Source organism: Serratia odorifera, assembly GCF_041448735.1.
Lineage (GTDB): Bacteria > Pseudomonadota > Gammaproteobacteria > Enterobacterales > Enterobacteriaceae > Serratia_F > Serratia_F odorifera.
In genome coordinates this window covers 57,672-158,892 of the sequence record NZ_JBGMUT010000008.1, presented here as the reverse complement: position 1 = coordinate 158,892, position 101,221 = coordinate 57,672, and the positions used below count along the sequence as shown (strand labels likewise).

At 57.0% G+C, this 101,221-nt stretch carries 84 protein-coding genes (1 of these 84 running past the window's edge); 39 read left to right on the top strand and 45 right to left on the bottom strand.

All coding sequences use genetic code 11. The annotated features are described in order from the left end of the window. Positions 1-249: 249 nt before the first annotated feature. The gene (locus ACCC84_RS18355; protein ID WP_004956308.1) at positions 250-1,230 is read left to right on the top strand and encodes a LacI family DNA-binding transcriptional regulator; all 981 of its coding nucleotides are present in this window, start codon (positions 250-252) and stop codon (positions 1,228-1,230) included. A 185-nt stretch (positions 1,231-1,415) separates the two neighbouring features. After that, positions 1,416-2,600, top strand: coding sequence for an MFS transporter TsgA (tsgA, locus tag ACCC84_RS18350; protein WP_004956310.1), 1,185 nt, complete (start codon positions 1,416-1,418; stop codon positions 2,598-2,600). Positions 2,601-2,720: 120 nt separating this feature from the next. On the opposite strand, the gene ACCC84_RS18345 is transcribed toward tsgA, so the two are convergent. Together ACCC84_RS18345 and codB are read right to left on the bottom strand one after the other, a co-directional pair. Next, positions 2,721-4,004, bottom strand: a complete 1,284-nt coding sequence (locus ACCC84_RS18345; protein WP_004956312.1) for a cytosine deaminase — start codon at positions 4,002-4,004, stop codon at positions 2,721-2,723. Beyond that, complete coding sequence (codB, locus tag ACCC84_RS18340) at positions 3,991-5,244, bottom strand: cytosine permease (RefSeq protein WP_198773712.1); 1,254 nt, start codon at positions 5,242-5,244, stop codon at positions 3,991-3,993. Before codB ends, ACCC84_RS18345 begins: the two co-directional genes overlap by 14 nt. Positions 5,245-5,568: 324 nt before the next feature. Between codB and nirB the strand changes: the two genes are divergently transcribed. The 4 genes from nirB to cysG are packed head-to-tail and all read left to right on the top strand — an operon-like array spanning position 5,569 to position 10,746. Beyond that, entirely contained in the window at positions 5,569-8,118 is a 2,550-nt protein-coding gene (gene nirB, locus ACCC84_RS18335) for a nitrite reductase large subunit NirB (protein ID WP_039991348.1), read from the top strand. Then, positions 8,115-8,450, top strand: a complete 336-nt coding sequence (gene nirD, locus ACCC84_RS18330) for a nitrite reductase small subunit NirD (RefSeq protein WP_004956321.1) — start codon at positions 8,115-8,117, stop codon at positions 8,448-8,450. The genes nirB and nirD overlap by 4 nt, the downstream gene beginning before the upstream one ends. 42 nt (positions 8,451-8,492) lie before the next feature. Then, positions 8,493-9,293: a nitrite transporter NirC gene (gene nirC, locus ACCC84_RS18325; protein ID WP_004956322.1), complete on the top strand. Its 801-nt coding sequence runs from the start codon at positions 8,493-8,495 to the stop codon at positions 9,291-9,293. Between the two features lie 49 nt (positions 9,294-9,342). Next, positions 9,343-10,746, top strand: a complete 1,404-nt coding sequence (gene cysG, locus ACCC84_RS18320; RefSeq protein ID WP_004956323.1) for a siroheme synthase CysG — start codon at positions 9,343-9,345, stop codon at positions 10,744-10,746. A gap of 67 nt (positions 10,747-10,813) precedes the next feature. On the opposite strand, the gene trpS is transcribed toward cysG, so the two are convergent. The 12 genes from trpS to pilM all read right to left on the bottom strand — a co-directional run bounded on the left by trpS (position 10,814) and on the right by pilM (position 21,134). After that, positions 10,814-11,818: a tryptophan--tRNA ligase gene (gene trpS / locus ACCC84_RS18315; protein ID WP_004956324.1), complete on the bottom strand. Its 1,005-nt coding sequence runs from the start codon at positions 11,816-11,818 to the stop codon at positions 10,814-10,816. A 2-nt stretch (positions 11,819-11,820) separates the two neighbouring features. Then, positions 11,821-12,519 carry a phosphoglycolate phosphatase gene (locus ACCC84_RS18310; protein WP_371902153.1) on the bottom strand — a complete coding sequence of 233 codons (699 nt, stop codon included), beginning with the start codon at positions 12,517-12,519 and terminating at the stop codon, positions 11,821-11,823. Beyond that, positions 12,512-13,189: a ribulose-phosphate 3-epimerase gene (rpe, locus tag ACCC84_RS18305; RefSeq protein WP_198773710.1), complete on the bottom strand. Its 678-nt coding sequence runs from the start codon at positions 13,187-13,189 to the stop codon at positions 12,512-12,514. Before rpe ends, ACCC84_RS18310 begins: the two co-directional genes overlap by 8 nt. Before the next feature lie 58 nt (positions 13,190-13,247). Further along, positions 13,248-14,060 carry an adenine-specific DNA-methyltransferase gene (gene dam, locus ACCC84_RS18300; protein WP_004956327.1) on the bottom strand — a complete coding sequence of 271 codons (813 nt, stop codon included), beginning with the start codon at positions 14,058-14,060 and terminating at the stop codon, positions 13,248-13,250. A gap of 319 nt (positions 14,061-14,379) precedes the next feature. Continuing rightward, entirely contained in the window at positions 14,380-15,378 is a 999-nt protein-coding gene (locus ACCC84_RS18295; RefSeq protein ID WP_039991349.1) for an SPOR domain-containing protein, read from the bottom strand. A gap of 139 nt (positions 15,379-15,517) precedes the next feature. Next, positions 15,518-16,606, bottom strand: a complete 1,089-nt coding sequence (aroB, locus tag ACCC84_RS18290) for a 3-dehydroquinate synthase (RefSeq protein WP_198773709.1) — start codon at positions 16,604-16,606, stop codon at positions 15,518-15,520. 99 nt (positions 16,607-16,705) lie between these two features. Then, positions 16,706-17,227 carry a shikimate kinase AroK gene (gene aroK, locus ACCC84_RS18285; RefSeq protein ID WP_004391482.1) on the bottom strand — a complete coding sequence of 174 codons (522 nt, stop codon included), beginning with the start codon at positions 17,225-17,227 and terminating at the stop codon, positions 16,706-16,708. A gap of 457 nt (positions 17,228-17,684) precedes the next feature. Then, on the bottom strand, positions 17,685-18,920 hold the full coding sequence (gene hofQ / locus ACCC84_RS18280; RefSeq protein WP_004956334.1) for a DNA uptake porin HofQ: 1,236 nt from the start codon (positions 18,918-18,920) through the stop codon (positions 17,685-17,687). Beyond that, positions 18,917-19,276 (bottom strand): HofP DNA utilization family protein, encoded by a 360-nt coding sequence (locus ACCC84_RS18275; protein WP_004956335.1) that lies wholly within the window; start codon positions 19,274-19,276, stop codon positions 18,917-18,919. The genes hofQ and ACCC84_RS18275 overlap by 4 nt, the downstream gene beginning before the upstream one ends. Continuing rightward, positions 19,260-19,766 carry a hypothetical protein gene (locus tag ACCC84_RS18270; protein ID WP_004956336.1) on the bottom strand — a complete coding sequence of 169 codons (507 nt, stop codon included), beginning with the start codon at positions 19,764-19,766 and terminating at the stop codon, positions 19,260-19,262. Before ACCC84_RS18270 ends, ACCC84_RS18275 begins: the two co-directional genes overlap by 17 nt. Next, the gene (locus tag ACCC84_RS18265; protein WP_004956337.1) at positions 19,756-20,292 is read right to left on the bottom strand and encodes a PilN domain-containing protein; all 537 of its coding nucleotides are present in this window, start codon (positions 20,290-20,292) and stop codon (positions 19,756-19,758) included. The genes ACCC84_RS18270 and ACCC84_RS18265 overlap by 11 nt, the downstream gene beginning before the upstream one ends. Continuing rightward, complete coding sequence (gene pilM, locus ACCC84_RS18260) at positions 20,292-21,134, bottom strand: type IV pilus biogenesis protein PilM (RefSeq protein WP_039992456.1); 843 nt, start codon at positions 21,132-21,134, stop codon at positions 20,292-20,294. The genes ACCC84_RS18265 and pilM overlap by 1 nt, the downstream gene beginning before the upstream one ends. Positions 21,135-21,256: 122 nt before the next feature. Between pilM and mrcA the strand changes: the two genes are divergently transcribed. Next, complete coding sequence (gene mrcA, locus ACCC84_RS18255; protein ID WP_004956339.1) at positions 21,257-23,815, top strand: peptidoglycan glycosyltransferase/peptidoglycan DD-transpeptidase MrcA; 2,559 nt, start codon at positions 21,257-21,259, stop codon at positions 23,813-23,815. 75 nt (positions 23,816-23,890) lie between these two features. On the opposite strand, the gene nudE is transcribed toward mrcA, so the two are convergent. Beyond that, positions 23,891-24,445, bottom strand: a complete 555-nt coding sequence (gene nudE / locus ACCC84_RS18250) for an ADP compounds hydrolase NudE (RefSeq protein WP_039992457.1) — start codon at positions 24,443-24,445, stop codon at positions 23,891-23,893. Between the two features lie 428 nt (positions 24,446-24,873). On the opposite strand from nudE, the gene ACCC84_RS18245 reads away from it, so the two are divergent. The 7 genes from ACCC84_RS18245 (at position 24,874) to ACCC84_RS18215 (ending at position 31,802) form a co-directional block, all read left to right on the top strand. After that, complete coding sequence (locus ACCC84_RS18245; RefSeq protein ID WP_198773707.1) at positions 24,874-27,006, top strand: intracellular growth attenuator family protein; 2,133 nt, start codon at positions 24,874-24,876, stop codon at positions 27,004-27,006. 121 nt (positions 27,007-27,127) lie between these two features. Beyond that, positions 27,128-27,808 (top strand): GMP/IMP nucleotidase, encoded by a 681-nt coding sequence (gene yrfG / locus ACCC84_RS18240; RefSeq protein ID WP_004956343.1) that lies wholly within the window; start codon positions 27,128-27,130, stop codon positions 27,806-27,808. Continuing rightward, positions 27,805-28,212 (top strand): ribosome-associated heat shock protein Hsp15, encoded by a 408-nt coding sequence (hslR, locus tag ACCC84_RS18235; protein WP_273871281.1) that lies wholly within the window; start codon positions 27,805-27,807, stop codon positions 28,210-28,212. The genes yrfG and hslR overlap by 4 nt, the downstream gene beginning before the upstream one ends. A gap of 26 nt (positions 28,213-28,238) precedes the next feature. Beyond that, positions 28,239-29,120, top strand: coding sequence for an Hsp33 family molecular chaperone HslO (hslO, locus tag ACCC84_RS18230; protein WP_004956346.1), 882 nt, complete (start codon positions 28,239-28,241; stop codon positions 29,118-29,120). Positions 29,121-29,317: 197 nt separating this feature from the next. Beyond that, entirely contained in the window at positions 29,318-30,937 is a 1,620-nt protein-coding gene (gene pckA / locus ACCC84_RS18225; protein ID WP_004956348.1) for a phosphoenolpyruvate carboxykinase (ATP), read from the top strand. A gap of 125 nt (positions 30,938-31,062) precedes the next feature. Beyond that, the gene (locus ACCC84_RS18220; RefSeq protein ID WP_039991362.1) at positions 31,063-31,326 is read left to right on the top strand and encodes a FitA-like ribbon-helix-helix domain-containing protein; all 264 of its coding nucleotides are present in this window, start codon (positions 31,063-31,065) and stop codon (positions 31,324-31,326) included. Continuing rightward, positions 31,323-31,802 (top strand): type II toxin-antitoxin system VapC family toxin, encoded by a 480-nt coding sequence (locus ACCC84_RS18215; RefSeq protein ID WP_273871275.1) that lies wholly within the window; start codon positions 31,323-31,325, stop codon positions 31,800-31,802. Before ACCC84_RS18220 ends, ACCC84_RS18215 begins: the two co-directional genes overlap by 4 nt. A gap of 64 nt (positions 31,803-31,866) precedes the next feature. Here the strand turns inward: ACCC84_RS18215 and envZ are convergent, their stop codons facing one another. From envZ to cbpA, 4 genes are all read right to left on the bottom strand, one after another. Continuing rightward, complete coding sequence (gene envZ, locus ACCC84_RS18210; RefSeq protein WP_004956351.1) at positions 31,867-33,237, bottom strand: two-component system sensor histidine kinase EnvZ; 1,371 nt, start codon at positions 33,235-33,237, stop codon at positions 31,867-31,869. Beyond that, positions 33,234-33,953: an osmolarity response regulator transcription factor OmpR gene (gene ompR / locus ACCC84_RS18205; RefSeq protein WP_004709363.1), complete on the bottom strand. Its 720-nt coding sequence runs from the start codon at positions 33,951-33,953 to the stop codon at positions 33,234-33,236. Before ompR ends, envZ begins: the two co-directional genes overlap by 4 nt. 258 nt (positions 33,954-34,211) lie before the next feature. After that, complete coding sequence (locus ACCC84_RS18200; protein ID WP_039992458.1) at positions 34,212-34,517, bottom strand: chaperone modulator CbpM; 306 nt, start codon at positions 34,515-34,517, stop codon at positions 34,212-34,214. Positions 34,518-34,522: 5 nt separating this feature from the next. Continuing rightward, a complete protein-coding gene (gene cbpA, locus ACCC84_RS18195; RefSeq protein ID WP_004956353.1) occupies positions 34,523-35,470 on the bottom strand; it encodes a curved DNA-binding protein in 948 nt (315 codons plus the stop codon). 249 nt (positions 35,471-35,719) lie between these two features. Between cbpA and greB the strand changes: the two genes are divergently transcribed. The 5 genes from greB to ACCC84_RS18170 all read left to right on the top strand — a co-directional run bounded on the left by greB (position 35,720) and on the right by ACCC84_RS18170 (position 42,098). Next, positions 35,720-36,193, top strand: coding sequence for a transcription elongation factor GreB (gene greB, locus ACCC84_RS18190; RefSeq protein ID WP_004956355.1), 474 nt, complete (start codon positions 35,720-35,722; stop codon positions 36,191-36,193). Positions 36,194-36,348: 155 nt separating this feature from the next. Next, complete coding sequence (locus ACCC84_RS18185; RefSeq protein ID WP_371902152.1) at positions 36,349-38,673, top strand: Tex family protein; 2,325 nt, start codon at positions 36,349-36,351, stop codon at positions 38,671-38,673. Between the two features lie 568 nt (positions 38,674-39,241). After that, positions 39,242-39,466 carry a ferrous iron transporter A gene (feoA, locus tag ACCC84_RS18180; protein WP_004956358.1) on the top strand — a complete coding sequence of 75 codons (225 nt, stop codon included), beginning with the start codon at positions 39,242-39,244 and terminating at the stop codon, positions 39,464-39,466. Positions 39,467-39,543: 77 nt separating this feature from the next. Beyond that, a complete protein-coding gene (gene feoB, locus ACCC84_RS18175; RefSeq protein ID WP_039992460.1) occupies positions 39,544-41,859 on the top strand; it encodes a Fe(2+) transporter permease subunit FeoB in 2,316 nt (771 codons plus the stop codon). Then, positions 41,859-42,098 (top strand): FeoC-like transcriptional regulator, encoded by a 240-nt coding sequence (locus tag ACCC84_RS18170; RefSeq protein WP_004956362.1) that lies wholly within the window; start codon positions 41,859-41,861, stop codon positions 42,096-42,098. Before feoB ends, ACCC84_RS18170 begins: the two co-directional genes overlap by 1 nt. 88 nt (positions 42,099-42,186) lie before the next feature. Here ACCC84_RS18170 and ACCC84_RS18165 read toward each other — a convergent pair whose 3' ends face one another. Beyond that, positions 42,187-42,468, bottom strand: a complete 282-nt coding sequence (locus ACCC84_RS18165; protein ID WP_004956363.1) for a YdgH/BhsA/McbA-like domain containing protein — start codon at positions 42,466-42,468, stop codon at positions 42,187-42,189. A gap of 256 nt (positions 42,469-42,724) precedes the next feature. Continuing rightward, positions 42,725-43,507, bottom strand: a complete 783-nt coding sequence (gene bioH, locus ACCC84_RS18160; protein ID WP_004956364.1) for a pimeloyl-ACP methyl ester esterase BioH — start codon at positions 43,505-43,507, stop codon at positions 42,725-42,727. A 38-nt stretch (positions 43,508-43,545) separates the two neighbouring features. Here bioH and gntX point away from each other — a divergent pair, with 38 nt between their 5' ends. Then, positions 43,546-44,229: a DNA utilization protein GntX gene (gene gntX / locus ACCC84_RS18155; protein WP_039991369.1), complete on the top strand. Its 684-nt coding sequence runs from the start codon at positions 43,546-43,548 to the stop codon at positions 44,227-44,229. A gap of 58 nt (positions 44,230-44,287) precedes the next feature. After that, the gene (gene nfuA, locus ACCC84_RS18150) at positions 44,288-44,863 is read left to right on the top strand and encodes a Fe-S biogenesis protein NfuA (protein WP_004956366.1); all 576 of its coding nucleotides are present in this window, start codon (positions 44,288-44,290) and stop codon (positions 44,861-44,863) included. A gap of 44 nt (positions 44,864-44,907) precedes the next feature. On the opposite strand, the gene malQ is transcribed toward nfuA, so the two are convergent. Further along, positions 44,908-46,995, bottom strand: a complete 2,088-nt coding sequence (gene malQ, locus ACCC84_RS18145) for a 4-alpha-glucanotransferase (RefSeq protein ID WP_371902150.1) — start codon at positions 46,993-46,995, stop codon at positions 44,908-44,910. 9 nt (positions 46,996-47,004) lie between these two features. Continuing rightward, on the bottom strand, positions 47,005-49,410 hold the full coding sequence (malP, locus tag ACCC84_RS18140) for a maltodextrin phosphorylase (RefSeq protein WP_371902149.1): 2,406 nt from the start codon (positions 49,408-49,410) through the stop codon (positions 47,005-47,007). A gap of 521 nt (positions 49,411-49,931) precedes the next feature. Here malP and malT point away from each other — a divergent pair. The 5 genes from malT (at position 49,932) to glpD (ending at position 56,803) form a co-directional block, all read left to right on the top strand. Continuing rightward, positions 49,932-52,646, top strand: a complete 2,715-nt coding sequence (gene malT, locus ACCC84_RS18135; protein WP_004956369.1) for an HTH-type transcriptional regulator MalT — start codon at positions 49,932-49,934, stop codon at positions 52,644-52,646. Positions 52,647-52,766: 120 nt separating this feature from the next. After that, positions 52,767-53,093 carry a thiosulfate sulfurtransferase GlpE gene (glpE, locus tag ACCC84_RS18130; RefSeq protein ID WP_004956371.1) on the top strand — a complete coding sequence of 109 codons (327 nt, stop codon included), beginning with the start codon at positions 52,767-52,769 and terminating at the stop codon, positions 53,091-53,093. 367 nt (positions 53,094-53,460) lie between these two features. Further along, positions 53,461-54,297, top strand: coding sequence for a rhomboid family intramembrane serine protease GlpG (gene glpG, locus ACCC84_RS18125; protein ID WP_371902148.1), 837 nt, complete (start codon positions 53,461-53,463; stop codon positions 54,295-54,297). A 28-nt stretch (positions 54,298-54,325) separates the two neighbouring features. Beyond that, positions 54,326-55,084 (top strand): DeoR/GlpR family transcriptional regulator, encoded by a 759-nt coding sequence (locus tag ACCC84_RS18120; RefSeq protein ID WP_004956373.1) that lies wholly within the window; start codon positions 54,326-54,328, stop codon positions 55,082-55,084. Positions 55,085-55,294: 210 nt separating this feature from the next. Continuing rightward, positions 55,295-56,803 (top strand): glycerol-3-phosphate dehydrogenase, encoded by a 1,509-nt coding sequence (gene glpD / locus ACCC84_RS18115; RefSeq protein ID WP_004956374.1) that lies wholly within the window; start codon positions 55,295-55,297, stop codon positions 56,801-56,803. Between the two features lie 53 nt (positions 56,804-56,856). On the opposite strand, the gene glgP is transcribed toward glpD, so the two are convergent. The 6 genes from glgP to asd form a co-directional block, all read right to left on the bottom strand. Continuing rightward, positions 56,857-59,304 (bottom strand): glycogen phosphorylase, encoded by a 2,448-nt coding sequence (gene glgP, locus ACCC84_RS18110; RefSeq protein WP_004956375.1) that lies wholly within the window; start codon positions 59,302-59,304, stop codon positions 56,857-56,859. Between the two features lie 124 nt (positions 59,305-59,428). After that, positions 59,429-60,862, bottom strand: coding sequence for a glycogen synthase GlgA (gene glgA / locus ACCC84_RS18105; RefSeq protein WP_371902147.1), 1,434 nt, complete (start codon positions 60,860-60,862; stop codon positions 59,429-59,431). Positions 60,863-60,949: 87 nt separating this feature from the next. Beyond that, complete coding sequence (gene glgC, locus ACCC84_RS18100; RefSeq protein ID WP_004956377.1) at positions 60,950-62,227, bottom strand: glucose-1-phosphate adenylyltransferase; 1,278 nt, start codon at positions 62,225-62,227, stop codon at positions 60,950-60,952. Positions 62,228-62,239: 12 nt separating this feature from the next. Beyond that, on the bottom strand, positions 62,240-64,216 hold the full coding sequence (glgX, locus tag ACCC84_RS18095) for a glycogen debranching protein GlgX (RefSeq protein ID WP_198773700.1): 1,977 nt from the start codon (positions 64,214-64,216) through the stop codon (positions 62,240-62,242). Then, positions 64,213-66,399: a 1,4-alpha-glucan branching enzyme gene (glgB, locus tag ACCC84_RS18090; RefSeq protein WP_371902146.1), complete on the bottom strand. Its 2,187-nt coding sequence runs from the start codon at positions 66,397-66,399 to the stop codon at positions 64,213-64,215. Before glgB ends, glgX begins: the two co-directional genes overlap by 4 nt. Before the next feature lie 342 nt (positions 66,400-66,741). Further along, a complete protein-coding gene (gene asd / locus ACCC84_RS18085; RefSeq protein WP_004956381.1) occupies positions 66,742-67,848 on the bottom strand; it encodes an aspartate-semialdehyde dehydrogenase in 1,107 nt (368 codons plus the stop codon). Between the two features lie 186 nt (positions 67,849-68,034). Between asd and ACCC84_RS18080 the strand changes: the two genes are divergently transcribed. Beyond that, the gene (locus ACCC84_RS18080) at positions 68,035-68,628 is read left to right on the top strand and encodes a YhgN family NAAT transporter (protein WP_039992462.1); all 594 of its coding nucleotides are present in this window, start codon (positions 68,035-68,037) and stop codon (positions 68,626-68,628) included. A gap of 77 nt (positions 68,629-68,705) precedes the next feature. Here ACCC84_RS18080 and gntU read toward each other — a convergent pair whose 3' ends face one another. The 4 genes from gntU to ACCC84_RS18060 all read right to left on the bottom strand — a co-directional run bounded on the left by gntU (position 68,706) and on the right by ACCC84_RS18060 (position 72,592). After that, positions 68,706-70,043: a gluconate transporter gene (gene gntU, locus ACCC84_RS18075; RefSeq protein WP_004956384.1), complete on the bottom strand. Its 1,338-nt coding sequence runs from the start codon at positions 70,041-70,043 to the stop codon at positions 68,706-68,708. 2 nt (positions 70,044-70,045) lie between these two features. Beyond that, positions 70,046-70,576: a gluconokinase gene (gene gntK, locus ACCC84_RS18070; RefSeq protein WP_004956385.1), complete on the bottom strand. Its 531-nt coding sequence runs from the start codon at positions 70,574-70,576 to the stop codon at positions 70,046-70,048. Between the two features lie 186 nt (positions 70,577-70,762). Next, entirely contained in the window at positions 70,763-71,758 is a 996-nt protein-coding gene (gntR, locus tag ACCC84_RS18065; RefSeq protein WP_004956386.1) for a gluconate operon transcriptional repressor GntR, read from the bottom strand. A gap of 138 nt (positions 71,759-71,896) precedes the next feature. After that, complete coding sequence (locus ACCC84_RS18060) at positions 71,897-72,592, bottom strand: pirin family protein (protein WP_004956387.1); 696 nt, start codon at positions 72,590-72,592, stop codon at positions 71,897-71,899. A 385-nt stretch (positions 72,593-72,977) separates the two neighbouring features. On the opposite strand from ACCC84_RS18060, the gene ACCC84_RS18055 reads away from it, so the two are divergent. Continuing rightward, positions 72,978-73,475: a GNAT family N-acetyltransferase gene (locus ACCC84_RS18055; protein WP_004956388.1), complete on the top strand. Its 498-nt coding sequence runs from the start codon at positions 72,978-72,980 to the stop codon at positions 73,473-73,475. A 65-nt stretch (positions 73,476-73,540) separates the two neighbouring features. On the opposite strand, the gene iolE is transcribed toward ACCC84_RS18055, so the two are convergent. The 4 genes from iolE to iolD form a co-directional block, all read right to left on the bottom strand. Next, positions 73,541-74,437, bottom strand: a complete 897-nt coding sequence (iolE, locus tag ACCC84_RS18050; protein ID WP_039991373.1) for a myo-inosose-2 dehydratase — start codon at positions 74,435-74,437, stop codon at positions 73,541-73,543. A 60-nt stretch (positions 74,438-74,497) separates the two neighbouring features. Beyond that, complete coding sequence (locus ACCC84_RS18045) at positions 74,498-75,382, bottom strand: sugar phosphate isomerase/epimerase family protein (RefSeq protein ID WP_004956390.1); 885 nt, start codon at positions 75,380-75,382, stop codon at positions 74,498-74,500. Positions 75,383-75,418: 36 nt separating this feature from the next. Continuing rightward, a complete protein-coding gene (iolG, locus tag ACCC84_RS18040) occupies positions 75,419-76,432 on the bottom strand; it encodes a bifunctional inositol 2-dehydrogenase/D-chiro-inositol 1-dehydrogenase (protein WP_004956391.1) in 1,014 nt (337 codons plus the stop codon). A 174-nt stretch (positions 76,433-76,606) separates the two neighbouring features. Next, the gene (gene iolD / locus ACCC84_RS18035; protein WP_039991375.1) at positions 76,607-78,541 is read right to left on the bottom strand and encodes a 3D-(3,5/4)-trihydroxycyclohexane-1,2-dione acylhydrolase (decyclizing); all 1,935 of its coding nucleotides are present in this window, start codon (positions 78,539-78,541) and stop codon (positions 76,607-76,609) included. Positions 78,542-78,957: 416 nt separating this feature from the next. On the opposite strand from iolD, the gene ACCC84_RS18030 reads away from it, so the two are divergent. Both ACCC84_RS18030 and ACCC84_RS18025 read left to right on the top strand, forming a co-directional pair. Beyond that, positions 78,958-80,898 (top strand): bifunctional 5-dehydro-2-deoxygluconokinase/5-dehydro-2-deoxyphosphogluconate aldolase, encoded by a 1,941-nt coding sequence (locus tag ACCC84_RS18030; RefSeq protein ID WP_039991376.1) that lies wholly within the window; start codon positions 78,958-78,960, stop codon positions 80,896-80,898. A 211-nt stretch (positions 80,899-81,109) separates the two neighbouring features. Next, positions 81,110-81,946, top strand: coding sequence for a MurR/RpiR family transcriptional regulator (locus ACCC84_RS18025; protein WP_004956397.1), 837 nt, complete (start codon positions 81,110-81,112; stop codon positions 81,944-81,946). 52 nt (positions 81,947-81,998) lie between these two features. Here ACCC84_RS18025 and iolB read toward each other — a convergent pair whose 3' ends face one another. Both iolB and ACCC84_RS18015 read right to left on the bottom strand, forming a co-directional pair. After that, complete coding sequence (gene iolB, locus ACCC84_RS18020) at positions 81,999-82,817, bottom strand: 5-deoxy-glucuronate isomerase (RefSeq protein ID WP_371902145.1); 819 nt, start codon at positions 82,815-82,817, stop codon at positions 81,999-82,001. Positions 82,818-83,006: 189 nt separating this feature from the next. Further along, positions 83,007-84,512: a CoA-acylating methylmalonate-semialdehyde dehydrogenase gene (locus tag ACCC84_RS18015; protein WP_004956399.1), complete on the bottom strand. Its 1,506-nt coding sequence runs from the start codon at positions 84,510-84,512 to the stop codon at positions 83,007-83,009. 501 nt (positions 84,513-85,013) lie between these two features. Here ACCC84_RS18015 and ACCC84_RS18010 point away from each other — a divergent pair. Beyond that, positions 85,014-86,456 carry a sugar porter family MFS transporter gene (locus tag ACCC84_RS18010; protein ID WP_039991378.1) on the top strand — a complete coding sequence of 481 codons (1,443 nt, stop codon included), beginning with the start codon at positions 85,014-85,016 and terminating at the stop codon, positions 86,454-86,456. A 42-nt stretch (positions 86,457-86,498) separates the two neighbouring features. Further along, complete coding sequence (locus tag ACCC84_RS18005) at positions 86,499-87,338, top strand: TIM barrel protein (RefSeq protein ID WP_039991379.1); 840 nt, start codon at positions 86,499-86,501, stop codon at positions 87,336-87,338. 505 nt (positions 87,339-87,843) lie between these two features. Here the strand turns inward: ACCC84_RS18005 and fetB are convergent. The 5 genes from fetB to ACCC84_RS17980 all read right to left on the bottom strand — a co-directional run bounded on the left by fetB (position 87,844) and on the right by ACCC84_RS17980 (position 92,036). Continuing rightward, entirely contained in the window at positions 87,844-88,617 is a 774-nt protein-coding gene (gene fetB / locus ACCC84_RS18000; protein ID WP_004956402.1) for an iron efflux ABC transporter permease subunit FetB, read from the bottom strand. Beyond that, positions 88,604-89,278, bottom strand: a complete 675-nt coding sequence (gene fetA / locus ACCC84_RS17995; RefSeq protein WP_004956403.1) for an iron efflux ABC transporter ATP-binding subunit FetA — start codon at positions 89,276-89,278, stop codon at positions 88,604-88,606. Before fetA ends, fetB begins: the two co-directional genes overlap by 14 nt. Before the next feature lie 418 nt (positions 89,279-89,696). Then, positions 89,697-89,909 carry a transcription antiterminator/RNA stability regulator CspE gene (cspE, locus tag ACCC84_RS17990; protein ID WP_039991380.1) on the bottom strand — a complete coding sequence of 71 codons (213 nt, stop codon included), beginning with the start codon at positions 89,907-89,909 and terminating at the stop codon, positions 89,697-89,699. Positions 89,910-90,296: 387 nt separating this feature from the next. Next, positions 90,297-90,740: a VOC family protein gene (locus tag ACCC84_RS17985; RefSeq protein ID WP_198773696.1), complete on the bottom strand. Its 444-nt coding sequence runs from the start codon at positions 90,738-90,740 to the stop codon at positions 90,297-90,299. Between the two features lie 93 nt (positions 90,741-90,833). After that, on the bottom strand, positions 90,834-92,036 hold the full coding sequence (locus ACCC84_RS17980; RefSeq protein WP_198773695.1) for a BaiN/RdsA family NAD(P)/FAD-dependent oxidoreductase: 1,203 nt from the start codon (positions 92,034-92,036) through the stop codon (positions 90,834-90,836). Positions 92,037-92,337: 301 nt separating this feature from the next. On the opposite strand from ACCC84_RS17980, the gene pitA reads away from it, so the two are divergent. Further along, positions 92,338-93,840, top strand: coding sequence for an inorganic phosphate transporter PitA (gene pitA / locus ACCC84_RS17975; RefSeq protein ID WP_004956409.1), 1,503 nt, complete (start codon positions 92,338-92,340; stop codon positions 93,838-93,840). Positions 93,841-93,889: 49 nt separating this feature from the next. Here the strand turns inward: pitA and uspB are convergent, their stop codons facing one another. Next, positions 93,890-94,225, bottom strand: a complete 336-nt coding sequence (uspB, locus tag ACCC84_RS17970) for a universal stress protein UspB (RefSeq protein ID WP_004956410.1) — start codon at positions 94,223-94,225, stop codon at positions 93,890-93,892. A gap of 579 nt (positions 94,226-94,804) precedes the next feature. On the opposite strand from uspB, the gene uspA reads away from it, so the two are divergent. From uspA to ACCC84_RS17940, 6 genes are all read left to right on the top strand, one after another. Further along, positions 94,805-95,254 (top strand): universal stress protein UspA, encoded by a 450-nt coding sequence (gene uspA / locus ACCC84_RS17965; RefSeq protein WP_004956411.1) that lies wholly within the window; start codon positions 94,805-94,807, stop codon positions 95,252-95,254. 188 nt (positions 95,255-95,442) lie between these two features. Continuing rightward, entirely contained in the window at positions 95,443-96,786 is a 1,344-nt protein-coding gene (gene gdhA / locus ACCC84_RS17960) for an NADP-specific glutamate dehydrogenase (protein WP_039991382.1), read from the top strand. A 327-nt stretch (positions 96,787-97,113) separates the two neighbouring features. Continuing rightward, positions 97,114-98,097 carry an autoinducer 2 ABC transporter substrate-binding protein gene (locus ACCC84_RS17955; protein WP_039991383.1) on the top strand — a complete coding sequence of 328 codons (984 nt, stop codon included), beginning with the start codon at positions 97,114-97,116 and terminating at the stop codon, positions 98,095-98,097. Positions 98,098-98,195: 98 nt separating this feature from the next. After that, entirely contained in the window at positions 98,196-99,695 is a 1,500-nt protein-coding gene (locus ACCC84_RS17950) for a sugar ABC transporter ATP-binding protein (RefSeq protein ID WP_004956414.1), read from the top strand. Then, positions 99,688-100,677 carry an ABC transporter permease gene (locus tag ACCC84_RS17945; protein WP_004956415.1) on the top strand — a complete coding sequence of 330 codons (990 nt, stop codon included), beginning with the start codon at positions 99,688-99,690 and terminating at the stop codon, positions 100,675-100,677. The genes ACCC84_RS17950 and ACCC84_RS17945 overlap by 8 nt, the downstream gene beginning before the upstream one ends. A 1-nt stretch (position 100,678) precedes the next feature. After that, a protein-coding gene (locus ACCC84_RS17940) for an ABC transporter permease (protein WP_004956417.1) crosses the window boundary here: on the top strand, positions 100,679-101,221 show its 5' portion. Its footprint extends 411 nt past the window's final position; 543 of the gene's 954 nt are visible here — the first part of the coding sequence; the start codon lies at positions 100,679-100,681; the stop codon falls past the right edge of the window.

Here is a 101,221-nt window from a genome sequence, read left to right as displayed (position 1 = left end):
ACCCAATGGATGTCGAGTTGCATCCAGGCGGCAAGCATAAGAAGCCCGGGGAGCTTGGCCGTACCACGTGACCAGGGTTCGCGTGTACAAACAACAACGAGGCAGCTCGAGAAAACCAGGGGGATACCCAATGGATTTCGAGTTGCATCTAGGCGGCAAGCATAAGAAGCCCGGGGAGCTTGGCCGTACCAAGTGACCAGGGTTCGCGTGCGCAGCCAACAACGAGGCAGCTCGAAAGACGAAGGGTATATGGTGACACTGGAAGATGTAGCCGCTCTGGCGGGCGTATCCCGCGCCACGGTATCGCGCGTGGTCAATGGCGACAGCAACGTCAAGGCGCCGACGCGCGAAAAGGTTGAACAGGCGATCGCACAGTTGGGGTATACCCCCAATCCCGCCGCGCGTGCGCTGGCGTCCAGCCACAGCAATACGCTGGGCTTGGTAACCACTTCTTATCGTGGCGGCTTTTTTGGCATGCTGATGGATTTTGTGCAAGGTGAAGCCGAAAGCCACGGCAAGCAGCTGTTGGTGACACAGGGGCGCAACAGTGCGCAAAACGAGCTGCACGCCATCCAGCGGTTATTCAGTCTGCGCTGCGACGGGGTGATTTTGCATGTGCGTTACCTCAGCGACCAGCGCTTACGCCAGTTGGCGGATGAGCGGCATCGCTTTGTACTGCTCGACCGTCTGGTGCCCGGGCTGGAAGATCGCTGTGTGACCTTTGACCATGCGCGCGCCAGCCGCATGGCGACGCAGCAGTTGATTGATGCAGGTCACCGGCGCATCGCCTGCATCAGTGGGCCGCGCCAGCGCGCCTCCAGCCGGTTACGCATACTGGGGTTTGAGCTGGCGATGCAGGCGGCGATGCTGACCCCGCTGGCGTGTCTGGAAGGCGCGTACGACCTGGAAAGCGGCTATCGGTGTGCCGATCGGCTGTTACGCGCAGCCCCCCTGCCAACGGCGATATATTGCTGCAACGAAGAAATGGCCATCGGCGCGCTGTTAGCGATTAACGAGCATCGCCTGAGCGTGCCACAGGATATTGCGCTGATCAGTTATGACAGCGGCGAACGGGCGCAATTTATGCGTCCGGCGTTGACCAGCGTGCACTTCCCGATTGCCGAAATGGCGCAATTCGCAACCCGTTTGCTGATCGCACCGGAAACGCCGGCGGTGACGTTCACGCCCATCGTGATTCCACGTGATTCGATTGCCGCGCCAGCGGCATAAGTCACGAAATCCTCGACGGCAATTACATTCATTGCACCAAAAATACAACAAGCATCACATAAAATGCCCTGAGCTATGCTAGGATCCGCCTCCTGGCAGCCGGATCGAACGTTTACTGCGTAGACCCAGAAAACGCGGCATCCCCCTGTCCATAGACCAATCCACATACCAATCAGGCTTATTCAATGAATGATAGCAACCGTATCCGGCTTACCTGGATCAGCTTTTTTTCCTATGCGCTGACCGGTGCTTTAGTGATCGTCACAGGGATGGTGATGGGAAACATTGCAGAATATTTTAACCTGCCGGTTTCCAGCATGAGCAACACCTTCACCTTCCTGAATGCAGGCATTTTAATCTCGATTTTTCTTAACGCCTGGCTAATGGAAATCATCCCGCTCAAGCGTCAGTTGATCTTTGGTTTTCTGCTGATGGTACTGGCGGTTATCGGCCTGATGGTCGGCAAAAGCCTGACCATGTTCTCCATCTGCATGTTCATTCTTGGCGTGGTCAGCGGCATTACCATGTCGATCGGTACCTTCCTGATCACTCATATGTACTCCGGTCGCCAACGCGGTTCACGCCTGCTGTTTACTGACTCATTCTTCAGCATGGCCGGGATGATTTTCCCCATCGTCGCCGCCATGCTATTGGCGCGTCATATCGGTTGGTATTGGGTGTACGCCTGTATCGGCCTGCTGTACGTGGCAATTTTCGTGCTGACCCTGTGCTCCGACTTCCCGGTTCTGGGCCACAAGGGCGATGAGAGCGGCGCCCCGCTCGCCAAAGAAAAATGGGGGGTTGGCGTGCTGTTCCTGTCGATCGCCGCGCTGTGCTATATCCTCGGCCAGTTGGGCTTTATTCAATGGGTACCCGAATACGCCACCAAATCCTTCGGTATGGACATCAACCAGGCCGGCAAACTGGTCAGCGACTTTTGGACGTCTTACATGATTGGCATGTGGGTGTTCAGTTTCGTGCTGCGCTTCTTTGACCTGCAACGCATCGTCACCGTGCTGGCGGCACTGGCTACCGGTGCCATGTACCTGTTTGTCAGCAGCGATAACCCGCAGCATCTGGCTTACTACATCATGGCTCTGGGCTTCGTTTCCAGCGCTATCTACACCACGCTTATCACCCTCGGTTCTCTGCAGACCAAGGTGTCTTCGCCGAAACTGGTCAACTTCATCCTGACCTGCGGCACCATCGGCACCATGCTGACCTTTGTCGTCACCGGCCCAATCGTGGCCAAGGGTGGCGCGCATGCCGCACTGACGACCGCCAACGGTCTGTATCTGGCGGTATTCGTGATGTGTCTGCTGTTGGGCTTTGTGACCAAACATCGCAGCCACGGTCACGTCACCAACTGATATCCTCACAAAGCCGGTGGGACAGAAGACACACCCACCGGCAGACTCTGCCCACGCCCTACCCTTATCAACAGCCAAAAAGGGCGCTTATCGCGCCCTTTTTTTTAACCTGTCAGCCGATTAGCGTCGGAAATCGACCTTTTCTTCGCTGGACAGATATAGCGTGGTTTCCGCTGGGCGCGTTTCGGCTATTACCGCACCCTGGCGAATGGAGTAGCGCACCGGCGTCTGGCGACGTACCGCGTCAAAGCCGCTTTCCGCCGGTAAAATCACCAGGTTGGCACTGTTGCCCGCCGTCAGGCCGTAATCCTGCAAATGCAGCGTACGGGCGCTGTGGCTGGTAATCAGCTTCAGCCCGTCATCAATCTGACCGTAGCCCATCAATTGACACACGTGCAGCCCCATATGCAGCACCTGCAACATATTGGCGGTGCCCAGCGGATACCACGGATCGAATACGTCGTCGTGGCCGAAGCAAACGTTAATCCCTGCCTCGAGCATCTCTTTTACCCGCGTGATACCACGACGTTTGGGATAACTGTCGAAACGCCCCTGCAGATGAATATTGACCAGCGGGTTGGCGACGAAATTGATGCCGGACAGCTTCAGCAGGCGGAACAACCGTGAGGTATAGGCGCCGTTGTAAGAGTGCATCGCCGTGGTATGGCTGGCGGTGACCTTGTCGCCCATTTCCAGCTTCAGCGCCAGCGCCGCGACGGTTTCCACAAAGCGTGACTGCTCATCGTCAATTTCATCGCAGTGCACATCCACCAGCCGATGGTATTTTTGCGCCAGTGCGAAGGTTTTATGCAGCGACTCCACGCCGTATTCGCGGGTGAACTCAAAGTGCGGAATGGCGCCGACCACGTCCGCGCCGAGGCGCAGTGCCTCTTCCAGCAACGCTTCGCCGTTGGGATAGGACAGAATACCTTCCTGCGGGAAGGCGACGATCTGCAGCGTGACCCACGGCGCGACTTCCTGTTTCACCTCCAGCATGGCTCGCAGCGCGGTCAACGTGGGATCCGACACATCGACGTGAGTGCGCACATACTGGATGCCATTGGCGATTTGCCATTTCAGCGTTTGCCAGGCGCGCTGTTTGACGTCTTCATGACTCAGCAACGCCTTGCGTTCCGCCCAACGCTCAATACCTTCAAACAGCGTGCCAGACTGATTCCAGGCCGGCTGCCCGGCGGTCTGGGTGGTGTCCAGATGGATATGCGGCTCGACGAATGCCGGCAGCGCCAGCCCGCCCTCGGCATCCAGCGTATCGCTGCGCCACTCCTGCCCTTGCGGTTGCGGAATGATATGGGCGATGCGCCCCTGCTCGATCGCCAGCTGCCACAGCCCTTCGTGCCCGCCGAGGCGCAGGTTATCGATATATTTCAAATTATTCACCGGCATGCTGCTCCTTGATATGTTGTATGAACTGGCGGTTTGCCAGCGGGTTCAGTACGGCATAGCTCAACGCCGCGCCCAGTACCGCATTGATCGGCACGATGCCCGGCAACCAGTGCCCCGCCGCAACGCCAATCGCCACCGCCAGAATCGCCACCCAGTTGACGTTCATCATCCGCGCCTGTGCAAACGCCAGATAACGCTGCCGGTTAGCCAGATAATCGACAATGATCACACCGCCAATCGGCGGAATGGCCGCCGACAGAAACGTCAGCCAGCCAACGAAGTTATTATACAGCCACAGTGCGCTGAGCGTGCCGATGGCGCCGTTGATCATCGACAGGGTTTTGCTCGACCAGCCGGTAATGTTGGCGAATCCCAACCCGGAAGCGTACAGCGCGTTGTCGTTGGTGGTCCAGATATTCAGTCCCAGCACCACGATTGCCGGCAACAATAGGCCCTGCGCAAACATCACATCGGAAATGTCGGCCATGCCGAGCGTCGCGGCGCCGGCGGCGCCAAAAATGAACATCAGCGAATTACCGAGGAAGAAGGCCACCAGCGCCACCAGCACCGCCATTTTGGCGCTGCGGCCAAAACGCACGAAGTCTGCGGTCAAGGTACCGGCGCTGATAAACGAACCGATCACCATCGCCAGCGCAACGTTAAAATCCAGCGGCTGCGCCGGCATGATGTGGCGCACCGCATCCATACCGCCAGCGTGCTGCACCGCCAGCCACACCGAATAGCTGCCGAGCAAGGCAATAGCCGGCACCGCAATGGCAGAGAGAATGGTCAACGCAGAAATGCCGAAAAACACCGTGATGGTCATCAACACGCCAGACAGCGCAATCAGCCAGTTGACGTCCCAGCCGGTGGCCTTGCCGACCGGGATGGCAAACATCGCCACGCCAACGCCGAACCAGCCGACCTGCGTCCCACCCAGCAACAGCGAAGGCAGCCACGAGCCGCGCACGCCAAAAGAAAAACGCGCCAGCAGGTGGGTGGTCAGCCCGGTCTTTGCACCAATATAGCCCAGGCAGGCGGTGTATACGCCCAGCAGCAGGTTGCCGATCAGCACCGCCAAAAAGAAATCGTGATAGTTCAGCCCGGTGCCCAACGCGCCGCCGGTCCACATACTGGCAGAGAAAAAAGTCAGCCCCAGCATCACAAACGTCAATGCCATCGCCCCTTTACGCGCCGCTGCCGGCACTTGCTGCTGACTGAAATTATTATCCGGTGTCATGCGTGGTGTTCCTCCCCTGTGCTGATAAAAAAACCGCCGCAGTTTATAACGCGACGCGTCGAAAGCAATCGTTTTCGTCAAGCAATGGCTGTGCCAGCTTCGGCGGTAGAGCGAAATACTTCAGCGCTACTCCAGAATAAGTACGACTACCTTCAACTGGCACGATTCAGCCAAAGTTGAATAAAAACCGCAACTTATCAATTATCGATAAAAATCATCGATATAACACCTTAGAGGTATATGAAACTACTCTTGATTTACATCAATAAGTCGCCGAGCGGGAGGAATAAGGTAACGCTAGGAAATCAGAATTTTGAGGCAATAATGAGCAGAGTCAAACTTGCTATCATCGGTAATGGCATGGTCGGCCACCGGTTTATCGAAGACCTGCTGGATAAAGCAGGCCCTGACCACTTCGACATCACCGTTTTTTGCGAAGAACCCCGCATCGCTTACGATCGCGTACACCTGTCGTCCTATTTCTCGCACCATACCGCCGAAGAGCTTTCGCTGGTGCGCGAGGGATTTTACCAAAAGCATAACGTCAACGTGCTGGTGGGCGAACGCGCCATCACCATCAACCGCGGCGAAAAGGTGATTCACTCCAATACCGGCCGCACGGTGTACTATGACAAACTGATCATGGCCACCGGCTCCTATCCCTGGATCCCGCCGATCAAAGGCGCCGAAGGCCAGGACTGTTTCGTTTACCGCACCATTGAAGATCTTAACGCCATTGAAGCCTGCGCGCGCCGCAGCAAGCGCGGTGCGGTGGTCGGTGGTGGGCTGCTCGGTCTGGAGGCCGCCGGTGCACTGAAAAGTCTGGGCGTCGAAACCCACGTGATCGAGTTTGCGCCGGTGCTGATGGCCGAACAGCTCGATCCGATGGGCGGCGATCAACTGCGTCGCAAGATTGAACGCATGGGAGTCAAAGTCCACACCGGCAAAAACACCGAGGAGATCGTCCACAGCGGCCAGAACGCACGCAAAACCATGCAGTTTGCCGACGGCAGCGCGCTGGAAGTCGATTTTATCGTGTTCTCCACCGGTATCCGCGCCCAAGACAAGCTGGCGCACCAGTGCGGGTTGGCAACCGCGCGCCGCGGCGGCATCGTTATTAACGACAGTTGCCAGACGTCCGATCCGGACGTGTATGCCATCGGCGAATGCGCCTCATGGCAGGAGCGCACTTTTGGCCTGGTGGCGCCAGGCTACAAAATGGCTCAGGTGGCGGCCGATCACCTGCTGAACCGTGAAAATACCTTCTGTGGCGCCGACATGAGCGCCAAGCTGAAACTGTTGGGCGTCGACGTCGGCGGCATCGGCGACGCGCACGGCCGCACCGAAGGCGCCCGCAGCTACGTCTACCTGGATGAAAGCAAAGAGGTTTACAAACGCATCGTGGTCAGCGCCGATAACAAAACGCTGATCGGCGCGGTACTGGTCGGCGACACCAGCGACTACGGTAATCTGCTGCAACTGGCACTGAACCGCATCGAACTGCCGGAAAACCCCGACAGTCTGATCCTGCCTGCGCACGCTGGCAGCAAGCCGGCCATCGGCGTCGACTCCCTGCCGGAAAGCGCGCAGATTTGTTCCTGTTTCGACGTCAGCAAGGGCGACATCATCAACGCGGTAGCCATGGGCTGTCATACCGTGGCAGCCATCAAGGCCGAAACCAAGGCCGGCACCGGCTGCGGCGGCTGTATCCCGTTGGTTACCCAAGTGCTGAATGCCGAGCTGAGCAAGCAGGGCATTGAAGTCAATCATCACCTGTGCGAACACTTCGCCTATTCTCGCCAGGAGCTATACCACCTGATTCGCGTCGAGGGCATCAAGTCCTACGACGCATTGCTGGCAAAATACGGCAAAGGCTACGGTTGTGAAGTCTGCAAGCCGACCATCGGCTCGCTGCTGGCCTCCTGCTGGAACGAGTACATTCTCAAACCGCAGCATACGCCGCTACAGGATACCAACGACAACTTCCTCGGCAATATTCAGAAGGACGGCACCTACTCGGTGATCCCGCGCTCCGCCGGCGGCGAGATCACGCCAGACGGCCTGGTGGCGATCGGCAAGATAGCCAAGGAATACAACCTCTACACCAAAATGACCGGTTCACAGCGTATCGGCATGTTCGGCGCACAGAAAAACGATCTGCCGGCCATCTGGGCCAGGCTGATTGACGCCGGTTTTGAAACCGGCCACGCCTATGCCAAAGCGCTGCGAATGGCGAAAACCTGCGTTGGCAGCACCTGGTGCCGTTACGGCGTTGGCGACAGCGTCGGCTTTGGCGTGACGCTGGAGCACCGCTACAAAGGCATTCGTACCCCGCACAAAATGAAGTTCGGCGTTTCCGGCTGTACTCGCGAATGCGCGGAAGCACAGGGTAAGGACGTCGGTATTATCGCCACCGAAAACGGCTGGAACCTGTACGTCTGCGGCAACGGCGGCATGAAACCACGCCATGCCGATTTGCTGGCGGCCGACCTCGATCGCGAAACGCTGGTACGTTACCTCGACCGTTTCATGATGTTCTACATTCGCACCGCCGATAAGCTGCAACGTACCTCGGTATGGCTGGAAAGCCTCGATGGCGGCATCGATTATCTGCGCAAGGTGATCGTCGACGACAAGCTGGCTATCAACGCACAGCTGGAAGCGGAAATTGCCCGCCTGCGCGAAGCGGTGATCTGCGAGTGGAACGAAACCGTACAGCACCCTGAATCTCAGGGACGTTTTGCCCACTTTATCAACAGCAGCCAGCGCGACCCGAATGTACAAATGGTCGCCGAGCGCCAACAGCACCGTCCGGCTCGCCCTGACGAACGCATCCCGGTCACGCTGCTTGAAACCGAGGAGAACATTGCATGAGCCAGTGGATTAACGTTTGCTCAATCGCCGATATCCTGCCCGCTACCGGCGTGTGCGCCCTGATCGGCGAACAGCAGGTGGCGGTGTTCCGCCCCTACGCCGACGAGCAGCTGTTCGCCATCAGCAACATCGACCCATTTGCCCAGTCGAGCGTGCTGTCACGCGGCCTGATCGCCGAACACCAGGGGGAGTTATGGGTGGCCAGCCCGCTGAAAAAACAGCACTTTCGCCTACACGACGGCTTCTGCATGGAAGATGAAAGCCGCTCGGTAATGGCGTTCCCCTGCCGCGTGGTCGACGGCGTGGTGCAGGTTGCCAGCGCTGGCCGGTAAGCGCTGGCCAGGCAAGAATCATTTAAACTTTAGGGAAAAACCATGTTTACCGACACCATCAACAAATGCGCCGCCAACGCGGCGCGCATTGTCAAACTGGCGAAAGAGAGCCCGCTCGGATTCTGGATCGGTTCGGCGATGGCCGGCGCCTACGTCGGCCTCGGCATCATTCTGATTTTTACCCTGGGCAATCTGGTGGATCCGTCGATTCGGCCGCTGGTGATGGGTGCCACCTTCGGCATCGCGCTGACGCTGGTGATCATTGCCGGTTCAGAGCTGTTCACCGGCCACACCATGTTTCTGACGCTCGGCGTCAAGGCCGGCACCATCAGCCATAGCCAAATGTGGGCGGTGTTACCGCAGACCTGGCTGGGTAACCTGCTTGGCTCGGTGTTGGTGGCGTTGATGTATTATTACGGCGGTGGCAGCCTGCTGCCGGTGGATACCAGCCTGGTACATAGCGTAGCGCTGGCGAAAACCACCGCGCCGGCGAGCGTACTGTTCTTCAAGGGCGTACTGTGTAACTGGCTGGTGTGTCTGGCGATCTGGATGGCGCTGCGCGTTGAAGGCGCAGCAAAATTCATTGCCATCTGGTGGTGTCTGCTGGCCTTCATCGCCTCCGGCTATGAGCACTCGGTCGCCAACATGACGCTGTTCGCCCTTTCCTGGTTTGGTCAGCACGGCGATGCCTATACGCTGGGCGGCATCGGCCACAACCTGCTGTGGGTGACACTGGGCAATACGGTTTCCGGCGCCGTATTCATGGGCCTCGGCTATTGGTACGCCACGCCGCGCGCCCAGCGCCCGCAGGCCGAGAGCGCCAACGCACGTCAAACCGCGTAATATCGGGGGGTCTGGCGCCCCCTTTTGTCGCCTTCCCTGAGGATTGCTGATGGATTACCTACCGATATTTTGCCAACTGCAACACAAGGCTTGCCTGCTGGTGGGCGGCGGTGAAGTCGCCGAGCGTAAAGCGCGTCTGTTGCTGGATGCCGGCGCAGCGCTGACCGTCAACGCCAGCCAATTCAATCCGCAATTTCGGCAATGGGCCACTGAAGGCCGGCTGACGCTGGTGGTTGGGGAATTCAACGCTGATTTGCTGGTGGGAAAATGGCTGGCGATCGCCGCTACGGACCGCGTGGAAGTCAACGCCCTGGTCTATCAGTGCGCCAATCAGCAACGGGTTTTCTGCAATGTGGTGGACGATCCGAAACGTGCCAGTTTCATTATGCCGTCGATTATCGACCGGTCGCCGATCATGGTTGCCGTCTCCTCCGGTGGTAAAGCGCCAGTGCTGGCACGCCTGCTGCGAGAAAAACTCGAGGCGATGCTGCCACAGCATCTCGGCCGCCTGGCGCATTGGGGCGGAGCCCTGCGCCAGCGCGTGAAACAGCACTTTGCCGATCCGGCCGATCGCCGCCGTTTTTGGGAAAGACTGTTCAGCCACCATCGTCTGGCACAATCGCTGGCCAACAACGATGCCGCGCTGGCGGCGCAGCAGACCGAAGAGCTATTCGACACGCCGCAGCGCGCGCGCGGTGAAGTGGTGCTGGTGGGCGCCGGACCCGGTGATGCCGGCCTGCTGACGCTAAAAGGTCTGCAGCAGATGCAGCAGGCCGATGTGGTGGTGTATGACCGACTGGTGTCCGACGAAGTGATGGCATTGGTACGGCGCGACGCCGAACGCATTTTCGTTGGCAAGCGCGCCGGACAGCATTGCGTACCGCAGGAGCAGATCAACCGCATCCTGCTTGAACAAGCGCAGCGTGGCAAACGCGTTGTTCGGCTGAAAGGTGGCGATCCGTTTATCTTCGGCCGCGGAGGCGAGGAATTGGAAACGCTGGCCGATGGCGGTATTCCGTTCTCGGTAGTGCCCGGCATTACCGCCGCATCGGGCTGTTCAGCCTACAGCGGCATTCCCCTCACCCACCGCGACCATGCGCAAAGCGTCCGGCTGGTAACCGGCCACGCCAAGGCCGATGGCGGCCTGGACTGGGCAACGCTGGCCGCAGACCGGCAGACGCTGGTATTTTACATGGGATTGACGCAGGCAGCTGAAATCCAATGCCAATTGCAGGCACACGGCATGGCCGCTACAACGCCGGTCGCGCTGGTGGAAAACGGCACCTCTTGCCGTCAGCGGGTTATCGAAGGAGAACTGGCCCAGTTGGCATTATTGGCACAGCAGGCCGCCAGTCCAAGCCTGATTATCGTCGGCAGCGTGGTGAGTCTGCGCAGCAAATTGAACTGGTTCGCCAGCCACAGCGCCGCGCCGGATCTGGCAAAAATGGCATAACAAAAGGCCGGGCAAGCCCGGCCTGATACACAGAGCGCGGCAGCCGCGCCCGGCGGTAACGTCACGCTTACGGCTGTGTCACAAAGCCGATGGCCTGATAGACCTTGCTCAGCGTTTCCTGCGCCCGTGCACGCGCCTTGGCCGCACCGTCACGCATCACCTGTTGCAGATAGGCTTCGTCGTTACGGAACTGATGGTAACGCACCTGCAACTCGCTCAGCATGCCGGAAACCGCGTCGGCAACCGCCCCTTTCAGGTGGCCGTACATTTGCCCTTCAAACTCGGCTTCCAGCTCTGCGATAGGCTTGCCGGTGACGCCTGACAGAATATCCAGCAGATTGGATACCCCGGCCTTGTTCGCCACGTCGTAACGAATAACCGGCGGCTCATCGGAGTCGGTCATCGCACGTTTGATCTTTTTGGTCACCGCTTTCGGATCTTCCAGCAGGCCGATCACATTGTTGCGGTTATCGTCCGACTTGGACATTTTCTTGGTCGGTTCCTGCAACGACATCACGCGCGCGCCGGACTTGGGAATAAACGGCTCAGGGACCTTAAAGATCTCGCCGTACAGCGCGTTGAAGCGGGAGGCCACGTCACGGCTCAGCTCCAGGTGCTGTTTCTGATCCTCACCCACCGGTACCTGATTGGTTTGATACAGCAGGATGTCCGCCGCCATCAATACCGGATAGCTGAACAGGCCGGCGTTGATGTTCTCTGCATAGCGGCTGGACTTGTCCTTGAACTGGGTCATGCGGCTCAGTTCGCCGAAATAGGTGTAGCAGTTCAGCGCCCAGCTCAACTGGGTGTGTTCCGGCACGTGCGACTGCACAAAGATGGTGCTCTTGTTCGGATCGATGCCGCAGGCCAGATACAGCGCCAGCGTATCCAGCGTGGCCTTGCGCAGGGTTTCCGCGTCCTGACGCACGGTAATCGCATGCAAATCAACGATGCAGTATATGCAGTCGTAATCGTCCTGCAAATGTACCCACTGACGCAGTGCCCCCATGTAGTTGCCAATGGTCAGTTCGCCGGACGGCTGTGCGCCGCTAAATACGATGGGCTTACTCATGTTTACATTTCCTGATTCTCTAAAGATGACAGCCCAAGGGCGGGCAACAAATCGGCAAAGCGCTCCAACACCCGATCTGGATGACTCAGGGCAATCGCTTCACCGTAGTTATAACCGTAAGTCAGGCCAACGCTCTGGCAACCTGCCGCCTGTGCCGCCTGAATATCATTGCGCGAATCACCGACGAACAGCAGTTGACTGGCATGCAGGCCAAGCTTGCCGAGCACCAGATACAACGGCGCCGGGTGCGGTTTTTTCTCGATAACATCATCGCCGCCGATAATCAGCGAAAAATAGTCAAAGATCCCTAGCGTCTGCAATAGCGGGGCAACAAACGGCGTCGGCTTGTTGGTCACCAACGCCATCGGGTAACCCGCGGCCGCCAACTGCGCCAGCGTGGACTGCACCTGCGGGAACAGGCGGCTGCCGCTGCTGACGGTTTGTGCATAAAAATGATCGAAGCGGGCGCGCATTTGTTGGTCGATCTCCGGATTGGCGTCACGTTCCGCCCAGCGCAGAGCGCGTTGCACCAGCACGTCGGCGCCATTGCCAATCCAGGTGCCTACGCGAGCCTCGCCGGCCGGTGAACAGCCCAACTCCAGCAACGCCATGTCAATGGCGGCAGCCAGGCCCGGTGCGCTGTCCACCAGCGTACCATCGAGATCAAAAGCCAGACCGCGAATGGCCGAAAAATCAGCCATGCGTCACCTTCGCCAACTCGCTGCGCATCTCGTCGATTACCGCACGGTAATCTGGCTTGCCGAAAATCGCCGAGCCGGCGACAAACATGTCAGCGCCTGCGGCGGCGATTTCCGCGATATTATCCACCTTGACCCCGCCGTCGACTTCCAGACGGATATCACGACCGCTGTCGTCGATCAGCTTACGAACCTGACGCAGCTTGTCGAGCGTGCCGTGAATGAACGATTGGCCGCCGAAGCCCGGGTTGACCGACATCAGCAGGATCACGTCGATTTTATCCATCACGTAATCCAGATAGCTCAACGGGGTCGCCGGGTTGAAGACCAGCCCGGCCTTGCAGCCGTGCTCTTTGATCAATTGAATGGTGCGATCGACGTGTTCAGAGGCTTCAGGGTGGAAAGAGATGTAGCTGGCACCGGCCTTGGCAAAATCCGGGATGATACGGTCAACCGGCTTCACCATCAGGTGTACGTCAATCGGCGCGGTGATACCGTAATTGCGCAGCGCCTGACACACCATCGGGCCGATAGTCAGGTTGGGCACGTAATGGTTGTCCATCACGTCGAAATGCACCACATCGGCGCCTGCTGCCAGCACGTTGGCCGTGTCCTCACCTAACCGGGCAAAATCTGCCGACAGAATGGACGGGGCAATCAAAAACTTTTTCATCCGCTTCTCCAAACGTAGGGGTAATTATTATACGCCGGGGTGCCTGCCTGTTCCCGGCTTAGCGATACAGCGCCAAAAGCTCGTTGACCTTGCTACGGCCCAAAATATTGCGGCTGATGGTACGACGCGCCTTCACCACATACAGTGAGGCGTGCTGATACCAGTCACGGGTCAATTCGGTATCGTGATTGGAGATCAATACCGGCACCCGGCTTTCCACCGACAACTGATGCGCTATCTGCGCCAGTCCCTGCTGATCGGCAAGGCTGAAACTGTTGGTGTGGTAGGCGGTAAAGTTCGCCGTGGCCGACAGCGGCGCGTACGGCGGATCGCAGTACACCACCGCACCGCTGGACGCTTTCAACATGGTATCGCGGTAATGCTCACAGACAAAAGTGGCATTGCGTGATTTTTCAGCGAACCAGTACAGTTCTTCCTCGGGGAAGTAAGGCTTTTTGTAGCGGCCAAACGGCACGTTGAATTCACCACGCAGATTGTAACGACACAGGCCGTTGTAACAGTGGCGATTCAGATAGAGAAACAGCAGCGCCCGACGGTAAGCGTCCTGGCTAGTATTGAACTCTTCGCGCAGCAGGTAAAACTGGTCTGAGTTATTGAATTCATCGGTGAACAGAGTGCGGGCATCACGCACGAAGTCATCCGTACGCAGTTTAACGATATTATACAGGTTGATAAGATCGCTGTTGATGTCGGCGAGAATATAGGCGTCGTATTCCGTGTTCAGAAAGACTGAACCCGCACCCACGAAGGGCTCGATTAAGCAGTCGCCCGCCGGCAGATGACGACGGATCTCGTCAACCAGCGGGTATTTTCCACCAGCCCATTTTAAAAAAGCGCGGTTTTTCTTCATGCCGTCAGTTAGCTACTTATACAATTCAGAGCGGCGGATTGTACTCTGTTTCAGACAGCACATCAGCGCACAAATTAAAATGATTTACGCCCGTCATACCTGAAGCCGCATCTGGGCTGGCTGCACACACTGCTCCGAATCCTTTACCGTGTAAGCTGATCGGAATGCGTTTAGCTGCCGCCTTGATGCCATGGCCAGTCATTCAGGGCCTACACCCCGCCAATTTCAACCGGCTGGCGCGGCGAGTCGGCGGGGCGTAGCGCACTACGCCCCTGTCGCTCTCGTCCGGCTGCCTGGCCGTCACTTGAAATCTGTCGGGTTACTTTTTCAGATCCTGCTGTACCTGACGTACCGAGCGGACCCAGGGTTTTTTCGCCTGCACATCTGCCGGCAGCGTGGCTATCGCCCGTTTTGCCTCAGCGGAAGACGCATAGTTGCCGCTGACCAACACAAACCACTGCTTGCCGTTACGCCTGGTTTCGTAGACGAAATAATGCGGCAGCTTTTGCTGCTTGGCATAGGCGTTCAGCGTATCGGAACGGGAGGCACTGCTCAGTTGCAGCGTATAGTGACCGCCCGGCGCAGAGGCGATGGCGCCACCGTTGCCGCTGGTCGCAGCAGGTTTGCTCGATGCCGGTGGCGTTGTTTTATGCTGGTTGGCGGTTGCCGGTTTGCTGGCGGTTTTCGCCGGTGTCTTATGCGTTTGTGCCGGCGTGTGGCCTTGTACCGGACGGGTAGTTTCCCCCGGCGCTGCGCCACCCATCACCGTCGCCGGTGCCGTCGGCAAACTGGACACCGCACCGTTGGCCCCCTGGGTTGCAGCATCGACCTGGCCTTGCTGCGACGACAGGGCATCAGCCATGTTGCCCGGCAGCTCTACGCGCTGCTGCGCGCCACCCTGCGGTGGTTGCTGCTGTGCTTCGGTTGGCGTAGCAGAAATCGGCGGAACGCTGATGTTTTGCGGCTGCTGCGTTTGCTGCTGCGGCGTTGAAAGGTTGACGCCGTTGGCATCGTTGGCATCGTTGGTGCCACCCGGCACGCCCTGATTATTCGCCGTCAGCGACGAAGAGCCCGCCAGATTGATATCACGTGCCGCTCCCGGCTGGGTGCCCTGCTGGGCAGCCTCATGCTTGGTGGGTGCCTTCAGCGCCGAACCGATGCCGATGATCAGCAACAGCAGCACCAAAATGCCGATGCCAATCATCATGTGCTGACGTGAAACGGCAAAACGCGGCCCCGGAGCTGGCTTGCGCGAACGTGCAGGACGACGATCGCTGCTGTCAGGTCTGAGATCGTCTTCCGGTTTAAACTCATCCATCTGAAACCCTCCCACTAGAGGCAAAGGCCTGCCACCGTCATCTGCGGTGAGGCAAACCGATTAACCCAAATCATGACTCACGGGATGACCCCGTTCGCTCGTTATTAATATAGCCGTTAGCTGGCAACTGCCTTGCCGGTTAGTCAGGCAGGCAATCGGCGATCGACGCCAGTACCTGCTCGTGCGACACGCCGCTGCGAACTTCCGCCGCGCCGATCGCCGTCGGCAATACCAGTCGCAGTTCGCCGGCCAGTACTTTTTTATCACGCATCATATGCGGTAAATAGGCTGCCGGCGCCATTTCCTGCGGCCCGTTCACCGGCAGGCCGGCGCGTAACAGCAGTTGACGAACGCGTGCGATGTCGTCGGCGGAAAACTGGCCGAGACGATGTGCGGTATAGGCCGCCATCATCATGCCGGCGGCAACGGCTTCGCCGTGCAGCCAGACGCCATAGCCCATTTCAGCCTCGATGGCATGGCCGTAAGTATGGCCCAGATTCAGCAAAGCGCGCAGCCCGCTTTCTCGTTCATCGGCGGCGACCACCTCGGCTTTCAGCTCACAGCAACGACGAATGCAGTACGCCAGCGCCTGCATATCCAGCGCCACCAGCTTGTCGATGTTGTTTTCCAGCCAGGTAAAGAAATTCGCGTCGAGAATAATGCCGTATTTGATTACTTCGGCCAGACCGGAGGAGAGTTCACGCGCCGGCAGCGTCTTCAGGCAGTCCAGATCAATCACCACCGAAGCGGGTTGATAGAATGCGCCGATCATGTTTTTGCCGAGCGGATGGTTGACGGCGGTTTTGCCGCCAACGGAAGAATCCACCTGCGAAAGCAGGGTGGTAGGCACCTGAATGAACCGCACGCCGCGTTGGTAACACGCGGCAGCAAATCCAGTCAGGTCACCGATCACGCCGCCGCCCAGGGCGATCAGCGTGGTATCACGGCCGTGTGGTTTTTCGAGCAGCGCCGAGAACACCTGATCCAGCACGGTCAGGGATTTATACTGTTCGCCATCAGGCAAAATCACCTGATCCACCACCACGCCGCCTTGCTCCAGCACCTTCCGAACAGCGTCCAGATACAGCGGTGCCAGCGTTTGGTTGGTGACCAGCATCACCTGTTCACCCGCCTTCAGCGGCATAAAAGAAGCCGGATCGTCAAACAATCCGGCAGCAATGGTAATCGGGTAGCTTCGCTCCCCAAGCGTTACAGTAATTCTCTCCATGTCGCGCTCAGTTCTCATTGTGGTGGTGGTTTATCCCCACGTTAGGGGGAACACAATCAGTCTTCCGCCTCTGCCCAAAGCCGAACACGGAAACCGCAATCAGTTGCTTTCCAGCATGTTGATGATCTGGTTGGCAACTACTTTAGCGCTTTGATCGTCGGTGCGGATAGTCACATCGGCAATTTCTTCGTACAACGGGTTACGTTCTTTGGCCAGTGCTTCCAGCACTTCGCGCGGAGGCGAATCAACCTGTAGCAGCGGACGCTTTTTATCACGCTGGGTACGGGCCAATTGCTTCTCGATGGTAGTTTCCAAGTAGACAACGACGCCACGCGCCGACAGACGGTTACGCGTTTCACGCGATTTAACCGATCCACCGCCGGTAGCCAGCACGATCCCTTGCTTTTCCGTCAGTTCATTAATGACTTTTTCTTCACGATCGCGGAAACCTTCTTCGCCTTCCACGTCGAATACCCAGCCCACGTCAGCTCCGGTACGTCGCTCAATTTCTTGATCGGAGTCGAAAAACTCCATATTGAGTTGCTGAGCTAACTGACGGCCAATAGTGCTTTTGCCGGCACCCATAGGCCCAACCAGAAAGATATTGCGTTTCTCTGCCATGTTTTTCGGTATTACTAAGACTATTCGTTAATGTTAACCCGCCCCGCCAATCAAATCAGCGGCGGGACCTAAACTGAAACCTCATGAGCGATAGTGCGAGATCAGACAAAAAATTATCTCAACACTCTTGGTAGTTTGGCAACCGAATAAATCGCCCTACCCCGTATCTTTCAAGCAAGCCTGCCGTTGACTGCCTTACTCACCCCGGTTTGCGCGGGATTCGTTCAGTTGCCGCCGTGATGCAACTTGAAATCTATTGGGTATATCTACGCCGCAGGAGGGAAACCATACGTTTTTAGCGGCGTCTTGGCGTTAACAAAAAAACCTCGGAGCTCAATTCGGTAACCCTTGTAAGCTAAATCGGTCGCAGCGTCAAACGCAGATGCCCTCAAGATGACAAAAAAGTGCATCTGCTCATCAACTTCAGCAGATTTTCGTCCGGCGAGTGTCCACCTGTTCAGACCTTAATCAGGGTTGGTGTGATGAATATCACTAACTCGCGCTTTTTGTGCTGTTTGCTGCTTTGTTTGAATAACGATCCCAGCAGCGGCACATCCCCCAGCCCCGGCACCTTATCGGCGCCATGGCTGCGTTGCCGCTGGAAGATACCGCCCAATACCACGGTTTCGCCGTTTTTCACCGTCACCTGGGTTTTTATTTCCTGCTTGTCGATCGCCAGCGCTTCACCGCTGCCCTGCCGAACGGCACGGCCGGGCATGTTCTGGCTGATATGCAGCGTCAGGGTGATCAGGCCGTTGGGTAAAATTCTGGGCGTCACCTCCATGCCCAGCACCGCCTCCCGAAACTGTATCGCGGTGGCTCCACTGGCACCGCTGGACACTTCATAGGGAATTTCCGTCCCCTGTTTGATGCTGGCGGTCTGCTGATTGGCCGTCAGCAAGCGTGGGCTGGCGATGATCTCCACCGCGTTTTCCTGCTCCAGCGCCATCAGTTCCAGATCCAACAGGCGCCCACTGACGCGCGCCAGATGAAAACCGACGTTTATCGCGCTGCGTTCCAGCGGCAGACCGACGCTGAAATTGTCGATACGCAGGCGTTTGGCCGCGCGCTGATCTGCCGTCAATCCCCAGCGAACGCCAAGTTCGCGTAAGTCTTCACGGCTGATGGTGACAATGTGCGCCGCCAATTGCACCTGCTCCAGCGGTTTATCCAGCTCGCGCAGCCAGCCCTGCAACGCCGACAGCGCCGGTGCAGCATCGCGGATCATCAGGGCATTGGTGCGTTTATCCACCACCACGCTGCCACGCTCGCTCAGCAGGGTGCCGCGCTGAGCCTGCAAACTTGCAGCGATGGTCTCGGCATCGGCGTGCTGCAACGCCAGCGTCAACGCCTGTAACGGTTGCTGACGTGCCAATGCCTGTCGTTGCTGTTCATCCGGCTGCGCAACCACCATCATCACCGAACCGTCCTGGGTCATCGACAGTTTGCCAATACGCAAGATCAGCGCCAGCGCCTGCCGCCATGGCACGTTGTCCAGCTGCAGCGTCACATTGCCGCCGATGCCCGCCGCCGCAACCAGGTTCAACCCCTGATAATCCGCCAGCGCCTGCAAGACCACCGTGGCGGGCGTATCGTGGAACGCCAGTGAAATCGGTTTGTCGTCCTGCGCCATGGCGCTCGTCGCTGTAGCAGCGCTCCACAACAGCAGCACCGCAGCTTTGCATCCCTTCATTTTTCTTCCTTATGGTTATCCAGCGTCAACCTGAGGTCGTCGGCTGCCGGCGGGCAAAGCGGGTCGTTGGCGATGGCATGCAATACCAGCATCCGAGCTGAAATCGCCCCCACCCGCCAACCGTCAGCCAACACCGTTTGCTGCGCGATCAGCCGCAGCCACTGCCCGTTCGGCGTTAATACCCAGCCATGACGCCGCGCCGGTTGCCCGACGATGCCCTTCAACTGCCAGCCGGCCGGCGATAGCGAGGGCGCACTGCATGGCGCCAACAACGGCGGCTGAAAGGGATTGCGTGCCGGTTCAGCCCATAACGCAGGCGACAGCAGCAGCCATAGCCAGTTAACTCGCGTCGTCATCGTCGCCTCGCGCCTGCAGCACCAACTCGGCAACCAGCCCCTCCGCCCGCGCATCTACCCCCAGACGCTCAATGCGCAAGGTCGTGGGCAATGCGTTCAATACGCGCAGCAGGCCAGCGTAATCTACCCGCATGTTCAGCGTTTGCCGCAATGACGGTTGCTGCTGCCAGCGCAGTAGCACTACGCCGGCCTGTTGCAGGCTGGACGACAGGTCGCCATCGGCCGGTTGTGCCGCCCGCACGGCCAGCCGTCGTTGCAGTTCATACAGCGCAGGCTGCTGCGACAGTTGCTGTTGCAGTTGGTCGATACTTACCGCCTGCTGTCGCATTTCGGATTGCAGCCGCACGTGCTGCTGCCATTCGGCCTGCACCCACAGCGCGCAGGGTAACGACGTCAGCCCCGTCAGCAACAGCCACTGTCCGGCCAGCAGTTGCCAGGCCGGACGACTCAGCCACGGCGTCAACCAGGACGGCAGGGATTTATTCATCATCTCCCCACGGCGCCGTCAGGACAAAGGTCAGCAAACCGTCCTGCCGCTGGATCACCTCGGCCAACCGATGGCCCGGCAATAGCGCCTGCGCCGTTAAATTGTGCGTCAGTTCGACTATCGCCGGGTAATGTGGACTTAGGCCGCGCAAGGTTACACGCTGGTGGTGTTCCTCCAGCGCCACCAGCCACAGTGGCTGCGGTAACGCCTCCGCCAACTGCCGCAACAGTCGGGGATAACGTTGGTTATGCGTTTGATTGCGTCGACGCTGCGCATCCAGTGCGGTCAACTGCGTCCATTGCGCCAGCGCCGCCTGGGTTTGCCGGTAGCGCTGCGCCAGCTCGTCATACTGCCGTTCCCGCCCTTGCAGCGTGTCGCGCAGTTGCTGCTGCTGATAACGCAAGCCACCCAACATCAGCGCCGGGATGGTCAATGCCACCATCAGGTGTAGCATCAACAGGCGCAACCAGAACATGCCGCGCCGCCGCAGCACACGCTCACGCCAGGGCAACAGATTCACTTGATACATCAGCCATCCTCCGCACGTAACGCCAGCCCGCCGGCCAGAACGAAGGCCTGTGGCCAGGCAGGCAGCGGCGGCTGCAAGTGGCTGAAGGCGCTTAACGGCGACCAGCGCAGCGCGCCGTCCGGCAATGGTTCTTCAAACACGCTGCTGTAATAGATTTCCTTGTCACCCAGCGACGGACAGGCAGCGCGTACCGCCCGCAACGCCTGCGCCACATCGGCCTTGTTATCCACCGGCAGCAAACCACAGGCAAACGCCTCGCTGCGTGGCGCTGCCCATAGCCATTGATCGTCCAGCCGATGCAGCAGCGCGGCCTGCGGCGCCAACCCGGCCTGGGCCGCCATCGACAACAGGGCGCAAGGGGTGATGTCCACCACCTGAGGATGCAGATCGGCCTGTTGCAGGCAGTGCAACCACTGCTGCAGCTCCTGTTGACGCGCGGCGGTCAACAGCAGCGTTGCCGACTGAGCCGACGGCGCACGGTAGTCGAGCACCAGTGTCTGACCGTCGAGCGGAAACTGTTTCAGCCCCTGGCTGGTGACATAATCGTTGCGTGCCGACGCCTGTAAACGGCTATCGGGCATGGGGATCTGTTGTTGCAAAACACGTTGCACCGGCAAGGCAATGCGTAAGGAAATATGTCTCGGCAAACGGCTACGCCATTGTCGTAACACCGGAACTAAACTTTCGGATTGATCCAGATAACCGTCACGCAGGATCGGCCGTGGCAAGCTTTGTTGCCACCAATGACGCAGTTGCCAACCGCCGCGACGCCGCTGTGCCGCCAGCGCGCGCACGCTGCTGCTTTGTATATCGAGCCCCACCGTCCATGCTTGTGAGAACATATTTTGACCAGCCTCCATACAGCAAGATGATAAAAGAACATATCCATGTCGCAGGCTTGCCTTTATACTACCGCGCGGTTGTTTATAAACTGCCCAAATGACATGAAAATGGGAAATCTCAGGTGAAGTTCGTAAAGTATTTTTTAATCCTTGCAGTGTGTTGCATCGTGCTGGGAGCAGCCTCGATTTTTGGCTTGTACAAATATGTCGAGCCACAGCTGCCCGACGTAGCAACGCTGAAAGATGTTCGGCTGCAAATCCCGATGCAGGTTTACAGTGCCGATGGCGAACTGATCGCCCAATACGGTGAAAAACGCCGTATCCCGCTTAAACTGGCGCAAATCCCGCCGGTGATGGTGCATGCGTTTATCGCTACCGAAGACAGCCGCTTCTATGAGCACCATGGCGTCGATCCGGTAGGTATCTTCCGCGCGGCCTCCATTGCCCTGGTTTCCGGCCATGCCTCACAGGGTGCGAGTACCATCACCCAGCAACTGGCGAGAAACTTTTTCTTGAGCCCGGAGCGCACCCTGACGCGCAAGATCAAGGAAGCCTTCCTGGCGGTACGCATCGAGCAGATGCTGTCGAAAGATGAAATTCTTGAGTTGTATCTGAACAAGATTTATCTGGGTTACCGCGCCTACGGCGTGGGCGCCGCCGCACAGGTCTATTTCGGCAAAGACGTCAGCCAGCTCAGCCTAAGCGAAATGGCCACCATCGCCGGCCTGCCCAAGGCGCCGTCGACCTTTAATCCGCTGTATTCGCACGATCGTGCCGTAGCGCGCCGCAATGTCGTGCTGTCGCGTATGCTGGACGAGCATTACATCACCCAGGCGCAGTACGATCAGGCGCGCAGCGAAACGCTGGTTGCCAATTACCATGCACCGCAGATCAGCTTCTCAGCGCCGTATCTGGCCGAAATGGTGCGCCAGGAGATGATCAAGCGTTACGGTGAGAACGCCTATACCGATGGCTATAAGGTTTACACCACCATCACCAAAAAATTGCAGTTGGCCGCACAGAAATCGGTGCGCGACAACGTGCTGGCTTATGATATGCGCCACGGTTATCGCGGCCCATCCAACGTGCTGTGGAAAGTGGGCGAAGCCGCCTGGGATCAGAAGCAGATCGTTGATTCGCTGAAGAACCTGCCGAACTATGGCCCGCTGGCGCCGGCGGTGATCACCCAGGCCGACGCCGAGCAGGCGACCGCCCTGCTGGCTGACGGCAGCAGCATCGCCTTGCCGATGGCCGGCATGCGCTGGGCACGCCCATACAAGTCCGACACGCAGCAGGGGCCGACACCGAAACGCGTTACCGATGTGGTTCAGGCCGGCCAGCAAGTGTGGGTGCGTAAAGTGGACGATGCCTGGTGGCTGTCGCAGGTCCCGGATGTCAACTCGTCGCTGGTTTCGCTCAATCCGCATGACGGCGCGGTGAAAGCACTGGTCGGCGGTTTCGACTTCAATCAGAGCAAGTTCAACCGCGCAACCCAGGCGCTGCGTCAGGTGGGCTCCAATATCAAGCCGTTCCTGTATACCGCGGCGATGGACAAGGGGCTGACGCTGGCCACCATTCTTAACGACCTGCCGGTCACCCGTTGGGATGCCGGTTCCGGCACCGAATGGCGTCCGAAGAACTCGCCGCCGACCTATGTCGGGCCAATCCGCCTGCGTCAAGGGCTGGGGCAGTCGAAGAACGTGGTCATGGTTCGCGCCATGCGCGCCATGGGCGTCGACTACGCTGCAGAATATCTGCAACGTTTCGGCTTCCCGGCGCAGAATATCGTGCATTCGGAGTCGCTGGCGCTCGGTTCGGCGTCGTTCACCCCAATGCAACTGGTCCGCGGCTATGCGGTACTGGCCAACGGCGGTTATCTGGTCGACCCGTATTTCATTACGCGCATTGACGACGAAACCGGCAATACCATCTTCGAAACCAAACCGAAAGTGGTGTGCAACAGCTGCAACCTGCCGGTGATTTACGGTGATACCCATCGCTCTGCGGTATTGTCTGACGATAACGTCGAGAATGTGGCGGTATCGCAGGAAGGCAACAATGCCGGCGTGCCAATGCCAAAACTGGAGCAGGTGACCCCGGCCCAGGTATTGCAGGACGGCGATCAGCAGTATGCGCCGCACGTCATCAGCACCCCGCTGGCCTTCCTGATCCACGATGCGCTGAACAGCAACATCTATGGCGAGCCGGGCTGGATGGGCACCGGCTGGCGTGCCGGTCGCGATCTGAAACGTCATGACATCGGCGGCAAGACCGGTACCACCAACAGTTCGAAAGACGCCTGGTTCTCCGGCTACGGCCCGGACACCGTGACCACCGTATGGATTGGCTTTGACGATCATCGCCGCGATCTCGGCCGTTCCACGGCGTCAGGGGCGATTGACGATCAGGTCTCCGGCGGCGAAGGCGGCGCGAAGAGTGCGCAACCGGCCTGGGACGAATTTATGAAAGTCGCGTTGGACGGTATCCCGGAGCAGAAGGTTACTCCGCCACCGGGCATTATCAGCGTCACCATCGACAAGGCTACCGGCAAGCTGTCGAAAGGCGGCGCGGGCAGCCGGTCCGAGTATTTCATTGAAGGCACCCAGCCGACCGAGTACCCCACATACGACGCCGGCACCACGCTAATGGATGCCGGCGGCGAGAGCCACGAACTGTTCTAAACCAAAAGGGCCAGAATCATCTGGCCCTTTTTCTTTGTCTCGACGAACAGCGAGCCCGCATTGTGCATACCAGCCTCAGCGTGAGCCGCGCAAAAACGCCTCGGTCAGGAACAGCGCGCTAACGTTGCGCGCCTCGCGAAAATCCGGCTCCGCCAGCAGCGCCATCATATTGGCAATTGGCCAGCGCACCTGCGGCAACGGTTCCGGCTCGTCGCCCTCCAGACGTTGCGGGTAAAGATCGTGCGCCAGCACGATGTTCATTTTGCTGGAAAAGTACGACGGCGCCATCGTCAGTTTGCTGAGAAAATCAAAGCGCTCAGCGCCGTAGCCCACCTCTTCCATCAGTTCGCGGTTGGCCGCTTCCAACACGCCTTCACCCGGATCGATAAGCCCCTTCGGAAAGCCCAGTTCGTAAGATTCGGTGCCGACGGCATATTCGCGGATCAGCAACAGATCGTCGCCGATGACCGGCACAATCATCACCGCTTCGCGATCGGAGGGCCGCATGCGCTCATACACCCGCCGCACACCGTTACTGAACTCCAGATCGACCGACTCTACGTGAAATAAACGCGAACGCGCGACCGTTTCTACTTTCAGGATGTTGGGTTTTTGCAGGTGTTTATCCATGATGGCCTCAAATTGGTTGACGCGGCTAGCCCCATCGTCTTGGCGTAGCCCGCAGTCAACCAGGATAATGGTGGGCGCCGTGGGCTGCTTCGGCCGGTTTAAACGCTCACCCGATTCGATCTTGATCACATTGTGCGTTAATGAGAACCTTGGCCGCAACGCGCACCGTCTGTAATTTACTTTTTTTTAACAAGCGCCGCCAGCGCCAGCGGTTTTTTTGCGCTAATTCAGTAAACAAAGCATGATAAAATAGGATAATGCCGATATTAGCACTGCATGCCGATTGCTAGCATTATGGGAGGCTGGCATATTTTTTCACCGCAATTTCAAAGCCTGCCGATGTATTGGATGCTTAGCGGATAATTATTGCCTATAATATGCAACTTTTATTCTGGTTGGTGAGGTTCACGGCATAAGATGGGGATAGCATGAGCACAATAGTGTTGATATTGGCCTTAGTGCTTGCCTGCCTGATTGCCGCCGGCCTGTATTTTTGGTTCAGGGCACGCAACCGGCCGGTATTGGCGCGTTCACTGCCATTTATCAAGCCTACGCACCGTAAACTGACGACGGAAGAGCGCGCGGCTGTCGAACATTATCTCGGCCAGCAAAATCGCCTGGGCAATAAATTATTGCCCAGCAGTTCGGCGTTGTCCTCCGCCAAACTGGCGCTGACGCCGCAAAGCGATAACGTTTACCCGATCACCCATGCCATTACCCGCTATGGCCTCGCCAGCGATGAACCCAACAAGTGGCGCTATTATCTGGATTCCGAAGAGGTGCATTTGCCACCGTTCTGGGAACAGTACATCAGTGCCGACAACCACGTTGAAATCATCAAGACGCAAACCCTGCCGCTGGTGATCTCGCTTAACGGCCATTCGCTGCTTGACCATATCCACGATCGGCCGCAGCCGCCGACGGTCAGCGCGACGCCGGCGCGTAACGCATCGATCCGCAAGGAAGAAAGCGAACACGTCGAACTGCTCAACATCCGCAAGGAAACGCCCGAAGAGCATATGCTGCATCGCCCGAACGGCATCAAGGAGGCCGGCATCATTTCTGCCGCCCTGCTGCTGTTGTTCTTTAGCCTGATAAGCCCGGTACTGGTGATCCCGTGGATGATTTTTGTCGCGGCACTGATGATTGCCTGGGGATGCTGGAACCTGCTACGACGCCCTGCCGAGCACGAACTGAACGAAGTGCACAGCCTGCGCGGTACGCCAAAGCGCTGGGGATTGTTTGGTGAATCCAATCAGGGTCAGATCAGCAATATTTCTCTCGGCATCATTGACCTGATTTATCCACCGCACTGGCAGCCATTCATTGGCGCCGATCTGGGCAAGACCACTGACGTCGACATTTATTTAAACCGTCAGGTGGTGCGCCAGGGGCGTTACCTGTCCCTGCACGATGAAGTGAAACACTTCCCGCTGCAACAATGGGGCAAGAACGCCATGCTGATGGCAAGTTCGCTGCTGGTATTGCTGCTGCTGATCACCTACGTGCCGCTCAGCCTGCCGCTGAAACTGAGCGTAGCCTGGCTGCAAGGCGCACAAAAAACCGATGTCAGCACCGTCCAGGCCCTGGAGGCCATACCGTTGCATATCGGCGATACCCTGCGCATTCAGGGCAACGGCATGTGCTATGTGCCGCCAACGCCGATCAACACGCCGTCCACCGGCTTTATGCCGTTTGACTGTTCGGGTATTTACTGGAACACCGCGGCCCCGTTGCCTCAGCCAGAATCTGACATTATCGATAAAGCTTCGGCGCTGCTGGCAACGGTCAACAGTCAGTTACACCCAAGCGGCACCGACCAGAAAATCAACCCACAACTGGCCAGCGCCATCGAAAAGTCCGGCATGATCCTGCTGGATGATTTTTCCGATATTGTTTTGAAAACGCAGGACTTGTGCTCGGAAAATAACGAATGTGGCCGCTTAAAGAACGCGCTGGTTAACCTGGGTAACGCCAAAAACTGGAGCAGTCTGGTGAAACGCGCACGCTCCGGCGCGCTGAACGGCGTTAACGTACTGCTGCGGCCGGTCAGTGCCGAATCGCTGGAAAACCTGACCAAATCGGCAACCTCGTCATTCGTCTATCAGGAAACACGTCAGGCCGCCGCGGCCCTCAACAGTCCGCCGCCGGGGGGCTTCCTGATTACCAGCGACGAAGGCAAACAGCTGGTCAGCCACCCGCTGCCAACCACGCCGCTGAATGACTTTAACGCCCTGGATCAGTGGAACGAACTGCAACGTCTGGCCAGCATCCTGCTGCATACGCCTTTCCAGGCGCATGGCGTAATCACCAATATCAGCGTAGACGCCAACGGCACCCGGCATATTGCGCTGCACAGCGAACCTGACATGATCACCCTATGGCGCTATCTGGGCACCAGCCTGCTGTTGATTGGCGTCGTGGTCAGCCTTGGCTACAACGCCTGGCGGGTAGTGCAACGTCAGCGCATGAACCGCCGCCGCCTGGCCGATATCCAGCGCTATTATGAGAGCTGCTTCAACCCGCAATTGACGCCAATGTCATTGCATCCGATAGCATAACCCACCGCATCGGGCCGGCAGAGCACGGCCCGTTATCACCTCCCGCCATCCGGTTATGCTACCCTAAGCCTATACCCTGTTTACCCTCTGCAAGCCGTGACGGCTTGCCCCTGGAGAACCGATGATCCCGGACATTGACTGGCGCAATATCGATACCGTTCTGCTGGATATGGACGGCACCCTGCTCGATCTGGAGTTCGACAGCCATTTCTGGCTAACGCTGGTGCCGCAGGCGTTAAGCGTACAACGCGCAATCCCCCTCGAACGGGCGCGTCAGCTGATTGAGGCGGAGTACCTGGCGGTGCAGCACACCATGAACTGGTACTGCTTTGATTACTGGAGCGAACGACTGGAGCTGGATATTTATGCCATGACCAGCGAGGTAGGCTATCGCGCGCGCCTGCGCGATGATACCGAGCCGTTTTTGCAGGCATTGCGCAGCAGCGGCCGCCAAACCATCCTGCTGACCAATGCGCATCCTCACAGCCTGGCGGTAAAAATAGCGCACACCGGGTTGGATCGGCACCTTGATTTATTGCTTTCCACCCACACATTTGGTTATCCGAAGGAAGATCAGCGTCTGTGGCAGGCCGTTCAACAGCAGACCGGTTTCGATGCGCAGCGTACGCTGTTCGTTGATGACGGCGAGCCGATCCTTGATGCCGCCAGCCGCTTTGGCATCCGTTATTGCCTGGGCGTGCAGAATCCGGATTCCAGCACGGCGGAGAAAACCTTCCAGCGCCACCCGTCGATGCGCGATTATCGCCATTTGCTACCGGCGCTGGAACGGGAGCTTTCATGAAGGCAAAAGACACCGCAGACGACGCGGTCCGGCTGGATAAATGGCTGTGGGCCGCGCGCTTTTACAAAACCCGCGCACTGGCACGCGAAATGATCGACGGCGGCAAGGTGCACTATAACGGCCAGCGCAGCAAGCCCAGCAAAATCGTCGAGGTCAATGCCGAGATTAAACTGCGACAGGGCAACGAAGAGCGCACGGTGACAATACGGGCAGTAACCAGCCAACGCCGCAGCGCCAGCGAGGCGCAGCAGCTGTATCAGGAAACCGAAGCCAGCATCGTCAACCGTGAAAAAATGGCGCAGGCGCGCAAAATGAATGCCCTGACCATGCCGCATCCGGATCGCCGTCCGGACAAAAAAGAGCGGCGCGATCTGATTAAATTTAAATTTGGCGAGCCGGAATAAATCCCTCGCCTCAATGAGAGAAAATTATGTCCAACCATGACCAATTACACCGTTACCTGTTCGAAAACTACGCGGTGCGCGGTGAGCTGGTTACGATCAGCGAAACCTATCAGCAGATGCTGGCCAATCATGATTACCCTGCGCCGGTGCAAACCCTGCTGGGCGAGATGCTGGTAGCCACCAGTCTGCTGACCGCCACTCTGAAGTTCGAAGGCGACATCACCGTGCAATTGCAGGGCGACGGTCCGCTGAAACTGGCAGTGATCAACGGCAACAACCAGCAGGAAATGCGCGGCGTTGCGCGCCTGCAGGGTGAAATTGCCGACGACAGCACGTTGCATCAGATGATCGGCAACGGCGTGATGGTCATTACCATTACGCCGGCCGAAGGCGAACGCTATCAGGGCATCGTAGCGCTGGAAGGCGCCACGCTGGCGGCCTGCCTGGAAAACTATTTCCAGCAGTCCGAACAGCTGCCTACTCGCCTGTTCATTCGCACCGGCGAAGCCGCGGACAAACCGGCAGCGGGCGGTATGTTACTGCAGGTACTGCCGGCGCAGGACGATAAAAACGCGGACGATTTCGACCATCTGGTGCAGTTGACTCACACCATCAAGAGCGAAGAGTTGTTCACCCTGCCGGCCAACGAGGTGCTGTATCGCCTGTACCATCAGGAAGAAGTGACGCTGTATGAGCCGCAGCCGGTAGTGTTCCGCTGCAGCTGCTCACGCCAACGCTGCGCCGACGCGCTGCTGACCCTGCCGGCAGACGAAGTGGCCGAGATGTTGGAACAGGATGGCAACATCGACATGAACTGTGATTACTGCGGTAGCCACTACCTGTTCACGCCAACCGACGTTGCTGCGCTCTATACCGGCAATACCGATGAAAGCGATCGGTTGCACTAAGTTGCACTCTTGACTGGCGGGCCCATCCGGCGCCCGCCTGCCCACGCCGTTTGCACGCTTGCTTTTTTCCGTGTGCTATCTCTCAGTTCGTAACGAAAAACAGTGTAAATCGTTAAATATTTGATACCTATCGCGGTTAACGCGCTGCGAATCCCTACAATTGGCGCCCAGAAATTCTGTGACCAAGGAGTAGTGACATGCGTGCTAAAGGTATCACCCACCAGGATCTCGCCGCTTATGGAATTCATGACATCGGCGAAATCATCCACAACCCCAGTTATGACCTGCTGTTCGAGGAAGAAACCGATCCTTCCCTGACAGGCTATGAGCGTGGGGTAGTGACCAAACTGGGCGCGGTAGCCGTCGACACCGGGATTTTTACCGGCCGTTCCCCCAAGGATAAATACATTGTTCGTGACGACACCACCCGCGACACCGTGTGGTGGGCCGATCAGGGCAAAGGCAAAAACGACAACAAACCGATGAGCCCGGAAGTATGGGCTTCGCTGAAAACCCTCGTTACCGAACAGCTTTCCGGCAAACGCCTGTTTGTGGTAGATACCTTCTGTGGCGCCAACGCAGATTCCCGCCTGAAAGTCCGCTTCATTACCGAAGTCGCCTGGCAGGCACATTTCGTTAAAAACATGTTCATTCGCCCCAGCGACGACGAGCTGGCAGACTTTGAACCGGACTTCGTGGTGATGAATGGCGCCAAATGCACCAACCCCGATTGGCAGCAGCAGGGGCTGAACTCGGAAAACTTCGTGGCGTTCAACCTGACCGAACGCATGCAGTTGATCGGCGGTACCTGGTACGGCGGCGAAATGAAGAAAGGCATGTTCTCGATCATGAACTACCTGCTGCCGTTAAAGGGCATCGCCTCGATGCACTGCTCGGCCAACGTCGGTGAGCAAGGCGACGTGGCGATCTTCTTCGGGCTGTCCGGCACTGGCAAGACCACGCTGTCTACCGACCCGAAACGCCAACTGATCGGCGATGACGAACACGGTTGGGATGACGACGGGGTATTCAACTTCGAAGGCGGTTGCTACGCCAAGACCATCAAACTGTCTGAACAGGCTGAGCCTGACATTTACCGCGCCATCAAACGTGATGCGCTGTTGGAAAACGTCACCGTACTGGCCGACGGCAGCGTAGACTTCAACGACGGTTCGAAAACCGAAAACACCCGCGTTTCCTATCCGATCTACCACATTCAGAACATCGTCAAGCCGGTATCCAAAGCCGGTCATGCCACCAAAGTGATCTTCCTGACTGCCGACGCCTTCGGCGTGCTGCCGCCGGTATCACGCCTGACCGCCGATCAGACACAGTATCACTTCCTGTCCGGCTTCACCGCCAAGCTGGCAGGCACCGAACGCGGCGTAACCGAGCCAACGCCGACCTTCTCTGCCTGTTTCGGCGCGGCATTCCTGTCGCTGCACCCAACCCAGTACGCCGAAGTGCTGGTCAAGCGCATGCAGGCCGCCGGCGCCCAGGCCTATCTGGTCAACACCGGCTGGAACGGCAGCGGCAAGCGTATCTCAATTCAGGACACGCGCGGCATTATCGACGCCATTCTTAGCGGCGAGATCGATAACGCTGAAACCATTACCCTGCCGATCTTTGATTTGGCCGTGCCGACCGCGCTGCCAGGCGTCAACCCGGCCATCCTCGACCCACGCGCGACCTATCAGAGCGAAGCGCAATGGGAAGACAAGGCCAAAGATCTGGCGCAGCGCTTTATCACCAATTTCGACAAATATACCGATACCCCAGCCGGTGAAGCGCTGATTGGCGCCGGTCCGAAGCTGTAATTTTCTCGCATTACCTCTTCAATCAAGGCGCGGATCCCGCGCCTTTTTTATTGGCATTGATTGCATTTTAACCGGCGAGGCAAGACAATGCAGCAATGCAATCATTGCTAGCAAAGGAGGTTTTAATGGCAACGATCACCGTCAGGAATCTGGATGATGAAGTCAAAGAGCTGCTGCGTATCTCCGCGGCCAAAAACGGCCATTCCATGGAAGAAGAAGCACGCATGATCCTGAAACAGGCGCTGGTGAAGAAGCCGCCACGCTATGGGTTGGGTACCTGGATGCACCAGCAATTTGCCGAATTCGGTGGCGTTGAGCTGGAGATCCCGCCGCGCGATGCCGAGTCGCCGCGCATAGCCACCTTTGGCGATGAAGACGGCAAAGCATGATTATTCTCGATACCGACGTCATTTCAGAAACGCTGCGCCCTCATCCGCACTATAACGTGATCAATTGGCTAAATGAAAAAGACAATGATGAGCTCTACTTATGCGCCATTGTCCTTGCCGAGCTGTTCAGCGGCGTCGCCTGCCTGCCTGACGGCAAACGACAGCGCACTCTTCAGCTTAAATTGGCCGAGGCGTTGCAGATAAGATTTGATGGGCAAATTTTGCCGTTTGATGCGCTGTGTGCGATGCAGTACGCGCAATTGACCACGAAGAACCGCCTACAGGGCAAGGCGATGAGCATGGCGGACAGCCAGATTGCCGCCATCTGTCTGCAGTATGGCGCTACTCTGGCCACGCGCAATACCAAAGTCTTTGCCTATTGCGGCATCGAACTGATCGATCCCTGGCAGGCGACAACCGGCCGCCGCCTGCATGAAGAGGCGGCGGAATACTACGTCATGAGCCGCAAAACCTGAGCGAGAGCCGCGCCGGAGGAAACGGCGCCGCAGTCAGCAGCGCTGCGCTACTACGGCCGTCGCCTCAGGCTTTTTCTTTCGGCGTGGCATGGCCGTTGGCGGCTTCGCGCTTTTCGATTGGCAATGGAATGTAAGCGCGGATACGCAAACCGCCGCGTTCACTGGAGCCGAACTCCAACGCCCCGGCATGACCATCGATAATGCGCTGTACGATAGCCAAGCCCAGGCCAGTGCCGCTGGTACTGCGTGCGCTGTCGCCACGGACAAACGGTTGCAGCAGATGCTTCAGCTCTTCCGGCTTGATACCGGGGCCGTCGTCCTCGACCTGGAACCAGCCGCGTTGCAGTTCGCGTCCGCTGCTGACCTTGATCCAGCCGTTGCCATAGCGAGCCGCATTAATCACCATATTCACTGCGGCACGTTTGATCGACAACGGGTTGACGTTCATCATCAATTCACCCGCCAGCAGTTCTGAATCAATCACGCGTTCGTAGCCGCTTTCCGCCGCCACAACTTCACCCAGAATGGAATTCAGATCGCAAAATTCGGTCTGCATTTCCTGCCCGGTACGCAAATAGTCAATAAACTGCTCGATGATGGCATTGCATTCCTCAATGTCTTTATTGATCGACTCCGCCAGATAGCCATCTTCGGCGCTCATCATTTCGGTTGCCAGACGAATGCGCGTCAGCGGCGTACGCAAATCATGGCTCACGCCGGCCATCAGCAACGTACGATCGTCGGCCAACTGTTTGACGCCGGACGCCATCTGGTTAAACGCCCGCGTTACCGAACGCACCTCGGAAGCGCCATACTCACGCAGCGGCGGTGGAATATTGCCCTTGCCCACCTGCAGTGCAGCATGTTCCAGCTCCACCAACGGTCGGTTCTGAATGCGAATAAACAGCCAGGCGCCGCCTATCGCCAATAGCATAATCGCCAGCGTATAGCGGAACAGCGGCGAAAAATCGCCCTGATGGATTTCGGTCAGCGGTACGCGCACCCAGATATCCGGTGACAGCCAGGTTTTCAGCCACACCACCGGAGAATTCTTGTTCACTTCTACACGCACGTCGGTCGGACCACCCAACTGTTGCGCCATCTGCTGGCTCAGAAACTCGTAGTGCTGCGCCCAGCGCAGACCACTCTCTTCCGCCGCCGCATTGGTATACAGCGAAATGCCCAGTTCGCGATAGATTTCCCGCCGAAACGCCGGCGGTACTTCCAGCAACGTACCATCTTCCAATTGCAGCCGGTCAGTCATCAACATACGCACTTCGTACGCCAACACCTTATTAAACTGCTGCAAACTGGGCAAAATGGCGAAGTTGAGCACCACCAGATAGGTGGTCACCAGGCTGACGAACAGCAAGGTGACGATCAACAACAGGGTTCGGGCAAACGAGCTACGCGGTGAAAAGCGCAATCGCCTCATGCCTTACTGCCGTCCGGCACAAAGACGTAGCCCAGACCCCAAACGGTCTGAATATAACGTGGGTGCGCCGGATCTTCTTCAACCATGCGCCGTAAGCGGGATATCTGCACGTCGATGGAACGTTCCATCGCGCTGTATTCACGCCCGCGAGCCAGGTTCATCAGCTTATCGCGCGACAACGGCTCGCGTGGGTGGCTTACCAGCGCCTTCAGCACCGCAAATTCGCCGCTGGTCAATGGCATCGGCTCATCTTCACGGAACATTTCGCGCGTACCGAGATTCAGCTTGAACTTGCCGAAGGCGATCACCGCTTCTTCCTGCGAAGGCGCGCCTGGCAGCTCGTTAGCCTGACGGCGCAGCACCGCACGGATGCGCGCCAACAGCTCGCGCGGGTTAAACGGTTTGGGGATGTAGTCATCGGCACCGATTTCCAGCCCGACAATGCGATCGACCTCTTCGCCTTTGGCGGTCACCATGATAATCGGCATCGGGTTGCTCTGGCTGCGCAGGCGGCGGCAAATCGACAGGCCGTCTTCGCCAGGCAGCATCAGGTCCAGCACCATTAAGTGGAAGGATTCCCGTGTCAGCAAGCGATCCATTTGCTCAGCGTTGGCCACGCTGCGAACCTGAAAACCCTGTTCGGTTAAATAGCGTTCTAATAGCGCACGCAGACGCATATCGTCATCGACGACCAGAATCTTATGATTCTCTTGCATTGTATTACTCCCAAAGGCTGTATTGCCTGACGCCAATATTGTTAAAAAACCCTGTCATTTCGGACAGCGATTATTGGTATATATTCTAGACGAAATTGTTACAAAGCTTATTCTTTTGCCCATTTATCAATAATTTTCGCTGAATGTCGATGGCAAGCCGTCAAAATTTCGCCGCTTTTCGGCGCCAGGTGGGACAACGGCCCAATTTAAGGCCATTCTGCCACCGGCGGTAGCGCACGGTGGCAGTGGGGCGCCAGATTATGAGGTGTGCAGGAAACGCGCCAACTGCCGGCGCAGCCGTTGGTTTTCTTTCTGCAGCGCGTCGACCCGATCCAGCAGCGTCAACGCCATGGCGATCCCCGGCCAGTCCAGATCCAGCTCGGCACGCAGCCGCCGTGCGCGCTGCAGATGGCTCAGCGCCGGGTAATCAAACAGCCAGCTCGACGGCGCCGACTCCAGAGGCGCGATCACGCCAAGTTCGACGATCTCGATCAGCTCATCCTGCGAAATATCCACCTGCTGGCACAGTTCTACCACGGTAAAAGTGATCTCTTGTCTCATCATGATGCTTACTCCCATTCCGTGCGAGGGTTGAACGCCGCCTGCTCGGCCAGCTCACGCCACAGGGCGCTGGCTCGTTCATTCGGCTTCGGCGGCATCACTACCTTGAGAATGACATACAGATCGCCGGTCTCTTTCTTGCCGGCCAACCCCTTACCTTTGACCCGCAGCCGTTTGCCGCTCTGGCTGCCGGCGGGAACGGTCAGCGCGATTTTACCGGTCAGCGTCGGCACCTCGATGCTGGTGCCCAATGCCGCTTCCCAGGGTGCCAACGGCGCCACGATATGCAGGTTATGACCATCGACCTCAAACAGCGGATGCGGCGCGAGGCGGATAATCAGATACAGATCGCCATTCTGGCCACCACCGATGCCGGCAACCCCCTGCCCCTTGAGACGGATACGCTCGCCGTCGCTCATGCCCGCCGGAATTTTCACGTTCAACGTCTTGCCGGCTTCGCTGACCTGCCGTCCCAGTTCGTCGTAGACCGGCAGCGTATAGGAAATCTCCCGGCTCTGATCGTGCAACGTCTCTTCAAGAAACAGCGGCACTTCCATTTCGAGGTCCTGACCACGCAAACCCTGGCCGCCACGCGACGAAGAACGCTGTCCCGCAGCGGTTCGTCCACCGAACATGCTGTCGAAAAACTCGGAAAAGTCTTGCGTCCCGCCGTGCCATGCGGCGTTCTGCTGGCGTTCGCCAGCTCCGCCACGCGCACGCTGGCCAAAGTTCGGGTCGTTGCGATGCAGTCGAATCTGATCGTACTCGGCACGACGCTGTTCATCCTTCAGCACTTCATAGGCTTCGGCCAGCGCCTTGAACTTGCTCTCGGCGTCGTCTTCACTGCTGACGTCAGGATGATATTTACGCGCCAGTCGGCGATAAGCGGTTTTGATGGTTTTCAGATCGGCGCTGGGCTCGACGCCCATCGTCGCGTAATAATCTTTAAATTCCATACGGTAATACCTTCAATGTGATGTGCGCCAAAAATCCTTCTTTCTGCTGCCAGATAGTCCCTCCTTTTCGTCACCTTCCTTCTCCGGTATCGAGGTTAGCGGCGTACCGCTATGCTAAGCATACTCCCGATTGTCAAAAGCTGCGCAGACTGATAAAAACCGTACGACGACACGCAGACTGGCGGCCATTTTTAAAGCCCCTTGCATTCACGTACACTGTGCCGGTGGCTCCCTACAAGATAAATCACCATGAGAACGCAACTGATAACCCGTGAAGGGTATGACAAGCTCAAACAGGAACTGGATTACCTGTGGCGTGAAGAACGCCCGGAGGTCACCAAAAAAGTCACCTGGGCTGCCAGCCTTGGCGATCGCAGTGAAAACGCCGACTACCAGTATAATAAAAAGCGCCTGCGCGAAATCGATCGCCGGGTGCGCTACCTCACCAAGTGCCTGGAACAGCTGAAAATCGTCGATTATTCGCCACAGCAGGAAGGCAAAGTGTTCTTCGGCGCCTGGGTGGAAGTAGAAAATGACGATGGCGATCTCAAGCGTTTTCGTATTGTCGGCTACGACGAGATTTTTGGCCGCAAAGATTACATCTCCATCGACTCACCGATGGCCCGTGCCCTGCTGAAAAAGCAGGTCGGCGACACCGCCATGGTCAACACGCCGGCAGGCGAAGCGCTGTGGTACGTCAACCAGATTGAATACGTTAAATAAGTTTCAGCTTATTCCGAACGGCGAGGATCGCCGGGCAACGCGGCGCTTACGGCGATTGCCCGGCACAACCCTGGCCAGCCGTACTGGCAATTTCCCGGGGCAATACGTATAACTGTCCCCCTGATTATTTACCGTTCCTAACAGATACCAGACATATGAATGACCCACTGAGCCGCATTATTGCAACAGAATTGCAGGCCCGGCCGGAGCAAGTTGACTCCGCCATCCGCCTGTTGGATGAAGGTAATACCGTGCCGTTTATCGCACGCTATCGCAAGGAAGTCACCGGGGGCCTGGACGATACCCAACTGCGCCAGCTGGAAACCCGCCTGGGTTATCTGCGTGAACTGGAAGACCGTCGTCAGACCATCCTCAAGTCGATTGAGGAACAGGGAAAACTCACCGAGCAATTGGCCGGCGCCATCAACGGCACACTCAGCAAGACCGAACTCGAAGACCTGTATCTCCCTTACAAACCCAAACGCCGCACCCGAGGTCAGATCGCCATCGAAGCTGGTCTGGCACCGTTGGCCGACACTCTGTGGGCCGATTCGCAGCAGCAGCCAGAGTCACTGGCCGAACGCTTTGTTGATGCCGACAAGGGCGTGGCGGACGTCAAGGCGGCGCTGGACGGCGCGCGCTACATCCTGATGGAACGCTTTGCCGAAGATGCCGGCCTGCTGGCAAAAGTGCGTGACTATTTATGGAAGCATGCGCATCTGGTGTCCAAGGTCGTGGAAGGCAAAGAGCAGGAAGGCGCCAAATTCCGCGATTACTTCGATCACCACGAGCCGATTTCCCAGGTCCCTTCACACCGCGCGCTGGCGATGTTCCGCGGCCGCAACGAAGGCGTTCTGCAACTGGCCCTGAACCCCGATCCGCAATTTGAGGAAGCGCCGCGCGAAAGCCAGGGCGAACAGATTATTATCCAGCACCTCAGTCTGCGGCTGAACAACGCGCCGGCTGACGCCTGGCGTAAAGCGGTGGTCAACTGGACCTGGCGCATCAAGGTGCTGTTGCATCTGGAAACCGAACTGATGGGTACGGTGCGCGAGCGCGCCGAAGATGAAGCGATCAACGTATTCGCCCGCAATCTGCACGATCTGCTGATGGCTGCGCCAGCCGGCATGCGCGCCACCATGGGTCTCGATCCGGGTCTGCGCACCGGGGTAAAAGTGGCGGTGGTAGACGCCACCGGCAAACTGGTCGCAACCGACACCGTGTATCCGCACACCGGACAGGCCGCCAAGGCCGCCGCCCTGGTCGCCGCGCTGTGCATCAGGCACAACGTGGAACTGGTAGCGATCGGTAACGGTACGGCATCACGCGAAACCGAACGCTTCTTTATCGATCTGCAAAAGCAATTCCCAGAGGTCAAGGCGCAGAAAGTGATCGTCAGCGAAGCCGGCGCCTCGGTGTATTCCGCCTCGGAACTGGCGGCGCTGGAGTTCCCGAACCTCGACGTTTCACTGCGCGGCGCGGTGTCGATCGCACGCCGTCTGCAGGATCCGCTGGCCGAACTGGTGAAGATTGATCCAAAATCCATCGGTGTCGGCCAGTATCAGCATGACGTCAGCCAGAGCCAGTTGGCGAAGAAACTGGATTCGGTGGTCGAGGACTGTGTGAACGCCGTCGGCGTCGATCTGAACACCGCGTCGGTACCGTTGCTGACCCGCGTTGCCGGCCTGACGCGCATGATGGCGCAAAACATCGTGAACTGGCGCGACGAAAACGGCCGTTTCAGCAACCGTGAACAGTTGTTGAAAGTCAGCCGCCTGGGACCAAAAGCGTTTGAACAGTGCGCCGGCTTCCTGCGCATCAACCACGGCGATAACCCGCTGGATGCCTCGACCGTTCACCCAGAAACCTACCCGGTAGTGGAGCGTATTCTGGCCGCCACCCAGCAGGCATTGCAGGATCTGATGGGCAACCCGAGCATGGTTCGCAGCCTGAAAGCCAGCGACTTTACCGACCAGCAGTTCGGCGTACCAACGGTTACCGACATCCTCAAGGAACTGGAAAAACCGGGCCGCGATCCGCGTCCGGAATTCAAGACCGCCACCTTCGCCGACGGTGTGGAAACGCTCAACGACCTGCAACCGGGCATGATTCTGGAAGGTGCCGTCACCAACGTCACCAACTTCGGGGCGTTCGTTGACATCGGCGTCCATCAGGACGGTCTGGTGCACATCTCCTCGCTGGCAGATAAATTCGTTGAAGATCCGCACAGCGTGGTGAAAGCCGGTGATATCGTTAAAGTGAAAGTGATGGAAGTGGACCTGCAGCGCAAGCGCATTGCATTGACCATGCGTCTTGACGAGCAGCCGGGCGAAGGACCCGCGCGCCGCGGCGGTACCCCGCCAGCACGTGACAACGCGACCCGTCCAGCCGCCGGCAAGCCGAAAGCGCGCACCAGTACGCCGGCTGGCAACAGCGCCATGGGCGATGCGCTGGCCGCAGCGTTTGGAAAAAAACGTTAATCCCTGCGGGCGAGGCATCCGCTTCGCCCGTTTTTCACCGGCGTTTTTTGATTTATCGCAATTGTTTGCCATTTTTATTTCAACCGGCGTTTATAAATAACTTACCGGCATCTAGCATTAGATATATTAATTAAACTTTCGCGTTAACATGTTCATTAACATTTAATAGCCGCGGCTATTTTTTGGCAGGTAACACAATCGGTTGGTAGCGTTATTTTACGCAGAGTTTGTTAGCGAAAAATGTGGGTTGTTAGCGGTATGGAAAACTAACGCAAACATATTTATTAAATGATTTCTAAACAGAAAATACTGCCACAATCCATTAACCTATTTAACCTAAACCACGCATTTGCAGCCTATCTTGCTTAGTGGTAATAATAGCAGCCATGTTATTTCCGTAGAAATATGTGTCGATATTTACCAATAGTTACCAATACCCCTATTTTTTGTATTGAATACGATAATCATTCTCACTATTATTCCCTTACGTATTCAACGTAATCCTCGCCCGCCGCAATGGGGGCCATGCACGTAAATAGCCTGATGGCATCGGCTCTAGGAAGGTAATATGCATCTTCTGCCTAAACAGTCTTATAAAATTACCGGCTTCGCCAGCGATATCAGCCCTGCCTATCGCCAGAAACTGCTGTCGCTTGGCATGCTGCCGGGAGCGTCGTTTGAAGTCATACGCATTGCCCCGTTCGGCGACCCCATAGAAATAAAAACCCAACGCGTCAGTCTGGTGCTGCGTAAAAAAGATATCGCCCTGATCGCGTTGGAAGGCCAGCCGTAAGCCTGACCATCCACCCGGGGCCTTTGCCGCGCTGCATTGCGTGGTGCCGATATACTCTATTGAACTCATGTTGAATGATGAAAAAATTAACGATTGGCTTAATAGGTAATCCAAATTCGGGGAAAACCACCCTGTTCAATCAGCTCACCGGGGCACGTCAGCGCGTCGGCAACTGGGCAGGCGTCACGGTTGAGCGTAAAGAGGGGCATTTCACCACGCCGCAGGCGCAGGTCACGCTGGTGGACCTGCCCGGCACCTATTCCCTGACCACCATTTCAGAGCAAACCTCGCTAGACGAACAGATCGCCTGCCATTATATCCTCAGTGGCGATGCCGACGTGTTGATCAACGTGATCGACGCCTCGAACCTTGAACGCAACCTCTACCTGACGCTGCAGCTACTCGAGCTCGGCATTCCGTGCATTGTCGCGCTGAACATGCTGGATATCGCCCACAGCCAGCATATCCAGATCGACGTTGCCACCCTGTCGGCACGCCTCGGCTGCCCGGTGGTGCCGATGGTGTCGACCAAGGCGGACGGGATCGGCGTGCTCAAGCAGATGATTGATAATCATCAAACCAACCAATTGACCGCGCTGGTGGCCTACCCGCCTTTACTGCTCAAGGAAGTCGACACGCTCAGCGCCGCAATGCCTGCCAGCCTGCCGTGCGAACAGCGCCGCTGGCTGGCGCTGCAAATGCTCGAGGGCGATATCTATAGCCACCAGTTGGCGGGCGACGCCCTCCCACTGTTGCCGGCGGCCAAAACGGCGCTGGAACAGCAGCAGCAGGAAGACCCGGCGCTGGTGATTGCCGATGCGCGCTATCGGTCAATTGCCACCATTTGTGCCGACGCCAGCAACGCACAGCAGGCACAGCCGAACCGGCTGACGGCGATCCTCGATAGCGTGATCCTCAACCGCTGGCTGGGGGTGCCGATCTTCCTGCTGGTGATGTATCTGATGTTCCTGCTGGCCATCAACATCGGCGGCGCGCTGCAACCGATTTTCGATCTCGGTTCCGCCGCGATTTTCATTCAAGGTATTCAGTGGCTCGGCTATACCCTGCACTTCCCGCAGTGGCTGACAATTTTCCTGGCACAGGGCGTCGGCGGCGGTATCAATACGGTACTGCCGCTGGTGCCGCAGATCGGCATGATGTACCTGTTCCTGTCGTTCCTGGAAGATTCCGGCTATATGGCACGGGCGGCGTTTGTGATGGATCGCCTGATGCAGGCGCTTGGCCTGCCTGGCAAATCCTTCGTCCCATTGATCGTCGGCTTTGGTTGCAACGTACCGTCTATCATGGGTGCGCGAACCCTGGACGCGCAGCGTGAACGGCTGATCACCATCATGATGGCACCGTTTATGTCCTGTGGCGCACGGTTGGCGATCTTCGCCGTGTTTGCCGCTGCCTTCTTTGGTCAGGATGGCGCAAGCGTCGTGTTCTCGCTGTATATGCTCGGTATCGTGGTCGCCATTCTGACCGGGCTGGTGCTGAAGTACACCATCATGCGCGGCGAAGCCTCGCCGTTCGTGATGGAATTGCCGGTATACCATGTGCCGCACCTGAAAAGCCTGCTGCTACAAACCTGGCAGCGGCTGAAAGGCTTTGTGCTGCGCGCCGGCAAGGTGATCGTCATTGCCAGCATCTTTATTGGTGGGCTGAACAGTTTCTCCTTCAGCGGCAAACCGGTAGACAGCATCAACGACTCGGCGCTGGCCTCGGTCAGCAAGCTGCTGACACCGTTGCTACAACCGATGGGCGTCCACGCCGACAACTGGCAGGCGACCGTCGGCCTGGTCACCGGCGCGATGGCCAAAGAAGTGGTGGTCGGCACGCTCAATACCCTTTACACCGCCGAACAGATCGCCAATGCGCCTTTTGACGCCGCCGAATTCGACCTGCCGGCAGCGCTGGGCGACGCGCTACACGAGACCTGGCAAGGCCTGAAAGACACTTTCAGCCTGAGCGTCCTGTCCAACCCGATCGAAGCCAGCAAGGGTGATGGCGAAATGAACGCCAGTTCGATGGGCACCATGAGCAGCAAGTTCGGCACCTCGATTTCCGCCTACAGTTACCTGATCTTCGTGCTGCTGTATGTGCCGTGCGTATCGGTGATGGGGGCCATTGCCCGCGAATCCAGCCGTGGCTGGATGACATTTTCGATACTGTGGGGGCTGAACGTCGCCTACTCGCTGGCCACGCTGTTTTATCAGGCCGTCACCTTCCAGCAACATCCGCAGTACAGCCTGATCTGCATACTGGTGGTACTGGTGTTTAACGCGCTGGTTCTGTTGGGGCTGCGCAAGGCGCGCAACCGTGTCACGGTGCGCCTGCATCGCGCTACGCCGACCGGCTGCTGCCAAAGCCCACAGGGAGAGTGTCACTGATGGCCAGCCTGCTGCAGTTACGTGATGCGTTGGCGCTGAACGGCAGCCTGCAGGCGCAGCAGCTTAGCCGTCAGTTGGCGACGCCGTTGCCGCTGGTGCAGGCGATGCTGGAACGTTTGGCCGCGATGGGCAAAATAGAGTGCATTGAACAGGATGACAGCGCCTGCCTGAGCGGCAGTTGCAAACATTGCCCGGAAAGCCGTAAGTGCAATACCGTACTTTATCGGCTGAAACAGTAAATACGTGCCGGCCAGAAACCCACCGTGTGGCGTGTGGGCGGCCGCATAAAATCAGAGGCGCTGTTCAGCGCCTCTTTTATCGACTTTATTACTTGTCTTTATACACTTCAGCAGTAGCGCTGAATTTGCCGTGCTCGCGCCCGGCGATAACTACGTAATACTGCCCGCCTTTTTCATCGGCCAGTTTGGACAGTTCCTGTTTGGCATCCATCGGCGACGTGGTTTCTGCCGTGGTGCTCACCGTGCCGACTTTCTCGTATTTGCCCGGATCTTTTGCCAAATCTTCTTTGGTTAATTCCGTTGCCGCCATGGTGCCAAAAGAAACGGAACCGACAACTAACGCTGCAACGATCATCTTCAATGATTTCATGACTCAACCTCTCAATGGATAATTTATATGTTTTGAAAGCCGTCAAGATTAAATACGCGTAGTTTCAGGTTGCTGCGCTACCCATGAACCTCGTTGCTTTCCCTGACGAGGTTCATCCCAGAGACGGCACGCCAAAGTGAAAAGACCGGGATACGGTCTTTTCATTTTGCACCCCACGTATTTACTCATTAAGTATCGAACAGGTTTGGTTTTTATCCACTTATCGGCAATTTTTTTTACGCAGATTTGAGCTAGGTCAATGGGTTGAGTTATCGACAAATTGTTTGATGACATCGGCAAATTCATCAGGATGAGAAATAAACGGCGCATGGGCAGCCTTGTCGATAATCACCGACCTGCTGGCCGGCAGCAGGTCGTCCACCAACGCCGCCACCTTGCGCGGCACCAGGCCATCGAGATAGCCGTAAATACGCAGTAGCGGCAGCGCCGGTGACAGCGAGGTCATGGCACGGCGTAAATCGACCGTGCGCAGCATTTCCAGTCCGCCATTGAGCACCTCAACGCTGGGTATCGGCTGATTGAGCACCACCCCCTTCAACGTTCTGGCGTCCTGCCGGGCGCTGGCGGTGCCTAGTGTCTGCAAGGTCAGAAAACGCTCCACCGTACGCTGAAAATCTTGGCTCAGTTGCTGCTGGAAGCCACTCAATACGTTTGGGCGAATGCCAGGCCAATCTTCCTCGGCGTGGAAACAGGGAGACGAGGCGACGCTGATCAGACCGCAAGTCCGCTGCGGCTGCGTCAAGGCAATCTGGCTGGCCACCAGCCCGCCGAGTGACCAGCCCAGCCACCAGGCCTTGGCGGGAGCCTGTTCCAGGACGATCTCGGCCATCTGCTGCAGCGTCAGCGCAGCGTAACCCTGACTGCGGCCATACCCCGGCAAATCCAACAGGTGCAGGCGAAAATGCGGCGCCAATCGCGCCAGCGTGCAACCCCAGACCTCGGCATTCAGCCCCCATCCGTGCAGCAGCACAAGATCGCGATCGCCTTCACCCATTGTTTTCCAGTACAGCGCACTCATCAGTTATTGTCCTTGTTGACCCGTCATGGAGGATCACTATGCTAGCAATCCACAGCCGTTGTTGGCTATGCCGACAACCCTTGCGTCTGGCGAAACAGGGAATTTGCAGCTGTTGCCAGCGCCAGTTACCGCGCATTCCGCTCTGCTGCCCACGCTGCGGTTTGCCGTCCGGCGACGCCCAACTGCCCTGCGGCCGCTGTTTGCTAACGCCGCCGCCGTGGCACGCGTTGGTGTTCGCCGGTGATTATGTCAGCCCATACCGCCAGTTGATTGGGCGTTTCAAATTCCGCCGTGCGCCCGAACTGGCGCCGGTGCTGGCTCGGTTATTGTTGTTGCGCTGGCTGCAAGCGCATCGAGAGCAATATCTGAACAGACCGGAGGTGATTTTAGCGGTACCCTTACACCATCAACGCTGCTGGCGTCGCGGGTATAATCAAGGCGATTTACTGGCTCGGCCGCTGGCACGCTGGCTAGGCTGCGAATACCGACCGGCAGCGCTGGATCGCGTGCGGGCCACCGCGCCACAGCGGCAGCTGAGCGCCCGCCGCCGCCGGCACAATCTGCGCGCCGCCTTTTGCTGCCACGAAGATCTGGCCGGCAGGCATGTCGCCTTGCTGGACGATGTGCTCACCACCGGCAGTACGGTGACGGCAATCGCTACGATGTTACAGGCGCAGGGCGTGGCGTCGTTGCAGATATGGTGTATTTGCCGCACATTGTAGTACCACGGCAATGGGCGTATTATAACCTACTATAGAAGTCAACTATTGAGCTAATGCTATGATTCGTATAACAGATACTGCACAGGAACACTTTGCCAAACTGCTGGCAAACCAAGAGGAAGGCACCCAAATCCGCGTATTCGTGATTAATCCGGGTACACCTACCGCCGAATGCGGTGTCTCTTATTGTCCGCCAGACGCCGTAGAAGCCACCGACACCGAACTGAAGTTCGACAAACTGTCGGCCTACGTTGACGAGCTGAGCGCACCGTATCTGGAAGACGCCGAAATCGACTTCGTGACCGATCAATTGGGTTCCCAGCTAACGCTGAAGGCACCCAACGCCAAAATGCGTAAAGTAGACGAAAACGCCCCGTTGATGGAGCGCGTGGAATACGTACTACAATCGCAGATCAATCCACAGTTGGCTGGTCATGGCGGCCGCGTCACCCTGATGGAAATTACCGAAGACGGTCTGGCGATCCTGCAATTCGGCGGTGGCTGCAACGGTTGTTCGATGGTCGATGTGACCCTGAAGGAAGGGATCGAGAAAGAACTGCTGCAAAAATTCCCGGAACTGAAAGGGGTGCGCGATTTGACCGAGCACCAACGCGGCGAACATTCATATTACTGATGCGCCAACCGGCTCCCCCTGCCCGCCAGAGGGAGCCGTATCCGCTAGCCTACCGAGACTTTCCTGCGTCGCTTGTCCAAATCCTTTAACAGGCGATTCACCTGCCGATCGGCAAACATCTCCTCCAACGTATGGCTGAGCTTGCGCCGCCAGTTAGGGTATTGCGTACTGGTACCGGGGATATTCACCGGATCCGCCATGTCCAGCCAGTCTTCCGGTTGCAGACCCAACAACGCGCTGGCGCTGTCCGCCACGTAGCGCTGCAGGCCACGGTTTAACAACGGACTCATCTCCAGCAACGCCGCTTTCTTACCGACCTTCTGCGGCACGCAGCCGTAGTGATGCAACCCGTCCAGCAGACCCTGTTTGGCTCGTTCGCGATCGGCGTACAGTTCCGTCAGGATATCGGCGTCCGGATAAAGCCCCAGCGAAGCGCCCAACCGTAAATCCCCGCTCTGCCAATAACCGCGCAGGGTCGGCAAATCGTGAGTGGTTATGGTGGCCATTGCCTGCATTGGATAAGTCTGCGGCGCACGGAAACGGTTTTCGCCGTCGCGTTCGAAGTACAATACCTTGTAAGAATACACCCCGCTGTCGCGCAGTTTGCCAACGATTTCTACCGGCACGGTGCCTAAATCCTCGCCGATCACCATGCAGCGGTGGCGCTGACTTTCCAATGCCAGTACCGCCAACAGGTCGTCTACCGGGTATTGCACGTAGGCACCCCGATCGGCAGTTTCACCATACGGTATCCACCATAAGCGTAACAACGCCATGACGTGATCGATGCGCAGCGCGCCACAGCTGGTCATGTTGGCGCGCAGTAGATCGATAAACGGCTGATAGCCTCGCGCCGCCATCACGTGCGGATCCATCGGCGGTAAGCCCCAGTTTTGCCCCAGCGGACCGAGAATGTCCGGTGGAGCGCCAACCGATACCTGTAGGCAATACAGTTCGCGTTCACACCAGGTTTCCGCTCCCCCTTCCGCCACGCCAACCGCCAAATCACGGTACAGGCCAATCGGCATCCGCTGCTGCCGGCTCTGTTCGAAACATTCGGCAAACTGACTGGCGGCAAGCCATTGCAGCCACAGGTAAAAACTCACCTCATCCTGGTGCTGCTGGCAGAACTGCGCCACGGCGTCGCCGTTGCCCTGCCGATAGCGTTCCGGCCAGGCGGGCCAGCCCCACAGACCGTTGTCCTGTTGGCAAAGATGGGCATGCAGCGCATCAAATGACGCCTGCTGGTACAGGCTGCTGCCTCCTTCGACAACAAAGCTTTCAAACGCCTGTTTCTGCAGGTCTGCGGCGTTACGCGCCTGGAACAGCGGGAAGGCCAGTTTCAACGCCGCCAATTTCAAACGGGTCACCGTAGCGTAATCGACCCAATCACTGGCACGCGCTGTCGCCAGCTGCTGCTGGGTAGACGCGCTCTGCCACCATTGCTGTGCTGCGGCGCTGCGTTGGAAATCGTCTACCGCATTGACATCGATATACACCACATTCAGCCAGCGCCGCGATGACGGGCTGTACGGACTGGCACTGTCCGGGCAGGCCGGATAAAGCGCATGAATCGGGTTCAAGCCGACAAACGCCCCGCCGCGTTCGCCTACTTCGGTCACCATGCGGCGCAAGTCGCCAAAATCGCCGATGCCCCAGTTACGATCGGAGCGCAGCGTGTAAAGCTGCACGCAGGCCCCCCACAGCTTCTTTCCTGTCAGCAGCGCATCAGGTTCGTAACAGCGTTTGGGAGCGACAATCAGACGGCAGGGCCAAGCCTTGTCTCCCTGACTCAACGTCAGTTGGTGATAACCCGTTGGCAGTTCTCCCGCCGGCAACGTCAACGTCTTACGCGCGCTGGCGCGCCCCTGCAAACGGCTGCCGTCTTCGCGTATCAGCTCCCAGTGATATTCGCCGCTGCCGGCCAGCGGCAGTACGATCGGACTGTCCTGATAAAACACTTTCACTACCGGCAGCGGCGCATCAGCCACCGGCACCACGGTATGGCTCATGGCATCCAGCAGTTTGCGCTTGGTTTCCTGCGCAATCGCCTGCCGCGTACCATGTGCATTAATGTAGTCGGCGGCGATGCCCGCCCGGGCCGCAGCCTGATCGATCCGTTTGCGCTCCATTCGCTCTCCTTAACGCTTGGCTTGCCAGATTCGCTGCTGATAATCGCGAATCGAACGATCCGAGCTGAACATTCCCACGCGCGCGGTATTCAGAATGGTGCGACGCGTCCATTCATCACTATCGCGGTAGAGTTCATCAACCCGCTGCTGCGCCTGGCAATACGAGGCGAAGTCCGCCAGCACCAGATACGGATCGCCGCCTTCCAGCAGACTGTGCAGCATCATGTCGAACGCCTTCTTGTCGCCATGGCTGAATGCGCCGCTGGCCAGTTCATCGAGTATCGCCTTCAGATGCTTGTCTTTTTTACGGTAACTCAGTGGGTTATAGCCCTGCGCCAACAGCGCCTTCACCTGTTCGACCGTGTTGCCAAAGATGAAAATGTTGTCTTCGCCGACCTGCTCGGCTATCTCCACGTTGGCACCGTCCAGCGTGCCGACCGTCAAGGCGCCGTTCAGCGCCAGTTTCATGTTGCCGGTACCGGAAGCCTCTTTGCCGGCGGTAGATATCTGCTCGGAGATATCGGCCGCCGGGATCATCAGTTCTGCCACCGAAACGCGATAATCAGGAATGAACGCCACCTTCAAACGATCCTTCACCAGCGGATCGTTGTTGATCTTCTCGGCGGCCTGGTTGATCGCATAAATAATGTTCTTGGCCAGATAGTAGCCCGGCGCCGCCTTGGCGCCAAACAGGAATACGCGCGGCACCATGTCCAGGTTCGGCTCATCGCGCAATTGGCGATACAGCGACAGGATGTGCAGCAGGTTGAGGTGCTGACGCTTGTATTCATGCAGCCGTTTGATCTGCACATCAAAAATGGCGTCCGGGTTGAGCGTCAACCCCATGACACCGTGCACGTAGTTTGCCAGCGCCACTTTATTATCGCGCTTGATCTGCCGGTATTTTTGCCGGAACGCCGCGTCGTCGGCGTATTTTTCCAACTCTTTCAACGCGTCCAGATCGTTTGCCCACTCAACCTTCAGGGTATCGTCAATCAGCCCCGACAGCGCCGGGTTGCACTGCTTGAGCCAGCGGCGCGGCGTAATACCGTTGGTGACGTTATGAAACTTGTTTGGCCACAGCTGGTAGTATTCCGGGAATAAATCCTTCACCACCAGATCCGAGTGCAGTTGGGCCACGCCGTTCACCGCAAAACCGCTAACCACGCACAGGTTCGCCATGCGCACCTGTTTGTTGTGATGCACTGCCAGTTTGGCCCATACCGCGTCGTCGCCCGGCCAGTGTTTGGCCACCAGCTTCTTGAAGTTGGCATTGATCTGCTTGATGATCGAAAAATGGCGTGGCAACAGGCTGCGAACCAACTTTTCATCCCAGCATTCCAGTGCTTCCGGCATCAGCGTATGGTTGGTATAGGCAAAGATGTTGCTGGTGATCGCCCAGGCGGCATCCCAGGACATCTGGTGTTCATCCAGCAGGATACGCAGCATTTCCGGAATGGCGATGGTGGGGTGGGTGTCATTCAGCTGAATCACTTCGTACTTCGGCAAGTCTTCAATTTTTCGTCCGGCCTGATGATGCCGACGCAGGATATCCGCCACCGAACAGGCACACTGGAAGTACTGCTGCATCAAACGCAGCCGTTTACCAGCCTGGTGGTTGTCATTCGGGTACAGCACCTTGGTCAGCTTGGCCGCCTCGCAGCCCTGTTTCTCCGCCTGCAGGAACTTGCCGTCGTTAAAGTCGCCCAGGTCGAACGGATGCGGATGGCTCGCCTGCCACAGGCGCAGCGGCTGGCTGACGCCGTTACGATAACCGAGTACCGGCAGATCCCAGGCTTCGCCGCGCAGGGTCAGCGCCGGATGCCACAGTTCGCGGCCATCGGCCAGTTTTTCCAGCTTGCCACCGACGCCGACATCCACTGCCAGTGCTGAGTTATGCTGGAACCACGGGTAACGTTCGCGCTGCCAGTCATCCGGGGCTTCCTGCTGCTTACCGTCCTGGAAGGACTGGCGGAACAGGCCGTATTGATAATTCAGACCATAGCCGGTCGCCGGCTGCTCTACCGTCGCCATTGAATCGAGGAAGCAGGCTGCCAAACGCCCCAGCCCACCGTTGCCCAATGCCGGATCGGTTTCTTGTTCCAGCAGATCGGCCAGCTGTACGCCCTGCTCCGCCAGCGCCCCGGCTACCGTGTCATACCAGCCCAGATTGATCAGATTGTTGGCGGTCAGACGTCCGATCAGAAATTCCATCGAAATATAATTCACATGGCGCATCGATGTAGCCTTACTGCGCGGTGCCGGCTGCGCGGCCAATCGTTCGGCCAGCGCGCGGCTGACCGCTTGCCACCATTGCTGCTGGGTCATCTGCTGGGCGGAACTCAGGCCGAATTGCTGCCACTGGCGGGTCAATGCTGCCAGGAAATCGTCCTTTTTAAGCGTAGACTGTGACATAAGAGAACTCTCTGCTCTGTAGAAGTGTGCCAATTTTTCGCTATCCTGCCGGGAGGAACACGTCAAGGCATCATCCCGCCTGGGGATTAGCTGGGGAGGAGAGTTGGGGCGTAGTCAGAAGTGTGATCTCAGGCACTTTTTACCCCTCAGCAAGCAATGAGGCGACCCTAGAACATCAACGTCGCCAGCGGCGATCAAAGTGTAGTCGCTGATAACCCTCTTCCCGCAACGATGTGTTATTTCTCTTGCCAGGCGATTAAACCAGAACGGCATTTTTGCTTGTCGATTTATGCCGAACGCGATAACGCCTCCGATGTGTAAAAAAGTGTGATCGACTGCAACTTACCGCCAAGCGAAAGCGGAAGCTTGTTGCAATACGTCTGGCGTTGTCAGAAGTTAAACGGGGTGATTAATTACGAACCCTAAAATAATTAACCTCACCCCGTTCCCGACAGGTAAAAAGCAACTGTGCCTGCGGGCAGGTTTCGGCGGCAGGAACCGCGCTTTGACTCTGGAATACTATGCTTATCCCATCAAAATTGAGCCGCCCGGTACGGCTGCAAAATACCGTGGTACGCGATCGTCTGCTGGCCAAACTGAGCGGTGCGGCGAACTATCGCCTGACGCTGGTCAACTGCCCGGCGGGATACGGGAAAACCACGTTGATCGCCCAATGGGCGGCCGGCAAGGCGGATCTCGGCTGGTATTCCCTGGACGAAAGCGACAATCAACCGGAGCGTTTTGCCAGCTATCTGATTGCCGCCTTGCAGCAGGCGTCCGGCGGGCACTGCGTCAAAAGTGAAGCGCTGAGCCAAAAACATCAATACGCCAGCCTGTCGGCGCTGTTTGGTCAGGTGTTTATCGAACTGGCCGAATGGCATCAGCCGCTGTACCTGGTGATCGATGACTATCACCTGATCACCAATGACGTCATCCACGAAGCGATGCGTTTTTTCCTGCGCCACCAGCCGGAAAACCTGTCGCTGATCCTGCTGTCACGCACCCTGCCACCGCTAGGGATTGCCAATCTGCGCGTACGCGATCAACTGCTGGAACTCGGCACGCCGCTGCTGGCATTTACCCATCAGGAAGCCAAACAGTTCTTCGACTGCCGTCTGAGCGCACCGCTGGAACAGCATGACAGCAGCCGGTTATGTGACGAGGTCGAAGGTTGGGCCACCGCCTTACAACTGATCGCGCTTTCCGCACGCCAGTCCAGCTCCTCCGCACACCAGTCCGCCAAGCGACTGGCCGGGCTGAATGCCAGCCATCTATCAGACTATCTGGTCGATGAAGTGCTGGATCACGTGGACGCCGAAGCGCGCGCCTTCCTGCTGCGCTGTTCGGTGCTGCGCTCAATGAACGACGCGCTGATTGTGCGCCTGACCGGCGAAGACAACGGCCAGCAGCGACTGGAGGAGCTGGAACGCCAGGGTATGTTTATCCATCGCATGGATGATACCGGCGAATGGTTCTGCTTCCATCCGCTGTTTGCCACCTTTTTGCGGCAGCGTTGCCAGTGGGAACTGGCGCTGGAGCTGCCGGGTCTGCATCGTGCCGCCGCCGAAGGCTGGCTGGCGCTCGGTTACCCGGCCGAAGCTATCCACCATGCGCTGGCGGCCAGCGATGTCAGCATGCTGCGCGACATCCTGTTGCAACACGCCTGGGCGCTATTCCATCACAGCGAACTGGCGTTACTGGAAGAGTGCCTCAACGCGTTACCTTACGATCGGCTGATTCAAAACCCGAAACTGGCGCTGCTGCAAGCCTGGCTGGCGCAGAGCCAGCACCGTTACATCGAGGTAAATACTCAGCTCGAACGCGCCGAACAGGCCATGCGCGATCAGCAAATCACCGTCGACCAAACGCTGCGTGCCGAATTCGACGCGCTGCGCGCGCAGGTGGCGATCAACGCCGGCAAACCGGAGGAAGCGGAACGGCTGGCGACCGAAGCGCTGAAGTTCCTGCCGCTGTCGAGCTATTACAGCCGCATCGTCGCCACCTCGGTAACCGGTGAAATTCATCACTGCAAAGGTGAATTGGCACGTGCGCTGCCCATGATGCAACAAACCGAACAGATGGCGCGCCGACATCAGGCTTTCCACTACGCGCTGTGGGCACTGCTGCAACAGAGTGAAATCCTGATTGCGCAGGGCTTCTTGCAGGCGGCCTATGAAACGCAGGACAAGGCATTCGAACTGGTACGTGAGCAGCATCTGGAACAGTTGCCAATGCACGAATTCCTGCTGCGCATCCGCGCGCAGGTTTTATGGTCATGGTCGCGGCTTGACGAAGCCGAAGACGCAGCCCGTCAGGGGCTGTCGATTCTGGCCAACTATCAGCCGCAACAGCAGTTGCAGTGCATCGCCATGCTGGCGAAATGTTCACTGGCACGCGGCGATCTGGACAACGCCCATGCCCATTTGCAACGCTGCGAAGCCCTGCTGCATGGCACCCAATACCACCGCGACTGGCTGACCAACGCCGATAAGCCACGGGTGATGCTGTGGCAGATGACCGGAGATACCGCCGCCGCCGCCAACTGGCTGCGCCACGCGGAAAAACCGGGCATGGCGGATAACCACTTCCTGCAGGGCCAGTGGCGCAACATCGCCCGCGTGCAGATCCTGCTGGGTCAGTATGACGAAGCCGAAGTGGTGCTGGATGAACTGAATGACAATGCGCGTCGGCTGCGGCTGGTTAGCGACCTTAATCGCAACCTGTTGTTAAGCAACCAGCTTTATTGGCAAATGGAGCGTAAAGGCGACGCACAGCGCGTGTTGATCGAGGCCCTGTCGCTGGCCAATCGCACCGGTTTTATCAGCCATTTCGTGATTGAAGGCGAAGCCATGGCGCAGCAGTTACGCCAACTGATCCAACTGAATACGCTGCCGGAACTGGAACAGCACCGCGCACAGCGTATCCTGCGTGATATCAACCAACATCATCGGCACAAGTTCGCGCATTTTGACGAGAACTTCGTCGATAAGCTGCTAACGCACCCACAGGTGCCGGAACTGATCCGCACCAGCCCGTTGACCCAGCGCGAATGGCAGGTGCTGGGGCTGATTTATTCCGGTTACAGTAACGATCAGATTGCCGGTGAACTGGCGGTCGCCGCTACCACCATCAAAACGCATATCCGCAACCTGTATCAGAAACTGGGCGTGGCTCATCGTCAGGAAGCGGTGCAACAGGCTCAGCAGTTACTAAAAATGATGGGTTATGGCGCCTGAAACTCCGCAAGACGGCCGGGTACCGGCGATGGGTATAAAACCTTAACAACGCTCTGGTCTTAAATGGCGCAGTTTTGGATACAATAGCAGCGTCCCCCCATTAAAAGGCAGTCGGAAGTCATGGAACAGTTTGAAGCGATCAATGTTGAGCAGGCCTACACGCGCTGGAAAGACGGCAGTGCGGCGCTGGTCGACATTCGCGATCCACAAAGTTTTGAAGCCGGCCATACGCCGGGCGCTTATCATCTGACCAACGCCACCCTGTCGGCATTTATGCAGCAGAATGATTTTGACCGGCCGGTCATGGTGATGTGCTACCACGGCAACAGCAGCCGCAGCGCAGCACAATATCTTCTTAATCAAGGATTTGATTCCGTTTACAGCATCGACGGCGGCTTTGAAGCCTGGCTACGTCAATATCCGCAAGAGGTAGAAACCTCCGTCTGACCACCGGCACTCCGAGGCTGTGACAACGCTGCTGGCTGCTACACCCCGCGGCGTTGATGGGATACCTCGGTGGATCCCAGCCGATGAGCCATGTCAGGGGGTAAGGCAACTTCCCCCCGGCAAATTTGTCAGCACCGCCAAGGGCGCGCTCGCGCTTCCTGCGGACTTTATCCCACACCCTCAAGGCACTACCGCACCCTTTTCTTTGTCACAACATCGATTGCCCTCTCCCGTTAACGCACAATGCGTTGCCGAAAGTTAAAGCATTGCCAATGCCCGGGGCTTCGACGTTATAATCAGCCGTCGATTGCCGCTGGTGGTGCAAACCGCGGCAGAAATCATCTACTTATCACGGATCCCCCTATTTATGGTTCGAGTGATCGCCGTATCCAACCCCCGTCTGGCGCAGGCCTTTGTCGATTACATGGCTACGCAGGGCATCACGCTTGAGGTGCATAACACCGGCGAGGCGGCGGAAATCTGGTTGGCCGACGACGGTCGCCTGGAGCAGGTACAGCATGAACTGCAGCAGTTTATGATTGACCCGCTTAACCGCCGTTACCAGGCCGCCAGTTGGCAAACCGGCACCACCGGCACCGATATGCCCTACGAGCACGTCTCCTACCTGCAGATCATCCGCAGCAAAGCCGGCCCGTTGACGTTAACGGTGATGGTGCTGTGTATTCTGGTCTACCTGCTGATGCAGGTATTGGGCGATGATAACGTGATGTACTGGCTGTCCTGGCCGCAAAATAGCGAACAATATAGCCAGCTGTGGCGCTGGGTCAGCCATGCCCTGCTGCATTTCTCGCTGCTGCACATTATCTTCAACCTGCTGTGGTGGTGGTATCTCGGTGGCCCAATGGAAAAACGCCTCGGTGCCGGTAAACTGTTCGTGCTGGCGGTGGTTTCCGCCTTCTTCAGCGGCTGGGCGCAATCGCTGTTCAGCGGTGCGCTGTTTGGCGGCCTGTCCGGCGTGGTTTATGCGCTGATGGGCTACAGCTGGCTGAGCGGCGAACGCGCGCCGGAACGCGGCCTGATGCTGCCACGCGGTCTGATGATGTTTTCCGTGCTGTGGCTGGTGGCCGGCTACTTCGATATTTTAGGAATGTCGATCGCCAACGCGGCACACGTCGCCGGTTTAGTGTTAGGGTTACTGATGGCATTTTGGGATACGCGACATCGCGCAAGCCACCAACAATAACAGCCAGGTACATATATAGGGGATTATCGTGAAGCAAACACAGCGTCATGACGCAATTATCGAGCTGGTGCGACTACAGGGATATGTCAGCACGGAAGAACTGGTCGAACATTTTGACGTCAGTCCGCAAACGATTCGCCGCGATCTGAATGACCTGGCCGATCAGAACAAGATTCAGCGTCATCACGGCGGCGCGGCGCTGCCGTCCAGTTCGGTGAACGCCGCTTACCACGATCGCAAGGTGATGTGGTCAGAAGAAAAGGCGCGCATCGCCCAACGCGTCGCCAGCCAGATCCCGGATGGCGCCACGCTGTTCATTGATATCGGCACCACGCCAGAAGCGGTAGCTCACGCGTTGATGAACCACAAGAACCTGCGGGTAGTGACCAATAACCTCAACGTCGCCACGCTGCTGACCGCCAAAGAAGATTTTCGGCTGATTCTGGCCGGCGGCGAAGTGCGCACCCGCGACGGTGGCATTATGGGCGAAGCGACGCTGGATTTCATTTCCCAGTTCCGCCTGGACTACGGCATCCTCGGTATCAGCGGTATCGATATGGACGGCTCGTTGCTCGAATTCGACTATCACGAAGTGCGCACCAAACGCGCCATTATCGAAAACTCGCGCTGCGTCATGCTGGTCACCGACCATTCAAAATTCGGTCGCAACGCAATGGTTAATCTCGGCAACATGAATCTGATCGACTATCTGTTCACCGACCAGCTGCCACCGCCGAGCGTGATGAAAATCATCGAGCAATACGACGTCCAACTCGAACTGTGCTAATCCCCGCCCGTTATTAACCCTCTCTCCCTGCGGGAGAGGGTCGCCCTAATTCCCCTGCATTCTGTATAGGTATTATCACCAAACTGTTATCTCTATCACGCCAGAATGTTTTTGTTTGGTTAAGGCTTGGCTTGTTTGTTGGTTTTTGATTACAATCATGAGCGAAAACGAACATGAAAGAGCTATTTCGAACATCTGGAGGAAGGTGACGTGGAAACCAAAGACTTGATCGTTATCGGTGGCGGCATCAACGGTGCCGGCATCGCGGCGGATGCTGCCGGGCGCGGGCTGTCCGTACTGCTACTGGAAGCGCAAGACTTGGCCTGCGCTACGTCTTCCGCCAGCTCCAAACTGATCCATGGCGGCTTGCGCTACCTGGAACACTATGAATTCCGTCTGGTGAGCGAAGCGCTGGCCGAACGTGAAGTGTTGCTGCGACTGGCGCCGCACATCGCGTTCCCGATGCGCTTCCGCCTGCCGCACCAGCCGCACCTGCGCCCGGCCTGGATGATCCGCACCGGTCTGTTCCTGTACGATCACCTGGGCAAGCGTACCAGCCTGCCGGGCAGCAAAGGGTTGCGATTTGGACCAGAATCGGTACTTAAGCCGGAACTGAAGCGCGGTTTCGAATATTCTGACTGCTGGGTCGACGATGCGCGCCTGGTGGTACTGAACGCGCAGGAAGTGGTGGAACGCGGCGGCGAAGTGCGTACCCGCACCAAAGTGACCCGTGCATGGCGAGAAAACGGCCTGTGGATGGTTGAAGCCAGCGATATCGACAGCGGCAAAACCTTCACCTGGCGCGCCAAAGGTCTGGTGAATGCGACCGGCCCGTGGGTGAAGCACTTCTTCGACGACGGTCTGAAGCTCAAATCGCCGTACGGTATCCGTCTGATCAAGGGCAGCCACATAGTGGTGCCTAAAGCGCATAACCAGCCGCAATCATACATTCTGCAAAACGAAGACAACCGCATCGTGTTCGTCATCCCGTGGCTGGACGAGTTTTCAATTATCGGCACCACCGACGTGGAGTATCACGGCGATCCGAAAGACGTGAAAATCGACGACAATGAAATCGACTACCTGCTGAAGGTGTATAACGACCACTTCAAGAAGCAGCTGGGACGCGATGATATCGTCTGGACCTACTCCGGCGTGCGCCCACTGTGTGACGACGAGTCCGACTCGCCGCAGGCGGTCACTCGCGATTACACCCTGGACGTGCATGATGCTGCTGGCCAGGCGCCGCTGCTGTCTGTGTTCGGCGGCAAACTGACCACCTACCGCAAGCTGGCAGAACATGCGATGGAAAAACTGGCCCGTTACTACCCGGGAGCCGGTCCGGCGTGGACCAAGAACGGCGCATTGCCGGGCGGTGACATCGGCGGCGATCGCGACGGCTACGCGGCCAAACTGCGACGTGAACACGGCTGGCTGCCAGAGTCGCTGGCACGCCGTTACGCGCGCACCTACGGCAGCCATAGCGCACTGATCCTGGCCGATGCCAACAGCCTGGCTGAACTGGGCGAAGATTTCGGCCACGGTTTGTATGAGGCCGAACTGCGCTATCTGGTGGAAAAAGAGTGGGTGGTCGAGCTGGATGACGCCATCTGGCGGCGTACCAAACTCGGCATGTGGCTGGATCAGGCGCAACAGGCCCGCGTCAAAGCCTGGCTGGCAGAACACGCGAAAGCGAAAACGCTGTCGCTGGCCTCGTAACAACCGCGTACTCACCCCGTGAAACCAGGGCCGGATAATCCGGCCCTTTTTTATTACAGCTTCACCGGCTTGATGTGCCAGATCTGGTCGGCATATTCCTGAATGGTGCGATCGGACGAGAAGTAGCCCATGTTGGCGATGTTCAGCACCGCCCGCCGCGTCCACTCATCCTGATGGCGATACAGCTCGTCGACCCGGTCCTGGGTGTCAACATAGCTGCGATAATCCGCCAGCAGCTGATAATGGTCGCCGAGATTAACCAGCGAGTCGAACAGATTACTGTAGCGCTTGGGCTCCTCCGGGCTGAAGGCGCCAGTGGCGATCTGCGTCAGCGCCTGGTGCAGTTCGGCGTCCTGTTCATAATACTGGTGCGGGTTGTACCCGTTACGCCGCAGCTCCTCGACCTGTTCGGCGGTGTTACCAAAGATAAAGATATTGTCTTCGCCGACGTGCTCGCGCATTTCAACGTTGGCACCGTCCAGCGTGCCGATGGTTAGCGCACCGTTGAGCGCAAACTTCATGTTGCTGGTGCCGGACGCCTCGGTGCCGGCCAACGAGATCTGTTCGGACAGGTCTGCCGCCGGAATGATCATCTGCGCCAGGCTGACGCCATAGTTGGGAATAAACACCACTTTAAGCCGATCGTGCACGCGCGGATCGTGGTTGATCACCTTGGCCACATCATTGATCAAGCGGATAATCTGTTTGGCGGCGTAGTAGGCTGACGCCGCCTTGCCGGCAAAAATCACCACGCGCGGCACGCGTTCGGTTTCCGGATCTTGCAGTAGCCGGTTGTAGCGGGTGATGACGTGCAGCACATTCAGCAGCTGGCGTTTATATTCATGAATGCGTTTGATCTGTACATCAAACAACGCATCCGGGTTGACCACCACGTTCAGCTTGCGGGCGATGTAAGCCGCCAGCCGCTGTTTGTTTTGCTGCTTGGCCTCCTGTACTGCCAGTAGAAAACTGGGGTAATCGACGTTGGGTTTAATCTCGCTCAACTGGCTGAGATCGGTGCGCCAGGTGTGGCCAATGGCATCGTCCAGCACCGCCGACAGCGGGCGATTGGCCAGCCCCAGCCAGCGTCGCGGCGTGACGCCGTTGGTTTTATTGCAAAAGCGATCGGGGAAGATGCGGGCAAAATCGGCAAACAGCGATTGCACCATCAGTTCGGAATGCAGCGCAGAAACGCCGTTCACCTTGTGACTGACCACCACCGCCAGCCACGCCATACGCACTTTGCGGCCGTTCTGTTCGTCGATGATCGACAAACGCGCCAGCAGATCGTTGTCGCCCGGCGCCTCCTGTTGCACATACTTGAGGAAATGATCGTTGATTTCGAAGATCAGCTGCAGGTGGCGCGGCAGGATCTTGCCGATCATCTCCACCGGCCAGGTTTCCAGCGCTTCGCTCATCAGCGTGTGGTTGGTGTAGGAAAACACTTTTTCCACCACGCTCCAGGCGTCGAGCCAATTGAATTTGTGCTCGTCAATCAGCACCCGCATCAGTTCCGGGATCGACAGCACCGGGTGGGTATCGTTGAGGTGAATGGCGATCTTGTCTGCCAGATTATCAAAGGTCTTATGCATCGCCCAATGGCGGTTGAGGATATCCTGCACCGTCGCCGATACCAGGAAATACTCCTGCCGCAGCCGTAGCTCACGCCCGGAATAGGTCGAGTCATCCGGATACAGCACCCGCGATACGTTTTCAGAATGGTTTTTATCTTCCACCGCGGCAAAATAGTCGCCCTGATTAAACTTGCCCAGGTTGATTTCATTACTGGCCTGCGCACTCCACAGCCGCAGGGTATTGGTGGCGTCAGTGTCAAAGCCGGGGATCACCTGATCGTAGGCAATCGCCAGCACCTCTTCGGTTTCTACCCAGCGGGTTTTCGCCCCTTCCTGCTGGACTCGTCCGCCAAAACGCACTTTGTAACGGGTGTTATGGCGCGGGAACTCCCATGGATTACCGTACTCCAGCCAATAGTCGGGTGATTCCATCTGCTGGCCGTCCACGATGTTCTGTTTGAACATACCGTATTCGTAGCGGATGCCGTAACCGCGCCCCGGCAGCGCCAGCGTCGCCAGCGAATCCAGGAAACAGGCGGCTAACCGCCCCAAGCCACCGTTGCCAAGCCCCGGGTCGTTCTCTTCTTCCAACAGCTCGCCGAGGCTCAGGCCCATCTCTTCCAGCGCGTCCTGCAGATCCTGATAAATGCCCATCGACAGCAGGGCGTTCGACAGCGTGCGCCCAAGCAGGAACTCCATCGACAGGTAATACACCTGCCGCACGTCCTGCGACAGCTGGGCACGGTTGGAACGCAGCCAGCGTTCCACCATGCGATCGCGCACCGCAAACAGGGCGGCGTTAAGCCAGTCATGCTGGGTAGCAATGGCCGGATCCTTGCCAATGATAAACATCAGCTTATAGGCAATGGAATGTTTCAGCGCTTCGACACTGACCGTGGGTGAGGTGTAGCTAAACGGTGAAGTCATTTTTCAATCCCGAGTGCGTGATTACAACAAGCATGGATATACCCTACCGGGCAGGTGTTACACCCAGGCGGCGCGCTGTGAATCGGTAAGCAGCCGCCTGGGACGAACCAGACCAGGAGCCGCCTCAAAGCAGCCGGCTATACAGCGACAGGTATTCTTTTGCCGCTACCTGCCAGCCAAAGTCGAGACTCATGGCATGACGCTGTACGTGACGCCAGTGTTTCTGGCGGCTCCACAACACCATGGCACGCCGAATGGCATTGCCCAGCGCGACGGCATCACAGTCATCAAACACGAATCCACTGGCGGTGCCGTCGGCCAGATTTTCCAGCGCGCAGTCCACCACCGTGTCCGCCAGTCCACCGGTGCGCCGTACCAGTGGTAACGTGCCATACTTCAGGCCGTACAGTTGCGTCAGGCCGCAGGGCTCGAAGCGGCTCGGCACCATAATCACATCAGCCCCGCCGATAATGCGGTGGGAGAAGGCTTCGTGATAGCCGATCTGCACCCCGACCTGTTCCGGATAATCGGCGGCCGCCGCCAGAAACGCCTGTTGCAATACCGCATCGCCGGCACCGAGCAGCGCCAGTTGCCCGCCCTGCTCCAACAACGCTGGCAACGCCTCCAGCACCAGATCCAGCCCTTTTTGGCTGGTCAGCCGACTGACCACCGCAAACAGCGGCACCGACTCATCCATTTTCAGCCCCATGGCCTTTTGCAGATGCAGTTTGTTTTTCACTTTTTCTTTCAGATCGTCGGCGTCATAACGCGCCCGGAGCCGCGCGTCGTTGGCCGGATCCCAGATTTTTTCGTCGACGCCGTTCAGAATGCCGCTCAACCGCCCCTGATGCTGCCGCTCCTGCAATAGCCCTTCCATACCGTAGCCAAACTCCGGTCGGGTGATTTCACGCGCGTAGGTCGGGCTGACGGCGGTGATGTGATCGGCATAGAACAACCCAGCCTTCAGAAAGGACATCTGCCCGTGAAACTCGAGGCCGTAAATGTCATAGAACGACTGGGGAAGCCACAGCTCGGTGACGTGATGTGCGGAAAACATGCCCTGATAGGCCAGGTTGTGCACGGTAAACACCGAACGTGCCGGGTGACCGTTTGCCGCCAGATAGGCGCAGGTCAGCCCGGCGTGCCAGTCATGGGCATGTACCAGCGCTGGCCGCCAATAGCGATCCAGCCCTTTGGCCAGTTCACAGGCCATCCAGCCAAGCAGCGCAAAGCGCCGGTGGTTGTCGGGGTAGGCATACATCGACTGGTCGTGGTACGGGCTGCCGGGTCGATCGTAAAGCCAGGGCGCATCAATCAGATAGATGCCAACGCCATGATAGCTGCCGTAGCGCAGCCCGACGCGGCCGGCGAACGAGTCGATTTCCGCCACCAGTACGGTTTCGGCAATGCCGGTGCGCAGATCAGGGAAAGCGGGCAATAACACCCGCACGTCGGCGCCGGCGTCAATCTGCGCCGCCGGCAGCGCGCCGACCACGTCTGCAAGCCCGCCGGTTTTGAGCAGTGGGAACATCTCAGAACATACGTGTAATACCTGCATCGCTACTCCTGAAATTCGGCCCGCTAACGGGCGCTGGGAGACACGTAAGGACGCGACCAGCGCGCCCACGGGGTCAAGGGCGACCCGCTATAACTTCGACAGCATGTCGCGCGTGACCAGCACGATGCCGCCTTCAGAGCGATAGAAACGCTTACTGTCTTCATCGGCATTTTCGCCAATCACCATGCCTTCCGGGATCTGACAGGCACGGTCGATGATGCAGCGCCGCAGTCGGCAGGAACGGCCGACGTTGACGTCCGGCAACAACACCGTGGAATCGATGGTACAGAAGGAGTTCACCCGCACACGCGGGAACAACACCGAATGCACCACCACCGAGCCGGAAACAATGCAGCCGCCGGACACCAGCGAGTTCATGGTCATGCCATGGCTGCCGGAGCGATCCTGTACGAACTTGGCCGGCGGCAACGGTTCCATGTGTGTGCGAATCGGCCAGGCGCGGTCGTACATATCCAGCTCCGGCGTCACCGACGCCAAATCCAGATTGGCGCGCCAATAGGCTTCCAACGTGCCAACATCGCGCCAATACGGCGGCAGCTCCGGATTGGAGGTTACGCAGGACAGCGTAAAGGGATGCGCCCAGGCGGCGTGCTGCGCGGTAATCTTCGGTATCAGATCCTTGCCGAAGTCATGGCTGGAATCCGGCGTCGACATGTCCTCTTCCAATAGGGTGAACAGATAGTCCGCATTAAAGATATAAATGCCCATGCTGGCGAGCGCCATATCCGGGTTGTCCGGCATCGCCGGCGGCTGCGCGGGTTTTTCCAGAAATTCCAGCACTCGGTCGTTTTCATCCACTTTCATCACGCCGAACTCGCTGGCTTGCTGCAACGGCACCGGCAGGCAGGCCACGGTGCACTGCGCGCCCTTTTCGACGTGGTCGATCAGCATGCGCGAATAATCCATCTTGTAGATATGATCGCCGGCCAGAATCACCACGTATTCCGCATCGTAACGGCGGATGATATCCAGGTTCTGATACACCGCGTCGGCGGTGCCCTTGTACCAGTGTTCGGTGCTAAGCCGCTGCTGTGCCGGCAACAGATCGACAAACTCGTTCATTTCCTCATTGAGGAACGACCAGCCACGCTGAATGTGCTGTACCAGGGTGTGGGACTGGTATTGAGTGATCACCCCAATCCGTCGGATACCTGAATTCAGGCAGTTGGACAGGGCGAAATCGATAATGCGAAACTTGCCGCCAAAGTGCACCGCAGGCTTGGCGCGGGTCGAGGTTAAGTCTTTCAGGCGTGAGCCGCGGCCACCGGCCAGAATCAGGGCAACGGATTTGATCGGCAATTGCCGCGCCAACATCAAAGGGTCTTTGTTTTCAAATCTAACCATGATTGACTCCTTTTAATTATTGTCTGCCAGTACGCAAAGCGAGTGCGCAGGCTGGCGCCAGGCGGGCAAATCCGCCTGCGAGTCTTCCTGAACAAACGGGGTGACTAGCTGCCAATCGCCGGCAGGCAAGGTCATATCGACCGTCTCGGGGCCGGCATTAATCACCACCAGCCAACGTTGGGACAGCCGAATTTGCAGCTGTGGTGGCGCATGCTCCCACTGCGATGCGCCAAGCGGCTGGCCCTGCGCATTCAGCCATTGCACGCAACCATCCCCCTCCTGCCACCAGCGATCCTGACGCAGGGCGGGAATTTGTCGCCGTAGGCGGATCAGTGCAGCGGTATAGTCGAGCAGCGCCCGATCCGCCGACTGCCAGTCCAGCCAGGTAGTGGCATTATCCTGGCAATAGGCGTTGTTGTTACCGTGCTGGCTGTGACCATGCTCGTCGCCAGCCAACAGCATCGGCGTGCCCTGCGACAGCAACAGCGTGGCAAGTAGCGCTCGTTGGCTGCGACCGCGGCGCTGCCTCACCTCGGCATCATCGGTTGGCCCTTCCACGCCGTGGTTATAGCTGTAATTACGCCCGTTGCCGTCACGGTTGTCTTCGCCGTTCGGCTGGTTGTGCCGCTGGTTGTAGCTCACCAGATCCTGCAGGGTAAAGCCGTCGTGGGCGGTGAGCATGTTGACGCTGGCATAGGGTGCCCGGCCACGCCGGTCAAACACCTCGCTGGAGGCGGCAAAGCGCTGGGCGAATGCGCCAAGCGGCAAGTCGCCCAGCAGCCAGAAACGCCGCATATCGTCACGATAGTGGTCGTTCCACTCGGCAAAACGACCGGGAAAACCCCCCACCTGATAGCCGCCCGGGCCGATATCCCACGGTTCGGCGATCAGCTTGCAGCGGGACAGGGTGTCGTCCGCCAGCATCGCCTGAAACAGCGGCGCGTCACGATCGAATGCTGGCCTGCGGCCCAAGACCGTGCCCAAATCGAAACGAAAGCCGTCGACGTGGCACTCGCGCGCCCAAAAACGCAGGCAATCCATCACCCATGCCACGCCCGACGGTTGGTCAAGCCGCAGCGTGTTGCCGCAGCCGGTGACGTTGGTATAGTCGCCGTCCGGGTTCAGCCAGTAATAGCTCGGGTTGTCGATACCGCGCAGCGACAGCGTCGGCCCGTCGATATCCAGCTCGGCGCTGTGGTTAAACACCACGTCCAGAATCACTTCAATACCGGCGCGATGCAGGGCTTTTACCGCGTCGCGGAACTCGCGCAACGGCGACGACTGGCTGGCATAGCGATGATCCGGCGCGTACGGCGCCAGCACGTTATAGCCCCAGTAGTTCTGTAGCCCGAGCTGCTGCAAGCGTGGCTCGGTGGTATGTTGCTGGACTGGCAACAGCTCTAGCGCAGTAATGCCCAAGTGAGTGAAGTAGGCGATCATCGCCGGGTGACCCAATGCCGCAAAGCTGCCGCGCAGCGCCGGCGGGATCGCCGGGTGTTGCAGCGTCAGACCGCGCACATGGGCTTCGTAAATTACCGTTTCTCCCCACGGCGTGGCCGGCGCGCGATCGTCCTGCCAATCGTAGGTCTCATCCACCACGATACATTTGGGCATCAGGGTCGCGCTGTCGTGTTCATCGGCCTGCTGATAACCACCGTGCAGCCGAGGATCGTCGTCAACCGGGCCTTCGACCGCGCGGGTGGCCGGATCCAGCAGCAGTTTTTGCGGATTGAAACGCAACCCCTGCGCCGGCGCAAACGGGCCGTGCACCCGATAAGCGTAACGCAGGCCCGGCCGACCTCCCGGCAGATAACCGTGCCAGATATCGCCGCTGCGCGCCGGTAACGGCAGGCGGGTTTCACGCTGCTCGGCATCAAACAGGCACAGCTCCACCCGCGTGGCATTGGCTGAAAACAGCACGAAGTTGACGCCACTGCCGTCGAAATGGGCGCCGTAAGGGGCGGCAACACCGGGTTGCAATTCCCTCATGGCGCCTCCCGCAGCAGGTACAGCGTTGCCAGTGGCGGGACGGTAATGTCGATCGAATGATCGCGGCCGTGGCTGCCGATCGCCTGCGATTGAACCCGGCCCTGATTACCGGTATTGCTGCCGTGGTAATGGTGCGAATCGGTATTGAGTATTTCCCGATAGGTGCCCGGTTGGGAAAGGCCGATGCGATACTGGTGGCGCGGCACCGGGGTAAAATTGCTGACGGCAATCAGTTGGTTACCGTCGGCGTCGTAGCGGGCAAAGGCAAAGACCGAGTTGTCGAAATCGTCTACCACCAGCCATTCAAAGCCGTCCGGCAGATAGTCGCGTTGGTACAGCGGCGGCGTGTTCTGGTAGCAATGGTTGAGATCGCGCACCAGCCGCTGAACGCCGTGGTGCCAACCGTCCAGTCCTTCCAGCAAATGCCAGTCCAGGCTGGTGTCGAAGTTCCATTCGCGTCCCTGGGCAAATTCACAGCCCATAAACAGCAGTTTTTTGCCGGGGTGCGCCCACATAAAACCGTAATAGGCGCGCAGATTGGCGAACTTCTGCCAGGCGTCGCCCGGCATCCGATCCAGCACCGAACGTTTGCCGTGCACTACTTCGTCATGGGAAATTGGTAGCACGAAGTTTTCGGTGTAGGCATACAGCATGCCGAAGGTCATTTGGTTATGGTGATATTTGCGATGCACCGGATCACACTGCATGTAGTTCAGCGTGTCGTGCATCCAGCCCAGGTTCCATTTGTAATGGAACCCCAGTCCGTTAGACTCCGGCGGCAACGTGACGCCGGGATAGTCGGTGGACTCTTCCGCCAGCGTTACCGCGCCTGGCCGCGCCTTGCCCAGCGTGTGGTTGGTGTACCGCAGGAAGGCGATAGCTTCGAGGTTTTCATTGCCGCCGTAGTAGTTCGGTACCCACTCGCCCTCGGCGCGGCTGTAGTCGCGATAGATCATCGAGGCGACCGCGTCCACCCGTAGCCCATCGATACCGTAGCGTTCCAGCCAAAAAAAGGCGTTTCCCGCCAGATAGTTGCGCACCTCATGGCGACCGTAGTTGTAGATCAGCGTGTTCCAGTCCTGGTGGAAACCTTCACGCGGGTCGGCATATTCATACAGCGCGGTACCGTCAAAATTGGCCAGTCCGTAGGCGTCGCTGGGGAAATGCCCAGGCACCCAGTCAAGGATCACGTTGATACCAGCCTGATGCGCCGCTGCCACAAAAGCCCTGAACTCCGCCGGCGTGCCAAAGCGACGGGTCGGAGCATACAGCCCCAGCGGTTGATAGCCCCAGCTGCCGTCGAACGGATGTTCGTTGATCGGCAGCAGTTCGAGATGGGTAAACCCCATCTGTTTCACATACGGGATCAGCTGTTCCGCCAGCTCCTGATAGCTGAGCCAGAAATTGTTGTCACTGTGCCGACGCCACGAACCAAGATGCACCTCATAGATTGAAACCGGCCGATCGAAACCGTTGGCTTGCTGGCGCTGCGTCGTGTTTTCTACCACCTCGGGCAATAGGGCGACCAGCGAAGCGGTATCCGGGCGCATTTGCGCCTCAAACGCATAGGGATCGGCCTTGAGCTGGGTATTGCCGTAACAGTCGATGATTTCATATTTATACAGCTGACCTGCGCTCACCCCCGGCAGGAACAGTTCCCAGATGCCGTTCTCTTTGCGCAGACGCATCGGATGACGGCGGCCATCCCAAAAGTTGAACTCCCCCACCACCGAAACGCGCTGGGCATTTGGCGCCCATACCGCAAAGCTGACGCCAGCCACGCCGTCCAGTTCGCTCAGATGGGCTCCCAGGCGTTCATAGGGTCGCAAATGGGTGCCTTCAGCCAATAGCCAGCTGTCGATCTCCTGCAAAAGTGTGCCAAAACGGTAGGGATCTTCCAACAATTGTTGATGTTGTTGCCATTTAACCGAAAACTGGTAGTGAAAAGGATTTTTACGACGAGGAACGGTAGCGCAGAAGAAGCCTCTCGGTTCCAGGCAGTCGAGCTGCGTTACCCGACGACCGGTTTGTGCATCCACCAGCCATACCTCGCTGGCATCAGGGAATAACGCTCGCACCTGTAGGCCCGCTGCGGTGACATGCATGCCAAGCAGGGAGAACGGATCGGCATAATTACCGGAAATCAACTGATTAATCACGTCACGATCGGGAAGTACAGGCATGTTCTTCTCCCTTTGCTTAATAGCATGATCCCTAAGGGCTACATTTTTTAAACGTTCGCCGTTGTGTTTATCATGCAATTCATTCGATGACTAAAGCGTGATTGCGGTCGGTTATTGATTAAACTTTACGCGTCCGACCTGTAGATCGCTCTTTCTGCTTCTTTTTAGACATATTCCTAGCAGAGATGAAAATTCAATCATCTACACAGTAAGCATAGCCAAAGACGAATAAAAAAACGGCGATAGCGGTGAGGAAAATTTTTCAGCCACAATGGGGAAAACGGCAGAAATGGGGGCTTGATGGGGCTGGCTGGCACCAGCCCCGGTATGTGTCGGTTATTTTTACAGCAGAATGCGCAGCATGCGACGCAGCGGTTCCGCCGCACCCCACAGCAACTGGTCGCCGACGGTGAAGGCCGACAGGTATTCCGGCCCCATGTTCAGCTTGCGCAAACGACCGACCGGGGTGTTCAGCGTGCCGGTCACTGCGGCAGGCGTCAGTTCACGCATCGTCAGTTCGCGGTCGTTCGGGATCACCCGCACCCAGTCATTATGGGTTGCCAGCAGCTGTTCGATTTCCGGCAGCGGCACGTCTTGCTTGAGTTTCAGGGTGAACGCCTGGCTGTGGCAGCGCAGCGCGCCAACGCGCACGCACAGGCCATCAACCGGGATAACGCTGGAGGTGGACAGGATCTTGTTGGTTTCCGCCTGGCCTTTCCACTCTTCACGACTCTGGCCGTTATCAAGCTGCTTGTCGATCCATGGGATCAGGCTGCCGGCCAACGGCACACCAAAATTGTCGGTCGGCAACACGCCGGAACGGGTGGCCCCGGTCACTTTACGTTCGATATCCAGAATGGCCGACGCCGGGTTTTGCAGCTCTTTTGCCACGTCGGCGTGCAGCATGCCCATTTGCACCAGCAGTTCGCGCATATGGCGCGCGCCGCCGCCGGATGCCGCCTGATAGGTGGAGACCGATGCCCACTCCACCAGATCGTTGGCAAACAGGCCGCCCAGCGACATCAGCATCAGGCTGACGGTGCAGTTACCACCGACAAAGGTTTTAATGCCTTTATCCAGCCCTTGCTGGATAACCGCGTGGTTGACCGGGTCCAGAATGATAATGGCGTCGTCCTGCATGCGCAGAGATGACGCGGCGTCAATCCAGTAACCCTGCCAGCCACTTTCACGCAGCTTGGGATAAACTTCGTTAGTGTAATCGCCGCCCTGGCAGGTGATGATAATATCAAGCGCGGCTAGCGCATCGATATCGTAAGCATCTTGCAGCGTGCCGTTCTGCTGGCCGCCGATGGCTGGCGCGGCGGAACCGTGCTGAGATGTAGAAAAGAATACCGGGCGGATGGCGTCAAAATCGCGCTCTTCTGCCATGCGTTGCATGAGCACAGAGCCGACCATACCGCGCCAACCGACTAAACCAACGTTTTTCATGATAACTGTCCTGCCTTGGAGGATGACGACAAATTTGTAGAGAGGGACACAATGTCCCCACCTTACAAAATGTCGGCGCAGGCGCAAAGTGAATTTAATCGATGGCTGGGCATTTCTCAGCAATCCTTCTTATAGGCGGGAGGGCAGGCAGCCATTTTACTGCCCCTGACCGCGGTTGAGGTAATGATGACAGAGATGATTTCAGCGACGGTGTTGCTGTTTTTAATTATGGATCCACTCGGTAATCTGCCGATTTTCATGTCGGTGCTCAAGCATCTGGAACCTCGCCGTCGGCGCATTGTGCTAATCCGCGAGCTGCTGATTGCGCTGATACTGATGCTGATATTTCTGTTTGCCGGCGAAAATATTCTGGCCTTCCTCAACCTGCGCACTGAAACGGTCTCCATTTCCGGCGGCATCATTCTGTTCCTGATTGCCATCAAGATGATTTTCCCGTCACAGGAAGGCAACAGCAGCGGTCTTTCCGCCGGTGAGGAGCCTTTTCTGGTGCCGCTGGCGATCCCGTTGGTGGCCGGGCCATCGATATTGGCAGCGCTGATGCTGCTGTCGCATCAATACCCTAACCAACTGGGACATCTGGTGGTCGCATTGCTGATTGCCTGGGGGATTTCTGCCGCCATCCTGCTGATGTCGAACCTGTTTTTGCGTCTATTGGGCAGCAAGGGCGTCAGCGCGCTGGAGCGTTTGATGGGACTGGTGCTGGTGATGCTGTCAACGCAGATGTTTCTGGACGGCGTGCGCGCCTATCTGAAACTGTAGCAAGGGGAAAGGAAGCGCGAACAATAGGGCCGGTCAGCATTCACTGACCGGCCCTGTCAGGCAAATATCGCAGCAGATTACATCATCGAGAATGCAATCATGCCGACAACGGCACCGGTGGTGCCAAGAATGGTTTCCATCACCGACCAGGTTTTCAGCGTCTGCGCTTCGGTGGCACCGGTAAACTTGCCAAACAGCCAGAAGCCGGAGTCATTCACATGGCTCAGTACGATAGAGCCACCGGCGATGCAAATCGACAGCGCCGCCATCTGCGCGCCAGAATACCCCAGTTCACCGATCACCGGCATCACCAGGCCGACGGTGGTCAGACACGCCACGGTGGCTGAACCCTGAATCACCCGAACTGCCGCAGACAGCACAAAGCAGGCAATGGCAATCGGCAAGCCGGCGCCAATCAGCGCGTTACCCAGCGCCGGACCAACGCCAGAATCGACCAGCACCTGCTTGAATACCCCACCGGCACCGGTCACCAACAGGATGATCCCCGCAGGCTGGATTGCCGCAGAGCAGACTTCCATCACCTTGTCTTTGCTCATGCCACGGCGAATCGCCAGGCCGTAAATCGCCACCAGACAGGCGATCAGAATCGCAGTGAACGGGTGGCCGATAAATTGCAGCCATTGATACAGCGAGCTGCCTTCAACGGTGAAGCGCGCGCCGATGGTTTTCATCCCTACCAGTACCAGCGGGAACAGCACCAACGCCAGGCTGAAGCCAAACGACGGCAGCTTGCTCTTGTCGATGCTGGGTTCTTCGATATCTTTTGGCAGTTCCAGCGTCACGTGCTTGCTGATGAACGAACCGAACAGCGGGCCGGCCAACAGCATACCCGGGATTGCCGCAGCCAGGCCAATCAGGATCATCCAGCCAAAGTCGGCATTCATTTGCGAAGCCAGCAGCATCGGCGTCGGCCCCGGCAGCAGGAAGGCGGCGGCGGCGGCAACGCCGGCAAACAGCGGAATCACCTGCTTGATCAGATTGCCGCCGGTGCGGCGGGCAACGGCGAACGCCACGCCAATCAACAGTACGATCGCCACGTCGAAGAACAGCGGCAAGGCACAGACCAGACCGGCAATACCCAGCGCGTAGTGCGCACGCTGCTCACCGAAACCCTTCAACAGTTTGACCGCGATCTGATCCAGCGCGCCAGTTTCATGCAGGATTTTGCCGAACATCGCGCCCAGCGCCACAACGATCGCCAGGAAGCCCAAGGTGCCGCCCATGCCTTTTTGCATGGTGTCGGTGATTTTTTCCAGCGACATGCCAGAGAACAGGCCCGCCCCCATCGACACCAGCATCAGGGCGATGAAAGCATGCATGCGCGCCTTCATCACCAGGAAGAGCAATAGCAACACCGAACCAACGGCGGTGAAAACCAGCGTTAACGTATCCATAATTATTCCTGAGCGGTTACTGTGGTTATCAGTTTAATAGTGTCAGCAACCACGCCTTCTAAAGGCTGGTTGATATCGATCGCATGAACATCGCCTTCATCGGCGCCTGGTTCTTCCAGTGCTTCAAACTGGGAAACCAGCATCTGCGGCTTGAAGAAATGCCCTTTACGCTGTTTCAAACGTTCTTCAATGATCGCTTTGGAACCTTGCAGGTAGATGAAATGCAGATTGCTGTTACCGGCACGCAGGCGGTCGCGATAACGCTTTTTCAGTGCAGAACATACCAACAGAGCAACATCATTGGTCCGCTGCATGGCAAAAATGGCATCATTCAACGCCGTCAGCCAAGGGGCACGGTCGTCGTCATTGAGCGCATGGCCATCGGCCATCTTGTTGATGTTGCTGCGTGGATGCAGATAATCGCCATCCAGCATCGCAGCGCTGATTTCATGAGCAACAGCATTAGCTACCGCTGATTTACCGCTGCCAGATACGCCCATTAAGATAAAAACGTGGTGTTGTGTATTACTCATAATATTACTGCCCTGTTGGGGTCGCCAGCCAAAATGTTACTGGTAACAAGTTATCGGTAACATTGTCTTTGTAGATGAAGTATTAAGCAACAAACACCTATGATGATTTTACATATCTGTGAAGGCCATCAAAAATCCATGCTGGGCTGAAAAACTAGGAATATGCTTAAGCGCGCGATGGCGACGCTACAGACTGCCGCCAAGCAGGAGGGTAAAACCGGTGTCAATCATACGCGGATTAACCGCTTCGCCACGCAGTTTCGCCAGTAGGCTTTGTGCGGCCACTTGCCCCATACGCTCACGCAATGTCAACACGCTGGCAAGTTTTGGCACCATCACCTGACCGATATCATGGCCGTGGAATCCGGCAATCGCCATGTCCTGTGGAATCGACAGCCCCTGACGCTGGCATTCAAGCATCGCGCCCACCGCCAGGTCATCGTTGGTACAAAATATGCTGTCTACCTGAGGATATTCTTTCTGCGCCAAACGTAGCAGCTCACCGCCAGAAGAATACGAAGAAGCCCGATCGGTCATGATACAATGCGGCTGTAACCCTGCATCCAGCATCGCCTGCTCATAACCCTGTTGTTTAATCAGGGTTCGTTCATCAAGGCGTGCGCCAAGATACACCACGTGCCGATGGCCATGAGCAATGATTTGTTGAGTCATTTGGCGCGCGGCTTCAAAATTATCAAAACCGACAGCCAGATCCAGACAGGGTGTGACGCAATCCATCAACTCCACGACGGGGATACCGGCCACTTCAATCATTTTTAACGTACGTGGCGTATGGTTACGTTCGGACAGGATCAAACCGTCAATATTGAAGGAAAGCAGCGAAGTCAGGCGTTCTTCTTCGCGCTCCGGCAAATAGCCATAGTGCGCCAGCATGGTTTGATAATTATGCGCATCGGTAACGCTTTCGATACCGCGCAGCACTTCGGCAAAGACCTGGTTGGTCAACGATGGCAACAGCACGCCGATCGCCCGGCTGGTGGCGTTGGAGAGAATGTCCGGCGCCCGGTTGGGGATATATCCCAGTTCATCCAGCGCCACCGCAATTTTTTGCTGCAAAGCGGCGGAAACCTGATCGGGATTGCGCAAATAGCGGCTCACCGTCATCTTGGTGACGCCTACCTTATTTGCCACATCTTGAAGTACCGGCCGTTTTTTCTTCATTATCAATGAACTGGCTAACCATGAATGGGTGCTCATTTTAGCAAAAAAAAAGCCGTGCTGATATTGCTGGTTAACGAGCGTCGGTCACAAAAAAGGCTCAACCCGCAGGTTGAGCCTTAATGGCGGTTACCGCGTCAATCAGACCGGCGGCAGATCAAACAGCAGGATTTCACTGTCTTCATCGGCATGAATCGACAACTCGGCTTCGTCCCATATCGCGAACGCATCGCTGGTCCCGGCCTTCTGCCCATTGATGGTCACCGTACCGCGCACCACCTGGATCCAGATGCGGCGCTCGGCCTCCACCTGATAGGCTGACTGCCGATCTTTTTCCAGCGCCCAACGCGACAGCGTCATGTCCTGGAACACTTTCAGCGAGCCTTCACGGGCATCGGGCGACAACACCAGTTGGCGACCCTGTGGCGCATCGAACATGCGCTGCTCGTAACGCGGCGGCAGACCGTTGGTATCTGGAATAATCCAGATCTGATACAGGTGCAGTGGCCGATCGCTATTGCCGTTGTATTCGGAGTGTCGCACACCGGTACCGGCACTCATGATCTGGAACTCACCGGCATGAATCTGTTCTTTATTGCCCATGCTGTCCTGATGCTCGACGGTACCGCTGAGCACGTAGGTCAGAATTTCCATATCTTTATGCGGATGGGTACCAAAACCCTGCCCCGCATCGATCACGTCTTCATTGATCACCCGCAGTGCGGAGAACCCCATAAAGTCGGGATCGTAGTAATTGGCAAATGAGAAGGTGTGCCAGCTGTCCAACCAACCATGATTGGCATGACCGCGGTCTTCTGCTTTACGTACATAAATCATATTCAACTCTCCTCAACGTTTTTTACAGTCTAGCCCTGCATGGGAAATAAGAAAGCGTAAAAAACTCACCCCTCTGTTCAAAAAATTCGATGGAATTGGCAGAGGAGCCGCAGAAGATTTGTGGTGCGTAAAGGTGGATGATTTTGGGCAAAAAAAAAGCCAGCACCCGAGCTGGCTAAGTAACACTGGAAGCAATGTGAGCAATGTCGTGCCTTCTAGCGAGAGTGGCAAGGGTTGCTACCCTCCCGAGAACGCATAGCAATAATAATCATTATCATTCGCATCTGTAAAGCGTTTTTTTGACCAAGGCGAAATATTATTGACTCGACACAATAAACCGATAATTTTAGAGGTTATTCAAACGCTAAGCCAAAGGAGAGCAAGCATGGGAGACATTACCATCCGCCACGTCGAGATAACCGATGCCGCAGCACTACAGCAGCTCTATGCTCATCCGGCGGTGTACCGCGACACGCTACAACTCCCCTTGCCTTCCGAAGCCCTGTGGCAACAGCGTCTGGCCGACAGGCCCGCGGGGAACAGTAATCTGGTGGCCTGCATGGGGGACAAAATCGTCGGGCAATTGACGCTGGAACTCAATCAACGCGTGCGCCGTCGACACGTTGCAACTTTTGGCCTTGGCGTAGACCCGGCTTATCATGGCCAGGGCGTCGGCAGTGCGCTGATGCACGCCATGATCGACATCTGTGATAACTGGGCGGCGATACAGCGCATCGAGCTGACGGTGTTCACCGATAACCAGGGGGCCATTGCGCTCTACCGCAAGTTTGGTTTTGACATTGAAGGCACCAGCCGGCACTTCGCCATGCGCGACGGCAAGCTGGTGGATGCCTATCATATGGCGCGTTTTCATGGTGTTTAAATAAAGCAAAAGGGCTATCGCCGATAGCCCTTGGTTTATCCGAGATACAGTGCCGCCGTCGCCGCTTAGATCCCCGCCGTTTCCTTGATATAGCGTCGGGCTTTTACCGCATATTCAAACGGGTTGGCGAGCGCCGGATCCTGTTCGGCTTCAACCACCATCCAGCCTTTATAGCCACGCTCGTCCAGCAGTTTGAACACCGGGCGGAAGTCAATCACGCCGTCGCCGGGTACGGTGAAGGTGCCTTTCTTCACCCCGTCCAGAAAACTCAGGCGCTGCGCCTTGACCTGCGCTACCACGTCGTCACGTACGTCTTTCAAATGGACATGATTGATACGCGGCAAGTATTTTTCCAGTATTGCCATCATCGCCTGCTGACTGCCCTCGGAATAATAGGCATGGCCGGTATCAAACAACAGGTAAACATCGTCGTTCACCATGCTCATGTAGCGATCGATTTCTTCAGTGGTTTGGATGCCGGTACCCATATGGTGATGCAGACACACCTGCATGCCCTTTTCGGCAGCGATTTGCGCCAGTTGGTTATAGCCGTCGGCTACGCGCTGCCACTCTTCATCGCTGAAATGCGGTTTTTCTTCCAGCACCGGCTTGCTGGTGCCCTGAATGCTCTTGCTCTGCTCTGAACAGCCAATCACCCTGGCCCCCATGGCGTGCAGGAAATTCATATGATTGACAAATTCGTCGATGGTTTTTTCTTTCTGGCCATCGGCAAAGAAGGTGCTGAACCAGGCATTGCAGATTTGAATGCCGCGAATATCCAGCATCGGTTTCAATACTTTTGGATCGCGTGGATACTTGCTGCCAACTTCACAGCCGGTAAACCCTGCCAGCGCCATTTCACTGACGCACTGCTGGAAGGTATTTTCCTTGCCCAATTCTGGCATGTCGTCGTTGGTCCAACCGATCGGCGCAATCGCCAGCTTTACATTATCTTTGTTCATCTTAAGCCTCTGTCGCATTTCGGTGCACCGGCGCATTCCCTGCCGGCGTTACCGACAAGGTTATTTGCCCAACAGCTCTTTTTCGATACGTTCGCGCGTAGCTACCGCCTGGGTTTTCATTTTTTCCGGGTAGCCGAACAGTGAGGTACAGATTATCGATTCGCCGCCGACCTTGAAGTTGCGATTGGCAAATTCCATATCGCGCAACGTCTGGAACAGCGCATCAAAATCGACTTCGCCTTCGCCAATACCAACGTGCTGATGCACCGCGGCATCCACGCCGGGTGGATTGACGATGTAACGGCAATGGCGGGTATGGTTCATGGTGTCGGCGATCAGCACATGGGAAAGATCGTCGCCGGCGTATTTGAGCATGTTCGCCACGTCGCCCTGCCCTTTGTCGTAATAGAACGAATGCGGCACGCTATACAGATATTTAACGTGATCGCTGCGCAGCGACTTCACCATATCGGCGGTTTCATTACTCAATTCGCAAAAGTCCCACGGATGAGACTGGATCTCCATGCGAATGCCTTCACGTTCGACGATCGGCAACAGCTCTTCCATCGACTTGTACCACAGCTCTTCGCAGATCTCCGGTTCATTGGGGTTGCCAGCCAGTTCGGTATTAATCACCTGCACCCCCATTTCAACGGCGATCTCAATCATGCGCCGCCAGTTCTTCACCGCCGCCTGCCGGCGATCCTCCCCTGGCCCCGACCAGCGATACACCACGATAAATGAAGAGATCTCCACGCCGGTGGCCTTCAGCGCGTTTTTATATTCCGCCATGACTTCGCGTGCGGCTTTCGGATGCTTGTAGAAAGGGTTGATCTGCGGGTGCGGCGACTGCTCGATATACTTGTAGCCCCAGTCGGCCACCTGCTGCACCATCCGTGTGATCCCCAAATCCTTGATCACATCCACATCAAAGGCGATTTTCATGGTTGCTCCTCATTCAATCGGGTTTGGAGTGGTTGATTAATGGCCGTAGAACGACGGGCGCGTCGGCAGCGTCACCGGCACGATCTCGCCGCTAAGTTGGGCGGCCACACAGGCGTCGGCGGTCACCGCAGCAGCATAGCCATCCCAGGCCGATGGCCCCTGTAGCTGACCCGCAAGTACGTCGTTGATAAAACCTTGCAGTTCGACGTCATAGGCATCGATAAAGCGCTCTTTCCAGTCCATCAGGATCTCGTTCGACAATTTTGCGCTACTGCGCAGCTGGATTGACGACGGTTCCGGCAATTTGGCAATACCGGTTTCACCCACTACTTCGCACTGGATGTCATAGCCGTACTGGCAGTTAACGAAGATTTCAACGTCAATGCGCGTGCCCTTGGCGGTTTCAAACAGCACGATTTGCGGATCCTTCAGGTGGGCGAACGCCTTGGAGGTCTTGCGTGGGAACACCACCTGCACCGAAACGTAATCGTCGTCCAGCAGCCAGCGCAGCACGTCGATTTCATGAATCAAGGTGTCGGTAATTGCCATGTCGGTGGTATAGGCTTCGCCGACCGTCGGGTTGCGGTGCGCGCAATGCAGCATCAGCGGTTCGCCAATCTGGCCACTGGTCAGCACCTGTTTCAGGGCGCGATAGCCCTGATCGTAAGGGCGCATAAAGCCGACCTGCACCAGGCGCTTGCCGTGCTTTGCTTCGGCCTCGACGATGTTTTTACACCCCTGGGCGGTGACCGCCAGCGGTTTCTCGCAGAATACCGGTTTGCCGGCAGCGATCGCAGACAGCACGAACTCCTCGTGGCTCGGCCCCCAGGAGGTGACCAGCACCGCCTGTACGTCGGCCGCGTTAATCAGATCGTGGCCGTTATCATAGACTTTTGCCTCCAGCTGCAGGTCGCTGACCACCTTGGCGGCATTGTCGCGATTGATATCATTGACCGCGACCACCCGCGCACCTTGCAATACCTTGCTGCAACGACGGATATGATCTCGGCCAATAGCGCCGGTGCCGATAACCCCAATGTTCAATGTCATTTCGCTATCCTCTAGATTTGCCCTTCATGTTTCGGGTTGCCTGTTGGGCTGCTGGCCTTCGCTGATCCTGGTTGCACGGCGAGCCATGCGCTCAGGGGATTACCGATTTGCCGCTCAAAGCCCCCGAATTAGGTTGGGCAGAAAGTGTAGGGCTGAGATAAAAGCCGGTGACGCTTAATAATCACGGGCCTGGTCAATGTTTTCCTGCAGTTTGCGCGCTACCTCGACGATCCTGTCGCTGTTCGCCACCTGTGCACCGCCAACGCGCCACCAGCTGAGATATTTATGCACCATGGTTTTTGGCAGCACTTTTATGTCCAGCAGGGTGGAAACCGTCTGCTGACGGGCATCATCCAACGCCTCAATCAGTTGTTGTTCGGTAGTAATGCTGTAGGTTTTGCAGCCGTACGCCGCCGCCAGCATGGCGAAGTTCACTGGCACCAGGCCACCGTCCAGCCGGTCACCCTGACGGAAGCGGAACTCGGTGGTATAGCTGTCCATACCGTGTTCCATCTGCAGGTTGTTGATACAGCCGTTGGTCATGTTGTCGAACAGCACCACGTTGATTTTGCAGCCTTCCTGAATCGACGTGACCAGCTCTGAATGCAGCATCATGAACGCGCCGTCGCCGACCATGGCGTAGACCTCACGCTGTGGCTCCGCCAGCTTGACGCCAAGGGCAGCGTTGACTTCGTAGCCCATGCAGGAATAGCCGTATTCCACGTGATAGCCGTGTTCATGGCGGTTGCGCCAGACACGTTGCAAATCCCCCGGCAGGCTGCCCGCCGCCGCGACAATAATGCTGTCTTGCGGCAGGTTGTGGTTCAGCACGCCCAGCACGCGGCTTTGGGTCAGTGCCGAACCGGTCTGTTCGATAAACTCGGCAAACACTCGCTCGCGGTCCAGGTGGTCGGCAATTTCCGGCACAAAATCGGCGCCGGTATAGGCGACGGAATACACCCGTTCGGTCTCTTTTTGCTGCTGCGCCAGCGCCTGGGTCACGGCGTCGCCCCAACCGGCACGATAGTCGGCGTGCGCCGCCTGTTCGGCGAGCGCGGTCAATGCATCGCGGGCATCCGCCAGCAGCTGTATGCCGTCCAGCTTGCCGGCATCAAATGCGCTGACGTTGATATTCAGGAACGCTACATCGGGATTCTGGAACAGCCATTTGGAAGAGGTGGTGAAATCGGTATAGCGTGTGCCGACGCCAATCACCAGATCGGCATCTTTGGCCAGGGTATTGGCGGCCAGACAGCCGGTTTCACCAATGCCGCCGACGTTGAACGGATGGCTGGACACTACCGCGCCCTTGCCGGCCTGCGTTTCAGCAAACGGGATATGGAAACGTTCGGCAAACTGTTGCAGTGCCTGCCCAGCCTGAGAATATTTAACTCCGCCACCGCAGATCAGCAGCGGTTTGCGCTTGCCCGTCAGCATCGCCAGCGCGTCCGCCAGCATACCCGGCGTCGCGGGGCGACGCTCCAGCCGATGAACGCGTTTCTGGAAGAAATAATCCGGGTAGTCGTAGGCCTCGCCCTGTACGTCCTGAGGCAGACACAGCGTCACCGCACCGGTTTCCGCCGGATCGGTCAGCACGCGCATCGCGCTGATACAGGCGCTCATCAGCTGCTCTGGCCGCACGATGCGATCCCAGTATTTGCTCACCGCGCGGAAGGCGTCGTTAGTGCTGATACTGAGATCGTAGGATTGTTCTATCTGTTGCAGCACCGGATCCGGCTGGCGTGAGGCGTAAACGTCGCCCGGCAACAGCAATAAGGGAATACGGTTGGCGGTGGCGGTGGCTGCAGCGGTGATCATATTGGCGGCACCGGGCCCGACGGAGGAGGTGCAGGCATAGATTTGCTGACGCAGTTTCTGCTTGGCGAAGCCGGTAGCGGCGTGGGCCATCCCCTGTTCATTACGCCCCTGATGAACAATCAGGCTGCCGCAATCCTGCTCCAGCGCCTGCCCCAGCCCCAGCACGTTGCCGTGGCCGAAAATGGCGAATATGCCCTTGACGAACTTGGTTTCGACACCGTCCACCAGCAAATACTGGTTGTCGAGGAATCTGACAAGCGCCTGCGCCATGGTCAATCTGATCTTACTCATGTTTCCCCCTTGTTGGCGGCGCGTCTTTAACCCGCCGGTTAATACTGTCGACAACCTGAAACGTGAAGCGATTATAAACAAATATATTTTCCATAAAATCACATTCCAGAAGAAACATTTCATTTTGCGATAAAGATCGCATTCTCATGAAAACACCGTTTCATCACGCCGGGTCAAACCAGGGCGTAGCCCGCGCCTGTAGCGGTATTATCACCGGGCGGTGTCTCTGCCGTCGCTCCCCCTGCCGTTGCCCCTACCGGTGACGCGGTGATTTTAAATGCATCACATTTTTGGGGTGTTAATTTCATTCTGTCTTGAATTTGAAATTTTTATTCCTCATACTGCCAATCATGCTTCCTGCGTATCTCCGCTTGCCGGGTGGCAGTCGGGTTTTGCTTAAACAGAAGGAAACGGGTATGGCTTCACAACAAAAACAGCTTGATGTCATCTGCCTCGGCCGCATCGCCGTCGATTTCTATGCACAACAAATCGGCGCTCGCCTCGAAGATGCCAGCTCATTCGCAAAATATCTGGGCGGATCGTCAGGCAACGTCGCTTACGGCACGGCGATCCAGGGCCTGAAATCCGGCATGCTGGCGCGTGTGGGTGACGAGCATATGGGGCGCTTCCTGCGTGAGGAGTTGCAGCGTGTGGGCGCAGATACCCGCAGCCTGATCACCGACAAACACCGGCTGACCGGCCTGGTGATCCTGGGGATTAAGGATCAGGAAACCTTCCCGCTGATTTTCTACCGTGACAACTGTGCCGATATGGCGCTGACCCCTGAGGATATCGATGAATCCTACATCGCCTCATCGCGCGCGCTGGCGATTACCGGCACCCATCTGTCGCACCCGAATACCCGTGCCGCAGTGTTGACGGCGTTGGAATATGCGCATAAGCATGGGCTGCGCACCGCGCTGGATATCGATTATCGCCCGGTGCTGTGGGGGCTGACGTCGCTCGGCGACGGTGAAACACGTTTCGTCGAGTCGGCGCAGGTCACCCGTGAACTGCAGGAGGTACTGCATCATTTTGATCTGATCGTCGGTACCGAAGAGGAATTCCACATCGCCGGCGGCAGTACCGATACCCTGACCGCACTGGCCAACGTACGCAAGGTCAGCCAGGCGACGCTGGTGTGCAAACGCGGTGCGCAGGGCTGCTCGGTGTTTGAAGGTGCCATCCCCGCCGATTGGCAGCAGGTGAAGCTGCATTCTGGCGTGCGGGTGGAAGTGCTTAACGTGTTGGGCGCCGGCGATGCCTTTATGTCCGGCCTGCTGCGCGGCTATTTAAATGACGAAGGCTGGGATCAGGCCTGCCGTTATGCCAACGCCTGCGGTGCGCTGGTGGTTTCCCGCCACGGCTGCGCGCCGGCGATGCCGACCCGGCAAGAGCTGGATGATTATCTGGCACGCGAACAGCAGGTGAAACGGCCGGATCGGGACGCACGGCTTAACCATCTGCACCGCGTCACCACCCGTAAACGGCAATGGTCGGAGCTGTGCGTATTTGCCTTCGACCATCGCAAGCAGCTGGCAGATATGGCGCGCGAGGCCGGCGTTGGTGAAGAACGCATTCCGCAATTGAAGTCCCTGCTGCTGACCGCCGCCAGGCAGGCGGCAGCAGAAGCCGGACTGGACGGCAACAGCGGCATTCTGGCGGACACCACCTACGGCCAGGCGGCCTTGAATGAAATTACCGGTCAGGGCTGGTGGATAGGTCGCCCGATCGAGCAACCGAGTTCACGACCGCTACGTTTGGAACACGGCAATATCGGCTCGCAGCTGATTGATTGGCCACAGGAGCACGTCGTTAAATGTCTGGTGTTCTATCATCCTCACGATGCCGAGGCGCTGCGTCGGCAGCAGGATGAGCTGATCGACGACGTCTACCGCGGCTGCTGTAAGTCGGGCCACGAGTTGCTGTTGGAGGTGATTCTGCCGGAAGACAATGCGGATAAGGACGAACGGTATTATCTCGACATTATTGCTCACTTCTATCAGATGGGCATTCAGCCGGACTGGTGGAAACTGCCGCCGCTCAGCGCGGAAAACTGGCAGAAGGTCGGCGCGTTGATTGAGGCCAACGATCCCTACTGTCGCGGTGCGGTGATCCTGGGGCTGGATTCACCAGAAGAAACGCTCAAAGCCGGCTTTGCCGCCGCTGCCGATGCCCGTTGGGTCAAAGGCTTCGCCGTCGGGCGCACCATCTTTGGCCAGCCGTCACGCCGTTGGTTGCAGGGTGAACTAGATGATTCTGCTTTGATCGCGCAGGTGAAACAGAAATATCTCACGCTGATCGGTTTCTGGCGTTTATATCGTCCGCAGCCAGACAGCGCTCACGGCAGCCGTTGATCGCTGCTCGGTAACGCAGAAACTTCCCCTTAAAGTGATTTTCGCGACTTTAAGGGGATTTTTTTGCCCATTTTCTGTGAACTAACGCAACTTGCGATGAAATAAATCGCTTTTTGAGGAAATGAAATTTCCGCTCCGTCTGTTAGAATGACGAGTCAACAATTCAGGCGTCAGAACCGCTGCGCCTCAGCCAATACTGCGAGCCGAATGGATGAATAACCCAACTCAACTTTCGCTGTTACAAGACGAAATTCGTCACCGCTATGAGACGCTCAGCAAACGTTTGAAGCAGGTCGCGCGTTATATTCTGGATAACAGTAACAGCATTGCTTTCGATACCGTCGCTTCCATCGCCGCACAGGCCAGCGTGCCGCCGTCGACCCTGATCCGCTTTGCCAATGCGTTCGGCTTCAGCGGCTTTAACGAAATGAAACAGGTTTTCCGTCAGCATCTGATGGAAGAAACCGTCAACTATACCGAACGGGCCCGCCTGTTCCGCCAAACCTCGACCGACGATAACGTCGCACCGGAAAAACCGGCCGAAATCCTCAACGTATTCACCATGGTGAACGCGCAGGCGTTGCAGCAGTTGGCGATGCAGATTAGCGCAGAGCAGTTGGACAAAGCGGTCGAGTTGCTCAACAACGCCGAAAATATCTATGTGATTGGCCTGCGACGTTCATTCAGCGTCGCCTCATACCTGACCTATGCGCTACGCCATCTGGAGCGCCGCGCATTTTTGATCGATGGCCTGGGCGGTATGTTCACCGAACAGCTGAGCATGGTGAAGCCGAAAGATGTGGTGATCGCCATCAGCTATTCGCCGTATGCCAAGGAGGCGCTGGAACTGGTGGAGTTGGGCGCCAAGCAGGGCGCGCAGCAGATTGCCATCACCGACAGTCAGGTGAGCCCACTGGCCGCCTTCAGCGACGTATGCTTTGTGGTGCGTGAAGCGCAGGTGGACGGCTTCCGTTCGCAGGTGGCGTCAATGTGTCTGGCGCAAACCCTGGCCGTTTCGCTGGCCTTGAACAACGCCAAAGAGGTCTAAAAGCAAAAGGGCGAATAGCAGATTCGCCCTTTTGTCCTCGATCGGCACGATCCTATGCCTTGGGATAATCGTCGCTGTTGATCCAGGCGTGATCCTGCTCCCAGGTGAACTTCCACAGGCGCACCGGCCCGGCCATCACGTTGAGGTAATAGTTGTCGTAGCCGGCCATGGTCGCCACCGGGTGATAACCGCGCGGCACTTTCACCACGTCACGGTTGTACACCGGTATACATTCGTCCAACGATCGATCGTCGGTGTAGACCCGTTGCAGGCAAAAACCCTGTTCCGGCTGGATGCGATGATAATAGGTTTCTTCCAGATAGGTTTCGTCGGCCGAATCCTCCTGGTCATGCTTGTGACTGGGATAAGAGCTGGTATTGCCCTCATCGGTATAGACTTCCACTACCAGCAGGCTATCCGCCGGTTCGCTATCCGGCAAAATGTTGTGCACCAGCCGCTGGTTGCGACCTTTGCCACGGCGTTCCACCCCCACCTCCGCCGGCGTGATCAAGCGCGAAGGCAGATGCCCGTGCCCCGGCGCGCTACACACCGCCAGTTCGAGATCGCTTTCCGCCCGCACCTGTACGCGATCATGATGTGGCACATAGACGGCATACGGCGGCGTGCGTTCGAACGGGCTCATGCGTTTACCGATATGCGGGTACTCCGCGCGCTGCGTTGCCACTGAAGCGATGCCGGCCACCAACACCAGGCACAACTCCTTGTCCGCGCTTTCCAGTTGCAGCGTTTGCCCGGCCTCAAGGCGGTAAACATCAAAGCCGACGAAGCGCCAACCGGCGTTTTCCGGCGTGACATGCTGGACTCGGCCTTCGGCGTTCGGTTGCTGATATTTAGCGAGTAATGAAGACATGCAATCCTCCGATAAGCCCCAGCGTCATTCAGCTTGCCGGCCATTGCCTGTCTGGCGGCTGCCGTTGCCCGACGTTGCACAGGCTTATGCGACCACTGCCTTGACGCCGTTTGCATGCGCTGGGTGATGAATGTAACAGCGGCCGCGACCCCACTGGAGTAACGGCCACTGGCGACTGCCCGACGCAAATCAGCCGAGCGTCGGCATGCTGTATTCAGATACCGTTTGCTGACCGGAAGGCCAACGCGCGGTGGTGGTTTTCATCCGCGTATAGAAACGCACGCCGTCGGTGCCGTGCACATTCAGCGCACCAAACACCGAACGCTTCCAGCCGCCAAAGCTGTGGAAAGCCATCGGTACCGGCACCGGTACGTTGACCCCCACCATACCGGCCTGCACTTCATGCACAAACTGGCGTGCATAGTGACCATTGCTGGTAAAGATGGCGCTGCCGTTGCCAAACTCGTGGCCATTGACCGTGTCGATTGCCGTCTGGTAATCGGCGACGCGGACAATGCCCAATACCGGCCCGAAGATCTCTTCACGGTATATGCGCATGCTTGGCGTCACATGGTCAAACAGGGTGCCGCCAACATAATAGCCTTGCGGATGCCCTTCCACCTGATAGTTGCGACCGTCGGTTACCAGCGTAGCACCTTCTTCCACGCCCAGGCTGATGTAGCCCAGCACTTTTTTCTGGTGCGCCGAGGACACCAGCGGGCCCATTTCGTTTTCTTCGCCACCGTGCTGCAGGCCAGGCCCGACGCGCAACTGGGCAATCAGCGGCTTCAGTTTGGCGATCAGCTTATCGGCGGTATCGTCACCGACCACGACGGCGATCGGCAATGCCATGCAACGTTCGCCGGCCGAACCGAAGGCTCCGCCCATCAAGGCATTAACCGTCGCATCCAGATCGGCGTCCGGCATGATGATTGCCTGATTCTTGGCGGCGCCGAACGCCTGCACCCGCTTGCCGTGCGCGCTGGCGGTGGTGTAGATATGTTCCGCCACGGTAGAGGAACCCACGAAGCTGACCGCCTGAATACGTGGATCGGTGCACAACTGCGCGGCATTTTCATTGGCGCAGTGCACCACGTTGAACACGCCGTCCGGCAGGCCGGCTTCTTTCAGCAGTTCAGCCAGGCGCACGGAGGCGGAAGGCACCAATGCTGGTGGCTTCAGTACAAAGGTATTGCCGCAGGCGATGGCAATCGGGAACATCCACATCGGCACCATCGCCGGGAAGTTGAACGGGGTAATACCCGCAACCACACCCAGAGGCTGCATCAGAGAAAAACTGTCGACGCCGGTGCCGACGTCGGCGGAATACTCGCCTTTAATCAGATGCGGAATACCGCAGGCAAACTCCACCACTTCCATGCCGCGCGTCAGTTCGCCCAGCGCGTCAGAATAAACCTTGCCGTGTTCGCTGACGATCAGCGCCGCCAGCTCTTCACGATGCTGTTCCAGCAACGCCTTGAAGTTGAACATAACCCGTGCGCGGCGCAGCGGCGTGGTGCGTGACCAATCGGCAAACGCCTGATGGGCAACGTCAATCGCCTGCTTCACTTCGGCTGCGGTGCTCTGCGTGACAAGACGCTCAACCTGGCCCGTTGCCGGATTATGCACTTCAACGGTCTGGTTGCTGCTACTCAGGCAAACCTGCCCGCCAATAAAATTACCCACGGTTTTCATGTTTCACCCTCATTTCAAGTGCCGCTGACGCCAGGAAGTCTAGGCAGAATCCTGACCGGATGATGCAAACTCTATTTCATTGAAAAAAAAGTTTCAAATAAATTATTTTAGAAAATTTGTTTTTAGTGCGGGCGATCGCACTTTTCTGCCACAGCCTACCGAGCGCATTACATCGCACGATTGCTGCCGATGCCCTTGAAAACCACGGGATGTAACGATGATTAATCACTTTTATTCAGCATAAACCCTCCAAATCCTGCCACTACTCTGCATCCTGCATCGCAGGAAAATCCGGTCATTAGTGCCGTTTCCGTTGATTTTTTTGAACTGGATCTAAAAATCAATATTTCATTATTCCATAGTTATGAAATAAATGTTCTTCTCCGTGACAGGATTCCAAGAATAGACACCGCCTTGTTGACAGGCACGGCTCACCTTGCTGCCCCCTCTCTCCATAGCGTCAGCCGCGGGCAGAAAAATGGATTAAAATCGGAGCGTTATATGTCACATCAGCGAAAGCACAATACAGGATACGTACTGCGGATCTGCGGTATTGCCGCCCTCGGCGGTATTCTGTTTGGGTATGATACCGCCGTGATTTCCGGCGCCATTGAAGCGTTGAAAAGCTATTTCGATCTCAGTCCGGCGCAAACCGGCTGGGCCGTTTCCAATGTGGTGCTCGGCTGCGTGCTCGGCGCGTTTGCCGCCGGGCCGCTGGCCGGTCGCTATGGCCGTAAAAAAGCACTGATTCTGGCCGCCGTGCTGTTCACCATTTCCGCCGTCGGCGCGGCGCTGGCGGCCAGCTTTACCGAATTTATCATTTATCGCATGATCGGCGGGTTGGCGGTGGGCATCGCGGCCACCGTGTCACCGATGTACATGTCTGAAGTCTCCCCAAAAGACATGCGCGGCCGTGCCCTCAGCATGCAGCAATTCGCCATTGTCTTCGGCCAGATCCTGATCTTTTACGTTAACTTCAAAATCGCCAGTTACGCGTCGGAAGCCTGGCTGGTTGAAATGGGCTGGCGCTGGATGCTCGGCTCGGAAGTGATCCCCTGCCTGCTGTTTTGCCTGCTGGTGTTTATCATTCCTGAATCACCGCGCTGGAACGTGATGGTCGGGCGGGAAGATCAGGCACTGGCAATGCTGACCCGCGTATCCAATGAAAGTCATGCGCGCAGCGTATTGCAGGAGATCAAGGACTCGCTGCAAGAAGATTTGAAAAGCGCCAAGCAAAAGCTCGATTACCACGACAAACGGGTGCGTTTCATTCTGTTTGTCGGCTGCATGATCGCCATGCTGCAGCAGGTGACCGGCGTCAACGTAATGATGTATTACGCGCCGGTGGTGCTGAAAACCGTGACCAGCAGCGCGCAGGAAGCGTTGTTCCAGACCATCTGGATCGGCGTGCTGCAACTGGTTGGCTCGGTGATCGGTGCCATGCTGATGGACCGCATCGGCCGACTGCCACTGATGCGCTACGGTACGCTGGGCACCATCGCCGGCCTGTTGATTACCTCTTACGCCCTGTATAGCGAAACCACCGGTTATCTCGCGCTGTTTGGCATGCTGTTCTTCATGCTGTTCTATGCCCTTTCCTGGGGCGTCGGCTGCTGGGTGCTGATCTCCGAAATTTTCCCGAACCGCATGCGTTCACAAGGGATGAGTATCGCGGTCGGCAGTATGTGGGTTGCCAACTTTGCCGTTTCGCAAACCTTCCCGATGATTAACGATAATCCGTACCTGTTCTCGACCTTCCACGGCGCCTTCCCAATGTGGGTGTTCGCCGCCTGCTGCGTGTTCAGCTACTGGTTTATCTGCCGTTTCATCCCGGAAACCAAAGGGGTTTCACTGGAGAAAATGGAGGGCGTGGTGATGGCGAAACGTTATCGCCAGCCGATCGTCGATGGCAAACCTCTGCCATTGTCTAATGAAAAACCGTAACCGTGACCAATCCAATAGCTTATGTACTCGGGAGTAATGCTCATGACCATTGCGCTAGACCGTTTCTGTATTAACCGCAAGATCGCCCCCAACCTCGATTTGGAACGTTTTTTCCAACTGGTGAACAGATGCGGGCTTCACAACGTCGAGCTGCGTAACGATATGCCCAGCGGCAAAGTATGCGATAACCTGAGCGATACGCAGGTCAATGCATTGGCGGCCAAGTACGGTATCAACATCGTGACCATCAATGCCCTCGGCATGTTTAATCTGCTGGACGACAAAACCCAGTTGCTGGATCGCGCTGAAGCACTGCTGGGTACGGCAAAGGCAATCCACAGCAAGGCGCTGGTGCTGTGCCCACACTGCAGCAGTGCCGACCAGCGCAACGACGCGCAAAAACAGTACGATACCCTGTCGGCATTAACGCTGCTGGCACCGTTATTGCAAAAATATGGCATTGAAGGATATGTGGAACCGCTCGGCTTCGGTATCAGCTCATTGCGTTCATCATTGCTGACCCAGGCGATCATCCGCGATTCCGGCGCACCGTATAAAATGGTGCTGGATACCTTCCATCATTATCTCAGCGACGTCGATCAGGCCGAATTCGACGGACAAATCCAGGTTGGGCAAATTGGCCTGGTGCATCTTTCCGGCGTGGAAGATCCTCGCGACAAAGGCACGCTGAGCGATGAGGAGCGCATTATGCTCAGCGCGCAAGACCGGCTGGAAAGCAAAAAACAGGTGCAGAATCTGGAACGCCTTGGCTACCAAGGTATTTACGCGTTTGAGCCATTCTCTTCCCAATTGAATTCCTGGACAGAAGCGGACATTGAGCGGGAAATTCGCCAAAGCATTGCACTGTTGCAACAACCCTAACCCTCTGAAAACGGCCTCGCTAGAGGCCGTTTGGCGGTGGTGACAGAGTTGTCTGCTGGAACGAGATACTCGGGCCTAACGCACCTCGGGGCCCTTCGGCGGCTCACGCCGCTACGACCCCAACGGCACGCTTTCCCTAATATCCGACGTTGTCAGCCGTCTGAAAACGGTCTCTAGCGGGGCCGTTTGGCGGTGGTGACAGAGTTGTCTGCTGGAACGAGATACCCGGGCCTAACGCACCTCGGGGCCCTTCGGCGGCTCACGCCGCTACGACCCCAACGGCACGCTCTCCCTAATATCCGACGTTGTCAGCCGTCTGAAAACGGTTTCTAGCGAGGCCGTTTGGCGGTGGTGACAGAGTTGTCTGCTGGAACGAGATACCCGGGCCTAACGCACCTCGGGGCCCTTCGGCGGCTCACGCCGCTACGACCCCAACGGCACGCTCTCCCTAATATCCGACGTTGTCAGCCGTCTGAAAACGGTCTCTAGCGAGGCCGTTTGGCGGTTATTTCAGGTTGCTGACTATCAGTTGGTGCCGCGGGTTATAAAACTTGCGGTACGCCAGGTAGCAGGCAAGGATGGTCGACAAACTGGCCGTCGACAACATCATAAACGTCACCATGATTTGATATTTGATGGCTTTGACCGGATCGATACCAGCAAAAATCAGGCCGGACATCATGCCTGGCAGACTTACCAGACCCACCGTTTTCGCCGAGTCGACCGTCGGGATCAACGAGGCACGAATACTGTCGCGGATAAGCTGCGCCGAGGCGAATTTCGGTGATGCGCCCAGGCTCAGCATTTCCTGAATCTTCTGCTGTTCACCTTTAAACCGCTGACCAAGATTGTTGTAACACAACCCCACAGCGACCATCGCGTTGCCGGCAATCATGCCGGAGATCGGAATCACCTGCATGGGGGTAAATTCAATCGAGCCAGTCAATACCAGCACCAGCAGCGTGAGCACCGCCCCGGTGGTGATGGCAATAAACGAGATCACAAACGCGTGCTCGATATATTTACTGCGTTTTTTGGCGTTATACGCCGCGTTAAAGCAGATAAACAGCACCATTAGCACCGTCAGCATGGCGTTATTGATATCGAAAATATACTTCAGTACGTAACCGACGATAATCAACTGCACCACCGCCCGGCAAATACTCCAGATGATGTCTTTTTCCAGTGCCAGTTTTTCTTTATGACTGATGAGAATCGCCACCAGCACCAATATCATCGACAGGCCCAGGGATTCATTGGTGATGTTATGCTGACTCATGTAATGACTCCGATTGCGGTGCGTGATGCGCCTGCAGTTCAATGACATCATCTGCATGGGCAATTTCGTCTCTATCGTGCGTTACCCACAGCACGGCCACGCCCTGCCCAGCCACCAGTTGATGTATCATCTCGTTGACGTTGCGCTTGTTACTTTCATCCAGCGCGCTGGTAATTTCGTCCAATAGCAGCACCTTGGGTGTGAACTGCAAATTGCGAATCAGCGAAACACGCTGCTTTTCGCCGCCGGACAGTTCATTGATGCTTTTCGACAACAGGTTCTCCGGCAGCATCAGACGCGCCAAATCCTGCTTCATTTTTTGCTCATCGGGTTTTTGCTGGCGAATTTGATAGGGCAGTGCCAGATTGTCATATACCGTACTGCCGAATAGCGATGGTGTTTGGAAACAGTACGAAACCTGTTTGCGGTACTCTTCCGGCTGTATGTCGTTAATATTTTTACCATCAAAAACGATCTCGCCGCGCGTAGGGCCGATCAACGAAGAAACAATTTTCAATAATGTGCTTTTGCCGCAGCCTGAAGGCCCGGTGATCAATTTAAATTCCCCGACATTCAGGCTGAACGATACCGAGTCCAGAATAATCGCCTCATCTATTTGATAATTGATCTCATTTACTCTCAGCAAATTACCGCCACGCATTACAACTCCGGTTATGGCTGGAAACTGGCCGCCAGTATATGACCGAATAAATGTGACTGGCAAATAGCCGGCGGCAGAGACAAAAAAACCCCGGCGATTAAGCCAGGGTCAGATTGTTGCCGGTTACTTTCCCGGCCGTCATAATTGTGGCGTAAGCGTTCATCGAACACTCCAACGTTACGCGGCCTAAGCACGACCATGGCACAACAGAAAAAAGTACGGCGAAAGAAAATGGGGCAATACGCTTTGCTGTTGGTCATCGACATTCGGGCTGGCGCCGAAAGATAAAGCAGAGGGTCAGACGGGGAGAGATTAATCCCGGCGTAAAACCGGGATTAACAAAGCGGGTGACGGTATCTTGACTGCTCCGGCTGACGCCATCTTCGCTATTGCAAGAACTCAGACCCGACTTTATATCTTACAGAACAACCACGTTGCCTGCAGATGGGCCTTTCTGACCATTTTCGATGGTGAATTCGACCTTTTGGCCTTCATCCAGCGTTTTGAAATCGTTGCTCTGGATAGCAGAGAAATGCACGAATACATCTTTGCTGCCGTCCGCAGGAGAAATGAAACCAAAACCTTTACCAGCGTCAAACCATTTTACTAAACCAGTCATTTTATTAGACATAGAAATTTCCTTCATTATTTATTGGCCGCCATAAGGCGATAGGGGCTTGTTTTCGGCGTTAACTTATGGGGGCACTAAATAAGAGAATTCACGGGAAAAGAAGTATCTGGAAGGATATCGCTAATACTGAGAACTGCTTTACTAAAACTGCTTTCATAAGGTCTGTACCACAAACCGGTGACGCTATTTACACATAGCCATGAGTTATTAGCAAACCTTTTTTATAATTATTTTAAATAAACCAGGGTTATTAGCAGCTTGGCTGCCGGCAAAATCGTCCTATAGCCAGTAACGCCACACTTCCATTACCGGCCACTCACTCGGCACCCGCTAGAAGCGGTATTACCGGGATGATTAGCCGCTTCAAGGCGAGAGCGCCGACGCTCATTACGAACCAGAACGTAACCATGGCGTGATGGTCACCGCGGTCAGCAACCCCTCCGGGCTCAGCAAACGCGTCACCGTCTGACCCCAGGGCTCTTCACGCTGCGGGACCAGCAACTGATAACCGCGATCGCGCAGGATACGGGTTGCCGCAGCAATATCCTCAACTTCAAATTCGATCCAGCCTTGAGGCACCGGAACATCATCAGGCCATTGCGCACTGCCAAAACAGGAGTATGCCGCCTGGGATAGCGGCCACAGTGCAAAATGCTTAACGCCGCCGAGCACGTCGGCCTCTGTCAGCAAATAATCGCTATTGCCATCCATAGACTTCAGCGGCAGTCCCAACGTTTCGAGATAGAATGTCTTGCTGGTTGGCGTATCTCGGGTTATCGGGCCAAACCCCGCGACAAACAGGACATTGATACCGCTTAATTCTGCTGCCATCGTTTACTCCTGTTAACCGGGTTTCATCGCTTAAGCGAACGCCTTAAGCACACAACGCCCGCAATAGGGTTTACTCAGCGCGCCAACCGCCTGTCAGCCGCGCGGCGCCGCCGCCAAGGCCTGTGCACAGGCCCAGGCAGAACTCCAGGCCCATTGGAAATTATAGCCGCCCAGCCAGCCAGTGACGTCCACCACTTCGCCAATAAAATAAAGGCCGGGCACACGACTGGCCTCCATGGTTTTGGAAGACAGCTCGCGAGTGTCTACGCCGCCCAGCGTCACTTCTGCGGTGCGATAGCCTTCGGTGCCATTTGGCTGCACGCGCCAATTTTGCAGGCTGTCCACCAGCGCCGCCTGCTGCACAGGGGTAAGCTGCTTCAGCGTGGCTTCCGGTAATTGACCCAGCGTCTGCAGGCATTCGACCAACCGTTTCGGCAGATGCAACGCCAGCGTATTCTTCAGGCTCTGATTGGGGTGAGCCTGACGCTGTTGGTCAAGAAATCCCGCCAGATCTAGCTCAGGAAGTAAGTTAATACTCACAAACTCACCAGGTTGCCAGTAGCTGGAAATTTGCAGCACCGCCGGACCGGACAACCCGCGGTGGGTAAACAGAATTGCTTCGCGGAACAGGGTGCCGTTTTCGGCGGTGACGGTGGCCGGCACCGAAACCCCGGACAGCGTCTGTGAATGCTCCAGCAACGGTTTATGCAGGGTGAATGGCACCAATGCGGCGCGGGTCGGCAACACCTGCAAACCAAACTGTTGCGCCAGCTTGTAACCAAACGGCGAGGCGCCAAGCCCCGGCATCGACAGTCCACCGCTGGCCACCACAAGTGAGCGAGTGCTTACAACCTCACCATTCAGCGTCAGTTCGAAGCCGCCGTCGGTTTTTTCGACGCTCAGCACCTCGCTGCGCAATCGGGTAGTCACCTGGCCCAGCGCACATTCCTGTACCAGCATCTCCACTACCTGCTGCGCCGAATCGTCGCAGAACAGCTGGCCAAGAGTTTTCTCATGATAGGCGATGCCATAGCGGTTGATCAGGTCGATAAAGTCCCACTGGGTATAACGCGCCAGCGCGGATTTGCAAAAATGCGGGTTATTGGACAGGTACGCTGCCGGTTCGGCGTACATATTGGTGAAGTTGCAGCGGCCTCCCCCCGACATCAGGATCTTGCGGCCCGGTTTTTTGCCGTTATCGAGCAGCAGCACCCGGCAGCCGAGTTGCCCTGCCTGCGCAGCACAAAACATGCCCGCCGCACCGGCACCGATTACTACGACATCAAACTGTTCCACCTTCGCCTCACTTGGATAAAATCACAATCACCGCAAAAGCGCGCCATTTTACGCGATTTCGCCGCCGGTCTCCGCTTATTTGCGACGGGCGATTGTAAAGGCTTGTGGCTGCCGGCACCATAGTAAGGAAATGTGATCATCGGTAAATTGGTGTAACACGCTGATATTTATTTAGTTTACACCATCAATATCGGCGTGCTGTCATCAGGAAATCAAAAAAACGTCATATTTTCCTTTTCCCCAACACCGGTTGTCGCAGATAATGCGCGGCGTTCATGTCCACAAACCTGGCGTAACGCTTATGCTGCATTTGTTCGCTGGCCTGGATTTCAATACCGGCCTGATGTTGATACTCGCATTGCTGTTCGTACTGATTTATGAAGCCATCAACGGCTTCCACGATACGGCCAATGCGGTTGCTACTGTAATCTATACCCGCGCCATGCGCTCGCAACTTGCGGTCGTGATGGCAGGCGTATTTAACTTCCTTGGCGTGATACTCGGTGGTTTGAGTGTTGCCTACGCCATTGTCCACCTGCTGCCAACCGATCTGCTGCTGAACGTCAGTTCCGCACATGGTTTAGCCATGGTCTTTTCCATGCTGCTGGCGGCGATTATCTGGAACCTCGGCACCTGGTATTTTGGTCTGCCGGCCTCCAGTTCCCACACGTTGATTGGCGCCATTATCGGTGTCGGCCTGACCAACGCCCTGATGACCAACACCTCGGTGGTGGATGCGCTCAATGTGCCGAAAATGATCAGCATTTTCCTGTCATTGATCTTCTCCCCGCTGGTCGGGATGATGGTGGCCGGGCTGATGGTCTTTGTGCTGCGTCGCTACTGGAGCGGCACCAAAAAACGCCAGCGTATTCACATGACGCCAGCGGAGCGTGAAAAGGTCGACGGTAAACGCAAGCCGCCGTTCTGGACGCGCATCGCGTTGATCCTGTCCGCCGTCGGCGTCAGTTTCTCGCACGGCGCCAACGACGGTCAGAAAGGCATCGGCCTGATTATGCTGGTACTGATCGGCGTCGCCCCGGCCGGCTTTGTGCTCAATATGAATGCAACCGGTTATGACATCACCCGTACGCGTGATGCCGTAAACCACCTGCAGCAATATTATTTGCAGCACAGCGATTCACTGTCGCACGTGGTCGCCATGACACCGCTGGTGCCAACGCCGGAAGAGTCCGTTTCCGCCAATGAGCCGCCACAGTTCCATTGTGACAGCTCGCGCGCCATGCCGGCTATCCAGTTGGCTTCCGGGTTACTGAACGGTCTGCAAAGCTATGACCAGCTATCGGTCGAACAACGCAGCCATCTGCGTCGCTTGCTGATGTGCGTCACCGATACGGCCGATCGCGTCGCCAAGCTGCCAGAAACGCCTGCCGAAGATAAACGCTTCCTGAGTAACCTGCGTCAGGATCTGCTGCAAACCGTCGAGTATGCGCCGATCTGGATTATCGTTGCGGTAGCGCTGGCGCTGTCTCTCGGTACCATGGTTGGCTGGAAGCGCGTTGCCACCACCATCGGTGAGAAAATTGGCAAGAAAGGCATGACCTATGCCCAGGGCGTTTCTGCTCAGATGACTGCAGCGCTGTCGATTGGCGTTGCCAGCTACACCGGTATGCCGGTCTCCACCACGCACGTGCTGTCCTCGGCGGTTGCCGGGACGATGATCGTCGATGGCGGTGGCGTACAGAGTAAAACCGTGAAGAATATCCTGCTGGCCTGGGTATTAACCCTGCCGGTGGCGATTGTCCTGTCGGGCTCGCTGTACTGGTTGGCGTTGAAGCTGATTTAAATCGGCAAGTGACGAGAAGGCGGCCCTGGTGGCCGCCTTTTTTATGCCGTCAGTACCAGATAGCCATCGCCACCAGGCTGATGACCACCAGCCCACACAGCGCAGAAGTCAGCATGAACTGGCCTCGAACCCGCTCGCAACGGCGAATGAACTCTGGATCGTGGTGATCGGTATAGCGCTGAGCATAGATATAGCGCACCAGCCGTAGCTGCTTGCTGGGCTGGCCGTGGGCAGTAAAGAACCCGCCACCGTCAACGTATTGGTACAGCAAAGGATCGCAACCGCGCAACACCACCAGCAGTGCACGCAAAGAAGAGTAATACCGCACCATGTTTACCACACATACCACACACAAAGCCCAAAATAGCGCGACGGTACTGATCATGATTCCTCCTCAAGGCGTTGTGATCCACGGCAACCCACCGGGCCAACTGCCCTACTTCGCATCCAATACTCAGCCGGAGCCTGCTGCTCCTGTCCGCTTTACAACCCCACACAGGCCGCGATACCCGTAACTACTGGCGACGGGGCATCGATACGCAAATGCATATTGAACGCCGTCCGGCTCAAGGAAAAAGGGTGAGGCCTTATCATCATTGTAGAATAATCAAACGCAAACTGGCCCCGGTAAGCGAGAAAATTTACCCCAGTGCGTAAATCGGCCACAGGCCTGTGCCGCCGCGCGACACGGCATTACCCCGCTTTTCAACTATACTCACAGCAACAATGCTTATATTTCAAACGGTCAAATACAAATTAACCGCATAAAGAATAGGATTTTTTACGCTTCGGGTGTAAAACTGAAAGGGTAAACATGGCAAAACTTATTGATACGTTGCGGTGTGATCGGCCCAACATATCACCGCATTATCTGAATGATATTATGCAGGTAAACAAATGTGCCAGGCTGGTACGCTGATGCCTGCTAACCCTTTAATCGGCATTAAATGGAAGGAGTATTCTCATGGCTTACAAACACATTCTGATTGCGGTGGACCTGTCGCCGGAAAGCAAAGTCCTGGTGGAAAAAGCAGTATCAATGGCGCGACCGTACAATGCCAAAGTCTCCTTGATCCACGTTGATGTGAATTATTCGGATCTGTATACCGGCCTGATCGACGTTAACCTGGGCGACATGCAAAAACGCATTTCCGAAGAAACCCACCATGCGCTGACCGAACTGTCGCAAAACGCCGGCTACCCAATTACCGAAACCCTGAGCGGCAGCGGTGATTTGGCACAGGTATTGGTGGATGCCATCAAGAAATACGATATGGATCTGGTGCTGTGCGGCCACCATCAGGATTTCTGGAGCAAGCTGATGTCTTCCGCACGCCAGCTGATCAACACCGTGCACATCGATATGCTGATTGTACCGCTGCGCGACGAAGACGATGAGGAAGAAGAAGCTTAAAGTAAGCGCTTCCTAACATCGAATGCCTACGCCCGCGCCTGCGGGCGTTTTTTTTGCCCGTACCGTGCAGAATAGCGTGTTTAACACGCACCCCGCAGTGATATAGTCAAAAAAGACACAATATCTTCCCCCGTATTTTCAAACCGATAACCATAAAGGGGGCAACCACTATGCCACAGGAGTTCTCCATGGATCAGGCCGTATCTCTTGACGCTTTCCTCGCGACTTTACAGCAGCAAAATCCTTATCAACCCGAATACCTGCAAGCGGTGCGTGAAGTCTTCACCTCGCTTTGGCCGTTTATTGAGCAAAACCCGCGCTACCGCGAATATGCCCTGCTGGAACGGCTGGTCGAACCTGAGCGCACCATTCAATTCCGCGTCAGTTGGGTGAACGACGCCGGCCAGGTGCAGGTCAACCGCGCCTGGCGCGTACAGTTCAATTCCGCCATCGGACCGTATAAAGGCGGTATGCGTTTTCATCCATCGGTTAACCTGTCGATACTGAAGTTTCTCGGCTTCGAGCAAACCTTCAAGAACGCGTTGACCACGCTGCCAATGGGCGGTGGCAAAGGCGGTGCCGACTTCGACCCGAAAGGCAAAAGCCAAGGTGAAATCATGCGCTTCTGCCAGGCGCTGATGAGTGAACTGTATCGCCATCTTGGGCCGGATACCGACGTGCCAGCCGGTGATATCGGCGTTGGCGGGCGTGAAGTCGGTTTTATGGCCGGCATGATGAAGAAACTGTCCAACAATACCGCCTGCGTATTTACCGGCAAAGGTCTGTCCTTTGGCGGTAGCCTGATACGTCCGGAGGCCACCGGCTACGGCCTGGTGTATTTTACCCAGGCCATGCTGCAGCGCCACGGGCTCGGATTTGAAGGCATGCGCGTGGCGGTTTCCGGCGCTGGCAACGTGGCGCAGTTCGCCATTGAAAAAGCGCTGGCGATGGGCGCCCGCGTTGTCACCGCGTCCGATTCCGGTGGCACCGTGGTTGATGAAGCCGGTTTCACCAGCGAAAAGCTGGCGCACCTGGCCGAGATCAAAAACCAGCGTTACGGCCGTATAGAAGACTACGCCCGTGAGCGCGGCCTGATTTTCTTGTCAGGAGAGCAGCCGTGGAACCTGCCGGTGGATATCGCGCTGCCGTGTGCCACTCAAAATGAACTCGATCTGACCGCCGCTCGAACGCTGATTCAAAACGGCATCAAAGCCGTGGCCGAAGGTGCCAACATGCCAACCACCATTCAGGCCACCGATGCTTTCCTGGAGGCCGGCGTCCTGTTTGCGCCCGGCAAAGCGGCCAATGCCGGCGGAGTAGCCACCTCCGGGTTGGAAATGGCGCAAAATGCCGCGCGCATCGGCTGGAAGGCGGAGAAAGTTGATGTTCGTTTACAACATATCATGGCGGATATTCACCAGGCCTGCGTGGAACATGGCGGCAACAGCAAGCAGACGCACTACGTTCACGGTGCCAATATTGCCGGTTTCGTCAAGGTTGCGGACGCCATGCTGGCGCAAGGGGTACTGTAACCGCCACGGCGGGTGATCTGCCTCACAAAGCGGGTAAAACCTTTCATGCCGGCGTCAACGTCGGCATTTTTTTATTCTCGCCATCGCGAAAATGTTATTTATATGTATGTAAATTGATAATTATTTGGTTAATAACGGCTAACAAACTGTAGTAAAATTACCACGCCATATTTATTTAACTTATATTTAACATATTAAACCGCTAAATTTTACCTTAATCTGCACAGATCACATTTTTCCAACTTTGGCTACGCCCCCTCTTCCATTCCTTTGTAACCTGCAGCGGTGGAAAAACCGCCACCCCTACAGATAAGAAAAGGTACAGCTATGAAATTTAACCTCGCATTATTAAATGCATGTGTGGTTTCTGCGTGCATGTTATCAACACCGGGCTTTGCTGCTGAAAAATATGAAATCGCCGTGGTCGCCAAGGTCACCGGCATTCCGTGGTTCAACCGCATGGAAGTCGGCGTCAACGACGCGGCGAAAAAGCTCGACGTCAACGCCTATCAGACCGGTCCGTCAACGCCGGACCCCGCCGCGCAGGTCAAAGTGATTGAGGATCTGATCGCCAAAAACGTCAATGCCATTATCGTGGTGCCAAACGACGCCAAGGTGCTGGAGCCGGTGCTGAAGAAAGCGCGCGACAAAGGCATTGTGGTATTGACCCACGAATCGCCGGACCAGCAGATCGGTCAGTGGGATATCGAAACCATCGATAGCGAGAAATATGCGCAGGCCAATATCGATGAGCTGGCCAAGGATATGGGCGGCAAAGGCGGCTACGCCATCTATGTCGGTTCGCTGACCGTGCCGTTGCATAATGCCTGGGCCGATTCCGCGGTTAAATATCAAAAAGAAAAATACCCTGACATGTTCGAAGTCACCCAGCGTCTGCCGGTGGCTGAAAGCATCGACAAGTCCTATTCCACCACGCTGGATCTGATGAAAACCTACCCGCAAATGAAGGGCATCATCGGCTTCGGTTCATTGGGGCCAATCGGCGCCGGGCAGGCAGTGGCCAAGAAACGCGCCAAGAACAAGATCTCGGTGGTGGGCATCGCCATGCCAGCGCAGGCAGCGCCTTACCTGATGCGCGGCGACATTAAAAAAGCGCTGCTGTGGGATCCGAAAGACGCCGGCTATGCGCTGGTGACGGTGGCCGATCAATTGCTGCAAGGCAAGGCGGTGACCAAAGATTTGTCGATCGAAGGGCTGGGTAAAGCCGACGTCGATATGGACAACAAAGTGATTCGGTTTAATAAAATTCTGGAAGTTACCAAAGATAACGCCAAGTCACTGGGCTTTTGATTTTTAATATTCGCCACACCGGGAATTTATAAACGTAACGGCGCAGTTCTCGACCGGCTGCGCCCACGGTTTATACCGTCGCAACATAGGTTATTGCCATGACATCCTCTACCGCATTTATCACGCTGGAAAATATCAGTAAAAAGTTCCCCGGCGTGCTGGCATTGGACCAAATAAGCCTGACGCTCAATAAAGGCGAGGTGCATTGCCTGGCCGGGCAAAATGGCTGTGGTAAAAGTACCATTATCAAAGTTATTTCTGGCGTCTATCAGCCGGAAAAAGGTGCCAACATCTCACTGGAAGGAAAATTATTCCACGCCCTGACGCCACAGCTGTCCGGCCATTATGGCATTCAGGTGATTTATCAGGATCTCTCGTTATTTCCCAATCTGACGGTGGCGGAAAACATCGCCATTCACCGCTACCTGCCCGGCGGCCATTTCTGGGTCAAACGCAACCGCATGCGTCAGATGGCGCTGGACGCCATGGCACGGGTTGGCGTCAGCATCGATCCAGACAAAAAGGTCGAGAAACTGTCGATTGCCGATCGCCAACTGGTGGCCATCTGCCGCGCCATCGCCGCCGAAGCCCGGCTGGTGATCATGGATGAACCCACCGCCTCGCTGACGCGTCAGGAGGTTGACGGTCTGCTGCGCGTGGTCAATGAGTTGAAAGCCGCCGACATCTGCGTGGTTTTTGTCAGCCACCGACTGGATGAAGTGATGGAAGTTGCCGATCGCATCAGCGTGATGCGTGACGGCAAGCTGGTCGGCACCTACCCGGCGAGCGAATTGGACAGCCACGAACTGGCGTTCCTGATGACCGGCCAACGCTTCCACTACAGTCATTTGCCCGCGCGGCCACCGGTGGAGAGCACCCCGCTGCTGGAGATCAACAACCTTAGCCGCCGCGATAAATACCGCAATATCAATCTGGCACTGCGTGGCGGCGAAATCGTGTCGATCGTCGGTCTGTTGGGGGCCGGCCGTAGCGAACTGTGCCTGAGCCTGTTCGGCATGACGCAACCGGACAGCGGTGAAATACGCGTTGACGGCCAGCCGGTACGCCTACACAACAACCGCGAAGCGGTGCGCCACGGCATTGCCTACGTCTCGGAAGATCGCCTGACGCAAGGGCTGATCATGGAGCAATCGATTTACGATAACACCATCGTCACGGTGTTCGACCAGCTGCATACTCCACTCGGCCTGCTGGATCACCAAAAGGCTCGCCATCTGGTGAACTCGCTGATTCGCGAACTGAATATCAAAGTGTCCGACAGCGCGCTGCCGGTAAAAACCCTGTCCGGCGGCAACGCTCAGCGCATCGCCATCGCCAAATGGGTGGCGACCCAACCCAAGATCCTGATCCTCGACTCGCCGACCGTCGGCGTCGATATCGCCAACAAGGAAGGGATCTACCAGATCGCCAAAGATCTGGCCGAACGCGGCATGGCAGTACTGATGATCTGCGATGAGATCCCGGAAGCTTATTACAACAGTCATCGGGTACTGGTGATGCGCAAAGGCGAACTGGTCGCCGAATTTTCGCCGCATCACTGCACCGAACAACAGATCGCCGAGGTGGTGAATGGATAAGTCGTTTCTCGCTCGCCTGGCCGGGCGGCATGAATTCTATCTTGGCCTGCTGGTGTTGGTATTGGCGCTGGGGCTGAGTATCGGCACCGATGAATTTCTGACGCTGGGCAACCTGACCGACGTCGCCACCAGCTACGCCATTCTCGGCATTCTGGCCTGCGGCCTGTTTGTGGTGCTGATTGCCGGCGGAATTGATATTTCATTCCCGGCGATCACCGCCATCGCCCAGTACGTGATGGCCAGTTGGATCATTACTCACGGCGGCAGCTTTCCGCTGGCGTTCGCCATGGCCATCGGCGTCGGCCTGCTGCTCGGGCTGATGAACGGTTTCCTGGTGTACTGGCTGAAGGTACCGGCGATTATCATTACCATCGCCACGCTGAATCTGTTCTACGGCCTGCTGGTGTATGCCACCAATGGCACCTGGCTGTACGGTTTTCCAGACTGGTTCATGGATGGCATCAACTGGTTCTCGTTTACCGCCGGCGACGGCTATGACTACGGCCTGACGCTGCCGCTGCTGTGCCTGCTGGCGGTGATTATCGTTACCGGCGTCCTGATGAACTTCACCCGCCTCGGCCGCCAGATTTTCGCCATGGGCGGCAACCGCGACGCCGCATCGCGCCTGGGGTTGAATCTGCTGCGGCTGCATTTTTATGTCTATGGCTATATGGGCATTCTGGCAGGCATCGCCGCGGTAGTGCAGGCGCAAATCACCCAATCGGTGGCGCCAAACTCGCTGCTCGGCTTTGAACTGACGGTGCTGGCGGCGGTGGTGCTTGGCGGTACCAGCATGACCGGCGGACGCGGTTCGCTCACCGGCACCCTGCTTGGCGTGGTATTGCTGGCCTTCCTGCAAAATGGCCTGACGTTGCTCAGCGTGTCCTCATACTGGCACACGGTATTCAGCGGGCTGATTATTCTGATCAGCATCAGTAGCACCGCCTGGAATGAAAAACGTAAGCTGGCCAAGGAGATATGACATGACGCAATTAACCCGCATGATCCCACGCGATCGGATCATCCGCCTGCAAAGCGCGATCATTATCATCGTCGCCCTGCTGTTCGCCGGATTACTGGGATCGCGTTTCTTCAGCGCCGGCAATTTCCAGTCGATCGCCTCACAGTTGCCGATCCTCGGCATGTTGGCACTCGGCATGGGTATCACCATGCTGACCGGCGGTATCAATCTGTCGATTATTGCCGGCGCCAACGCCTGCTCGCTGGTGATGGCAGCCATCATCGTCAGCCACCCGGACCAACCGTTGTTCCTCGGACTGGCGCTGCTGGCCGGGCTGGCCGTTGCCGTCGCCATCGGTATGCTGAACGGCGCGCTGGTTGCCTGGATTGGCGTTTCGCCGATCCTCGCCACGCTCGGCACCATGACGCTGATAACCGGTCTGAATATCCTGCTGTCCAACGGCGCAGTGATTTCCGGCTTCCCGGCAGCGATCCAGTATCTTGGCAACGGCAGCCTGTTCGGCATTCCACTGGCGCTGTTGCTGTTTCTGCTGGTGGCGGCGGGG

Coding starts and splice junctions, on each gene's coding strand:
- ACCC84_RS18355 (WP_004956308.1), top strand. CDS start 250: ATGGTGACACTGGAAGATGTAGCCGCTCTGGCGGGCGTATCCCGCGCC.
- tsgA (WP_004956310.1), top strand. CDS start 1,416: ATGAATGATAGCAACCGTATCCGGCTTACCTGGATCAGCTTTTTTTCC.
- ACCC84_RS18345 (WP_004956312.1), bottom strand. CDS start 4,004: ATGCCGGTGAATAATTTGAAATATATCGATAACCTGCGCCTCGGCGGG.
- codB (WP_198773712.1), bottom strand. CDS start 5,244: ATGACACCGGATAATAATTTCAGTCAGCAGCAAGTGCCGGCAGCGGCG.
- nirB (WP_039991348.1), top strand. CDS start 5,569: ATGAGCAGAGTCAAACTTGCTATCATCGGTAATGGCATGGTCGGCCAC.
- nirD (WP_004956321.1), top strand. CDS start 8,115: ATGAGCCAGTGGATTAACGTTTGCTCAATCGCCGATATCCTGCCCGCT.
- nirC (WP_004956322.1), top strand. CDS start 8,493: ATGTTTACCGACACCATCAACAAATGCGCCGCCAACGCGGCGCGCATT.
- cysG (WP_004956323.1), top strand. CDS start 9,343: ATGGATTACCTACCGATATTTTGCCAACTGCAACACAAGGCTTGCCTG.
- trpS (WP_004956324.1), bottom strand. CDS start 11,818: ATGAGTAAGCCCATCGTATTTAGCGGCGCACAGCCGTCCGGCGAACTG.
- ACCC84_RS18310 (WP_371902153.1), bottom strand. CDS start 12,519: ATGGCTGATTTTTCGGCCATTCGCGGTCTGGCTTTTGATCTCGATGGT.
- rpe (WP_198773710.1), bottom strand. CDS start 13,189: ATGAAAAAGTTTTTGATTGCCCCGTCCATTCTGTCGGCAGATTTTGCC.
- dam (WP_004956327.1), bottom strand. CDS start 14,060: ATGAAGAAAAACCGCGCTTTTTTAAAATGGGCTGGTGGAAAATACCCG.
- ACCC84_RS18295 (WP_039991349.1), bottom strand. CDS start 15,378: ATGGATGAGTTTAAACCGGAAGACGATCTCAGACCTGACAGCAGCGAT.
- aroB (WP_198773709.1), bottom strand. CDS start 16,606: ATGGAGAGAATTACTGTAACGCTTGGGGAGCGAAGCTACCCGATTACC.
- aroK (WP_004391482.1), bottom strand. CDS start 17,227: ATGGCAGAGAAACGCAATATCTTTCTGGTTGGGCCTATGGGTGCCGGC.
- hofQ (WP_004956334.1), bottom strand. CDS start 18,920: ATGAAGGGATGCAAAGCTGCGGTGCTGCTGTTGTGGAGCGCTGCTACA.
- ACCC84_RS18275 (WP_004956335.1), bottom strand. CDS start 19,276: ATGACGACGCGAGTTAACTGGCTATGGCTGCTGCTGTCGCCTGCGTTA.
- ACCC84_RS18270 (WP_004956336.1), bottom strand. CDS start 19,766: ATGATGAATAAATCCCTGCCGTCCTGGTTGACGCCGTGGCTGAGTCGT.
- ACCC84_RS18265 (WP_004956337.1), bottom strand. CDS start 20,292: ATGTATCAAGTGAATCTGTTGCCCTGGCGTGAGCGTGTGCTGCGGCGG.
- pilM (WP_039992456.1), bottom strand. CDS start 21,134: ATGTTCTCACAAGCATGGACGGTGGGGCTCGATATACAAAGCAGCAGC.
- nudE (WP_039992457.1), bottom strand. CDS start 24,445: ATGGATAAACACCTGCAAAAACCCAACATCCTGAAAGTAGAAACGGTC.
- ACCC84_RS18245 (WP_198773707.1), top strand. CDS start 24,874: ATGAGCACAATAGTGTTGATATTGGCCTTAGTGCTTGCCTGCCTGATT.
- yrfG (WP_004956343.1), top strand. CDS start 27,128: ATGATCCCGGACATTGACTGGCGCAATATCGATACCGTTCTGCTGGAT.
- hslR (WP_273871281.1), top strand. CDS start 27,805: ATGAAGGCAAAAGACACCGCAGACGACGCGGTCCGGCTGGATAAATGG.
- hslO (WP_004956346.1), top strand. CDS start 28,239: ATGTCCAACCATGACCAATTACACCGTTACCTGTTCGAAAACTACGCG.
- pckA (WP_004956348.1), top strand. CDS start 29,318: ATGCGTGCTAAAGGTATCACCCACCAGGATCTCGCCGCTTATGGAATT.
- ACCC84_RS18220 (WP_039991362.1), top strand. CDS start 31,063: ATGGCAACGATCACCGTCAGGAATCTGGATGATGAAGTCAAAGAGCTG.
- ACCC84_RS18215 (WP_273871275.1), top strand. CDS start 31,323: ATGATTATTCTCGATACCGACGTCATTTCAGAAACGCTGCGCCCTCAT.
- envZ (WP_004956351.1), bottom strand. CDS start 33,237: ATGAGGCGATTGCGCTTTTCACCGCGTAGCTCGTTTGCCCGAACCCTG.
- ompR (WP_004709363.1), bottom strand. CDS start 33,953: ATGCAAGAGAATCATAAGATTCTGGTCGTCGATGACGATATGCGTCTG.
- ACCC84_RS18200 (WP_039992458.1), bottom strand. CDS start 34,517: ATGATGAGACAAGAGATCACTTTTACCGTGGTAGAACTGTGCCAGCAG.
- cbpA (WP_004956353.1), bottom strand. CDS start 35,470: ATGGAATTTAAAGATTATTACGCGACGATGGGCGTCGAGCCCAGCGCC.
- greB (WP_004956355.1), top strand. CDS start 35,720: ATGAGAACGCAACTGATAACCCGTGAAGGGTATGACAAGCTCAAACAG.
- ACCC84_RS18185 (WP_371902152.1), top strand. CDS start 36,349: ATGAATGACCCACTGAGCCGCATTATTGCAACAGAATTGCAGGCCCGG.
- feoA (WP_004956358.1), top strand. CDS start 39,242: ATGCATCTTCTGCCTAAACAGTCTTATAAAATTACCGGCTTCGCCAGC.
- feoB (WP_039992460.1), top strand. CDS start 39,544: ATGAAAAAATTAACGATTGGCTTAATAGGTAATCCAAATTCGGGGAAA.
- ACCC84_RS18170 (WP_004956362.1), top strand. CDS start 41,859: ATGGCCAGCCTGCTGCAGTTACGTGATGCGTTGGCGCTGAACGGCAGC.
- ACCC84_RS18165 (WP_004956363.1), bottom strand. CDS start 42,468: ATGAAATCATTGAAGATGATCGTTGCAGCGTTAGTTGTCGGTTCCGTT.
- bioH (WP_004956364.1), bottom strand. CDS start 43,507: ATGAGTGCGCTGTACTGGAAAACAATGGGTGAAGGCGATCGCGATCTT.
- gntX (WP_039991369.1), top strand. CDS start 43,546: ATGCTAGCAATCCACAGCCGTTGTTGGCTATGCCGACAACCCTTGCGT.
- nfuA (WP_004956366.1), top strand. CDS start 44,288: ATGATTCGTATAACAGATACTGCACAGGAACACTTTGCCAAACTGCTG.
- malQ (WP_371902150.1), bottom strand. CDS start 46,995: ATGGAGCGCAAACGGATCGATCAGGCTGCGGCCCGGGCGGGCATCGCC.
- malP (WP_371902149.1), bottom strand. CDS start 49,410: ATGTCACAGTCTACGCTTAAAAAGGACGATTTCCTGGCAGCATTGACC.
- malT (WP_004956369.1), top strand. CDS start 49,932: ATGCTTATCCCATCAAAATTGAGCCGCCCGGTACGGCTGCAAAATACC.
- glpE (WP_004956371.1), top strand. CDS start 52,767: ATGGAACAGTTTGAAGCGATCAATGTTGAGCAGGCCTACACGCGCTGG.
- glpG (WP_371902148.1), top strand. CDS start 53,461: ATGGTTCGAGTGATCGCCGTATCCAACCCCCGTCTGGCGCAGGCCTTT.
- glgP (WP_004956375.1), bottom strand. CDS start 59,304: ATGACTTCACCGTTTAGCTACACCTCACCCACGGTCAGTGTCGAAGCG.
- glgA (WP_371902147.1), bottom strand. CDS start 60,862: ATGCAGGTATTACACGTATGTTCTGAGATGTTCCCACTGCTCAAAACC.
- glgC (WP_004956377.1), bottom strand. CDS start 62,227: ATGGTTAGATTTGAAAACAAAGACCCTTTGATGTTGGCGCGGCAATTG.
- glgX (WP_198773700.1), bottom strand. CDS start 64,216: ATGAGGGAATTGCAACCCGGTGTTGCCGCCCCTTACGGCGCCCATTTC.
- glgB (WP_371902146.1), bottom strand. CDS start 66,399: ATGCCTGTACTTCCCGATCGTGACGTGATTAATCAGTTGATTTCCGGT.
- asd (WP_004956381.1), bottom strand. CDS start 67,848: ATGAAAAACGTTGGTTTAGTCGGTTGGCGCGGTATGGTCGGCTCTGTG.
- ACCC84_RS18080 (WP_039992462.1), top strand. CDS start 68,035: ATGACAGAGATGATTTCAGCGACGGTGTTGCTGTTTTTAATTATGGAT.
- gntU (WP_004956384.1), bottom strand. CDS start 70,043: ATGGATACGTTAACGCTGGTTTTCACCGCCGTTGGTTCGGTGTTGCTA.
- gntK (WP_004956385.1), bottom strand. CDS start 70,576: ATGAGTAATACACAACACCACGTTTTTATCTTAATGGGCGTATCTGGC.
- gntR (WP_004956386.1), bottom strand. CDS start 71,758: ATGAAGAAAAAACGGCCGGTACTTCAAGATGTGGCAAATAAGGTAGGC.
- ACCC84_RS18060 (WP_004956387.1), bottom strand. CDS start 72,592: ATGATTTATGTACGTAAAGCAGAAGACCGCGGTCATGCCAATCATGGT.
- ACCC84_RS18055 (WP_004956388.1), top strand. CDS start 72,978: ATGGGAGACATTACCATCCGCCACGTCGAGATAACCGATGCCGCAGCA.
- iolE (WP_039991373.1), bottom strand. CDS start 74,437: ATGAACAAAGATAATGTAAAGCTGGCGATTGCGCCGATCGGTTGGACC.
- ACCC84_RS18045 (WP_004956390.1), bottom strand. CDS start 75,382: ATGAAAATCGCCTTTGATGTGGATGTGATCAAGGATTTGGGGATCACA.
- iolG (WP_004956391.1), bottom strand. CDS start 76,432: ATGACATTGAACATTGGGGTTATCGGCACCGGCGCTATTGGCCGAGAT.
- iolD (WP_039991375.1), bottom strand. CDS start 78,541: ATGAGTAAGATCAGATTGACCATGGCGCAGGCGCTTGTCAGATTCCTC.
- ACCC84_RS18030 (WP_039991376.1), top strand. CDS start 78,958: ATGGCTTCACAACAAAAACAGCTTGATGTCATCTGCCTCGGCCGCATC.
- ACCC84_RS18025 (WP_004956397.1), top strand. CDS start 81,110: ATGAATAACCCAACTCAACTTTCGCTGTTACAAGACGAAATTCGTCAC.
- iolB (WP_371902145.1), bottom strand. CDS start 82,817: ATGTCTTCATTACTCGCTAAATATCAGCAACCGAACGCCGAAGGCCGA.
- ACCC84_RS18015 (WP_004956399.1), bottom strand. CDS start 84,512: ATGAAAACCGTGGGTAATTTTATTGGCGGGCAGGTTTGCCTGAGTAGC.
- ACCC84_RS18010 (WP_039991378.1), top strand. CDS start 85,014: ATGTCACATCAGCGAAAGCACAATACAGGATACGTACTGCGGATCTGC.
- ACCC84_RS18005 (WP_039991379.1), top strand. CDS start 86,499: ATGACCATTGCGCTAGACCGTTTCTGTATTAACCGCAAGATCGCCCCC.
- fetB (WP_004956402.1), bottom strand. CDS start 88,617: ATGAGTCAGCATAACATCACCAATGAATCCCTGGGCCTGTCGATGATA.
- fetA (WP_004956403.1), bottom strand. CDS start 89,278: ATGCGTGGCGGTAATTTGCTGAGAGTAAATGAGATCAATTATCAAATA.
- cspE (WP_039991380.1), bottom strand. CDS start 89,909: ATGTCTAATAAAATGACTGGTTTAGTAAAATGGTTTGACGCTGGTAAA.
- ACCC84_RS17985 (WP_198773696.1), bottom strand. CDS start 90,740: ATGGCAGCAGAATTAAGCGGTATCAATGTCCTGTTTGTCGCGGGGTTT.
- pitA (WP_004956409.1), top strand. CDS start 92,338: ATGCTGCATTTGTTCGCTGGCCTGGATTTCAATACCGGCCTGATGTTG.
- uspB (WP_004956410.1), bottom strand. CDS start 94,225: ATGATCAGTACCGTCGCGCTATTTTGGGCTTTGTGTGTGGTATGTGTG.
- uspA (WP_004956411.1), top strand. CDS start 94,805: ATGGCTTACAAACACATTCTGATTGCGGTGGACCTGTCGCCGGAAAGC.
- gdhA (WP_039991382.1), top strand. CDS start 95,443: ATGGATCAGGCCGTATCTCTTGACGCTTTCCTCGCGACTTTACAGCAG.
- ACCC84_RS17955 (WP_039991383.1), top strand. CDS start 97,114: ATGAAATTTAACCTCGCATTATTAAATGCATGTGTGGTTTCTGCGTGC.
- ACCC84_RS17950 (WP_004956414.1), top strand. CDS start 98,196: ATGACATCCTCTACCGCATTTATCACGCTGGAAAATATCAGTAAAAAG.
- ACCC84_RS17945 (WP_004956415.1), top strand. CDS start 99,688: ATGGATAAGTCGTTTCTCGCTCGCCTGGCCGGGCGGCATGAATTCTAT.